At 47.7% G+C, this 101100-nt stretch carries 84 protein-coding genes and 2 rRNA genes; 46 read left to right on the plus strand and 40 right to left on the minus strand.

Features of this window, described 5'->3' with window-relative positions:
* Positions 1-87 (plus strand): 5S ribosomal RNA (gene rrf / locus L0U89_RS16785); the annotation flags it as partial.
* 285 nt (positions 88-372) lie between these two features.
* Here the strand turns inward: rrf and L0U89_RS16790 are convergent.
* Positions 373-2778: a ribonucleoside-diphosphate reductase subunit alpha gene (locus tag L0U89_RS16790; RefSeq protein ID WP_234862576.1), complete on the minus strand. Its 2406-nt coding sequence runs from the start codon at positions 2776-2778 to the stop codon at positions 373-375.
* A 36-nt stretch (positions 2779-2814) separates the two neighbouring features.
* Positions 2815-3795, minus strand: a complete 981-nt coding sequence (locus L0U89_RS16795) for a ribonucleotide-diphosphate reductase subunit beta (RefSeq protein WP_008631700.1) — start codon at positions 3793-3795, stop codon at positions 2815-2817.
* A 581-nt stretch (positions 3796-4376) separates the two neighbouring features.
* Between L0U89_RS16795 and rplU the strand changes: the two genes are divergently transcribed.
* From rplU to L0U89_RS16815, 4 genes are all read left to right on the plus strand, one after another.
* On the plus strand, positions 4377-4688 hold the full coding sequence (gene rplU, locus L0U89_RS16800; RefSeq protein ID WP_008631698.1) for a 50S ribosomal protein L21: 312 nt from the start codon (positions 4377-4379) through the stop codon (positions 4686-4688).
* 32 nt (positions 4689-4720) lie between these two features.
* Complete coding sequence (gene rpmA, locus L0U89_RS16805; RefSeq protein WP_040481560.1) at positions 4721-4981, plus strand: 50S ribosomal protein L27; 261 nt, start codon at positions 4721-4723, stop codon at positions 4979-4981.
* Between the two features lie 216 nt (positions 4982-5197).
* Complete coding sequence (locus tag L0U89_RS16810) at positions 5198-8266, plus strand: WD40/YVTN/BNR-like repeat-containing protein (RefSeq protein WP_234862577.1); 3069 nt, start codon at positions 5198-5200, stop codon at positions 8264-8266.
* 253 nt (positions 8267-8519) lie between these two features.
* On the plus strand, positions 8520-8831 hold the full coding sequence (locus L0U89_RS16815) for an HPF/RaiA family ribosome-associated protein (RefSeq protein ID WP_234862578.1): 312 nt from the start codon (positions 8520-8522) through the stop codon (positions 8829-8831).
* A gap of 35 nt (positions 8832-8866) precedes the next feature.
* Here L0U89_RS16815 and L0U89_RS16820 read toward each other — a convergent pair whose 3' ends face one another.
* The 9 genes from L0U89_RS16820 to lipB form a co-directional block, all read right to left on the minus strand.
* Complete coding sequence (locus L0U89_RS16820; RefSeq protein ID WP_234862579.1) at positions 8867-9496, minus strand: rhomboid family intramembrane serine protease; 630 nt, start codon at positions 9494-9496, stop codon at positions 8867-8869.
* A 6-nt stretch (positions 9497-9502) separates the two neighbouring features.
* Positions 9503-10492, minus strand: coding sequence for a polyprenyl synthetase family protein (locus L0U89_RS16825; protein ID WP_234862580.1), 990 nt, complete (start codon positions 10490-10492; stop codon positions 9503-9505).
* The gene (rnr, locus tag L0U89_RS16830; protein ID WP_234862581.1) at positions 10464-12656 is read right to left on the minus strand and encodes a ribonuclease R; all 2193 of its coding nucleotides are present in this window, start codon (positions 12654-12656) and stop codon (positions 10464-10466) included. Before rnr ends, L0U89_RS16825 begins: the two co-directional genes overlap by 29 nt.
* A gap of 6 nt (positions 12657-12662) precedes the next feature.
* A complete protein-coding gene (locus tag L0U89_RS16835) occupies positions 12663-13064 on the minus strand; it encodes a type II toxin-antitoxin system VapC family toxin (RefSeq protein WP_234862582.1) in 402 nt (133 codons plus the stop codon).
* 2 nt (positions 13065-13066) lie between these two features.
* Positions 13067-13303, minus strand: coding sequence for a hypothetical protein (locus L0U89_RS16840; protein WP_234862583.1), 237 nt, complete (start codon positions 13301-13303; stop codon positions 13067-13069).
* A gap of 151 nt (positions 13304-13454) precedes the next feature.
* The gene (locus tag L0U89_RS16845; protein ID WP_234862584.1) at positions 13455-14192 is read right to left on the minus strand and encodes a 3'-5' exonuclease; all 738 of its coding nucleotides are present in this window, start codon (positions 14190-14192) and stop codon (positions 13455-13457) included.
* A gap of 37 nt (positions 14193-14229) precedes the next feature.
* Positions 14230-14805 carry a YdbT family protein gene (locus L0U89_RS16850; RefSeq protein ID WP_234862585.1) on the minus strand — a complete coding sequence of 192 codons (576 nt, stop codon included), beginning with the start codon at positions 14803-14805 and terminating at the stop codon, positions 14230-14232.
* Positions 14806-14935: 130 nt separating this feature from the next.
* Positions 14936-15337, minus strand: a complete 402-nt coding sequence (locus L0U89_RS16855) for a hypothetical protein (protein WP_234862586.1) — start codon at positions 15335-15337, stop codon at positions 14936-14938.
* Between the two features lie 95 nt (positions 15338-15432).
* Positions 15433-16161: a lipoyl(octanoyl) transferase LipB gene (gene lipB / locus L0U89_RS16860; protein ID WP_234862587.1), complete on the minus strand. Its 729-nt coding sequence runs from the start codon at positions 16159-16161 to the stop codon at positions 15433-15435.
* Between the two features lie 102 nt (positions 16162-16263).
* Here lipB and L0U89_RS16865 point away from each other — a divergent pair, with 102 nt between their 5' ends.
* On the plus strand, positions 16264-16620 hold the full coding sequence (locus tag L0U89_RS16865) for a YraN family protein (protein ID WP_234862588.1): 357 nt from the start codon (positions 16264-16266) through the stop codon (positions 16618-16620).
* A gap of 15 nt (positions 16621-16635) precedes the next feature.
* Here the strand turns inward: L0U89_RS16865 and ade are convergent, their stop codons facing one another.
* Positions 16636-18270, minus strand: coding sequence for an adenine deaminase (ade, locus tag L0U89_RS16870; RefSeq protein ID WP_234862589.1), 1635 nt, complete (start codon positions 18268-18270; stop codon positions 16636-16638).
* Between the two features lie 292 nt (positions 18271-18562).
* Here ade and cmk point away from each other — a divergent pair, with 292 nt between their 5' ends.
* The 9 genes from cmk to L0U89_RS16915 all read left to right on the plus strand — a co-directional run bounded on the left by cmk (position 18563) and on the right by L0U89_RS16915 (position 26303).
* A complete protein-coding gene (gene cmk / locus L0U89_RS16875; protein WP_234862590.1) occupies positions 18563-19243 on the plus strand; it encodes a (d)CMP kinase in 681 nt (226 codons plus the stop codon).
* A gap of 4 nt (positions 19244-19247) precedes the next feature.
* A complete protein-coding gene (locus L0U89_RS16880) occupies positions 19248-20150 on the plus strand; it encodes a 4-hydroxy-3-methylbut-2-enyl diphosphate reductase (protein ID WP_234862591.1) in 903 nt (300 codons plus the stop codon).
* A gap of 129 nt (positions 20151-20279) precedes the next feature.
* Positions 20280-21644 carry a Na(+)-translocating NADH-quinone reductase subunit A gene (locus L0U89_RS16885; protein ID WP_008631639.1) on the plus strand — a complete coding sequence of 455 codons (1365 nt, stop codon included), beginning with the start codon at positions 20280-20282 and terminating at the stop codon, positions 21642-21644.
* A 2-nt stretch (positions 21645-21646) separates the two neighbouring features.
* Positions 21647-22849, plus strand: a complete 1203-nt coding sequence (locus L0U89_RS16890; protein ID WP_234862592.1) for an NADH:ubiquinone reductase (Na(+)-transporting) subunit B — start codon at positions 21647-21649, stop codon at positions 22847-22849.
* Positions 22836-23612 (plus strand): NADH:ubiquinone reductase (Na(+)-transporting) subunit C, encoded by a 777-nt coding sequence (gene nqrC, locus L0U89_RS16895; protein WP_234862593.1) that lies wholly within the window; start codon positions 22836-22838, stop codon positions 23610-23612. Before L0U89_RS16890 ends, nqrC begins: the two co-directional genes overlap by 14 nt.
* A 26-nt stretch (positions 23613-23638) precedes the next feature.
* Positions 23639-24319: an NADH:ubiquinone reductase (Na(+)-transporting) subunit D gene (locus L0U89_RS16900; RefSeq protein ID WP_008631636.1), complete on the plus strand. Its 681-nt coding sequence runs from the start codon at positions 23639-23641 to the stop codon at positions 24317-24319.
* Between the two features lie 12 nt (positions 24320-24331).
* Positions 24332-24943, plus strand: a complete 612-nt coding sequence (gene nqrE / locus L0U89_RS16905; RefSeq protein ID WP_008631635.1) for an NADH:ubiquinone reductase (Na(+)-transporting) subunit E — start codon at positions 24332-24334, stop codon at positions 24941-24943.
* A 131-nt stretch (positions 24944-25074) separates the two neighbouring features.
* Complete coding sequence (locus L0U89_RS16910; RefSeq protein ID WP_008631634.1) at positions 25075-25632, plus strand: DUF502 domain-containing protein; 558 nt, start codon at positions 25075-25077, stop codon at positions 25630-25632.
* A 47-nt stretch (positions 25633-25679) separates the two neighbouring features.
* Positions 25680-26303 carry a 3-keto-disaccharide hydrolase gene (locus L0U89_RS16915; protein WP_234862594.1) on the plus strand — a complete coding sequence of 208 codons (624 nt, stop codon included), beginning with the start codon at positions 25680-25682 and terminating at the stop codon, positions 26301-26303.
* On the opposite strand, the gene selD is transcribed toward L0U89_RS16915, so the two are convergent.
* The 4 genes from selD to dnaE form a co-directional block, all read right to left on the minus strand.
* Positions 26300-27340 carry a selenide, water dikinase SelD gene (selD, locus tag L0U89_RS16920; RefSeq protein WP_234862595.1) on the minus strand — a complete coding sequence of 347 codons (1041 nt, stop codon included), beginning with the start codon at positions 27338-27340 and terminating at the stop codon, positions 26300-26302. The two genes, L0U89_RS16915 and selD, sit on opposite strands and share 4 nt — an antisense overlap.
* On the minus strand, positions 27316-28371 hold the full coding sequence (mnmH, locus tag L0U89_RS16925; protein WP_234862596.1) for a tRNA 2-selenouridine(34) synthase MnmH: 1056 nt from the start codon (positions 28369-28371) through the stop codon (positions 27316-27318). Before mnmH ends, selD begins: the two co-directional genes overlap by 25 nt.
* 76 nt (positions 28372-28447) lie before the next feature.
* On the minus strand, positions 28448-28768 hold the full coding sequence (gene trxA / locus L0U89_RS16930) for a thioredoxin (RefSeq protein ID WP_008631620.1): 321 nt from the start codon (positions 28766-28768) through the stop codon (positions 28448-28450).
* Positions 28769-28919: 151 nt separating this feature from the next.
* Entirely contained in the window at positions 28920-33206 is a 4287-nt protein-coding gene (gene dnaE / locus L0U89_RS16935) for a DNA polymerase III subunit alpha (RefSeq protein ID WP_234862597.1), read from the minus strand.
* 404 nt (positions 33207-33610) lie between these two features.
* On the opposite strand from dnaE, the gene L0U89_RS16940 reads away from it, so the two are divergent.
* The 3 genes from L0U89_RS16940 to L0U89_RS16950 all read left to right on the plus strand — a co-directional run bounded on the left by L0U89_RS16940 (position 33611) and on the right by L0U89_RS16950 (position 38689).
* Entirely contained in the window at positions 33611-34657 is a 1047-nt protein-coding gene (locus L0U89_RS16940; protein WP_234862598.1) for a sialidase family protein, read from the plus strand.
* A 187-nt stretch (positions 34658-34844) separates the two neighbouring features.
* Positions 34845-35906: an AI-2E family transporter gene (locus L0U89_RS16945; protein WP_234862599.1), complete on the plus strand. Its 1062-nt coding sequence runs from the start codon at positions 34845-34847 to the stop codon at positions 35904-35906.
* 200 nt (positions 35907-36106) lie between these two features.
* Entirely contained in the window at positions 36107-38689 is a 2583-nt protein-coding gene (locus L0U89_RS16950; protein ID WP_234862600.1) for a mechanosensitive ion channel family protein, read from the plus strand.
* A gap of 137 nt (positions 38690-38826) precedes the next feature.
* On the opposite strand, the gene rsmG is transcribed toward L0U89_RS16950, so the two are convergent.
* The 8 genes from rsmG to L0U89_RS16990 all read right to left on the minus strand — a co-directional run bounded on the left by rsmG (position 38827) and on the right by L0U89_RS16990 (position 56401).
* Positions 38827-39459: a 16S rRNA (guanine(527)-N(7))-methyltransferase RsmG gene (gene rsmG / locus L0U89_RS16955; RefSeq protein WP_234862650.1), complete on the minus strand. Its 633-nt coding sequence runs from the start codon at positions 39457-39459 to the stop codon at positions 38827-38829.
* 112 nt (positions 39460-39571) lie between these two features.
* Positions 39572-40930, minus strand: coding sequence for a vanadium-dependent haloperoxidase (locus L0U89_RS16960; RefSeq protein WP_234862601.1), 1359 nt, complete (start codon positions 40928-40930; stop codon positions 39572-39574).
* 148 nt (positions 40931-41078) lie between these two features.
* A complete protein-coding gene (locus L0U89_RS16965) occupies positions 41079-44339 on the minus strand; it encodes a VCBS repeat-containing protein (RefSeq protein WP_234862602.1) in 3261 nt (1086 codons plus the stop codon).
* A gap of 98 nt (positions 44340-44437) precedes the next feature.
* Entirely contained in the window at positions 44438-47758 is a 3321-nt protein-coding gene (locus L0U89_RS16970) for a VCBS repeat-containing protein (RefSeq protein WP_234862603.1), read from the minus strand.
* Positions 47755-48336: a hypothetical protein gene (locus tag L0U89_RS16975; RefSeq protein WP_234862604.1), complete on the minus strand. Its 582-nt coding sequence runs from the start codon at positions 48334-48336 to the stop codon at positions 47755-47757. Before L0U89_RS16975 ends, L0U89_RS16970 begins: the two co-directional genes overlap by 4 nt.
* Positions 48333-51677: a VCBS repeat-containing protein gene (locus tag L0U89_RS16980; RefSeq protein ID WP_234862605.1), complete on the minus strand. Its 3345-nt coding sequence runs from the start codon at positions 51675-51677 to the stop codon at positions 48333-48335. The genes L0U89_RS16975 and L0U89_RS16980 overlap by 4 nt, the downstream gene beginning before the upstream one ends.
* Positions 51678-51859: 182 nt before the next feature.
* On the minus strand, positions 51860-53353 hold the full coding sequence (locus tag L0U89_RS16985; RefSeq protein WP_234862606.1) for a RagB/SusD family nutrient uptake outer membrane protein: 1494 nt from the start codon (positions 53351-53353) through the stop codon (positions 51860-51862).
* Between the two features lie 18 nt (positions 53354-53371).
* On the minus strand, positions 53372-56401 hold the full coding sequence (locus L0U89_RS16990; protein ID WP_234862607.1) for a SusC/RagA family TonB-linked outer membrane protein: 3030 nt from the start codon (positions 56399-56401) through the stop codon (positions 53372-53374).
* A gap of 369 nt (positions 56402-56770) precedes the next feature.
* Here L0U89_RS16990 and L0U89_RS16995 point away from each other — a divergent pair, with 369 nt between their 5' ends.
* Both L0U89_RS16995 and L0U89_RS17000 read left to right on the plus strand, forming a co-directional pair.
* The gene (locus tag L0U89_RS16995; protein WP_234862608.1) at positions 56771-57013 is read left to right on the plus strand and encodes a hypothetical protein; all 243 of its coding nucleotides are present in this window, start codon (positions 56771-56773) and stop codon (positions 57011-57013) included.
* Between the two features lie 42 nt (positions 57014-57055).
* Positions 57056-57859 (plus strand): MOSC domain-containing protein, encoded by an 804-nt coding sequence (locus L0U89_RS17000; protein ID WP_234862609.1) that lies wholly within the window; start codon positions 57056-57058, stop codon positions 57857-57859.
* Between the two features lie 727 nt (positions 57860-58586).
* Here the strand turns inward: L0U89_RS17000 and hemE are convergent.
* The 6 genes from hemE to truA all read right to left on the minus strand — a co-directional run bounded on the left by hemE (position 58587) and on the right by truA (position 64253).
* On the minus strand, positions 58587-59612 hold the full coding sequence (gene hemE, locus L0U89_RS17005) for a uroporphyrinogen decarboxylase (protein WP_234862610.1): 1026 nt from the start codon (positions 59610-59612) through the stop codon (positions 58587-58589).
* A 109-nt stretch (positions 59613-59721) separates the two neighbouring features.
* Positions 59722-60258 (minus strand): hypothetical protein, encoded by a 537-nt coding sequence (locus L0U89_RS17010; protein ID WP_234862611.1) that lies wholly within the window; start codon positions 60256-60258, stop codon positions 59722-59724.
* 88 nt (positions 60259-60346) lie between these two features.
* Positions 60347-60874 (minus strand): hypothetical protein, encoded by a 528-nt coding sequence (locus L0U89_RS17015; RefSeq protein WP_234862612.1) that lies wholly within the window; start codon positions 60872-60874, stop codon positions 60347-60349.
* Position 60875: 1 nt separating this feature from the next.
* A complete protein-coding gene (locus L0U89_RS17020; RefSeq protein ID WP_234862613.1) occupies positions 60876-61457 on the minus strand; it encodes a hypothetical protein in 582 nt (193 codons plus the stop codon).
* Positions 61458-61712: 255 nt separating this feature from the next.
* The gene (locus L0U89_RS17025; RefSeq protein ID WP_234862614.1) at positions 61713-63488 is read right to left on the minus strand and encodes an ABC transporter ATP-binding protein; all 1776 of its coding nucleotides are present in this window, start codon (positions 63486-63488) and stop codon (positions 61713-61715) included.
* Between the two features lie 12 nt (positions 63489-63500).
* Positions 63501-64253 carry a tRNA pseudouridine(38-40) synthase TruA gene (gene truA, locus L0U89_RS17030; RefSeq protein WP_234862615.1) on the minus strand — a complete coding sequence of 251 codons (753 nt, stop codon included), beginning with the start codon at positions 64251-64253 and terminating at the stop codon, positions 63501-63503.
* Positions 64254-64356: 103 nt separating this feature from the next.
* Between truA and L0U89_RS17035 the strand changes: the two genes are divergently transcribed.
* Together L0U89_RS17035 and L0U89_RS17040 are read left to right on the plus strand one after the other, a co-directional pair.
* A complete protein-coding gene (locus tag L0U89_RS17035; RefSeq protein ID WP_234862616.1) occupies positions 64357-64836 on the plus strand; it encodes a DUF4293 domain-containing protein in 480 nt (159 codons plus the stop codon).
* A 90-nt stretch (positions 64837-64926) separates the two neighbouring features.
* Positions 64927-66030: a trans-sulfuration enzyme family protein gene (locus L0U89_RS17040; RefSeq protein ID WP_234862617.1), complete on the plus strand. Its 1104-nt coding sequence runs from the start codon at positions 64927-64929 to the stop codon at positions 66028-66030.
* 161 nt (positions 66031-66191) lie between these two features.
* On the opposite strand, the gene L0U89_RS17045 is transcribed toward L0U89_RS17040, so the two are convergent.
* The 5 genes from L0U89_RS17045 to L0U89_RS17065 all read right to left on the minus strand — a co-directional run bounded on the left by L0U89_RS17045 (position 66192) and on the right by L0U89_RS17065 (position 72860).
* Positions 66192-67730 (minus strand): YifB family Mg chelatase-like AAA ATPase, encoded by a 1539-nt coding sequence (locus tag L0U89_RS17045; protein ID WP_234862618.1) that lies wholly within the window; start codon positions 67728-67730, stop codon positions 66192-66194.
* Positions 67731-67809: 79 nt separating this feature from the next.
* Positions 67810-68175, minus strand: coding sequence for a hypothetical protein (locus L0U89_RS17050; RefSeq protein WP_234862619.1), 366 nt, complete (start codon positions 68173-68175; stop codon positions 67810-67812).
* Positions 68176-68208: 33 nt separating this feature from the next.
* On the minus strand, positions 68209-70041 hold the full coding sequence (locus tag L0U89_RS17055) for an ABC transporter ATP-binding protein (RefSeq protein ID WP_234862620.1): 1833 nt from the start codon (positions 70039-70041) through the stop codon (positions 68209-68211).
* 312 nt (positions 70042-70353) lie between these two features.
* On the minus strand, positions 70354-70935 hold the full coding sequence (locus L0U89_RS17060) for a hypothetical protein (RefSeq protein ID WP_234862621.1): 582 nt from the start codon (positions 70933-70935) through the stop codon (positions 70354-70356).
* Between the two features lie 233 nt (positions 70936-71168).
* A complete protein-coding gene (locus L0U89_RS17065) occupies positions 71169-72860 on the minus strand; it encodes a hypothetical protein (protein WP_234862622.1) in 1692 nt (563 codons plus the stop codon).
* Positions 72861-73273: 413 nt separating this feature from the next.
* On the opposite strand from L0U89_RS17065, the gene L0U89_RS17070 reads away from it, so the two are divergent.
* The 12 genes from L0U89_RS17070 to L0U89_RS17125 all read left to right on the plus strand — a co-directional run bounded on the left by L0U89_RS17070 (position 73274) and on the right by L0U89_RS17125 (position 84034).
* Complete coding sequence (locus tag L0U89_RS17070; RefSeq protein WP_234862623.1) at positions 73274-74257, plus strand: hypothetical protein; 984 nt, start codon at positions 73274-73276, stop codon at positions 74255-74257.
* A 444-nt stretch (positions 74258-74701) separates the two neighbouring features.
* A complete protein-coding gene (locus L0U89_RS17075; protein ID WP_234862624.1) occupies positions 74702-74947 on the plus strand; it encodes a type B 50S ribosomal protein L31 in 246 nt (81 codons plus the stop codon).
* Between the two features lie 72 nt (positions 74948-75019).
* Positions 75020-76219 (plus strand): GlmU family protein, encoded by a 1200-nt coding sequence (locus L0U89_RS17080; protein WP_234862625.1) that lies wholly within the window; start codon positions 75020-75022, stop codon positions 76217-76219.
* Between the two features lie 6 nt (positions 76220-76225).
* The gene (locus tag L0U89_RS17085; RefSeq protein ID WP_234862626.1) at positions 76226-77368 is read left to right on the plus strand and encodes a DNA polymerase III subunit; all 1143 of its coding nucleotides are present in this window, start codon (positions 76226-76228) and stop codon (positions 77366-77368) included.
* Positions 77365-77799, plus strand: coding sequence for an ATP-dependent zinc protease family protein (locus tag L0U89_RS17090; protein WP_234862627.1), 435 nt, complete (start codon positions 77365-77367; stop codon positions 77797-77799). Before L0U89_RS17085 ends, L0U89_RS17090 begins: the two co-directional genes overlap by 4 nt.
* Positions 77796-78728 carry a 30S ribosomal protein S6--L-glutamate ligase gene (gene rimK, locus L0U89_RS17095; RefSeq protein ID WP_234862628.1) on the plus strand — a complete coding sequence of 311 codons (933 nt, stop codon included), beginning with the start codon at positions 77796-77798 and terminating at the stop codon, positions 78726-78728. The genes L0U89_RS17090 and rimK overlap by 4 nt, the downstream gene beginning before the upstream one ends.
* Positions 78700-79638 carry a hydroxymethylbilane synthase gene (gene hemC, locus L0U89_RS17100; protein ID WP_234862629.1) on the plus strand — a complete coding sequence of 313 codons (939 nt, stop codon included), beginning with the start codon at positions 78700-78702 and terminating at the stop codon, positions 79636-79638. The genes rimK and hemC overlap by 29 nt, the downstream gene beginning before the upstream one ends.
* Positions 79635-80474: a peptidylprolyl isomerase gene (locus L0U89_RS17105; RefSeq protein ID WP_234862630.1), complete on the plus strand. Its 840-nt coding sequence runs from the start codon at positions 79635-79637 to the stop codon at positions 80472-80474. The genes hemC and L0U89_RS17105 overlap by 4 nt, the downstream gene beginning before the upstream one ends.
* Complete coding sequence (locus L0U89_RS17110) at positions 80464-81393, plus strand: SDR family oxidoreductase (protein ID WP_234862631.1); 930 nt, start codon at positions 80464-80466, stop codon at positions 81391-81393. Before L0U89_RS17105 ends, L0U89_RS17110 begins: the two co-directional genes overlap by 11 nt.
* Before the next feature lie 38 nt (positions 81394-81431).
* Positions 81432-82820, plus strand: a complete 1389-nt coding sequence (locus L0U89_RS17115) for a sodium-dependent transporter (RefSeq protein ID WP_234862632.1) — start codon at positions 81432-81434, stop codon at positions 82818-82820.
* A gap of 183 nt (positions 82821-83003) precedes the next feature.
* A complete protein-coding gene (locus L0U89_RS17120) occupies positions 83004-83375 on the plus strand; it encodes a response regulator (RefSeq protein ID WP_234862633.1) in 372 nt (123 codons plus the stop codon).
* Positions 83376-83449: 74 nt separating this feature from the next.
* Positions 83450-84034: a porin family protein gene (locus tag L0U89_RS17125; protein ID WP_234862634.1), complete on the plus strand. Its 585-nt coding sequence runs from the start codon at positions 83450-83452 to the stop codon at positions 84032-84034.
* Between the two features lie 69 nt (positions 84035-84103).
* On the opposite strand, the gene L0U89_RS17130 is transcribed toward L0U89_RS17125, so the two are convergent.
* Positions 84104-86890, minus strand: coding sequence for a VPS10 domain-containing protein (locus L0U89_RS17130; protein ID WP_234862635.1), 2787 nt, complete (start codon positions 86888-86890; stop codon positions 84104-84106).
* Between the two features lie 190 nt (positions 86891-87080).
* Here L0U89_RS17130 and L0U89_RS17135 point away from each other — a divergent pair, with 190 nt between their 5' ends.
* From L0U89_RS17135 to cysM, 4 genes are read left to right on the plus strand one after another with little or no spacing between them, the layout of a single operon-like run.
* Positions 87081-87368, plus strand: coding sequence for an FtsB family cell division protein (locus L0U89_RS17135; protein ID WP_008631546.1), 288 nt, complete (start codon positions 87081-87083; stop codon positions 87366-87368).
* Complete coding sequence (locus L0U89_RS17140; RefSeq protein ID WP_234862636.1) at positions 87349-87903, plus strand: hypothetical protein; 555 nt, start codon at positions 87349-87351, stop codon at positions 87901-87903. The genes L0U89_RS17135 and L0U89_RS17140 overlap by 20 nt, the downstream gene beginning before the upstream one ends.
* Before the next feature lie 20 nt (positions 87904-87923).
* Positions 87924-88757 (plus strand): serine O-acetyltransferase, encoded by an 834-nt coding sequence (locus L0U89_RS17145; RefSeq protein WP_234862637.1) that lies wholly within the window; start codon positions 87924-87926, stop codon positions 88755-88757.
* Positions 88754-89632, plus strand: a complete 879-nt coding sequence (gene cysM / locus L0U89_RS17150; protein WP_234862638.1) for a cysteine synthase CysM — start codon at positions 88754-88756, stop codon at positions 89630-89632. Before L0U89_RS17145 ends, cysM begins: the two co-directional genes overlap by 4 nt.
* A 35-nt stretch (positions 89633-89667) precedes the next feature.
* Here the strand turns inward: cysM and L0U89_RS17155 are convergent, their stop codons facing one another.
* From L0U89_RS17155 to L0U89_RS17170, 4 genes are all read right to left on the minus strand, one after another.
* Positions 89668-91041, minus strand: a complete 1374-nt coding sequence (locus L0U89_RS17155) for a Gfo/Idh/MocA family oxidoreductase (RefSeq protein ID WP_234862639.1) — start codon at positions 91039-91041, stop codon at positions 89668-89670.
* A gap of 174 nt (positions 91042-91215) precedes the next feature.
* Positions 91216-91422: a hypothetical protein gene (locus L0U89_RS17160; RefSeq protein ID WP_234862640.1), complete on the minus strand. Its 207-nt coding sequence runs from the start codon at positions 91420-91422 to the stop codon at positions 91216-91218.
* A 34-nt stretch (positions 91423-91456) separates the two neighbouring features.
* On the minus strand, positions 91457-92539 hold the full coding sequence (locus L0U89_RS17165) for an Ldh family oxidoreductase (protein ID WP_234862641.1): 1083 nt from the start codon (positions 92537-92539) through the stop codon (positions 91457-91459).
* 19 nt (positions 92540-92558) lie between these two features.
* A complete protein-coding gene (locus L0U89_RS17170; RefSeq protein WP_234862642.1) occupies positions 92559-93515 on the minus strand; it encodes a Ppx/GppA phosphatase family protein in 957 nt (318 codons plus the stop codon).
* 159 nt (positions 93516-93674) lie between these two features.
* On the opposite strand from L0U89_RS17170, the gene L0U89_RS17175 reads away from it, so the two are divergent.
* The 8 genes from L0U89_RS17175 to L0U89_RS17210 form a co-directional block, all read left to right on the plus strand.
* Complete coding sequence (locus L0U89_RS17175; protein ID WP_234862643.1) at positions 93675-95258, plus strand: acyl-CoA carboxylase subunit beta; 1584 nt, start codon at positions 93675-93677, stop codon at positions 95256-95258.
* A gap of 95 nt (positions 95259-95353) precedes the next feature.
* Positions 95354-95731 (plus strand): four helix bundle protein, encoded by a 378-nt coding sequence (locus L0U89_RS17180; RefSeq protein WP_234862644.1) that lies wholly within the window; start codon positions 95354-95356, stop codon positions 95729-95731.
* A 71-nt stretch (positions 95732-95802) separates the two neighbouring features.
* On the plus strand, positions 95803-96873 hold the full coding sequence (locus L0U89_RS17185; protein ID WP_234862645.1) for a M42 family metallopeptidase: 1071 nt from the start codon (positions 95803-95805) through the stop codon (positions 96871-96873).
* Between the two features lie 100 nt (positions 96874-96973).
* Positions 96974-97735 carry a helical backbone metal receptor gene (locus tag L0U89_RS17190; protein WP_234862646.1) on the plus strand — a complete coding sequence of 254 codons (762 nt, stop codon included), beginning with the start codon at positions 96974-96976 and terminating at the stop codon, positions 97733-97735.
* Positions 97736-97850: 115 nt separating this feature from the next.
* Positions 97851-99197 (plus strand): Gfo/Idh/MocA family oxidoreductase, encoded by a 1347-nt coding sequence (locus tag L0U89_RS17195; RefSeq protein WP_234862647.1) that lies wholly within the window; start codon positions 97851-97853, stop codon positions 99195-99197.
* 1 nt (position 99198) lies between these two features.
* On the plus strand, positions 99199-99957 hold the full coding sequence (locus L0U89_RS17200; RefSeq protein WP_234862648.1) for a 3-keto-disaccharide hydrolase: 759 nt from the start codon (positions 99199-99201) through the stop codon (positions 99955-99957).
* Positions 99954-100559: a 3-keto-disaccharide hydrolase gene (locus tag L0U89_RS17205; protein ID WP_234862649.1), complete on the plus strand. Its 606-nt coding sequence runs from the start codon at positions 99954-99956 to the stop codon at positions 100557-100559. The genes L0U89_RS17200 and L0U89_RS17205 overlap by 4 nt, the downstream gene beginning before the upstream one ends.
* Positions 100560-100989: 430 nt before the next feature.
* A 16S ribosomal RNA gene (locus L0U89_RS17210) occupies positions 100990-101100 on the plus strand; the annotation flags it as partial.

Below are 101100 nucleotides of genomic sequence, written 5' to 3' on the forward strand. Positions count from 1 at the left end.
ACCTCTTCCCATCCCGAACAGAGAAGTTAAGCCCTGCAGCGCCGATGGTACTGGGGTCGCACCCGGGAGAGTAGGCCGCCGCCACAACATCCAAAGCCAGCAATCTCTGCTGGCTTTTTGCTTTTTAGGCCTCTGGCAAAATCACTTGAGAAACGGATTATTCTAGGAGCTATCAGTCTTTCAAATCGAAACGAGTTGTGTACGGATTCTTAATTGTACGGATGGCTTGCCAAATTGAAAAGCTTGGGAGGAAGACTATCTTTCTTAAAAGTTAAGGAGCATGTGATAGGCGATTCAGCATCCCCTCACTAAACAAAAAATCGCTTGAGAGCGTCAAGCGATTTTTTGTAAATCCAGTATTGTAGCGATTAATTAACTCCCACACATTTCACAATCTTCCGGATTGTCCAACGAGCAAGCTATCGCACCCTGTTTTTGGGATTTGGTCAAATCCATCGTTGGTGTTTGAGCCACAACAGTCTTTTCGGGTTCCAATGCTGATTTGTCTACTGTAAACTGGATCGCAGCAGCAGCAGCCTGGGATCTCAAATAATACATGCCTGTCTTCAGCCCTTTTTTCCAAGCATAAAAATGCATGGATGTTAGTTTACCAAAGTTTGGATCCTGCATGAATACGTTCATACTTTGGGATTGACAGATATATGCCCCTCTATCGGCTGCCATGTCGATGATTACCCTTTGGGATAGCTCCCAAACAGTCTTGTAGATGTCTTTGATGTTTTGCGGAATTCCGGGTACGTTTTGAACAGATCCATTTGCAGCGATCAGACGGTTTTTCATTGTGTCGTTCCAAAGCCCCAGTTTGATCAAATCCTTCATCAAATGCTTATTGACGACAATAAACTCTCCCGAAAGCGTTCGTCTCGTATAGATGTTGGAAGTATATGGTTCGAAACATTCGTTGTTACCAAGAATCTGGGACGTGGATGCTGTAGGCATTGGAGCGACGAGAAGTGAATTTCTCAAGCCATGCTGAATAACATTCACTTTCAGTTCATCCCAATTCCATCTGCCAGACTTTGGAGTTACCCCCCACATATCAAATTGAAGGATTCCCTTGGATGCTGGTGAGCCTTCAAAGGTCTCGTAGGAACCTTGTGTCTTGGCCAATTCCATGGATGTTTCGACCGCAGCGTAGTAGATCGTCTCAAAAATATCCTCGTTCAATCCTTTTGCCTCAGCTGAATCAAACGGCATTCTCAACATGATAAACGCGTCTGCCAAACCTTGAACGCCTAGCCCAATTGGCCTATGCCTGAAGTTAGACCTGCGGGCTTCTTCGACAGGATAATAGTTGATATCGATTACTTTGTTGAGGTTTCGAGTCGCAACTTTCGTTATCTCATACAACTTATTGTGATCAAAGAACAACTTGCCGTCTGGGCCTTCAGTAACAAACTTTGGCAATGCGATTGAAGCGAGGTTACAAACCGCCACTTCATCAGGGGCTGTGTATTCAATAATTTCGGTACAGAGGTTAGAAGACTTGATAGTTCCGAGATTCTGTTGGTTAGACTTCTTGTTGGCCGAGTCCTTATAAAGCATATATGGTGTTCCAGTCTCGATTTGGGATTCCAAAATCTCAAACCAAAGTTCTTGGGCTTTTACTACTTCCCTCGCCCGGCCTTCCTTCTCGTATTTTTCATACAGCCTTTCAAATTCTTCCCCATGGCAATCTGCCAATCCCGGGGCTTCATTTGGACAAAACAGCGACCATTCGTCATTTTGCTCCACCCGTTTCATGAATAAGTCTGGGATCCACATGGCATAGAACAGATCTCTAGCCCGCATTTCTTCTTTCCCGTGGTTTCTTTTCAATTCAAGAAAATCCTTCACGTCCGCATGCCATGGCTCTAGGTAAATAGCAAAGCTTCCCTTTCTCTTGCCGCCTCCTTGGTCCACGTAGCGAGCAGTCATGTCAAAATTTCTGAGCATTGGAACAATACCGTTGGATACGCCGTTTGTTCCCCTGATATAGCTCCCTTTTGCCCGGATATTGTGGATGGAAAGCCCTATGCCTCCGGCGGATTGTGAAATCTTGGCGCACTGCTTCAAGGTGTCATAAATGCCATCGATGCTGTCATCTTTCATCGTTAACAAGAAGCAGGAAGACAATTGTGCCTTTGGAGTCCCTGCATTGAAGAGCGTTGGGGTGGCATGCGTAAACCATTTTTGGGAGAGCAAATGGTAGGTTTCTATAGCGGAATCAATATCCTCTTTGTGGATGCCTACTGCGACGCGCATCAGCATGTGCTGTGGACGCTCGACCACTTTGCCATCCAATTTGATCAGGTAACTTTTTTCCAAGGTTTTGAATCCAAAGTAATCGTAGTCAAAATCCCTTGTGTAATCGATTGCCTCATCCAATTTGGCTGCGTGGTTTTTCACTACTCCATAAACGTCGGGGGCGATCAATGCCGCATTTTCCCCCGTTTTTGGGTTAATGTAGGTATACATCCTCTTCATGGTATTTGAAAAGGACTGTGATGTTGTCTTATGGAGATTGGAAATAGCGATGCGTGCCGCCAACACTGCATAATCCGGGTGTTTCACGGTCAAGGACGCGCAAACCTCAGCCGCCAAGTTATCCAATTCGGAGGTCGTTACTCCGTCATAAAGGCCGTCGATGACCTTTTTTGCAACTTCAATGGGATGGATGTATCGTGAATCCAAGCCATAGCAAAGGTTTTCGATCCTAGTCGTGATCTTGTCAAATCTTACCGATTCCCGGCGTCCGTCTCTTTTTATTACTAGCATGATTGAAGATTTTGGGTTGGTTTTGGTGGTTATAAATTAGAAGTCTTCGCCGATGCTGAATCGGTTGACTTCTACAGTTTCTTTTGATTTCATCACTCCAGCTTTCTGATAGTCACCCACTCGTTTTTCGAAGAAGTTGGTTTTTCCTTGCAGTGAAATCATATCCATAAAATCAAACGGATTGGTGGAGTTCCATACCTTAGCACAGTCTAGTTCGACCAAAAGTCTGTCAGCAACGAACTCTATATACTGGCACATCAAGTCAGAATTCATACCAATAAGCTTCACAGGCAGTGCGTCCGTCACAAATTCCTTTTCGATGGCCACCGCATCCATGATGATTCGAGTGACAGTCTCTTTAGGCAAGTGGTTGACGACGTGCTTGGTGTATAGATGGCAAGCAAAGTCACAGTGCAACCCCTCGTCCCTGGAAATTAGCTCGTTCGAGAAAGTCAAGCCCGGCATGAGGCCCCGCTTCTTCAGCCAGAATATCGAGCAGAAAGAGCCAGAGAAGAAAATACCCTCTACCGCAGCAAATGCAATCAATCTCTCTTGGAAGTTCCCGTTGTCAATCCACCTCAACGCCCACTCTGCCTTCTTCTTGATGCAGTCGATGTGCTCTATAGCGTGGAGTAGCCTATCCCTTTCCACAGCGTCTTTGATATAGGTATCGATCAAGAGGCTGTAGGTTTCGGAATGGATGTTTTCCATGGCTATTTGGAATCCGTAAAAGAATTTAGCCTCCGTATACTGCACCTCTGCCACAAAGTGTTCTGCGAGGTTTTCATTTACGATCCCATCGCTAGCAGCAAAAAACGCCAATACATGGGAAATGAAGTGACGCTCTCCGTCGTTGAGGTTTTTCCAGTCACGCAAATCCTGGCTCAGGTCTATCTCTTCAGCCGTCCAGAAACTCGCCTCTGCCTTCTTATAAAATTTCCAAATATCATCGTGCTGGATTGGGAATAAAACAAATCTGTCTTTGTTTTCTTGGAGAATAGGTTCTACGTGTTGCATTGCTTTTACTTGTTTGGTAAATCTTTGATTTTTCGAATCAAAAGGTCTCTAACATTCTCTGGTAAGTACTGGAAAGAAAAGGCCGTCTTTTTCAGAACAGCCTCGTACAAATATGGTCAACAAATACTAGAAATAAAACAGCAAATTGTGCGAAATGATTCGTTTTTTGACTTATATTCAAATATTTTATAAAAATCTGTATTTAAGTATATTAAGTGTATTTAAATAAAGTTTAACTTAAATTAAAAATGCTCTAAATCAGGTATAAATTTTTTTTTGAGGTTAGAAAACTTTTTTTCAGCCATATTTTCGATTTATATTTTTGAACATTGGTCAATTCGATAATTTGTTTTGTTTATGATGAGATTTCATCCTCAATCGCATGCGGTAGCCTTGGAAATTCGTCATTTTCCTTGGGTAATTTCGTGGGCTGGCTTTGTCGACCTGATTATAAAACAAGAGGATAGCGCCGGTTTGACTTGACGTATTGCAGGACTGAATTTACTTGCGAAACTGGTTTTTGATTTCACCAAACAATTGTTATATTTGCACCTCAATTTCCTAATGCATCTCATTTATATATGTACGCAATTGTAAACATCGCTGGAACGCAGTTTAAAGTAACAAAAGATCAGCAACTCTATGCACCAAAAATGCAAGGTGAAGCTGGCGCGTCCGTGGAATTTGATCAGGTATTGTTGGCAGACGACAATGGCACTGTATCAATAGGGGCACCAACTATCGCAGGTGCCAAGGTATCCGGGAAAATCCTGGATCACGTAAAAGGTGACAAAGTAATCGTCTTCAAAAAGAAAAGGAGAAAAGGTTACAAGAAGAAAAACGGTCACAGACAGCAGTTCACCAAAATTTTGATCGAAAACATCACAATCTAAGGTTTCACAGGAAATCATAAACGAATAATACTATGGCTCACAAAAAAGGTGTAGGTAGTTCCAAGAACGGTAGAGAATCACATTCCAAAAGACTTGGCGTAAAGATATTCGGTGGACAGGATGTAGTTGCCGGTAATATCATTGTAAGACAACGAGGTACAAAGCACCACCCGGGAGAAAACGTTGGGATCGGAAAAGATCACACGCTTTTTGCTTTGGTTGATGGCAAGGTGGCTTTCAAGAAAAAATATGATGGCAAATCTTACATCAGCGTACTTCCATCTGAAGCATAATTAGCATTCGCTAAAAAAAGCAAAAAGGCTTCCCAAACGGGAGGCCTTTTCTTTTTTGTGTCAGTTGATTTGAAGAATTGTAGAAGGTGGGAACCCGAGCCGCGATAACTCGGGAATCGCGGCCGTTTTAGTGATTTTTTCACCAACAGTAATTTTTTTTATGGGAATCATTATCGCTTGGATTAAATTGAAGTCCACTAAACTCGAAAATCTGCTATGTATAAAACCTTTAGAAATATCCTGCTCATAGGATTTTTGTTGGCATTTGGATTTCAATATGAAACCCAAGGGCAATCATATGATGAGAAACTCTACGACGCCGTCCAATGGCGTTCGATCGGCCCGCACAGAGGCGGACGTTCTGCTACGGCAGTTGGGGTCAAGTCCGAGCGAAATACCTTCTACTTCGGGGCCACAGGCGGCGGGGTATGGAAAACGACAGACGGTGGGAAAACCTGGGAGAACGTATCAGATGGATTTTTCGGAGGTTCAATCGGTGCCGTCGCCGTTTCTGAGTCAGATCCAAATATCCTCTATGTCGGTGGCGGAGAGAAGACAGTCAGGGGTAACGTCTCCTACGGATATGGTTTTTGGAAAAGTGCCGATGCCGGAAAAACCTGGACCCATTTGGGCATGGAAGAAACCCGCTTTGTTTCTAGAATCCGAATTCATCCAAGCAACCCTGACATTGTGTATGCAGCGGTTTTGGGGGATATCTTCAAGCCTACGGACATGCGGGGTGTGTACAAATCTGTGGATGGTGGAAAAACCTGGGAAAGGACGCTTTTTGTAAGCCCGACAGCAGGTGCCGTGGATTTGGTGATAGATCCGAAAAATCCGCTCGTGATGTTTGCGACTACATGGGAGGTCAAACGCACGCCGTATAGTTTGGAAAGCGGCGGCCCAGGTTCCAAGATGTTCAAAAGCACCGATGGTGGTGAGAATTGGACTGATATTTCCTCGAACAAAGGTCTGCCATCCGGTCTTTTGGGAATTATCGGCGTCACAATCTCCCCGGTCAATTCCAATCGTATTTGGGCAATCATAGAGAACTTGGACGGTGGCGTATTTCGCTCGGATGACGGCGGTGCCACTTGGGAAAAAACCAACGATGACCGAAACCTTAGGCAGCGGGCTTGGTACTATAGCAGAATTTATGCTGATACCAAAAGCGATAGCACGGTCTATGTCCTCAACGTCAGCTATCACAAATCCACTGACGGCGGCAAAACCTTTAAAAGTGCAAATGCCCCCCACGGAGACCACCACGATCTTTGGATCGATCCAAATGACAATCAGCGCATGGTCATGGCTGACGACGGTGGCGCACAGGTTTCCTTTGACGGAGGGACCTCGTGGACTACTTATTTTAACCAACCCACGGCGCAGTTTTACCGCGTGACGACCGACAACCATTTTCCCTACAGAATCTATGGAGCACAGCAGGACAATTCAACCCTCCGCATCAGCCATCGCAATGAAGGGAGTGGAATCACGGAAGAAGATTGGGAAGAAAGTGCCGGCAGCGAGTCAGGATGGCTGGCCGTGGATCCTTTGGATAACGATATCGTCTATGGGGGCAACTATGGTGGTCTACTCCAAATGCTCAACCACCGCACCGGCGCTGCACGCAACGTGAACGTATATCCCGACAACCCAATGGGTCACGGTGCTGAGGGAATGAAGTACAGGTTCCAATGGAACTTCCCGATCTTTTTCTCGCCACACAATCCCAAGGTTCTATATACGACCTCCAATCAGTTCCACAGATCTACGAATGGAGGCCAGTCATGGGAGACCTTTAGCCCTGATTTGACTAGAAATGCAAAGGAAAAGCTAGGACCTTCTGGAGGACCGATTACAAAAGACAACACTTCCGTCGAGTATTACTCCACGATTTTTGCGGCGACCGAATCACCGGTACAGCAGGGAGTACTTTGGGCCGGTTCTGACGATGGTCTCGTGCACGTGTCCAAAGACAATGGAAAAACCTGGGAAAATGTCACGCCAAAGGAATTACCTGAATGGACCCAAGTCAATAGCATGGAAGGTCATCCGTTTGAAGCAGGAGGATTGTATTTTGCCGCGACGGCCTACAAGAACGGGGATTTCGCACCTTATCTGTTTAAGACCACGGATTATGGAAAGACTTGGACAAAAATCGTCAACGGAATCAACGCCCAGCATTTCACAAGGGTAGTTCGGGCTGATCCTGTGAAAAAGGGAATTCTCTACGCCGGCACCGAGACTGGCATGTACATTTCCTTCAATGACGGGGCTGATTGGAAGCCCTTCCAGTTAAACCTACCGATCGTCCCGATCACGGACTTGGCGATAAAGCAAAATAACCTGATCGCTGCGACCCAAGGCAGAAGTTTTTGGATCATCGACGACTTGACAGTTATCCATCAGTTGAATGACCAGATTGCCGCAAAGCCTTTCCACCTCTATAAGCCACAGGACTCTTACCGTATAGACGGCGTGAAGAGAGAATCCAAAACTGCAGGAACCAATCGACCAGGCGGAGTTTTGGTGTATTTTCACTTGAAAGATTCCGCTAGGGAAGAACTTCGGATCGAGTTTCTCGACAAAGCCGGCAATCTCATCCGGGAGTTTTCCTCCAAAGGAATCGAAAAGGACACTTTGAAATACAAGCTTGGCGCTAATGAATTTAACTGGAACCTGAGAGTACCGGACGCAAAGGGCTTTGAAGGAATAATCATGTGGTCAGGGCCGCTAAGGGGACCGAAAGTCGTACCGGGGGAATACATAGTGAAACTTACTGTAGACGGAAAGTCCGAACAGCAAAGCTTCAAAGTGTTACCAGACTTGAGGTATGAGGCAAGCCAAGAAGACCTACAGGCCCAATATGATTTCTTGTTGCAGGTCCGGGACAAATTGACCGAGACGCATGAGGCCATCATTTCCATCCGTCAGTATCGGGATAAACTGAATGCGCTTGCGACCGAAAAGCCGGGACAAAAGCGTCGGATCGAGCCTGTAGTCAAGAGCATTACCGCGATCGAACAGGAGCTTTACCAAACCCAAAACCGAAGCGGTCAAGATCCGCTGAATTTCCCCATCAGGCTCAACAATAAGTTGGCGCATTTGAATGTGATTGTCGGGACGGGCGAATGGCGTCCAACCGATGGCGCGGAAGCCGTGAGGGTGGAAATCACAAGACAGATCGACGTCCAACTGGCCAAGTTCAGGGATATCGAGAAAAATCAAATTTCGAAGCTCTTGGATATCAATGACCTGAGTCAGCCGATTTCCAAGAAATAGCATAAAATCCCCGGTCGCAGTATCGGGGATTTTTCTTTCCAAAAAGTTTCTGCGAATTAAAATTGGGCCAATCCCCTAATTTTACTATTCTCAAAATGGATATTGGGAAATTCGAATTCGGCATTTGTCATATTTTTAAAATGACTCTTTTAACATTTATTTGGAGAATATTCAATTGAGAAAATCAAATCGGAACTATATTTAAAAACATTTTCATTATCGTTTGACCAAAGTAACCTAAAAGTATTGTACTATGAATTACACGGAAAATTACAAAGGAATCAAAATAGATGTGCAAGCTCCGCAGGTCGATCTGCCCGACGGTGTGCAGGCTCAAATAAGGAAGGCCATTGACAAACTTTCAAGATTTACCCAAAATATCAATGCGGTTGATTTGTATTTCAATGTGTCTGGGAAAGGAAAGACAGCCGAGAGGATCTTGGGAATGCGGGTTGGTGTTCCCGGTCCCGATGTGTTTTCAGAGGAGAAAGGGAAAGATCGCTGGAATACGATGCTGCGTGCCGTGACAGACAAGAATATCAGACAGCTCCAAAAAGACAAATAAATTATTGGAAGCCGCTCAAACGAAGAAACTTCAGGTCAAAAAAGCCTGAAGTTTTTTATTTGTTCAACAAACTGGACCGCCGTTTGGGGTGCCAAAATCAGAATCGCCACAATCCCAAAAAGCGCCCCAAACAAGTGCGCGTCATGGTTGATGCCATCGTTTCCTTTTTTCGACTGCACGATCGAATAGATCAAAAACAGGCCTCCCAATGCAAAACCGGGAAGGCAAATAATCCCGAATAGGCAGATATCAGAGAGTGGCATCAGCAAGATGCTGCCAAAAACAGTCGCCGCCACGCCGCCTGATGCGCCCAATGCCCGGTAATATCCGTGCTCCCGGTGCTTGAAATAGGTTGGGCTATCTGCCACCACGACGGCACCAAAGAAAAACCCAAGGAACCCGAGTATTCCCAAGCTCGGTCCAAATTGGTACAAGAAAAACCGTTCGATGATCCCGCCAAAGAAATAGAGCGTAAACATGTTGAAAAACAAGTGCGTGGAATCCTTGTGGATTAGACCTGAAAGTACAAACCTGTCCCACTGATTGGATTGGTGGATTTTCTTGGGAATGAACATCCACCGTTCCATCATGGCAGGGCGTTGCCACGCGAGATAGGAAGTCAATGCGGTGAAAATGATCAGGACAATGGTAGCCGATAAATCCATAAGATGCTATTTTTCCCGATTGGCCAGGTCCTGGGTCAGTTGAAGCAAAAGTGCCTTCATCTTTGGATTCGGTACTTGAAGGCTGGAGAATTGGCCAAATCCTTTCTCAAAGTATTGATGCATTTTGGCTTCCGTAAGTTCACGGATACCCAAAGCATCATAGATTTTGGTCACCGCCGCGACTTTTTCTTCCTTGTCAAATTCCCTTGCACTGATCCACTTTTCCAAAATTTCTTGATTTTCTCCGTTAGCGAGATCTTTTGCTTTGATCAGCAGAAAGGTCTTCTTGTTGGAAATTATATCTCCGCCGACCTGTTTGCCAAATTTCGCCTGATCCGCATACACGTCAAGCAGATCGTCTTTGAGCTGAAACCCGATGCCAATATTCACACCAAAATCGTAGAGCCGCTGGGAGTCCGCATCCGGTGCACCTGCTAGTATCGCCCCATATTGCAGTGCATATCCCAGCAAAACGGCGGTTTTCAACCTAATCATATCGATGTAGGCTTCCTCAGAGACGGAATCCCGGCTTTCGAAGTTCATGTCGTGCTGTTGTCCTTCGCAGACTTCTGCAGCGGTTTTGTTAAAGAGTCGCATGACGCTTGGAAGCTTTTCTTTCTCCGCTTCCAACAGCATATCGTAAGCCTTTACGAGCATGACATCGCCCGATAGAATGGCAATGTTTGGATTCCATTTTTCATGAACGGTAGCCTTTCCCCTTCGCAGGGGGGCATTGTCCATGATGTCGTCGTGCATCAGGGTGAAGTTGTGGAAAACCTCCACAGCCGCTGCCGGTGTGAGGATTTTTTCGTAGTCATCACGATAAAGTGAATAAGCCAACAGCGTCAGCAGTGGGCGGATGCGCTTGCCGCCCAGGTTCATGATGTAGGATATCGGCTCGTAGAGCTCTATGGGTGATTGTCCGTACTTATAAGTTTGGATATGTTTTTCGAAATCCCCGAGGATCTTATCTACGCTTTCTTTGTTTCGGTCCATTATCTGCAAATTCCAGGTCTATGGTTCTTCTATCAATATCAGTGTTAACTACCCGGACGGATACTTTGTCGCCCAAAGTGATCATTTTTTTGGTTTTGGAGCCAATCAGGCGCATGTTTTTTTCATCGAAATCGTAGTAATCGTCATTCATGTCAGCCACACGGACCAGTCCTTCGCATTTGGTTTCGGTGATTTCCACATAAACGCCCCATTCAGTCACGCCGCTGACGATTCCTTCATAGTCTTTCTCTTCGGCCAATGACATGTATTCGACTTGCTTGTACTTGATGGAGGCGCGTTCGGCGTCCGCAGCACGTTTTTCCCTTTCGGACGAATGCACGCATTTTTCCTCCCAGGGATCGGGGTCAGGCGATTTTCCATTGTCCAGATAATGCTGCAAAAGCCTGTGCACCATCATGTCAGGATACCTTCTGATGGGTGAAGTAAAGTGGGTATAATGCGCAAACGCAAGTCCAAAGTGCCCTTTTGCCTCGGTGGTGTACTTGGCCTTCGCCATGCTGCGGATCGCCAATTGCTCGAGGACGTTTTGCTCGGGTTTGCCGACGATTTCATCCATCAGTTGGTTGAGTGCCTTGGATATCTTGGCTCCCTCGGAGATTTTGAGGTCATGCCCGAATTTTTTGGCAAAGGTCGCGAAAGTCTCCAAACGCTGCAGGTCCGGGAAATCGTGGATACGGTACACAAAGGTATCCTTGCCTTTATCCTTATTGTAGATAAATTCCGCCACGGTCCGGTTGGCCAATAGCATGAATTCCTCAATCAGCTTGTGGATATCTTTCCTCTCCTTGACCATCAGGCCCAGGGGCTTTCCCTTTTCATCCAATTTGAATTTGACTTCCACGGTCTCAAAGTTAACCGCACCCTTATCAAACCTGCGTTTGCGGAGTTTTTTGGCGAGATCGTTGAGAATGGTGAGTTCTTGGTAGAAATCACCGCTTTGGTTGTCGATATTTTCTTGGCCTTCTTCATAGGCAAACCGGCGATTGGAATGGGTCACCGTCCGGCCAATCCAATGCTTGACCACGTCCGCATTTTCGTCCATCTCAAACACGCAGGAAAAGGTCAATTTGTCCTCGTTGGGACGCAGGGAGCAAAGTCCGTTGCTTAGCCTTTCCGGCAGCATCGGGATTGTCCTGTCTACCAAATACACCGAGGTCGCCCGGTCAAAGGCCTCTTTCTCCAATTGGGTCTTGGGCTTGACATAGTAGGTGACGTCGGCAATGTGCACGCCGATTTCATAATTGCCATTGGGCAGGACCTGATAGGAGATCGCATCGTCAAAGTCCTTCGCATCCACGGGGTCAATGGTGAACGTGGGCACATCCCGCATATCCCGACGGCTTTGGATTTCCTGCTGTGGGATGGCTTCCGGGATGGCATTTGCTTCTTCCTCTGGACCGCTGGGGTACTCAAAAGGCAAACCAAACTCAGCCATGATAGAGTGGATCTCGACTTCGTGCTCGCCTGCTTTTCCCAAAACACGGATGACCTTACCCGTCGGATTTTTGTCATCCTCCCGCCATTCGCTGAGCTTGACGACGACTTTTTGGTTGTGTTCGGCACCCTTCAAATCGCCCCTGTGGACAAAAATGTCGTGGTGCATTTTCTTGAAATCCGGGACCACAAAGGCATAGCGCGGGGAAATCTCCACCCTGCCGACGAATTCATCCCGGACACGGTTGACGATTTCTAGGACTTTTCCTTCGATTCGTCCGCTAGAACCTTTGGTCGGATACACCATGATTCTGACCCGGTCGCCATCAAGCGCATGCTTGAGATCGGCTTCCTTGATCATGATATCCTCCTCGATGCCATGCTTCGGGTCGGGCTTGATAAAGGCAAACCGCGGGTTGACATAGTCCACTTCGCCTTCGATGAACTCAGGTTCTTTGATCGAGGCAAAATAGTTCCTCGGACTTTTTGAAATGGACCCTGCCGCGGCCAGCTTGTGCATCGTCGGTTCGACGGCACCTTTGGCGACTGAATCCCGAATTTCGAGTTTTTTGATGATTTGTTTGGCGTTGAACTCCTGTCCAAAATGGTTGTCGAGGAAGCTCATGATTTTTCTGGCCAATTGGGCGGTATCCACCACTTTCCCTCCTTGTTTTCCTTTTTTACCGCCTCTGTCTGATTTTCTACCCATAGTAGTTTATTTCCAATTGTTTGTTTGCAGGCCTTCGATATGTCTGAAATGGCCCAAGTTGTTTGTAATCAATTCTAAATTGTGTTGGATCGCGATGCCTGCGATGAGGATATCAACCTCGCCTATTGAAATTCCTTTGCGCTTGAGTTCCGCATAAATCCTTGAGGAAATTTTGATGGATTCTCTCGAGGTTGGTAAAATCTCGCACTTGGAAAGGAAATCATCGAATTTTTCGATCCTTTTTGTGGCATTGCGATAATACAAACCACGGAGAATCTCAAAAATTGTCAGTTCCGCGATTGTGAGGCGGCGATGTGCGGAAATGTAAAGCGCTACCGCTCGCGATGTGTTCTCATCATCATCGAAAAAATTCAACAACGTGTCCGTGTCCAAAATCGCCTTTTCCAAATTCAACTGTTCTTTGATCCTTCAAGTCGTATTTGCGGCAGTCTTGTCGTAAGATCTAGCTTAAAATCCTCATCCATGTCCTTTAAAAAACCCCTGAATGACATGATGTTTTCGATATTGGAATGCTCCTTTTCCAACGCATTGATTATCGACTCCAACGTAGCCAAATCCTTTTCACTCCACTTTTCCAGTTTGTGGCTGATTCGATTTTTGATCTCCTCGGCTGTGTTTTCTTTCATCACTTTCAGGATTTTTGATAAAGTTAAGAAAAACCATGGGCATCCTGATACGGCTTCCAATAACTTAATCTGTAATTAAATTTTGGGCAGAAAAGTTCATTTACCCAATATTCAGCCATTGGTCCAAACTGGAATTCCAGCTTGGAAAGCCTCATTCCTCCTGTTTATCCGTATCGACCCATACCAGTTCCGACACATTTTGGTAGGCTTGCATGGCGAGGTAAATCTGCGCCGTTACCCATACGTCCCGCAGGCAATACTGCCGTATCGTCTCTATATCGCCTTTGAGATAATAGGTTTCATTGACTTGGCTGCCGTCGATTCCTTCCTTGGAGGTCGGTATGTCGAAGATCGCTGCCAGCAGTTCGAGCCGCGTGTAGTGCTTGTAGTCCCCAAAGCGCCACAGCTCCATGGTATCCAAATGCCGAATTTCCCAGGGCTTTTTGCCTGCGATCTGAAGGGGTTCGGGCAGGGGGATCTTGTTGACAAGCAGCCGGCGGCAGAGGTAGGGAAAGTCAAACTCCTTGCCGTTGTGGGCGCACAGGGTCCACTTCTTCTTGGACAACAAAGCCGCAAATCCCGCCAATGTTTCCTGTTCGCTGTCTTCGCAAAAGCTCTTGGTCCTGAATTCGACTTTGTCTGAGTTGGGGTCGATATGGAAATAGCCCACACCGATACAGATCACTTTTCCGAATTCGGCATAGATGCCGGCTTTCTGGAAGAAAAAATTCCCTGCTTGGTGTTCGGACTCGGGTCCCAGGATATGTTTTTCCTTTTTGGTCCATTCTTCCTGTAGGCGCTCGGGCAATTGCTCAAAATCCGCTTCCAAAGAAGCAGTCTCAATATCCAAAAAGAGGATGTCTTTCCATTCGGGGTGAAAGGTTCCCATAGGCATTTGATTTAAGACGGAAAATTATCACCTAAATCTATCGAAATAATTTGATTAATTGAAGGAGAAAAAATAAGAGAACCGCTAACAGGGAGCCTATTACCGTTATTTGAGTGATCAGGTATTTGTATTTTGACTTTATTTCGACCCGACCCAAATACTGAATTTTCGTTCTTGCTAAACCTTTCGGCAGCCATCTGTAATTCGAATAGTTTTCTGCCATGAATTCAAAATAACGGTTGTCGTGAGTTACTATTCTCACATGATCAGTGAGGCCGAATCGGGTATAAATTTCTCTTTTTTCATATCCCTTTATTTCCTTGATAGGGACCATGGTTTTTCTTTTCGTCAACCACGTTTTTATTTCGATGTGGTTGTCTGCTACGAGTAAGGATTTACTGGAGTTATCGAAAACGTAAACAAAGAACGAAAAACCGATCGTTGCACCGACAAATAACCAAATGTACCCGGCCTCATTGGTAATTACGAACCGAGAAATCGCCAAACAAACAAGGAAAAGAAACCAGGCAAGTACCGTAATTTCAAAATAGGGAAGCTTCCTTTTCAAAGTGAAAAGCACTTTCTCTTCGGTTTTTTGGGAGCTTCGTTTCATAAATTCGATTTTTCATCCTTTCGAAAAACAATTCCAAACGTTTGTATTTGCCAAGGTGAACACCAAATAGGTGTTAGAAAACAGTTTGATAATCGTCTCAATCTTTTGAGCATATGTATGATACCAAATCTTACCTATGCAGCACCCCTTCCAAACCCAAATCCGGTATAAAGCTGATATTGGCAGGGTTCATGCTGCCCTCTGTAAAAATGAATTTCTTGTCAAAAATTTGGTCCAGGATGTAGTAGCTAACCCAAAATTCATTGTGTAGTGCAAACAGCGCCGGATCAATCGGCTCGATCTTGGCGATGGATTGTGGGCCCAATTCCTTGATCATATGGCGAAGCACGGAGGTTCTCCTTTGCTCTCCGCCGATAAAACCATAACCCTTGGAAGTGATCATCACGGTATTGAGTTCGATCAGGTTGTGGTTGATGATATAGACCGACCACTCGGTTTGACCCTCGATTACTTCCTTTGCGATCGCCAATTTGACCCCAGCAACGGGGTGGAATTCAATGTCTTTTTTCATTTTTTAGACTGAAGACAATAGACTTTAGATATGAGACTTCGTGAAAAAAGGCGGATTTTGTTCAACTGTAGACATTACATCCGTCATTTGAAATTTCAAGGCTTTGGTGATTCAATCTCCATTCCGAACAACGCGGCAAGGTGTCTTTTGACTTTTCCCTTGACTTCGTCCTCGTCGATTTTCTTGCCCAGTTCCAGGTGCATGGAGGTCACGGCCTTGTCGGGAATGCCGCAGGGGACGATGTTGTTGAAATAGGCGATATCGGCATTGACATTGAAAGCAAAGCCATGCATCGTCACCCATCGGCTGGATTTGACACCCATGGCGCATATCTTCCTTGGGTTCTTCTGCGCAATATGGTCCAACCAAACCCCGGTCAAACCATCAATTCGGCCTGCTTCGATGCCGTACTCGGCCAATGTCAGGATTATCGCCTCTTCGAGCAGACGTAGGTATTTGTGGATATCGGTAAAGAAATTTTCCAAATCCAAAATAGGATAGCCGACTAGCTGCCCGGGTCCGTGGTACGTGATATCCCCACCGCGGTTGATTTTATAAAATGTGGCATTTTTCTCCTCCAATCCTTTTTCGTCCAACAATAGATGGGAGAGTTCCCCGCTCTTCCCAAGTGTATAGACGTGCGGATGCGCAACAAAAAGCAGGAAATTTTCGGTCGCCTTTTGTTCCGTTGGTGACAAACTCCGGTTTTGGATCTTGGTCGCGACGGTTTTTGCAAAAAGCGCTTCCTGAAAATCCCATGTTTCCTTATAGTCTTTTTGACCTAAGTCTATAAATTTTACTTTTTTATTGATAACTTGATTCACAGTTATAAAGGAATGCCATTTGGAAACGCCCGAAATCCCTGATTGGTTCTTTGGGGCAAGACTGAATGGGGTATTTGAAGCTCAAAAGTAACCAAAATAACCATGGCGGAACACAACCAAATCGGCAAGGAAGCGGAACAAATGGCCAAGGAATGGCTGGTTTCCAAGGGGTATGAGTTTCTCGATGAAAACTACCGGCACGGGCATGCCGAGATTGACTTGGTGTTCAGATTCCGCGGTCTGTTGGTTTTTGTGGAGGTGAAGTTCCGCAGCGGCACGGGATTTGGGTATGCGGAGGAGTTTGTCGACGCGACCAAAAGAAAGCTATTGGTCAAGGCTGCCGACCACTATATCTATGAAAAAGACTGGCACAAGGATATCCGATTTGATATCGTCGGTGTCTACAAAGACCGAAACGGCAACGTGAACTTCAGGCATTTTGAGGATGCTTTTTATTAAGTAGGGGTGCAGCACTTATTCAGAAAAAACATCCACAAACCTAAAATTCTTCCCATCAAAAAGGCCCTTATCGCTTAGTTTGAGTTCAGGAATCACCAGCAAGGCCATAAAACTCAGTGTCATAAATGGGGATTGGAGCCTAGAACCGAGGCTTTTGGCAAATTGGTCCAAAGCGGTGTACTTCCCGGCTACCTCATAGCCATCCCGGTCGGACATAATTCCTCCGACGGGCAGGGGCAAGACCATTTCCTTTTCCCCGGTTACCGCAGAGATGCCGCCTTTTGCCGCCACCAAAAGATTTACAGCCCGACAGATCGATTCGTCGTCGACGCCCACCACGATGATATTGTGCGAATCATGTCCAACCGAGGAGGCAATCGCACCGGATTTCAGCCCAAAGTTGGTGATGAATGCGAGGGAGGGAATGGAGTTCTCGTAGCGGTTGACGACGGCCATCTTGAGAATGTCCCGGTCCGGGTCACTGACCGCAAAGCCATCAAGTACCTTAGGCTCCGTGATTTTCTCTGGCGTCACCAATTGCCCGTCCAAGGCTTCAATGACTCTGATTTTTGATCCTTTTGCGAGTATACGAAAGTCTGCTGGCTCCTTTTTTCCCAAGTGGAAATTGTTGATTGCCGAGACGGGGACCGATTTGATCAGGCTGATGCCGTTTTCAGCGACAAGCTGACCTTTGATGTAGGTTTGGAGCACTTTGAATTGCTCAAGGTTTTCGACAAGGATGAAGTCGGCCGGATTGTTGACCTGCAGTTGGCCGACTTTGAGTCCATAATGCCTTATCGGGGTGAGACAAGTGGCAGTCAGGACATCAAACAAATCTTTCCCTTTCGCCACGGCCCTTGCCGCCAGTTGATTGATGTGTCCCAAAGCCAGGTTGTCCGGGTGCTTGTCGTCCGAGCAAAACATCAGGAATTCGGCATATTGATCCATCAAGTCGATCAGTGCCTCGAAGTTTTTTGCAGCCGACCCTTCCCGGATGATGATCTTCATACCCAGTTTGATTTTCCCCAAGGCTTCCTCATAGGTAAAGCATTCGTGGTCGGTCGAAATACCTGCCGAAATATATTTCGCAGCCAAATCCCCCATCAGTCCCGGCGCATGTCCGTCAATAGGTTTGCCGTGTTTTTGGGCAATGCGGATCTTTTCCATCACCTCGGGGTCACGGTTGACGGTTCCCGGCCAGTTCATCATTTCTGCCAGGTATCGGATTTCTTCCCTGCCCAACAAATCATCGATGTCGTTTGCGGTGATTTCCGCCCCGGCAGTCTCAAAGGTTGTCGCAGGGACGCAGGATGGCGCTCCAAAGTGAAAGTGGAAGGGGACCTGTTTGCCATTTTCGATCATGAACTCCACACCTTCCATCCCGCAGACATTGGCAATCTCATGAGGGTCGGAGACTGTTGCGACCGTGCCATGTACGACGGCGAGCCTTGCAAATTCGGAAGGGACCAACATCGACGACTCGACATGGACGTGGGCATCGATAAATCCGGGCATAACAAAAGGAAGACTTTTGTCATCAGCAATAGGTTCAATCGCACGGATGGAGCCGTTTTCCACCTTGATTTCTGCAGCATAAATCCTGCGATTGGGAATATCGACGAGTTGGCCTCGGATGGTGCGGTGGTGCATGGCGGTGGACATTTGTTCAAAAACTGCGGGAAATGCCTTTGGAACAGTCAAAATGACTTTCGGGTAAAACTACCACATCTTCGGAAAAAGGCAGAGAAACCCAATCACTTTCGGTGTGTTTCGGGCAGGTTTTTGTTCTTTTGGTTAGTCGATGACGAATTCAGCACCGACTTTTTGGCGGTTGGATATGGTATAATGCGGTTCGTTTCTAATTTTCCTATTACTCTTCCACTATCCCCATTTATCCCTATATTTGCCCGAAATTTTGGATTTGTAAGGTCCCAATTAATCAATGCAAAAAATCGTGGTTGCGATTGACGGATATTCAGGTTGTGGCAAAAGCTCCACTGCCAAGGCAGTTGCAAAAACGTTGGGCTATACCTACATCGATTCAGGGGCCATGTACCGCGCGGCGACCCTCCACTTTTTGAACAACCACGTTTCCTTGGAAAACCCAAAGGATGTATCTAAGTATCTCTCAAACCTTGAGATTTCATTTCATCCCAATCCCGATAATGGCAAACAAGAGACTTATCTCAATGGCATTAACGTAGAGGATGAAATCCGCTCCATGCGCGTCTCGGAAAAGGTAAGTGAAGTCAGCAAGATCAAGGAAGTCAGAACCGAACTTGTTGCACAGCAGCAGCGTATGGGGAAAAAAAAGGCCGTCGTCATGGATGGCAGGGATATCGGGACGGTGGTCTTCCCAGATGCACAGCTAAAGGTGTTCATGACTGCCGATTTGCAGATTCGTGCCGAACGCAGGCAGAGGGAGCTCTTGGAAAAGGGCGAAATGGTCGATTTGGAAAGCATCATCGAGAATCTCTCAGAGCGTGACCGCATCGATACCACGAGGGCCGAAAGTCCACTGAGAAAGGCAGAAGATGCCCTCGAGCTCGATACCAGTTTTCTCGAATTTGGGGAGCAAGTAGAAAGGATAGCACAATGGGCCAAGACAAAAATTGGCGACTAAATATATGGAAGTAACCATCGATAAGAATTCAGGCTACTGTTTTGGGGTGGAGTTTGCCATCAAAATGGCCGAGGATGAAATGGAAGTCTCAGACAAACTGTACTGTCTGGGTGACATCGTCCACAATGATATGGAGGTAAAACGGCTCACCGATAAGGGTCTTGTCGTGATAGACCGCGACCAACTCCAGGAATTGAGCGACTGCAAGGTCCTCATCCGTGCGCATGGCGAGCCACCGGAAACCTACCGCATGGCCATTGAAAACAATATCGAGCTGATCGATGCCTCTTGTCCGGTGGTGCTGAAACTTCAGCATCGCGTCAAGACCGCATTTGACAAGATGGAGCGCGAAGATGGCCAAATAGTCATTTACGGGAAGAAAGGCCATGCTGAGGTCATCGGATTGACGGGACAGACGCTCGAAAAAGCCATTGTCGTGATGGAAGACAAGGATCTCGACCTGATCGATTATTCCAAGCCTGTGACGCTTTTCAGCCAGACTACAAAAAGCACCAAAGGTTTTTATGCCTTGAAGGATAAAATAGAGGAGCGCATCAGGGCTGCCAAGGGCGAATTGAACGAGATAGATTTCAACGCCAATGACTCCATTTGTCGCCAAGTTTCCAACAGGGAACCGCAGCTTCAGCGTTTTTCACAGGAAAACGACGTGGTGATTTTTGTATCTGGGAAAAAGAGCTCCAATGGGAAAGCCCTTTTCCAAGTCTGTTTGGCCGAAAATCCGAGAAGTTACTTCGTGGAAAACGAAACAGAAATCGATCCAACGTGGTTTAGTCCCCATGACAAAGTCGGAATCTGCGGTGCCACTTCCACACCCATGTGGCTGATGGAACAGGTGATGAGGCACATCATGTCCATAGGCGAGAGCTTTGTTTTGGAGGAAAAGTAGAAAATCAGAGAGCTGATGCATTTCCGGGCGGTTTCCGTCCAACAAATAATGCAATTCTAAGCTTCCATTCAATGAGTATTTTATTAGATTTGAGGCGTTTTTCAAAAGACCATACAGTTAAAAAATCATATGTCTAAAACAATAAAGCTTAAGAAGGGATTCGATATAAAGCTGGTAGGTAAGGCCGAAAAAAAGCTGATATCCATGTCCCCGGCAAAAACTTTTGCCCTGAAGCCGACCGATTTTCTTGGCATGCAGCGTCCAAAAGTTACTGTCAGTGAGGGAGATACAGTCAAAGCTGGTACCCCGATCCTGATGGATAAAGCCCTGGACAAAGTGCAATACGTTGCGCCGGTTTCTGGTGAGGTCATTGAAATCAAGAGGGGCGACAAAAGGAAATTGTTGGAGATCAAAATCCTCGCCGACAGCTCGGTTGATTTTGAAGTTTTCGAGAAGTTCACCGACTCAGCGCTGAAATCCCTTTCCAAGGTTCAAGCGATCGACCACATGTGTAAAGGAGGTGTGTGGCCACAGATCATCCAAAGGCCCTATGGTATCGTTGCCAACCCCGACGAGACACCCAAATCCATTTTCGTATCATGCTTTGATACACATCCTTTGGCGCCCGATTATGGATTCACGCTACAGGGTGAAGGTAAATACTTCCAAGCAGGTATCGATGTCCTCAAGAAACTCACCACCGGTAAAGTCCACGTCAATATCAATGGCGAGGGAGAAGTTGCCAGCGTATTTTCAAACTTGAGCGGTGTAGAAGTGAACAAAATTTCCGGGCCTCACCCCGCTGGAAACGTCGGCACTCAGATCCACCATCTTGACCCTATCAATAAAGGTGACTTGGTTTGGACAGTAAGTCCTTACGGGGTTGTTCAGATCGGCAAACTCTTTTTGGAAGGAAAATATGATGCATCCCGCATCATTGCGGTCACTGGTTCCGAGGCCAAAACCACCGGGTATGTAAAAACATACATTGGCTGCAATGTTGAAACCTTTGTGTCTGGAAACGCCAAGCAAGAACATGTCAGAGTGATTTCTGGAAATGTTCTGACTGGTGAAAAAATTGACAATAAAGGATATTTGGGATTCTATGCCAGCCAAATCACCTTGATTCCTGAAGGAGAATATGAGGAGTTTCTGGGGTGGCTGAAGCCAAGTACAACCAAACTGAGCTTCCACAAAGCGCTCGGTTTGTTTTCATTCCTCAACAGAAACAAGGAATATGTGGTTGATACCAATACCCATGGGGAAGAACGTCCATTTGTTGTGACCGGGGCGTTTGAACAAGTAATGCCTATGGATATCCTGCCGACATATCTCTTCAAGGCCATCGTAGCGGAGGATTTTGACGAAATGGAGGAATTGGGCTTGTACGAGTTGGTTGAAGAGGACGTGGCACTTTGCGAGTTCATAGATCCTTCCAAAAACGAGCTGCAGAAAATGCTAAGAAACGGAATTGAATTATTAATGTATAGTTAAGTATGAAGGCGTTACAAAATCTCTTCGATAGTCTAAAGCCAAACTTTGAAAAGGGAGGCAAATGGGAAAAGTTCTATACCCTTTACGAAGGCCATAGGACGATCGCCTTTGCACCTGATTTGGTAACTGGTACCAAAGGCACCCAAATCAAGGATGCAGTTGACCTGAAAAGGGTCATGATCACCGTGGTTATTGCGATGGTCCCAACCTTGTTGTTTGGAATCCTGAACGTCGGCCATCAGCATTTTCTTGCCGTCGGTGAAGAAGCAACATGGCTTGACAAAGCTTTGATAGGGGCACTTGCGGTACTTCCAGTTTTGATCGTATCTTATGCGGTTGGCCTCTTGACGGAATTTACCTTCTGTGTTATCCGAAACCACCCGATTAGTGAAGGTTACTTGGTGACGGGTATGTTGATCGCATTGGTCATGCCTCCGACCATTCCACTCTGGCAGGTTGCTTTGGCAACCATTTTTGCGGTAGTGATCGGAAAAGAGGTCTTTGGAGGTACTGGGATGAACATTCTCAATGTGGCCATGACCGCTCGCGCATTCCTATATTTTGCTTATCCCGCACAAATATCCGGTGACCAGGTATGGACATACTTGGGCGACAAAACTCCGGTTGACGGCTACTCTGGCGCGACAGCCTTGGCAGCCGTGTACAATGCTGGCGTGGAAGGTCAGCCTGCAACACAGGCTTTGGCCGAACATAACTCAGTTTTGGGTGAAGGGATATATAGTTTTGCCAATATGTTTATGGGCTGGATTCCTGGTTCAATTGGGGAAACTTCCACATTGATGGCATTGATCGGTGCGGCGATTTTGATAGGTACTGGCGTAGCGAGCTGGAAAATCATCGCGAGCGGATTTGCAGGCGCTTATGTAATGGGTCTTGTGATGAACTTGCTCGCTGTAAATGAATACATGGCTTTGCCACCACAGTATCACTGGGTGATGGGAGGCTTGGCGTTTGGTGTGGTGTTTATGGCTACTGACCCAGTCTCAGCAGCACAGACAGAAGCTGGAAAATGGATTTATGGATTCTTGATTGGTGTATTGACCATTATCATCCGTGTTTCCAATCCGGCATATCCTGAAGGCATCATGTTGGCAGTCTTGCTGATGAATGTCTTTGCGCCATTGATCGATTATTATGTAGTAAAAGCAAATAAGAAAAGGAGGCTACAACGTGCAACAGTCTAACGCATATATCATCACATTTTCGATAATCCTGACCGTTGTCTTGGGATTATTGTTGTCTGGGACTTCCCAAGTATTGGGTCCTTTGCAGAGAAAGGCAGAGGAGCTTGATACTAGAAAGCAAATTCTGGGTGCGGTCGTTGATGGCGAGACCCTTAGGAAAATGAAGGCGAACGAGGTGTTGGAATATTATCAGAATAGGATATCTTCCATCGTAGTCGACATTGAAGGAAACAAAATCGAAACCGCTCCTGATGGCAGCCCAATGGTTGCTGAAAAGGTAAACGTAGGCAAGAATTACAAGATGCCGGCCGAGAAGCGTGTTTTCCCTGTTTTCATTTACCATGCAGAAGGAAACCCTGATGCCGTCGAATCCTATATTTTGCCCGTTTATGGTGCAGGCCTTTGGGATGAGATTTGGGGGTACGTTGCTTTGAAGACCGATTTGAATACCATCGCCGGTGTGACTTTTGCCCACAAAGGTGAAACTCCAGGCTTGGGTGCAAGAATCACAAGTTCCGATGTTCAGGCCCGCTACCAAGGCAAAGAGATTTTCGATGAAACCGGTACGCTCCAGGCAGTAGCCATGCAAAAAGGAGAAGGCAAGGACTACGACGCCGATAAGCACAAAGTCGACGGGATGTCCGGTGCCACCATCACAGCAAATGGTGTGAACAACATGGTGAAGAACTATCTGCAATACTACAGTGCATTTTTGGAGAAGACCAAATCTGCCAAATCCTCTGATGTAGTAGCTTTAAATTAATTTGAACCATTCAATCCTTCTAGATAATGAGTACAGAAACTACAATAGCAGAAGTAAAAAAGCCCGCAGAGGCGCTTCTGTCAAAGAGGAGAAAAAAACTGGTTACTGACCCTTTGGTTGACAGTAACCCCATCACGATCCAGGTTTTGGGAATCTGTTCGGCCCTTGCGGTGACGACACAGATGCAGCCAACTTTGATCATGGCCATCTCTGTTATCTTCGTGGTTGCCATGTCCAACTTCGTGATCTCTGTCATGAGGAATACGATTCCCACAAGGGTGAGGATCATTGTGCAGTTGGCTGTTGTTGCGACTTTGGTAACGGTGGTGAGTGAGATTCTGAAAGCTTTTGCCTATGACATGTACAAGGAACTTTCGGTCTTCATCGGTCTGATTATTACCAACTGTATCGTAATGGGTCGTTTGGAAGCATTCGCACTTGGCAATAAACCTTATGACTCCGTGTTGGATGGATTAGGATCAGCCTTGGGCTATTCTTGGATCATTTTGGCAGTTGCCTTCTTTAGGGAGTTATTTGGATCTGGCAGCGTATTTGGCTTGCCGATTTATGACAGCATCGCAGGTCTTTTTGGTGAAAATTTCAGCCTCGCGACAAATGGTCTCATGGTGACTCCCGTCGGTGCATTTATCATCTTGGGGCTGATCATTTGGGTACAGCGTACCAAAACAGGTTATGTTGAACATTAATCCGATAACGACATGGAATTAATTAGCTTAGGAGTAAGATCCATCTTTATTGACAATATGATTTTCGCTTACTTTTTGGGAATGTGCTCTTTCTTGGCAGTTTCCAAAAAAGTGAGTACAGCGCTTGGACTTGGTGCTGCGGTTATCTTCGTGTTGACTGTGACCGTTCCGATCAACTGGCTTTTGAATGAATTGGTTTTGAAGGAAGGTGCGCTTTCTTGGGCAGGTGCTTCGTTTGCGACACTTGACCTTTCGTTCCTCAGATTTATCATGTTCATTGCCATCATCGCCGCAATTGTACAACTGGTGGAAATGATCGTGGAGAAATTTGCGCCTGCGCTCTATGGAGCATTGGGTATTTTCCTTCCTTTGATTGCTGTAAACTGTGCCATCTTAGGAGGCGCTTTGTTCATGGCGCAAAGGGATTATACCTTGGCTGAAGCCACGGTTTATGGATTCGGATCCGGAACCGGCTTCTTCTTGGCGATCGTTGCTTTGGCTGCTATCCGCGAGAAGATGAAATATTCCAACGTACCTAACGGCTTGAAAGGTCTTGGCATCACGATGCTGCTTACAGGACTGATGGGCATCGCCTTCATGTCCTTCATGGGTATCGATTTGTAAAAGAAACAATATTCGCTGAAGAGCCCCGGTTGATAATCGGGGCTTTTTCTTTTTCAAGTGGTTGGAAGATTTTATTTCGGCAAACAGGATATGGTCAATATTCTTTATTTTTAATTCGGGAAAATTGGGCTATGGCATTTACATACAGAAGGATCATCACGTATTTCTTTCGGGGCTTATTGTTTGTGGTTCCGATCGCGCTGACGGTCTATGTGATCGTCCTTACGCTTCAGTTTTTGGATGGGATCTTACCAATCCCATTCCCGGGATTGGGGATTTTGATCATCCTCGCATCCATCACTTTCGTTGGTTTTTTGGCAAGTATTTTCATTACCAAACCTCTGTTTGAGATCTTTGAAAAATGGGTTTTCAAGATTCCATTGATCAACATCCTCTATACCAGTATCAAGGATTTGATGTCGGCTTTTGTGGGGGATAAAAAGAAATTCAACACACCAGCAATCATCAAAATTTCTTCAGATGTTTCAAGATTGGGCTTCGTGACGCAAGAAGATCTTTCTGTATTGGAAGAACCTGGCATGGTGGCGATCTATTTGCCGCACAGCTATAATTTCTCCGGAAACCTATTCTTGGTTCCTCGGGAGAATGTGCGCATCTTGAAAAACGTGAAGAGTACCGAAGTCATGAAATTCATCGTTTCAGGCGGTGTGTCCCAGCTGCATCATTGATAACCGATTGACATTGGGAAAAATAATAAACCTCAAATAACCGAACCATGAAAAAAACCTTGATTGCCTTTGTATTCCTGCTGTTGGGATCTGACCTTTTTGCCCAATCGGAATGGATCCCGTTGTTCAACGGAAAGAATTTCGATGGATGGAAAATCGCTGAAAACCCCTCATCCTTCAGCATTGAGGATGGATTGATCAAGATAGACGGCCCAAGGGCACATGCCTTCTATGTCGGTCCAGTCAATAATGGGGAGTTCAAAAATTTTGAATTGATGGTGGAATTGAAAACCATGCCCAAAGCCAATTCGGGTATCTTTTTCCATACTGCTTACCAAGAAACCGGCTGGCCCAACAAAGGCTATGAAGTCCAAGTCAATCAGACCCACAGTGATTGGAGGAAATCAGGAAGCCTGTATTCTTTCAGCGATGTCCGTGAGGTGCATGTCAAGGATGGAGAATGGTACACGACACACATTATCGTGAGGGGTGACCATGTCGTGATCAAAATCAACGGCAAAACCGTCACTGATTACACAGAATCCAAGGACAATAACCGCCCAGCAAACGCGGGCGAGAAAAAATTTGACAAGGGTACCTTTGCGATCCAAGCCCATGATCCGGAGAGCGTGATCTATTACAAAAGCATCAAGGTCAAAGTGCTTGACTAGATTACTTTGACCACTTTGGCTGATTGGGAGATAAACTCACCGATCAGCCAAGCTTTTTGTTGGTGCTTTTCGAGGAATGACTCGAATGCTTTTTGGGATTTTGGGTCAACGGCGACCATCAGTCCTCCGTTGGTCTGCGGGTCGCAGAATTTGACCAGTTCCATACCGTTAATTCCTTCCGTCTTTCCGGTGTACGCATTCCAGTTTCGGTAGGTATTGTCGGGAAAGATAAATTGTGAAATGTAATTGCTTACCCCATCGATCAGCGGAAGACTGCTGCCTTGGATGATGGCGCTGAGTCCCGCGCCTTCCGACATTTCTACCAAATGCCCCAATAATCCAAATCCTGTCACATCGGTCATCGCATGGATATATTCCAATTGCCCAAACTCCGAGCCGATGGAATTGATCTGCGTGGAAAAATGGATCATTTTGACATAGTCATTCGGGTTAATCTTGTCCCTTTTCAAAGCAGTAGCCAATACGCCGATTCCCAAGGGCTTGGTGATATAGATCAAATCACCTGCTATCGCACCCTTGTTTGTCTTGATGTTTTTGGGATGAATACTCCCATTGACTGAAAGTCCAAAAATCGGATCTTTCGCCGCGATGCTATGGCCTCCTGCGAGTGGAATTCCAGCTTCTTGGCAAATCGCTCGACCCCCTTCCAAGACCTCAGCTGCCAGCATTGGATCAATTTTCTCGACTGGCCAACTCAGGATGGCGTTAGCAAAAAGTGGCTTTCCTCCCATGGCGTACACATCCGACAATGCATTTGCGGCAGCGATCCTGCCAAAATCGTAGGCATCGTCCACGATTGGGGTAAAAAAGTCAACGGTGTTGATCATCGCGATTGTCTCGCTAATCTGGTAGACTGCGGCATCGTCTTTGGTACAGTTCCCAACCAAAAGATTCGGGTCCTCCAAGTCCACGGATTTTCTGTTTCCAAGAATACTGTCCAAAACTGCCGGGGCGATCTTGCATCCGCAGCCAGAACCTTCACTGAATTGTGTTAATCGGATAGTTGGGGTTTCCATTGATTGATGTTGTTTTTGATCTCCAATAGCCGGCGAACTGCGTTTTCACCTTCGGTATCGCCCAATTCAAGCGGGAATACTTGCGCCCGTTGGTGCTTGGTGAGTTCGAATTCATAAGCCTTGTCATAATAAATCAACAAATTGGCAATCCAGGAGTCATGCCGATTCGCCTTGATATCTTCTATAGCCTCGGATGTCCTTTTTCCACCCAATTTTTTTTGGAGTCTTTTCACCGCTTCAATTAGGTCTTTTTCGGGTAAAAGACCGTACTCACTTGCAATATGGGCGATCCTTTCCGACTCCGATTTGGTGATTTCGATCAGCGGAGAGGTGATGATATTGTTATAGAACTCTTCAGATAGGACTACTTTTCCAATTCTCCGGCTTTCATTTTCTATCCAGATTTTCGCCGAAATCGGGAATTTGAGAAGCTCTTCGGCGAGCAGATTCTCGAAATGCTCTATACTCGGTTGGGGTGCTTGGCCGATGCCACCGAAAGAAGATCCTTTGTGGTTGGCGATTTTTTCCAAGTCAATGACTGGTTCGCCGGCTGCTTTTAATGCTTGAAGCAAAACGGTTTTACCGACGCCGGTTTTTCCCCCCAACACGATGAAATTCCTTGGCTTCCTGACGGCCTCATAGGTCAGTGTGCGGTAGGTTTTGTATCCTCCCTTCAGCCGTAGGATTTCAAATCCCGCCATACGAAGTAGCCAGGACATGATCTCACTCCGCATGCCTCCCCGCCAACAGTAGGTCATTATTTTCTTATTTGGGAAAAGCCTTAAAGCATCATGGATGATGGAATGAAACCTTGGCCCGACGAGCTCGAATCCCTTGACCACCGCCTCCTGACTTCCTCGCTGCTTGTAGATCGTTCCTACAATTTTTCTCTCCTCATTGTTGAGGATTGGTAGATTGATGGATCCGGGAATATGTCCTTGTGCGAATTCCCCCTCACTGCGGGCATCCAAAATGGGAATACTTCCCCGTAATTGAAGGAATTGATCGAGCTCAATCAAGGTTTCTTTCATAGATTTATTCTACCCACAAATAAAAATAGCCACAAAGAACGAATCTCTGTGGCTATTACTGTGATTTCTATATCAATTAGAGCTGCGCGTCCAATTTTTGGGACAAAACGACTTTTGGAACAGCTCCGATTTGCTTGTCAACCAATTTTCCACCTTTGAAGAACATCAATGTAGGAATGCTTCTGATACCAAGAGCCTGCGCAACGGCTGGATTGGAGTCGACGTCTACTTTGCCAATGATGGCCTTTCCTTCATAATCGCCTGCGAGTTCCTCTACTACTGGTCCGATCATTTTGCATGGGCCGCACCATTCTGCCCAAAAGTCCACCAACACGGGCTTGTCTGACTTCAATACTTCTTCAAAGTTTGCATCGGTAATCTCTATTGCTTTTGCCATTGTAATGTATAGTTTGTGAATGCTTGATTTTCAAATATACTCATTAAGCAGATTGGACTTCAATAAGTTCCCAAGCCCCGGGAATAATATTCTTGCCCATCTCCAAACTCCCTAACTGCCTAACATCCTAGCTTTCCAATCCTATTTTTCCTCACACAATCTCATACACTACTTCCGGAATGCGTCCCAATTCCTTGATCATCTCGTTGGATGGATCTACGGTAAAACGCTTTGACATCAAGTCTAGGGTGATGTTTTCTTTGGAGTCGATGATGTTGATGTACAGTCTTGCATCACCGCGATACCGCTGGGTAATGGCTTCCAGTTTTTCCATCAATTCAAATGACAAGTCGTCCAAGTCGATGTTTACACGCAGCCCCTTGACCATTTTGCCGCGCACCTCATTGAGGAGCATGATCATGTTGATTTTGAACTCAAACTCATTTTCCTTGAACTTGTTGGGATGTACGGACCCGCTGAGGTACAGGAACCAACCTGTCATGAAGTAGCCCTTGAATTTGATGTAGTCATCGCCGAAAAGGAAGAAGGTATGGGCACCATGGTAATCCTCCATACTGAGCGTGCCAAAAGGCTTACCGGTCTTGGTGGTCCGGTGGGCAAAGGAAGTAACGATTCCTGCAGCCTTGATGTCGCTTTTTTTTCTGAGGTTTTCGATATCCGCAAATTCCGGAAGGGGGGTGTTGGTAAAGGCATTGATTTCCACGCGGAACTGGTCCAGAGGATGCCCGGATATATAAAGCCCAACGACTTCTTTTTCGATATTGAGTTGCTGCAATTGGCTGAATGGTTCCATGGAGGCCACGGTAGGAAGCGAGACTTCCATGCCGGAACCTCCTCCAAACAGGCTCACTTGGTTGCTTTCTGATTCTTGTTGGACTTTTTGGGCATATTTCACCGCTTTTTCGAGCAGCGTCACATCACCCTCGGGTGCTTCGAGGTATTGTCGCCGGTGGTGTTGCGGGAAGCAATCGAAGCTTCCTGCCATCGCCAATGCTTCCAGCGTTTTTTTGTTCAAAGCCCTGGAATTGACTCTTTTGCAGAAATCGAAGATAGTCTGGTAACGTCCGCTCTTTTCCCGCTCGACAATGATCGCTTCTACCGCGGCGGCACCTGCCCCCTTGATAGCTGCCAAGCCAAAGCGGATCTGGCCGTCTTTGTTGACCGTGAAGCCGCTTTTGGATTCGTTCACGTCTGGCCCCAACACGGAGATGCCCATTCGCTTACATTCCTCCATGAAAAATGTCACCTGCGTGATATCGTTCATGTTGTTGCTGAGCACGGAGGCCATATATTCCGCGGGATAATGTGCCTTCAGATAGGCCGTCTGATAGGCGATCCAAGCGTAGCAAGTGGAGTGCGATTTGTTGAATGCATAAGAGGCGAAGGCCTCCCAGTCCTTCCAGATTTTTTCCAGCTTTTGGGCATCATGTCCTTTGGCCGAGGCCTGTTCGACAAATTTCGGCTTCATTTTGTCGAGTACATCCTTCTGTTTCTTACCCATGGCTTTCCGGAGCACGTCCGCCTCGCCTTTGGTGAAGCCAGCCAATTTTTGGGAAAGCAACATGACCTGTTCCTGGTACACGGTGATACCATAAGTTTCCTCTAGGTATTCCTTCATGTCGTCCAGGTCATAGGTGATCGGTTCCTGTCCGTGTTTTCGCCTGACGAAAGAAGGAATATATTCCAAAGGCCCAGGTCTGTAAAGCGCGTTCATCGCAATCAGGTCGGCAAAGACCGTTGGCTTCAAGTCCCGCATGTACTTTTGCATCCCGGGAGATTCGTATTGGAAAATGCCGACCGTTTCACCGCGTTGGAAAAGCTCATAAGTCTTCGCATCGTCGATCGGGAAATTGTCAGGATCCAAATCGATCCCGTGTCTTTCCTTGACGATCTTCACCGCATCCTTGATCAGGGTGAGCGTCTTCAATCCCAAGAAGTCCATCTTGAGCAAGCCGGCGCTTTCGACGACCGAGTTGTCAAATTGGGTGCAGACCATGTCAGAATCCTTTGCCAAGGCAACCGGTACAAAATTGGTGATGTCATCCGGTGTAATGATGACCCCGCAGGCGTGGATTCCTGTATTCCGGACCGAGCCTTCGAGCACCGTCGCTTGGTTGACGGTTTTGGAAAGCTCGTCCTGCCCCTTGGCAATTCGGATCAGTTCTTCGGCTTTTGACAAATCTTCCCCGTTGCCCTTCAGCTTGTCTGCAAGTTTTGCCCTGTCTTTTGAGAGGTCAAAAAGTGCCTTGAGCTTGATGTCAGGAACGAGTTTGGCGAGTTTGTCAGCTTCCGCCAAGGGGAGATTGAGCACCCTCGCCGTGTCCCTGATGGCCGATTTGGCGGCCATAGTGCCGTAGGTGATGATTTGTGCGACTTGGTTGGATCCGTACTTGTCGATCACATATTTGATGACCTTATCCCGACCTTCGTCGTCAAAGTCAATATCAATATCGGGAAGGGAAACCCGGTCGGGGTTGAGGAACCTTTCGAAGAGGAGGTCATAGGCGATCGGGTCCACATTGGTGATGCCTGTACAATACGCCACGGCCGAACCCGCTGCGGAACCCCTGCCTGGCCCAACAGAGACGCCCATTTTCCGAGCTTCTCCCGTAAAATCCTGCACAATCAGAAAGTAACCTGGATAGCCGGTTTTTTCGATTGTAGCCAACTCAAAGTCAAGCCGTTCCTTGATTTCGTCCGTGAGTTCGGGATAACGTTTCTTGGCGCCCTCGTAGGTAAGGTAGCGCAAATAGGCATTTTCCCCACGCTTGCCGCCGTCGATTTCGTCCTGCGGATCCTTAAACTCATCTGGAATGTCAAACTTCGGCAACAAAACGGGCCTTTCCAGTTTGTAGGATTCGATCTTTTGCACAATCTCATCGGTGCAGGCAATCGCTTCGGGAAGGTCCGCGAAGAGCTTTTTCATCTCCTCGGGGCTTTTGATGTAGAATTCATCATTGGGAAATCCAAACCTGAATTCCCGTCCGCGCTTTCCGATGTATTTTTTCGGCTTCTCGACGAGTTCGCCGTCTTTCACACAGAGGAGGATGTCGTGGGCCTTGGCATCTACCTTTTGGTTGTAATAGGCGTTGTTGGCGGCGAAGTATTTTACACCGTATTTTTCCGCAAAATGAAGCAATACTTCATTTACTTTTTCCTCTTCGGGAATGCCATGTCTGTTGAGTTCCACGTAAAAATCCTCCCTAAACTGCTCTTTCCACCAGATAAAGGCCTCTTCTGCTTGGGTATCGCCCACGTTGAGTATCAGGTAGGGGATTTCAGACCAGAGTCCGCCCGTCGTGGCGATCAGGTCGGACTTGTATTGCACCAAGAGTTCCTTGTCAATTCTTGGCACGTAATAATACCCCTCGATATTGGCATAGGAGGCCAACTTCGCGAGGTTATGATAGCCGCCTTTGTTCTTCGCAATGAGGACTGTTTGGTATCCGTCGTCCTTTTGGGATTTGTTTTTACGGTCTTTGCAGAGATTGAACTCACAGCCAATGATTGGCTTGATCCCTTTCGAAAACGCTTCCTTGACAAAATGGAAGGCGCCCATCATATTGCCATGATCTGTCATCGCAATCGCCGGCATGTTCATTGATTTGGCCAAAGCGATCAAGGAAGGTATCTCGGAAGTCGCCTGTAGGACCGAGTATTGGGTATGGACATGCAGGTGCGTGAAAGGCAAATCCTGCATTTGGGAAATATCCGCGGTACCGGCTGCCTTGAGGATTTCCTTTGCAGCGGTTTTGGTTTCGTCTTTGGCATTGGCAAAGTTGGCCGCGTCCAAACGGGGCGGCTCATAGACCACTTCCGCCAGGGGAATGCCTTTTTCGGGTTGGATGACGCGCTGCGTGATGAGGCCAAAGAAGCACTTGGCCGTCGCATCCACGTCATAGGCGGCGTCGTGGGCATCCGCGAATCCGTTCCCGAAAAGTTTGTGGTGCAGTTCGGTCAGGGTTGGCCATTTGAATTTACCGCCTTTTCCGCCAGGGATTGCGCAGAAATCGGTCGAAAGGTCCTTGGTATCCAATTCCTTTCTGTCCCTGAGTTTCATTGGGAGCTTTTTCCTCAAAAACTCTGAACCGACGACATTGATATCAAAGCCGATATTGTGGCCGACCACATAGGTGGCCTTTTTCAAATCATTGTCAAAAATCCCCAAGACCTTTTCCAAGTCATGCCCTTCCTTCAAAGCCCGGGCGGTCGATATCCCGTGGACTTTTTCGGCATTGTAGGGAATGGTGAATCCCTCGGGCTTGACGATGTAATTGTGGTTGGAAAGCAGCTTTCCCCTCGCATCATGGAGCTGCCAGGCAATCTGGACAAGGCGGGGCCAATTGTCCAAATCCTCCATCGGCGCATCATAATTCCGGGGCAAGCCTGTGGTCTCAGTATCAAAAATGATGTACATAATTTGGGTCGGATTGGGGGTCTAAAATAAGGCTTATCCCTTGGAGGTACTACCGGCTTGGCGGAAAATGTCGGGAATTAATTTGAGGCAAATCTGGTGCTCGCGGATGTGGATTTTGAAAAGTCGTTTGAAAATGGGAGGAAATCGCTTTTTTGAGCTGGTGTACCTTTCCTAAAAGTATTGAAGCAGCGATTGAAATCTTTGCAAAAACCAATCAAGGCGCATTTGGATCCAGTTGGATAGTCAGCGTTTCAAATCATCGTCAGGGTGACTTTGCGTGATATTTGATTTTCACCCATTCGGATAGTTTGGCAGTCGAGTCATGCCGAAATTCGAACAATTGTATTTTTGACAGTACAAATCTGTTCGAAAATTGTATCTTGAAATATACACTTCAAATCCCCATGAGAGCAAAAGCCACCATATTCTTTTTCTTCATTTGCATACGATTGGTAGGGCAGACGCTGGACTTACAAATAGTGAAAAGCGAGTTTATTTTCGGTGACGAACGCCCATTTCCCCAATGCCATGCCTCCACGATAGAGAAACTTGGCAACGGGGAATACATTTTGGCTTGGTTTGCGGGCTCCCATGAAAAAAACGACGATGTGGCAATTTGGACCGCCAAGGGCAAACCCGGGGCTTGGACCGCACCGAAGAAGCTCGCTAAAGTACGGAATGACCCCCACTGGAATCCGGTGCTTTTTTCGGCGCCGGATGGTCGCTTGTTGCTTTATTTCAAAGTAGGAAAAGAAATCGACGATTGGGAGACTTGGGTAATGGAATCTCTTGATAAGGGCGAAACTTGGTCCGCACCAAAAGAATTGGTGGCTGAAGATCGGGGAGGAAGGGGACCTGTCAGGAACCATATCCTTGTCCTATCAGACGGCACTTGGCTGGCACCGGCATCCGTGGAGAAAAACAGGGTTTGGAATGCTTTTGTTGATATTTCCACTGATGCGGGCAAATCTTGGCAGCGCACCGATACGCTGGCTTTAGATCGGCATTTGGTGCTTGGCGAGGGTGTGATCCAGCCCGCACTTTGGGAATCCGAGCCAGGCCATATCCACATGCTGCTCAGGTCGTCCACTGGGAAAATCGCAAGGGCGGATTCAAAGGATTTTGGAAGGACCTGGTCGCCCGTGTATTTGACTGATTTGCCCAACAACAACAGCGGTATCGACCTGGTCAAGATGCCCTCGGGTGTCATTGCCCTAGTATATAATCCCGTCTCCGGCAATTGGGGCAAACGCTACCCGATGCAGTTGGCGCTATCTTGGGATAATGGTGTAACCTGGCCGATCCAGCAGGAAATCGAAGCTGGATCGGGAGAAGATGAGTTTTCGTATCCATCGATCATCGAGGATGAAGGCGATTTGGTTTTTTGTTATACCTGGAACAGGCAGCGGATTCGCTTTGTGAAAGTCAAGTTGGAGTTCAGTCGAAACTAGCCGCCTTTGTTCTCCATGTGTATTGTAATTGAGGTTTTACGAAAAACATCGAAAGGGAATTTTCTCCATTTTCTAAACAAATAAAGGCTATTGCTCACGTTACAATTTTTAATCAGTATTGCTCTATAAACTGATCTTAAATTTGCATAAATTCAAATTTTTGGAATTTTCTCCTTTCTTCAGTTCTATGGACAATACACAACTAACTCCCGGGCCAAAGCCGTCGCAAATTCATTTCGTACTTCAGATTTTGGCATTGGGCATCTTGCTGCTTTTGTGTTTTTATATTATCCAGCCATTTATCACGTTGCTCATTTGGGGAAGTGTCTTGGCAATTTCATTTGGGCCACTTCACCATTTTCTCTCACGGAAAATGGGCGACCGACCAGGTTGGGCGGCAACCTTGCTGGTGGTGACATTGTTGCTGATTATCATCTTGCCTTCTGTCATGGTCATGCTAAATACCGTGGATGATTTCAAAACCTTGGTACATGCTTTTCAACATAATGACCTTCACCTGCCACCACCTTCTGAAAGTGTGGCATCCTGGCCTGTAATTGGACCAACACTTCATGGAATATGGACTGAAGCCTCTCAAAACCTATCCGCGACTTTTGTCAAACACCAGGACCAAATCAAGCCAGTGCTGCTCAAGTTTGTCGGGCTGGCGACGCATACAGCTTCAGGTATACTCATATTCACCCTTTCCATTATCGTCAGTGGGTTTATGATGACCTATTCGAAGTTGGAGGGAGAATTGGCCACCAAGTTTTTTACAAGGCTGGCCGGTAAATCGGGTGAAAGGATGGCGGACGACACTCGCTCCACGGTAATCGCCGTGGCGAAGGGGATATTGGGCGTGGCGGTAATCCAAGCGCTCTTTTGTGGATTGGGAATGTTTATTGCCGGGATTCCATTTGTGGGGATTTGGATCTTATTGTGCCTGATTTTGGCGGTGTTCCAAATCGGCTTGTTTCCAGTAAGTATCGGTGTGATCATTTACATTTGGATGCAGGATAGCACCGGAATGGCCATTTTCCTTACTGTTTGGATGCTCGTGGCGGGTGTTTTGGACAATTTCCTGAAGCCGATTTTATTGGGCAAAGGAGCCCCTGTGCCTGCCATGGTGGTGTTTTTGGGTTCGCTGGGTGGATTTCTCTACTCAGGGATTTTGGGATTGTTTACGGGAGCGATCGTGTTGACTTTGGGATACAAGCTGGCCAAAGCTTGGCTGGACGGTGAAATCTAATGGATTCACTCTTTAAGCAACTTTGTCTTCTATGTGCTGGAAGTGAACGCAGATAAGGGTATTTGTACTCCAGCCCCCCGGCTAATGCATTTGAATGACCTGATTCCCTATCGTTTTTATACCAAGGGTACATCGCCATTCCTTATTTTTAAGATTGTCTAAATCATTTCATTCCCAAAATCCGCAACAAAATTTCCGAAATGATTATTTTTCCATTTGTAATGACTCAGCGGCAGGATGACAGCCTGAGTCCAGTTCAGGATATGGAATCAAAAGCAAATCAGCCAAATCATTTCTTGTCGCAATTGAGATCGTGTAGCCGCATGCTTTTTGTGCTGGGGCTGATGATTGTTTTGAATCCCATGATTTTGGCATCCCCCCTACGGTCGGGTATGGTGAATCAAGATTCGGATTCTGTATCAGCAAAGTCTTTTTCGCGGCGCCTTCAGGAGATCGGCGATGCGGGGTATGTCAAAAACCTGGAAGAGTTTGAAACTACCCGGAATCAATCTGTGCAACGGAAAGTAATGGCTGAAATACGGCGGACGATTCAAGAAGCACGGAAATACCTTTCTGACGAGGTGGATTCTATCGGCGTAGAAAACCAGCTTTCCCAGATCAAGGCACAGCGCGAACTCGTGGAAAAGGGCGTATTTGAAGGGGATACGGTCATCCAATCCGATAGGAATCTCGGTGTGTCAGGTGCGATCTTGTCAGAACTGGAGCAAAAAACCCAAACAATCAGGGACAATATTACAGACCGTTCGGATCGGCTTTTCGGTTTGAGTTTCCAAATCGATTCCCTCTCGACAATTGAAGAGCTCTTTAGATTTTCCTCTGATTCGGCCATCGCGGCGACCTATGCCAAGAAGTTTGTATTGATCGCCAAGGAAATCGAGCCGACCTTCAACGACCTGCATGCTACCCTCGCTACGCTCGACAGATTACAGGCAAGCGTTGAGGCCGAGCTGATTTTGATCGAGGCCTCTATCCTTGAGATACAGAGAAAACGGGACGAGCTCAACAGCGGTATGTTTTCCACAGAGTCAAAGTGGTTTTCGCGTTCTGGTTTTTCGGATATTTCTTTTGGGGAAATCATCAAGATGTCCCACGAAAAGGAACTGATTGCCTTTAGCCTGTACTTTGAGATTTTTTCGTCCCGGATATATTTCTTGCTGTTGGTGGTATTGCTATTGGGTCTTTTCATCTATAACCTAAGGGTGAAATCCAAGGAGGAGGGATTTGCAGAGAATAAAGACAACCAGCAGCTCGTTCTCAAGAATCCTTTGCTTTCCGCTCTGATTATTGTGATTGGCGTTGCTCAATTTTTCTTCCCATCTCCACCATTTGTATTTCATTTTTTCCTGTGGATGCTCGCGGCATTGGCACTTACGGTTCTGTTTTTTCGGTTTTTGTCACGGTATTGGCTTGGGTTTTGGCTGGTCGTGTTGCTGATTTTTTTCCTTTCAAGCTCGCTGAATCTGGTGCTGGTTTTCACCCGGGTGGAGAAAATGCTAATGCTGCTGCTCTCGATGGTGGGTGTGGTCTATGGTTCATTGATTTTCTTGACAGGGAAAAGATCCGAACTCAAGGAAAAACGCATCCTCTATTTTGTCGGCTATATGGTTTTTATGCAGGCGCTGTCATTTTTGTTTTGCCTCTTTGGGAATTTGAATTTCGCCAAATCCCTGCTAGTCAGCGGCTATCTTGGCGTGGTATTGGGAGTGATTTTGCTTTGGACTGTGAGGTTGATCAACCAAATGCTCGGTCTTGCCTCATCGCTTTATAATAAACCTGACAAAAAGCTTTTCTTCATCAATTTTGACAAGATTGGCGAGAAGGTACATCCGATTTTTTATTTCTTATTGACGCTTGGTTGGCTGATTTTGGTGGGTAGAAACTTCTACACCTTTAACCTGGTTTCCGGGGGTTTCAATTTTTTCCTAAACACTCCGCGGGTTTTGGGTAGCTACGAGTTCACGATCAACGGTCTCTTGATCTTCTTCGTGATTTTGGTTATTTCCGTGATTCTGTCCCGAATTGTTTCGTTCTTCAGTGCGGATCCGGATGCCAATACCACCACGACCAAAAGAAAAAGCATCAGCTTGGGAAGCTGGCTATTGTTGGTACAGATATTTATCATCAGTATGGGCCTTTTCTTGGCTGTCGCTGCTTCGGGAGTTCCATTGGACAAGGTCACGATCGTATTGGGCGCATTGGGCGTAGGCATTGGTTTGGGCCTTCAGGGATTGTTCAATAACCTGGTGAGCGGGGTCATCATTGCCTTTGAAAACCCTGTCAAAGTGGGTGATTTGATCGAAATCAACGGAAAGCCAGGGGTGATGAAGTCGATCGGATTTCGCAGCAGTGTCGTCAATATGCTTGAGGGCGCCAGCATCATCATTCCCAACGGGGACCTGCTTAGCCAGCAGCTTGTCAATTGGACCATGGGACGGGGAAAGAAAGTCACTGTGGTAGTTGGGGTAGCTTACGGTACCAACTTGTCTGCAGCTTGTCTTTTGGTAAAGGGAATACTCACCAGTGACTCCAGGATACTCAGCTATCCTGCACCGAGGGTTTTACCAATGGAATTTGGAGATAGTCGCATTGACCTGGAAGTTTCCTTTTGGGTAAACAATTACCTTGAGGTCCCATTTGTCAAGGGCGATATCGTCCATCAGATCGACGTGATGTTCAAGGAAAAAGGAATCGTTATTCCGTTTCCGCAGCGCGATGTGCATTTATCCTCCGATGGGGATAATGGACGGGGGATCAAACCGTAGCATGCCCCGTCTCGCTTTTTACGGGGATGTTAACATAGCCTTCCAGATAGCGATGCAGCGCCTGTTCCGCTTTATTGGGGAAAAACAGGCTATTGAAATCGGGAGCCTGAAGCCAATGCTGCTAAATCAGTAAGGAATTACCTTTTCCCTTCCCAGGGCACATAGACAACCTTTTTTGTCTGAAAAAATTCCTCATGGAAATAGTCCTCCAGGTGAAAAGTAATATAACCTGTCCGCGTTTCCTCCATTTCTTCGTCCACATCGCCACCCTTAAGTAGGAGTAAGCCATTTTGGAGTTCGTTGAAATCTTCCTTCTTGAATTTTCCTTTGACCCAAGGCAGCATACTTGCAAACCTTGTAACTGCCCGGCTTACCACGAAATCATAGCGCCTGATGAGGGTTTCGACCCGTACTTGTTGGGCCTCGATGTTGGAAAGCTTCAATTGCTTGGCAACGTCTTTTACGACGCTGATCTTTTTGCCAATCGAATCCACCAAATGAAAATGGGTATCTGGAAACATGATCGCCAGCGGAACTCCCGGAAACCCGCCACCAGTACCCAAGTCAAGCACTTTGGTCCCCGGCTTGAATTGGATCACTTTGGCGATGCCCAATGAATGGAGCACGTGCCGCTCGTAGAAATGGGCCATGTCCTTTCGGGAAATCACGTTGATTTTTTCGTTCCAATCTTGGTACAAAGCCCCCAGCCGACTGAGTTTTTCGATTTGCTCTGCTGTCAGTTCGGGAAAATACTTGATGATGCTATCCATGCTGTCCATGGGTCAAAAATAGCGATTCGGACATTCAAAATGTGCGATTCCCGAATACCCAAAAACAAAAAGGTCGGAATTACCGACCTTTTGATGAAATATCTTGCCGCGATCAATTCTTGGAGGCTACGGGCTGCAGCTCGGCTTTGCTTGTTTTGATGTTGGCGATCAGGTTGTTTCCAACGTTCTTTCCTTTTTCGGAGCCATTGACTATGGCGGGCATATAGTGGATGCCACCATATAGCCTGCTGATAGCCGCTTCATCTGCAGCTTGTCTGAACGAGTCGAATTCCCGAATCGGCAATCCATAGGCGACTTCTGTGGAGTCCACAAAATGGAAAGGCTCTCCAAAGACGCTGGTCAATGTCTCCGCAGCGGCATTGGAAGCTACGCTGTGGCCACTGGTGTATTCAGGAAACGGAGGCGTTTGCAGCAGCGGAAGCCAATCTTCATCCATATACTTGTTGATGTACGTCTCAGGTCTGATGAGGATGCTGCGGTATTTTTCATCCCAACAGGCGATAAAGGCATCAAAAATGGCGATACTTGTCTTTGCCAAGGCCTCTGAGGTTTTCTTCCAGTCGGCATTTGCCGTTTTGGAAGCAATGGCAGCGATGCCCATCCAATGTCCGCCGGGTGTGATTTTCTTCGTGGCAAACATGACGTGGCCTTTCACATTCACTTTGTAGGGATTACAATCCCAGAAGTAGGCAATGTCACTTTGCTCTTTGGTCAGATTTTTCACCGTAGTGAATACTTCCTCGGCCTCTTTGTAGAATTGGCTCCCAGGTTCGGTCGAAAAGGGAGTAGGAGGTGCCACTTTAAATTGTGATGCAGAGTCCATAGTAAACGGCCTGATCTTGTTCCAATGCGGTTCTATACCTTCCATGTAGGCCGGTGGCGTTGGCTGCCAGGTATTTGGATCGTTGCGGACTGTATACTTTTCGTAAGACCGGCTTTCATGGTAATTGTCCTTTTTGGAGTAGGCGATCACGTGCGCGCCTACTTCTTCACCCAACTTTACAGATCTTTCAAACACATCTTCCGGAACCCCTTTCTCCATGATCTCCGCAAATGCCTTTTCCTTGTGTTCTTTCATGAGGTTTTCGGAAAAAATCAAAGCTGTCCCCACTTTGTAATAGGCAGCGAGCGAGGCCAAAGGATAGTAAATCTCCCCCGATGTATCAAAGCTCGCTTTCTCAAACCCTTTTAGCTGGCCCATCAGGCTTTGGTATTGTGGATCTGCCAAGGCTGTCACCTCATAGGCGGCGATGGAGGGATAGGCATAAATCCGGCTGGCGACCGGCGGCGAAAATATGTCGTGAATGATGACATCCGTGAGCTTCAGCTGGGCGGCAATCTGATAAGAGCCATCCGTAATGGCGGACTGGTAATCGGTTTTTTCCTTACAGGAGAACGCAAGCAGCACCATCCAAACCGCTGTCAGGAACTTTGGGAATAGGTTTTTCATACCAATAAACTTTTTGATTTTCTTCTTTTTGCAGTTTCCAATCTAAGAAACGCTTTGTTTGCGCGTGGGTTTTCGGCTTCAAAGCTACTTATTTCCATCCGAAACCTAGCGAATTTTGGCGGCAAAGGAACTGATTTTTAGCAGGTTTTCAGGGATTGATTTTCATAAAAACCGCGCTATCGTTGTTCCTGACAGCAATCAAGCATTTTTCTCCCTTGATCATGATCGGGGCGATTTTGCGGTATTCTCCCCAATACCTGGAGATATCGGGTGACAACTGCCTAGATTTCCATCCTCCCTTTGACCAGGTCAGCATCTGCACTGCTTGGGCGGAGCTTCTGCCCAAATCATTTCGGAATCCGTCGAAATTTCCTACCGTGATCAGTGACTTGGATCCATCGCCACTTTCAAGCAAAGCCATATCCCGGATCGGGCTGAACTGTGCTTCAACCGGGAAAGGCTCAAATTGGAAACCCTCTTCGCCCTTGTTCCACCAGATTCCGGATGACAGGTTTTTGACAGGTACTTTTCTGATTTGACCGAGCAGTTCCTTTTCAAGCAAATCCTCTGGGCCTGTTATCTGCGCGTAATCCACGTAGCTTTTGTGCTTTCTTTTGATCATCGGGATTTGCTTGATCAAATCATCCCGGGTAGCAAAGGGAACCAAATTTCCGCCCATATAGTGGAAAATCAAGTGATCTTCCTGTCCGTTGCCATCGACATCGTGGTGGTACAGCCAAAGTGGTTTTTCGGGCGATGCTTTCAGCTTTGTATTGAGCCCCAGAGCACCCACCAGGATTTCTGGTTTGCCGTCTCCATCGATGTCAGCTACCGAGACCGAATAATTCCAGCCACCCTGATCTGCCAGTTTTTCGTCGATCAATTCGAACGTGTTTCCTTGATTGAGGCCATAAACCTGGATTCCCATCCATTCTCCAACCAAAAGCAATTCTTTAGTCCCATCTCCATTGATATCGGCCCACAGCGCCTTTTGAACCATCCCGGGCCGAAAATCCGCTCCAAAGTATTGGTTTGTCGCTTCACGGAAAATGCCCCTGCCGTCATTGATGAGGAGGTAACTCGTCGGAATAGCACCATAATTTCCAGTGACGACCGATGCTCCGACAAAGATATCCGGTGCACCATCGCCGTTGACGTCGTGGACAGCTACCGTGGAGGTGTTTTCGCCAATCGGCGGCAAAGAATTCATGGAAAAGCGGAGATTGCCGGAACCATCATTGAGGAAAATCCGGTCGAAATTGAACATCTCGCCTTGCTTGTGCTCATTGCCGGCGCTTCCGATGTACAGGTCCAAATGCCCGTCACCATTGAAATCCGCGAACTCGGCTACCACATCCTCGGCAGGGCTCAATTGTTCGAATATCGGATTGGGGATTTTTTCAAAATCACCGTTTTTGGTTTGGAAGAAAAGGGAAGCTGCTTGCCCTTTGGCACCACCGAGGAAGATATCCTCCAAGCCATCTCCATTGACGTCGCCGACTGCCAAAGCGGGGCCTTCCGTGCCGTATTTCCTTGGCAAAAGATACTCACGCCGAAATTCATCCGTGTCAAAGTTTTCGGTGTGGCTCCAAGGCAGGGAATAGGGGAGGATTGTGAGCGAGGGATCCTTGTGTTTTGTAGGAAAAGGAGTTGTTTTACCCTTTCCTTGCTCCAGATTCACTTTTTGGTTGACAGATGGGACATTGAAGTGCTCGATGTTTTTTGCATCCCAGGCAACCAATACGGAGTCGATTTGGGATTTTTTTCCAAGGCCAAATGTCAAGGTGGTTGAAGGCCCGGATTGAAATCCCCGGGATGTACTCAGTGTCTGGTAAAATACCGTATCTCCAGCGTACACCCAAACCTGCGCGCCAAGCCCAAAGCGGTTGTAACCCGCAGCCTTCAAATCAATTTGGAGGAAATGATTGCCTAGCTTTTCCGCCTTGTTTTGATACACAAAGGCTTCCTGATCGGTATTGTTGATCACCAAGTCCAAGTCTCCGTCATTGTCCAAATCCGCATAGGCAGAGCCATTTGAATAACTTTCCTGTGCAAGTCCCCAAGAATCCGTGGCGGGCGAGAACTTCAGATTGCCCTCGTTTTTGAAGGCAAAATTCGGAAGCTTGACCGTGGGAAGCATATCGATTTGCTTTTGGGTCAGCTGCTCAGGACTGAGATTTGGTTCCGGTTCTTGGCTATACTGGATAAAGTCGAGATCGTTGGGCCGCTTCACGATGCCGTTGGTGACGTGGATATCGGCGAGTCCGTCATTGTCCATGTCAAATACCAGCGGCGACCAGCTCCAATCGGTGGCAAAAGTTTCGGTCAGCAACCCAACCTCGCTGAACCTGCCATCCCCGCGGTTGAGTTGAAGGTGGTTGCGGACATATTGGTCCCCGTAGCCGAGGGTCTTTTTGATCTGATAAACTTCCTGTTTGTCTTCCCCCACCGATTTCATCCATATCTGCGGATCCGCGGGCAACATATCGGTCGTGAAGATATCCGGCAGCCCATCTCCGTTGATGTCTGCGACGTCATTCCCCATGCTGTAGCGGGAAGTGTTGGAGATCATCTCCTTCAATGCCTCTCGAAAAGTCCCGTCCTGTTGGTTGAGGTAGAGGTAGTCATCCTCCGTAAAGTCATTGGAGACGTAGATGTCCATCCATCCGTCCGCATTGAAATCGCCGATTCCCACGCCCAAGCCAAAACCCAGGCTACTCGAGAGGATTCCGGCTTCGGCGGTGACTTCTACCATTCTGTTTTCACCTTGGGCAACCAAACTTCGGTAAAGCCTGTCTCCGCCTTTTTCGTCCTGATTGGTGAACTTGGTGTCGGCGTGGGAAAAAACCTCCGGCTTCTTGATCGAATGGTTGAGCAGGTACATGTCCAAATCCCCATCCTGGTCATAGTCAAAAAAGATTGAGTGCGTGGAAAAACCGACAAAATTCAATCCCCAATCAGCGGAAATTTCACGGAATGTCAGGTCACCTTGGTTGATATAGAGTCTGTTTTGACCCTTCAGGCCTTTGTAGTCCCCGACTTGGCAAACGTACAGATCCAAAAAGCCATCGCCGTTTACATCTGCCATGGTCACGCCAGTAGACCAGCCGCCTTCGCCAGTTACCTGCGCCGATTCGGTGATATCCTCAAATTGAAAGTTTCCCTTGTTGAGGTACAGTTTGTTGCTGCCTTGGTTGCTGGAAAAATAAATGTCCACCAAGCCATCATTGTTGAGGTCCCCAAGCGCTACCCCGCCACCGTTGTAGAAATAAAGGTATTCGAGGATATTAAGCTCCGGAGTGGATTGGAGGGTGTTTGAAAAAGAGATTCCAGTTGTTTCGGGCTTTTGCAGACTGAAAAGGCTTTCCTCTCTTGACTTTTTGGCACATCCAGTGGCCAACCAAACCACCGAAATTGCGAAGAACCACCTAGCAGTAACTGGTGAACAAATGATAACTCGAACATTTTTCGATAAATGGGAATAGTGTTGCCCCTTCATATTTGACTTCAAAACTCCCAAAACTCCACCCCTTCATTGTTTTTCAACACCATCAGCAGCCTTTGGCCCTTGATGCTGACAAGCTGCAAATCCCGGATATCCCCGTGGAGCTGAAGTCCATGGTCACGGTTGTGCCAATAGGTAAACGTACCGTCGCCTTTTCCCAAAAGGATTTCGCCATAGCTTGCGTCATATTGGCCCACTTCGGGCTTCGCCCCCTTCAGGTTACCGCCCATGACGATATCCTGATGGCCGTCCCCATTGATATCCGCAACCAATGAGGTGTACATCCAAGATCGCTGTGCCATCCGAGGCAATTCCTGTACCTTGAATTTTCCGTTTCCTTCGTTGATCAGCACGGCTGATTGGAAGAAATTGGCTTCCTGCATGACTGCGTTGCGCAACTGGTTAGGTTCGAAAATATCTTCCAGCATTTGGGTTTTGTAAGCGCTGTATTTCAAGTACTTTTTCTTAATCGATGGCACCTGCCCTTCGAGCTGGTGTTTCAACGTAACGGGCACATGTCGACCGCCTTCTTTGTAGGTGAAAATATGCTCAATGGAGCCATTTTGGTCAAAGTCATTGACAAACATGCGGACAGGCCGCTCGGCTGTAGCTTTGAATCGGCTATTCAGACCGTGGTTACCCAACACAAAATCCGGCTTGCCATCCGCATTGAAGTCGCCGACGGCAATGGATTGGTACCAGCCTTTGTGGCTGGCCATTTCAGGCATTTCGATTTTTTCCAGCTTGGTGCCCGTATTTCTAAAGAAAGTCGGCGCCATCCATTCGCCTACCAAAACCAAATCCGTTTTTCCGTCGCCGTCGTAATCCACTACTTGGGCATCCGTCACCATGCCGATTTCTTTAAGCTCGGGAGCGAATTGTTCGGTCCGGTCGGTAAACTTGCCCTTCCCGTCGTTGACTAGTATATGTGAACTGGCATTGACGCCGTATACGAACGGAATCAACCGCGACCCTACAAAAAGATCCAAGGCCCCATCCCCGTTGATATCCATCGTACGGGCCACAGCGCTGCTGTTGGGCAGGGCCTGCAATCCGTTGTTTTCTGATTTCTTGAAGTTTCCCTTCCCGTCATTGATGTAAAGCCTGTCAATCAGATCAGGGGATCCAAATCCCGATTCATTTCCGCCCGAACAAACAAACAAATCGAGGCTTCCATCCCCATTGGCGTCGAAGAATAGGGCGTTGCGATCTTCCGAGATACGGTCAGCCCAGAAAGTTTCCCTATTGGATTCCTCGAAACCTGTGGCGGTCTGCAGGAACAGTTTTCCGGGAAACCCTTTCGCCCCACCGATAAAGACATCCTCAAGGCCATCCCCATTTACATCTGCCCAAGCGGCTTTTGGACCTTCCGTCGAAAGCAGGTGATAGGTGAGTCTGTCCCGGTCAAAATCCACCATGGTATTTTCAACATGACGGTAGTTGAGGACTTTTCCACTGTCAAGTTTGGTGAAAAGCGGTTCAGGCGCCTTTTTGAAGAAATCAAAATCGCTCGGTGCCTCTGACGCCTCCTCCCATTTCAGCTTAAGCATTTGGTCTGGAGAGACATCGCGCAGCAGGGTCATCTTGCCGTCCGGCCAGCGCACCTGGACTTCGTCGATTTTGGCAATTTCACCCAAGCCCGCGTGGGGCCTAGGATCCACCGAAGATTGGAAGCCGCGGTTGGGCATCTGCTCCAGGTAAATCTCCGTTTCGCCCGCTTTGATGCGGATTTGGGTGCCGACAGCGGCGGTATTACCCAGCTTTCCGGTTAATTCAAACTTTATAAAATGCTGGTTGGGAGCCAATTCCCTGCTGCGGTTGCGGTAGAGGCTTATTGGATTGTTGACGTTGTTGATCACAAGGTCGAGCGCACCGTCATTGTCCAAATCCCCATATGCCGAACCGTTGGAATGGATGGGATCGCCCATGCCCCATTCGTGGATCACGTTTTCAAACACCAAATCCCCCTTGTTTTTGAAAGCATAATTGGAGATGGGGTTGATGGGCATCGGGTCAACGAGCGCACGATAGTCGACGCCTTGTTGGGAAATGATTTTTTGTTTCGTTTCATCGTTGTCGATAAAATTGAGGTAATCCAAGTCGGTCAGGTCTTTGTAGATGCCATTGGCGACGAAAATATCCTTCATGCCGTCATTGTCCATGTCGACCATCAGTGCCGCCCAGCTCCAATCTGTCGCCTCCACGTTGGCCATGCGCCCAAGGTCGGAAAAGGTCCCGTCACCGTTGTTGATATGGAGCATGTTGCGGGTGTATTGGTAGTGATAGCCGTGCTCCACGTTGAACTGGAACTTGTCCCAGCTCTCAAAGGAAGTAATCTGCTTGATCCGCTCTAGTGGCTCGGGAAGCATTTCGGTGACGAAAATGTCCAAAAAACCGTCGTTGTCGAGGTCGGCGATATCCGCACCCATCGAAGCAGCCGAGGTCGAGCGCATGTAGTCGGTAAGCTCTTCGGAGAATGTACCGTCTTGGTTGTTGATGTACAGGTAGTCACGCTCAAAGAAGTCGTTGGAAATAAAGATATCCATCCACCCATCGCGATTCACGTCGCCGATGGTGATACCCAAACCGAATCCGATGACGGAACCATATATCCCCGCTTCTTCCGATACATCGGTGAATTTTTCCCCATCATTTCTGAATAGCTTGTCACCGCCGACCGGGTCCCTTCTGGGTCGCTCGTTTTGCATCTTATTGAAACTGCCGATGGCCTGGTAGCTGTTGTTGAGCAGGTAAACGTCCAAATCTCCATCCTTGTCATAGTCAAAAAACACGGCATGGGTCGAAAAACCTTTGTCTGCCAGTCCGTATGCCTCAGCCTTTTCCGAAAACGTGCCGTCGCCGTTGTTGATAAACAGCTCGTTTTGCTTGTTGTCTCCGGCAATGTCCCCTGAGTTGCAGACGTAGATGTCCAGCCAGCCGTCACCGTTGACGTCGGCCATGGCCACGCCCGTACTCCAAGCCCTTGTACCCGCCACGCCCGCAGTCTCCGTCACATCCTGAAACTTGAAATTGCCTTTGTTGAGGTACAGGCGGTTGCCTTTTTGGTTGGCGGTGAGATAGACGTCCAGAAGGCCGTCATTGTTGACATCACCCAATGCCACGCCGCCACCGTTGTAGAAATTGCGGTAGGTAAAAATGTTGAACTTCTCGTCAAAGTCGAGATCGTTCCTGAAATCCAGGCCGGAGTCCGCGGCCTCGATCTTTTGGAACAAGGTTTCCTTTGGTGGCTCTTCCTTCTTCTTGCAGGCCCAGATACCGAAGGGAATAAGGGCCAGGCCCAATATCCTATTGAGATGCTTCATTTGCTTGGTTTATTCAGTTCCGTGATGTCCTTTACGCGCAGGTCGAGCATTTCGGCACGGACGGTTTTGATGTCTTTGATGAATACCCTTATCAGGCGGTTGCCATCGATCTTGACCATGGCCCTGACAGTTTTGTCTTTATTGGTGATTTCCTTGAATCCCGTTCCGTACCAGTTTTCAAACAGCCCCACCACATCGGCCAAGAGTTTGTCCTTGGTGTATTCTTCATTTGTCGGGAACCAGTCTGTGTAGATGAACTCTATCGGCATAAAGAACAGTCGGTCCTCCTCAAAATCCGGATAAAAAAACATATCGACTTTTTTTCCGGATGGCATTTCAGGATGATAAAGCACCTGCAGGTGGTGCGGCCCGTTGATGAGTACGCCATTTTTGTTGTGTTCGGCACATGTTTCAAAGAATTCCCTCTTGACCATACCAAACCTGATTCCGAGAAACAAGTCCTCGGCGACCACGCCTGAAGCCTCGGCCTCTTCCTTCATCTTTTGATAGTCTGACTTGCAGGAAAACAAGCCCACGAGAACCAGTGCAAAAAGGACGGATTTTTTTAAAATACTCATTTTGATAATCTTGGTTTTTCATTCATTTTGAAGAACAACATCGTATCGTTGTTGCGGGCTACGGCAAAATACTTGCCTTTGGAACCGCGGATGGTACGCATGCTGCGGATTTCGCCTGGCACAAAGAAGCCTGACTCGTCGGCAGGGATATGTCTGATGTTACCTTCTTTGTCCAGGATGAAATGCCAGCCGTAGCTACCCATTTGAATTCCCAATTCTGGCTTTATTCTGCTTTGGTTGCCACCTGCGAACAAGTGCAATTGCCCATCGCTATCCGATTCGGCATGAAAGGCATAGACCGCACTGTACTGCAACACCTCTGGGATTTTTACACTTGCAAAGGTAGCATTTCCCCCTTGGATGTACATGCGCGACTCCAAGGTATGCACTTCCCAAATCTTGGAACGTTGCAGCAAATCCTCCGGAAAAAGGTCCTGGATGGTCTTGTCTTTGTATGCGGCGTAGTTCAGTAGGTTTTTGCGCAAAGCGGGCAATTGTTTGAGCAGCGTGTTTTTCAAAACGATCGGATAGGCTTTGTCGCCTTCATATTGGGTAATGATTTGTTCAACGCTTCCGTTTTGGTCAAAGTCGTTGACATACATCCGCAGCGGTTTGTCCGCGGAAGCCTGCAAACGCGAATTGGTACCCATATTGCCAAGCAGCAAATCGGTCTTTCCGTCTGCATTCCAATCGCCCGCCAAGATGCAGTTCCAAAACCCACCTGTCTTTCCAAAGCCCATTTCTATCGAGGTTTCCACGAATTTGCCCTGACGTTCGCTGAATACATGGATCGGCATCCAATCGCCGACCACTACGATTTCGATGTGCCCATCACCGTCCAAATCTCCCGTCCAAGCATCACGCGCCATGCCCATGCCCTTAAATCCGGGCGCCAGCGCAGCAGTTTTATCCAGGAAATTTCCGTCGCCTTGATTTTCCAACAGTACCAGATCCCCACCGACTCCATAGGCGAAGGGGATAGTTCGGGTACCGACTAGGAGATCGGGTTTTCCATCTTTGTTGAAATCAAGCGCCTTGACAAAGGCCGAACTTTCGAATCTAGGTGGCAGACTTTTGGGGGACAATTGAAGCTTCCCGTTTCCGTCGTTCAGGTACAGCCTGTCTTGGTACAGTGGATTGAGGTAGTTGAACTCCAAACTTCCGCTGACCACGTACAGGTCCAAGCGTCCGTCGGCATTGGCATCAAAAAAGAGCCCTTCCACGTCCTCGGGCTCTTCGGATTTCTCCAAAACCTGTGCTTCCCTGAAATTCCCGTTGGCATCCTGCATCCAAATCGTGGACGTCTGTCCTTTCGCTCCCGGCAGAAACAAGTCATCCCAGCCGTCGCCATTCAGGTCGGCGACCGCGATGCGCGGACCTTCATTGCTCGCCATTTGGAAGCGCAGCCTATCGCGGTCAAAATCCACGAAGCTGCTTTCCTCATGTTTCCAGGAAGGTGATGGGGTGGGGGAAACAAGGGTAGTCGGTACGGTCAGTGCGGGGCTTGGAATACTGGCTTCCGCCGGATTTATTTTCAGCACTTGGTTGGCAGCGACGGATTTCAGCACGCTTCTTTTTCCATGGGGCCAGTCCACCCAAATAGAGTCGACCAGTTTTAATGTATCCAAGCCAATATGCACCCTTTGGTCTACCGAAGACATGTACCCTTTCACAGGGTTGTTCTCCGCCAAAATCGTCTGATTCCCCACAAAAACCTGCACCAGCGCGCCATAATTTCCCTGTAAATCGAGCTGAAGGAAGTTCCTTTTGGAGATTTGGGGGCTGTTGTTTTGGTAGAGAAATACCTCCCCATTCAAGTTGTTGACGACAAGGTCGAGTGCGCCGTCATTGTTGAAATCCGCATAGGCAGCACCGGTCGAAAAAGTCAATTGCTCCATGCCGGATTGGGCTGCGATGTTTTCAAAATGGAAATTCCCCCTGTTGTGGAAAAGGTAATTCTGCAAGGGTGTGGAGGGTGCCTGTTCGAGAATTTTGGTAATCAGCACCGAATCCCGGCGGTATTGTTGGATCAAATCGGATTTATCCTCAAAATAGTCCACAAAGTCGAAATCCGTGAGATCCGTGACAATCCCGTTGGCAACGAAGATATCCCGGAGGCCATCGTTGTCCGCATCGAAAATCAATGCTCCCCAACTCCAGTCGGTGGCATGTACGCCAGAGAATCTTGCAATATCGACGAAATGGGATTCATTCGTACCCGGTTTCCAGCCGAGGTTGCGCTGAAGCGTATTGCGGGTGAATTGGTGAAAATACCCGGCTTTGATATTGGCTTGGTACTTGTCCCAATCCTCGAAAGGTGTTTTAGTCTTCACACGGTCCCAAGTCGCAGGAAGCATTTCGGTAACGAAGATGTCCTGCCAACCGTCATTGTCCAGGTCAGCGATATCCGCACCCATCGAACCCATGCTGATTTCGGTCATCGCGCTTTCCAAAACTTCGGAAAACGTGCCGTCTTGGTTGTTGATATAGAGGTAATCGCGCTCGAAAAAGTCATTGGAAACGTACAGATCCGGCCAACCGTCGCGGTTCAAATCCGCCGCGGTTACGCCCAAGCCATAGCCGATTGCGGAACCGTAAATCCCTGCCTGTTCGCTTACATCGGTGAATATTCCCCCATCATTTCGAAAGAGTTTATTGCCACCTTCCGGGTCGCGGACGGCGCGTTGACCCTCCCGCAGATCGTTCAAGCCAATCGAACGGCCCGAGTTGTTCAACAGATACATGTCGAGATCCCCGTCTCGATCGTAGTCAAAAAAAACAGCATGCTGGGAAAGTCCCTTTTCGGCGATGCCAAAGGCTTGGCCTTGTTCGGAAAAGGTCAAATCGCCATTGTTGATATAGAGGGCATTTTGACGGTTGTCGCCTTCCAGCGGACCGGACTTGCAGACATAGATATCCAGAAAACCATCCCCATTGATATCGGCCATGCTGACTCCTGTGGACCAAATGCCCTCGACCCAGAGTCCCGCTTTTTGGGTAATGTCTTCAAATTTGAAATCGCCTTTGTTGAGGTAAAGGCGATTCGGGGTTTGGTTGCCGGCAAGGAAAATATCGATCAGGCCATCGTTGTTGATGTCGCCGAGCGCGACTCCGGCTCCGTTGAAAAAATTGCGAAAAGTGTAAGGGTTGAATTTTTCGGTAAAGGAAAGATCATTTCTGAAATCAATCCCGGTATGGGATGATGGTAGTAAGGTAAAAAGCTTTGGGGAATCCGTGCGTTCGGGCGCTTTCTTGCATCCTGCCCAAAGGAATACCGCAAGGGGGAATAGCCACAAAGTGGGTCTTAATTGAAGTTTTTGGGAAATTCTGGATTGTATCATCGTATGGGTGTACCATAGACCTGCCTTTGATTCGCAGGTAGGAAGGGGCTTACTGTAGGCAATCGTAACGAGGAATCAGCCTGAGTTTGTGCTTTGCAAAGGTAAGATTTTGAAGGCGTAGAAACTAAAAAGAAGTGCACCTTAGTGCACTTCTTTCAGTATTTCCGATCGTAAGCCGGAGATTAATAACCTGGGTTTTGTCTCAGGTTAGGATTGGCTTGCAATTGGTTTTGTGGGATTGGGAACAGGTTCCTGAATGGCTGAGAAGCGTTTTTCTCCCACCAAGCATCGTTGAACTTTCCGAAACGAATCAAGTCAGACCTTCTGTGGCCTTCCGCAAACAGTTCCTTTCCTCTTTCCGCCAACAAGATATCGGCAGTCAAGGTGGTAAGTGGTGCTGCACTGGCCCTTGCTCTCACTTGGTTGACCAAAGCCAAAGCATCAGCGGTTCTACCAAGACGGAATGCGCATTCTGCTTTCATCAAGATGGCGTCTGCCAAACGATAAATTGGAAAATCATTGTCCAATGAGTTTGGTTGTCCAAGTGGCACTTCAAACTTATTGATTCTAGTACCCGCCTGACGAAGTGCATTCGGAGCCAGTTCGTTGATTCGTGGAGTAAAGATTAAGGTTGGACCATCTGGATCATTGGGCTCAACAGCGTTATCCAAGATCGGCGTCCTTCCATCAGCAGCGAACTGCTGCCCTTCCCTCAAACTGGCTCTTCTGGCATCACCAGGCTCAAAGCTATTGTAGAATTCCTCCAAAGCGGTATACCCATTCCATGGTTGTTCCTGCAACTGGAAGGTTGCTTGGTTACCATAGTGGAAGGTCATGTGGTGGATGTTGAAACCACCCGCATTATTCGCATCGTAAGGCAACGTAAAGATGTTTTCAGAAGAACTGCTGTTTCTTGCCGAGAAGTTTGCAAAGAAGTTAGGCTCCAGTGAATACCCTCCTGAATTAATCACTACATCGATCGCAGCTTCTGCCTCTGCCCATTTTGGAACACCTGTGTAAACCTCAGCATTCAAATACAATTTGGCCAAGATCATGTGAGCAGAGTAGTAGTTCAAATTCGTCTTCACGAAAGTTTTTGGCAACAAGTCTACGTTGTCCTTGATGCTGCTTTCGATGAAGTTGAATACCTCCTGACGGGTGTTTTGTGGTGGGTTACCTCCCCTGTCCGTTTCCAAAATAATTGGCACGTTTCCGAAGTTATCGATCAACCACAAATAAGCCAATGCCCTCAATATACGAAGTTCTGCGTTCAAGCCTTCGATCGTCGGATATTGGGACATTAGGATGTTGCATTGTGCCACAATCCCATAGCAGTATTGCCACGCACCATTGTAGGCACCATCGCCGACTGCCCAAAGGTGTCTATGGTTCCTCAACCAAATACCGCCATCTTCCCAGTCAGCACCTTTTTGCGGGATCGCCATATGGTCAGAAGATACTTCATTGATACTCCACATACCACCGTGTCCACCCCAGTTACCGATTACTGAGGCATAGGCGCCCTGTTTCAATACATCGATCAGTTCAGGCCGGGGACTTGCCGCTAATTCGTCTTGGGTCAATCCCGTCAGTACTTCTTGTTCCAGTTCCCAGCATGAGGTGGTAGCCAAAGCCACCAAGCCTCCCACACAAATTGATTTTACTAATCGTAACATATTTATCTTGAGTTTATGTTATTTAAACGTGATTGTCAAACCTGCAGTCCAGATTCTAGGCACAAAATAAGTGTTTCTCCTTTCGATACCTGGAGCAAGTGGATCGGGGTTGAATGGGTCCTGATTGTCGGTCCATCTTACTTCTGGATCTACACCGCTAAACTGGGTGATCGTGAAAAGGTTTTGCACCCCACCGTAAATTCTGAAATTGCTGATGCTGCTGGACCTGCTTGCTACGTTGTAGCCGATTTGGAGGTTATCCAACCTCATGAAATCGCCTCTTTCCAAATAAAGATCGGAGAAAGTAGGAGTCGAAGTCACCAAAGGAGAAATTGGTGTGTTTTTGGTAATTACTGAGTTCCATGTATTGGAAGCACCGTCTGCATTTTCATAGAAACCTCTGAAGGAGTTGTAAATCAAGTGACCCCAGCTACCTCTCAACAGGAAGTTCATATCCCATTTGCCGTAAGTGAATGAGTTTGAGAAACCGAAATCACCCGATGGCAAGCCACTTCCCAAATCTTCAAACTCCTCAGGTCTTTCCGTGCTGAGGATATATTCACCTCGTTCTGTCAGCCCAAGGAATCTAGGACCGTAGAACCGACCGACTTCCTGGCCTACTCGGTTCCAGACAATTTCGTTGTTGTTTTGTCCTGGAGAACCTGGAGTTGCTCTACGAATTTCAGGAAGGTTGATGGAACCTACACCGATTCGGTCGATGGTTGTTCTCCTGTACATTGTGAAGTTAAAGGAAGGTGTCCAATTGACGGGACCCAATTTCACGTTGTTCACATTGACCAAGAATTCAATACCCGCCTGGGAAAGATCACCAATGTTTGCCCAAATCGTCCCAGCAGAGTAGAAGTTTCCAGGATCAAATTCGTTGGGAAAACCCTGGGATACCTGAGCCTGGAATAGAAGGTCAGAAATTTTCCTGGAATATACGTCCAATGTACCGGTCACTTTTCCGTTCCAAACACCGTAATCGATACCCACGTTGAATTCCCTAGTAGTTTCCCATTTCAATTGTGGGTTAGGGTTACCTACTTGACGTGGAGCTACGAAGCCGTTGTTGAACGGATTGTCCGCATCCAAAGCAATACGGTTTCCGTTTTGGAACAAACCGATCGCCAAGGTTGGAGATGGTGGCAACTGACCAACTATACCATAAGATACTCTCGGCTTGAAGTTGCTGAAGATGCCCATGTCGAAGATTTGGGTCAAATCCGCACCAGCTGAGAAGGCAGGAAATACGCCTGTTTGGTTCTCTTTACCGAAGCCTGAGTAAGTTTCAGCCCGAACGGAAGCAGAGAAGAAGTAGGTGTTGTTATAGTTGAAGTTTGCCCTACCGAATACAGAATTCAATGTCGCGTTGGTAGCAAATGAACCTATATCTGCACCGTTACCGAATCTTACATAGCCACCACCCAAGTTATTGTAACTTTGGTCAAAAAGGAATCTTGTCGCAGATGCGTTGAAGCCTCTCTCCTTGAAGATTTGGGTTTCTCCACCAGCCAAGAAGGTGAAGTTCATGCGGTCAAAAATTTCATTTTCGTAGCGGATGGTACCATTCCAGATGGAAGTTGTGCGGTCAAACTGACGCTGTCCCGCCTGTCCACTACGTCCAAATCCAACGTTGAAGTCTTGCCAAGAATACCAATCCCCAGACAGCCTACTAAACCGATCCTCAGAGAATTGGGAAGCAATGGTAATTTTATCGGTCAAGTCAAACTCTAATCTATAGGAATAGATTGCACTCTTGATTTCGTTGGTAAACTGCTGCTGATTGATCAAGGCAACAGGGTTGAAATAGTCGAACAAATCTCTCTGGAAATAACCTCCGAATCTCCTATTTGCCAAAGCAAGTCTCGCTTCACGGTCTTGGGAAGATTCTTGTGGGTTGTAACCACTTTCCCAAACTGGTGCTGTTGGGTTATAGATAGTTGCATATCTTACTGCTTCTCCATTTACATCAGTAGTATTCGTATTGGTGTATGCCAAACTCACATTCATTCTCAACCTGTTATTCAGAGCTCCATGATTGAAATTGAAACGGGTGTTCAAAGTTTCCCGGTTTGTGCCCTTTACCACACCGTCGTTGTTACGGTAGTTGACGGAAACCAAATAGTTGGTATTGTCGAATCCACCGGTGACGGATGCGTTTACAGTCCCGTTGTAAGCTGTCTGAAGGATTTCATCTCTCCAATCAGTTCTCGAACCCCAATCGAATCCGCCACGCGCGACAAATTCCTCTGGCGAAAGCACTGGAATTAAATTGGAAGCGGTCTCCGCTGATCCAAACGTATTCAAAGTTACGTTAGCATAACCTTTTTTGGATGAACCTCTTTTTGTAGTGATCAGGATGACACCGGCCGCACCACGTGTACCATAGATCGCAGCGGCAGAGGCATCTTTCAATACGTCAAATGACTCGATATCATTGGGGTCAACTGCATCAAGTGAAGCGCCAATCACACCGTCCAATACGATCAAGGGAGATTGGGTAGCGCCAAAAGATGAAATACCCCTCAACCTCAAAGTGGCATCGGCATTTGGGTTACCACCTGGCCTGGTTACTGACAGACCGGCTACCTTACCTTGCAGCAATTGGGCTGGGTTGGGGAAGTTACCCCGGTTGAACTGCTCGGCACCTACATTGGTCACCGCAGAGGTGATTTCCTTCTTGTCCTGGGTACCGTAACCAATCACGACCGCTTCCTGAAGGCTTTGGATATCCTCCGCCAACTCGATGTTGAATACACTTTGGTTGCCGATGGCCACCTCTTGTGCGGTAAAGCCGACAAAGGAGAACACCAAGCTTTGGTCGCCAGGCTGTACATTGATGGAAAACTTGCCATCGAGATCAGTTGTGGTTCCTCTGGTAGTACCTTTGATGAGCACTGTTACTCCCGGTAGGGGATCCTTCAGGGTCGCGTCCAGGACGGTTCCTGTTACCTCCCGGCCTTGGGCATAGGCGGCACCGATGCTGATGACCATCAGCAGCCCGGCAATCGTCCACGCCTTTACTTTTTGTAAATAATTTCTCATAGGGTTTGTTGTTTTGAAAAAAACGAAATGGTTTGTATAGTTAATTTCAAGTCTAAAATGATTGTTTAAATTTTAATTTGCAATTTTTAACAAATGCCCAAGATTGCTTTTGGGAGAGGTCTTGTTAACAGAATAATGGTATTTTTTATGAATCGTTAAAGATATTTTATTTTTATTTCGGAATACGCAACCGAAAACGATTGAACTTTTCGAATAGTTAAAATTTTTCGATTTTATTAAAAATGTGAAAATCGGGCGGCTGCCTTGGAGCCTTTGCAATAAAATAGGGTTTTTGCCTCAAATTGGGAAAGGAAGCAACTTTTGTGTGTTTGCGTGCAACCTTCTGCCTGGAATGCGTATCTTTATCCCATGGGACTTTTTAGCAAGCAAAGATTGAGACAGGAACGAATGCGTTGGGGCAGCGTCATTTTGATTTGCGCATTTACGGTTTTGCTCTTTACGCCCGAGGAATCCAAGCGCTCCCTTGTGTACAAATTAACCAATCCTTGGAGTCTGCTGTCAGCAGAGCAGGAAAACCCCATCCTCCACTTGGTTTCCAAAATTGTCACCCCGACCTTTCCCGAAAAGATGCGGGAAGCGATTCCTTTGTAAGATTCTCCTGATATAGTTTTTTTCAACAAGGTCATTTCAAACATGCTCCTCCAAGACATATATATATATCCTATCAAATCCCTTGGCGGCATCCGCCTACCCAAAGCCAATCTGGAAGAGCGGGGCCTGCAATGGGACCGCCGCTGGATGCTGGTAGACGGGAAGGGGGATTTCCTCACCCAAAGGGTACATCCGTCTATGGCACTGCTGCAAGTGGAACTGAGGGCCGATGGCTTGCTGGTTTTTCATAAGCAGGACCCCACCAAGCGGATCAATATCCCCTTCACACCCCAATCCGAGGCCACCCGTCCCGTCACCGTATGGGATGACACGGTACTTGGGCAGGAGGTGAGCAAAGAGGTGGATGCATGGTTTTCCGAAATATTGGGAATGCCCTGTGGACTGGTCTGGATGCCCCCCAGCACGGAGCGAAAGATCGATGCGAAGTACGCGGTCAACAGTGAGTCGGTCGGCTTTGCCGATGCGATGCCTTACCTACTTATCGGGCAGAGCGCACTCGACGACCTCAACGCCAGGCTGCAATCGCCCGTCCCCATGGACCGTTTCCGTCCCAACCTCGTTTTTTCCGGCGGACCGGCCTATATCGACGATACCTGGGACAAGGTCAAGATCGGCGATGCCCTTTTCAAGATCACCAAACCCTGTGCCCGCTGCGTGCTGACCACGGTCGACCAAGCGACTGCCCAAAAAGGGAAAGAACCCCTTCGCACCCTGTCGACTTACCGGACGGTAGGTTCCAAGGTCCTCTTCGGACAAAACATGCTCCTGCTCGAAGGTGCCAGCATTGAAGTTGGCGCCGCGGTGGAAGGGATTCCATTCCTATAAAAATTACCCCGCGAAATAAAAAACGGGGTTTTCAACGATTCCTGCCATTTTCATCTGTGTACATCTGTGAAATCTGTGGTTTAAAAAAAAATGAACCACAGATGGCGCGGATTTTTACAGATAGAATTCCCAATCGCTTGTTTACTGGTTTTGGTAAATAAAGGTGGGATATCAGGTTTCCTATTTCAATAGGACTAGGCCCGGGATTCGGTAACATTTTTTATCTGTGCCTATCTGTGAAATCTGTGGTTGAAAAAAAGACCACAGATGGCGCGGATTTTCACATATAGAGTTCCCAATCGCTTGTTTACTGGTTTTGGTAAATAAAGGTCGGATATCAGGTTTCCTATTTCAATAGGACTAGGTCCGGGATTCGGTAACATTTTTTGTCGGTGTCCATCTGTGAAATCTGTGGTTGAAAAAAAAGACCACAGATGGCGCGGATTTTCACAGATAGAATTACCAATCGCTTGTTTACTGGTTTTGGTAAATAAAGATGGGATATCAGGTTTCCTAGTTCAATAGAACTAGATTCGGGATTCGGTAACATTTTTTGTCGGTGTCCATCTGTGAAATCTGTGGTTAAAAAAATTGAACCACAGATAGCACAGATTATCACAGATAAATTCACGAAGACTTCGGTTTTCTTTTCCAATAAATTGGCAATTTGACCGCCGTTTTTCACCTGCTCCTTTCTTTGAAATCCTTGGTTAACCCGAGATAGGCCTCAACGGTACTCCTTCACCGTCTGGATAAAGACCTTCACTTTTTCGGGGTCGATGTCGGGATATACGCCGTGGCCAAGATTGGCAATGTGGCGGCTACCGCGGAACTGATCCATCATCGCCTTGGTGGCCGCTTCCACTTGGCGGGCGCTGCCATAGAGTGCCGCGGGGTCAAGGTTTCCTTGCAGGGTCTTGTTCGGGCCGATCATTTCCCGCGATTCGGCAATCCCCATGTTCCAGTCGAGGCCGATGGTCTCACAGGCGAGCGCTGCCATTTCTTTTCTTGCAAAAAACGCCCCCTTGGCAAACACCGTCTTCGGCACTTGCGTAATCGCTTCGCAGATTTGGGAAATGTACCGCAGGGAAAACTCCCGGTAATGGTCCGGCGGCAAAATCCCCGCCCAGGAATCAAAGATCTGCACAAGATCCGCACCGGCTTGGATTTGTCCTTTCAGGTAATTGATCGTGCTGTCGGTGATCATTTGCAGCAATTGGTGGGAAAACTCCGGCTCGGTGTACAGCATGGCCCGGGACTTGGAAAAGGTTTTGCTACCCGAACCTTCGACCATATAGGCAAAAATCGTCCATGGCGCTCCCGCAAAACCAATCAGCGGTACACGGCCATGCAATGCTTTTTTGGTGATGCGGATCGCCTCCATCACATAGTGGAGGTCGTCGACTCCGTCTGCAATCCGCAGTTTCTTGAGGTCGGCCGGTGTCTTGACGGTCTCGGGAAACCAAGGCCCACGCTTTTCCTGCATTTCGTAGGGCAAGCCCATGGCCTCGGGAATCACCAGGATATCCGAAAAAATAATCGCCGCGTCCACGTCGAGGATATCCACAGGCTGTATGGTCACTTCCGCCGCCAACTCGGGCGTTTGGGCAAGTTCGATAAAGCCACTGACGCTTTCACGCACGGCACGGTATTCGGGCAGAATCCTGCCGGCTTGACGCATCAGCCATACGGGTGTTCGCTCGACGGGTTCTCCCTTTGCGGCCCGCAACAATAGGTCGTTTTTCAATTGCATGGCGCAAAGATAGAAGCAGCCCGGCAAAATTCACGGCTTGGGCTTAAAAATGGGGAAACAAAAACACCCGCTTGCTGGGCGGGTGTTTTGGGGAATGCTTTGGCTTGTATCAATTTTTCGGATAAAGCGTCTTGATGTCTTTTTCAGTTTTGCCGAGGTACGCCATCACTGCATTGTAGTCGCTGAGGTCGAGCCTTGCACCGGCAAATTCACCGGGTATGACGATGATCCTGAATTTTTGGTTTCTGGTCCAGGAATTGTCGACGTTGGCCAAGTTAAAATTTGAATTCAAGAATAGGCTGAAGTCCACCCTGCTGAAATCAAAATTGTAGATCATTGTCCCTTCTTCAAACAAAACTGTTTGGGGCAATGGTCTCCAAATGACATTACCTCCCTGCACTTCCCATTCGACATATGCCATGACTACGTCACTGTTGAAAATAGGTGGCGTGAAATTGAATACTTCCTGGTAGTTGTTTTGGGCTGTAAAATTCGCAGTGACTTCGAAAACTTCTCCGACGATGTTCACGCCGGGTTGGCCCTGAGGGCCTTGAGGGCCGGGTAATCCGGGAGGTCCCGCAGGTCCGACGCATGCTTGGAAAAAGGCTATTCCTCCGATCAAAAGGAGCAAGGAGATTCTTTTCATGGGATTGGGATTAAAATGAATTGATGATAAAGACGGCAAATATGATAAATTGTTTTGATGGAAAATATTAACCCAAAACAAATGCCAATTACTGCTGAATGGGACTTATGCCAATCACCCGCACCTCCTCCGGATTGACAATCTGATCGATAAATAGCGTCGGTTCGGGCAGCTTGTTGGCCTTGGCAAAATCCCGGAGCGAAGCCTTTACCGTCTCGGGATTGGGCATTACAAAACGGTGGCGGTGGATATGTGCCACGGCAGCTTGAGGGGCTGAAAGATTCAGGTTTTCAAACCCCGGCTGGGCTGCCGTGAGCCATTTTTTCTCGATTCCTACAAATACCTCCATGGTATCCAGTTTCCCGGCCGGTTCCCGGAAGTAGATCGTGTGAAGCCTTGCCTCCGGATGCTGCTGCAGGACTTGTTCCATTTGCTCAAAGGACTCCCGAAGCTGCTTGTCCTGGGGAATACCTACGAAGCGCAGCCCCGATAGCTCGATCTGGGGATTTTCCCACACTTCGAGTTTGATTTCCCGAAAGCCGCCCATTTGGTAAAAGGTGAAAGCCAAGACGGCGACAAGGATCGGAAGACCGATCAAGATTACTTTCTTTTTCATACTAAAACAGATACCGCGCCCCAATCGCACCTTGCAGTCGGAAATGCCCAAATCGCTCGACCAATTCCATGAACAATCCAAACTCTGCAAATACACTCAGTGGAATCTCCTCTATGTAGTATTCTGAACCCACAAAACCTTCCGGCCCAAAATCCATATTCCTGCGCTGCTCAGCAAAAGTGACGTTCGGGTTGGTGCCTTGGGAATAGACGTAGTCGACCATCACGGACCTCAGCTGTGCGCCCGCCCCGGCATAGGCCAGCAAGTAGCCCGATCCGATGCCGATCATATCGGTGATGTCCTCATGGTAGGCCATTCGGAAGTTCATCGACCAGCGGTTCGAAGTGCTGTGACCGATGTAAAACGTGTTGGGGCCGGGACGGTTGTTTTCGAAGGTATTTCGATAATACGAGGCCGAGTTGGGACCCGCACTGCCAAACATTCCCTCGATAGAGATATTATCGTCGAGGAATGTCTTGTACGTTATGGAAAAAGGCTCACCCATCCGAAGGCCGATGCCCGGCTCTTGGGCCATAAGGCTCATCGGCATCAGGCAAATTGCCAATAGAAACAGTCTTTTCACGCTGCTTGGATTTTTACAGCCACAAAAGTAAGATAAAAGAAGCAAGAAGCGAGAGACAAGAAACAAGAGGTCAGATACTAGGGAACAACAAGAATCCACCAATAACTTAATAACCATTAACTACAAAAATCTCGATTGCTGCGGCTATGGACTATGGTCTATCGACTATGGACCAAAAAATATCGAATGATGAATATCCAACAACGAATATCGAACGCTGCCCACTGCAAACTGCTACTGCAAACTGAAGACTTCTCACCCAATCACCATAGACTTGAGCTGCATCTGATGGAGGCGGGAATAGTAACCACTGAGTTCGAGAAGGCTGTCGTGGGTGCCGCTTTCCTTGATCTCCCCATGGTCCATGACGATGATGTTGTCGGCACTTTGGATCGTAGAAAGGCGGTGCGCGATCACAATCGAGGTACGTCCTTTCATCATTTTCTTGATCGCCTTTTGGATCATTTCCTCTGTTTCCGTGTCGACCGAGGAAGTGGCTTCGTCAAGGATGATGATCTCGGGGTCGTATACAATCGCCCGCACAAAGGAAATCAACTGCCGCTGACCGACCGAAAGTGTGGCTCCGCGTTCCATCACGTTGTAGTCAAGCCCACCGGGGAGCTTTTCGATAAACTTCTTGGCGCCGACCAATTTGGCTGCCTTCATCACCTGCTCGCGGCTGATGTCGGGATTGCCGAGGGTGATATTGTGGTAAATGGTATCTGAAAACAGGAACACATCCTGCAAGACTACACCTATATGCTTCCTGAGTGCACCCAATTCAAATTCCCGGATATCCTTGCCATCGACCGTGATGGTGCCTTTGTTGATTTCATAAAACCTGTTGATCAGGTTTATGATCGAGGACTTACCCGCGCCCGTGGCACCGACCAAGGCGATGGTCTCGCCCGGTTTCACCTCGAAGCTGATGTTTTTGAGTACCCAATCCTCGTCGTTGTAGGCAAACCAAACCCCATCAAACTGGATATGGCCTTGGATGCTATCGGGCTTCCATTTGCCCTCGTTGGGGATTTGGTCGTCACTTTCCAGTAATTTGAAAATACGGGAGGAACTCACGACACCCATTTGCAGGGTATTGTAGCGGTCGGCAATCATCCGGATCGGCCTGAAAAACAACTGCAGGTACATGATAAACGAAATCAAAACGCCCACCTGCATGTCCATATCAAAGACCCGCGTGGCACCATACCATACCACCAAACCTGTACCGATAGCTTGAATGATCTCGGCTACCGGGAAGTAAATCGAGTAATACATGACCGAGTTGATATGGGCTTTGCGGTGCTCCCGGTTGATTTCCTGGAACTTTTCGTACTCCCGTTGCTCCCGGTTGAAAATCTGCACGATGTTCATACCCGTGATATGTTCCTGCAGGAAAGAATTGAGGTTGGCGACCGCATTGCGCACGTCATTGAAGGCGACTTTGATTTTTTCCTTGAAGATATAGGTGGAAATCAGCAGCAACGGCAAGGTGCACAAGCTTACCAAGGTCAGTCTCCAATCTACCCAAAACATCACCGCCAAAATCGTTACCAACTGCAGGAGGTCGCCAATAATCGCCGCCAATCCTTCACTGAACACATTGGCCAGGGTTTCGATATCGGACACGTTTCTGGTGACCAAGCGGCCGATAGGCGTATTGTCAAAAAACTTCAGCCGCATCCGCAGCAGATGGCGGTACAATTTGATCCGGATGTCCTTGATGATAACCTGCCCAATCCAGCCCGAAAGATACGTATGCGCAAACTGCACAACCGATTGGAGTACCAGCAGGAATACCAGCAGGTATATTATTCGGACAAGCCCAGGGGTGTCGCCAACAGCCACATAATTGTCGATTGCCACTTGGATAAAATAGGGCCGCGTAGGGGCAAGCAATGCCAATGCAATCGTCAAAAACACCAAAAAGTAAAACCTCCCTTGGTAAGGCTTCACAAAGCGGTACAGTTTCTTCAGCACCTCGGTGTCTATGATATCACCGCTTTTGGTATTTTCTTTTTCCAGGCTCAATTCAAAAACAAATTACAGGTAAATATCCTCGGGGTATACGACATTGCAAAGATAAAGTCCATGGGCGGGCGCCGCGGATTTGGCTTGGCTTCGTTCCCGGCTTTCCAATATTTTTTGGAAATCCGTCCTATCGATCTTCCCATGACCTACTGCCAACAATGTGCCAACAATCGCCCTCACCATTCCACGCAGAAAACGGTTGGCGGTTATCTGAAAGAACAATTCCGGTCCGATTTGTTCCCAAGTTGCTACTTTTATTTTGCAATTGAAGTGGTTGACGTCGGTATGCACCTTGCTGAAGCACTGGAAATCCTCCCATTCCAAAAGCAACGTCGCAGCTTCGTTCATCTTTTGGATATCGGGGGCGTGGAAAATCTGCCAGGCCAAGCCCTCCAAAAATGGGTTTTTCTGCAAGGTAATCTTGTATGTATAGCTCCGCCATTTGGCATCGAAACGCGCATGTGCATCTGCTTTGACTTCCCTCATCCGAAAGATCGAAATGTCTTTGGGCAGGATGCCGTTCAGGCTGCGGACAAGATGCGCCCCATCCAATTCCCCTTCCCAATCCATATGGGCGACCTGAAAGGAAGCGTGCACACCCGTGTCGGTACGTCCACTGCCCATGATGCCCACGGGCTGTCCGAGGATGGTATGGATTGCTTTTTCCAATTCAGCCTGCACAGTATGCGCATTTCCCTGGATTTGCCATCCGTGGTAGTTGCCGCCCCTGTAGGCCAATTCGAGAAAATAGCGCCGTTTTTCCATTTCAGTCTGCAAAGATAGAACTCGGCATCGAAAAACTCGGGCCTTGGACACATTCCTTGCGATTGAGGAATTATCCCTGTTTCTTTGTCAAAATTTTCAAAAAATGATCCAACGCATCCAGACCGTATTCTTATTTCTAGTGGCCGTGGCCATGGTATTGGTGATAGTTTTCCCCATTTGGCATCAGGTCAATCCCGGACAGACAGAGATGATGACGCTCACGGCATGGAAGCTTGAGACTGTCGATACAGCCACTAATGACGTATTGAACTCGGCCTCCAGGCCTGTTTCAGGCGTATTGGCAATCTTGACCGCTGGCTTGGCGATTTTCTCACTGCTGCAGTACCGCAACCGGACCAAGCAGATGTTTTTGAATATGATCAATTCCCTGCTGATGGTGGTCAATATCGGCGTCATCATCTACATCAGCCATACTGCCAATGCGGAGTTCAACCCCACTGTCAGCGGCGCTTTTGTCACGGGCTTTTGGGCGATCTTCGGGGGTATGATCTGCAACCTCTTGGCCAACCGCTTTATCCGCAAGGACGAGATGCTCGTGCGGTCGGTGGATAGGATCAGGTAGTTTGTAAGCAAATCCGGTATTGAAGCCAGTGGCATTAAAGTCACTGGCTTTTGTTTTTGTAAGTGTTAAGTTTGGGAAAACGAAAAAGCAATGCGCCTAGAAACCCTCTCTATCCACGCCGGCAATATCATCACGGATACCAACAGACCAGCCGTACAGCCCATCACCACCGCGACGACTTTTGAGCATGGCGATGGCCAGCATATGTATGCCCGTGCTTCCAATCCGAATAGGAGTTCCTTGGAAACGCTCTTGGCTAAATTAGAACACGCTGAAGATGCTGCCGCATTTTCATCGGGGAATGCCTCTGCTTTGGCGGTGTTTCAGGCTTTGGAACCGGGTTCGCATATCATCGCGCCGGACGATATGTACCATGGTATCCGCAAACAGTTGGAGGAAATGCTGCGTGGCATCTTGGAAGTGGATTTTGTAGACATGTCGGATTTACAGGCTGTGGGCGATGCATTCAAATCCAACACAAGGTTGGTTTGGGTGGAAACCCCTTCCAATCCCCTTTTGAAAATCTCTGATATCAGGGCAATTGCGAAGCTGGCAAAAGAAAAAGGCGCTTGGCTTGCTTGCGACAATACATTTGCGTCACCGGTTTTCCAAAATCCAATTTTGCTTGGCGCAGACATTGTCATGCATAGCAGTACCAAGTACCTTGGCGGGCACAGTGATATCCTCGGTGGTGCGTTGATGACCCGATCAAAAAATGCCTTTTGGGAAAGGATTCGCTTCGTCCAACACGTAGGAGGAGCAGTTCCTTCGCCTTTTGACACTTATTTATTGGTCAGGAGTATCAAAACCTTGGCTTACCGGATGAAAGGCCACGCGGAGCATGCAGGCATTATTTCGGAGTTTCTCTCCCAACATGCCAGCGTTGAACGCGTATTTTATCCTGGTTTGAAAAGTCATCCCAATCACGCCATCGCGGCTTCGCAGATGAGCGGATTTGGGGGAATGCTGTCATTTCTGGTCAAAGGTGATGCAGCAGACGCGGATGCGGTAATTTCCAAATTGCACTATTTCACGAATGCGACGAGTCTTGGCGGGGTCGAGAGCTTGGTCGAGCGGAGGGCTGCCGTGGAGGGGCCGAATACCAAAACACCGCAGAATTTGATCCGTGTATCTGTCGGCTTGGAGCATTTGGATGATTTGCTGGAAGATTTGGCCGAGGCTTTACAGAAATAAAGGCTGTCAGAAACAGCCTTTTTTTTTGGGGTATAGGGTAAGTTTAAAAAGGGTGACCGAGGCAACTATTTCGGATTGCTTGAAAATTACTCAGGATTTTTTGGATTATATAATTTTTTCTAGATTATTTCCTTGTTTATTGATTTTTTTCAAAATCCCAATCATCCAGCCCATCCTTCACGATCCAAACTTCTGTATTGTATCGCTTCCGCCAAATGTTCTACTTTGATTTGATCGCTTTGCCCGAGGTCGGCGATTGTTCTAGATACTTTTAGTATTCGATCATAGGCACGTGCGGAAAGTCCCAATCGCTCCATGGCGGTTTTCAGTAGTGCCTTTCCAGCCTCGTTGATTTGGCAAACTTCCTTTACGAGGTGTGAGGGCATCATGGCGTTGCAGTGGACTTCTGGGTTGTCTGCAAATCTCCGCATCTGGACCTCCCGCCCGGCAATTACCCTTTCTCGGATGGACTTGCTCGACTCGGTTTTGCGTGTCGAGGTCATTTCCTCAAACTTCACAGGAGTCACCTCGACATGCAAGTCTATCCTGTCCAACAACGGACCGCTGATTTTGTTCAAATACCGCTGCACCACGCCCGGGCCGCAGACACACTCTTTTTCGGGATGGTTGTAGTAGCCGCAGGGACAGGGGTTCATGCTCGCGATGAGCATAAAGTTGGCAGGGTAGTCCACGGAGACTTTTGCCCGGGAGATCGTGACCTTTCGTTCCTCGAGTGGCTGCCGCATCACCTCGAGCACGGTACGTTTGAACTCAGGCAACTCATCCAAAAAAAGCACACCGTTGTGCGAAAGCGAGATTTCCCCCGGCTGTGGATTGCCGCCTCCTCCGACCAAGGCCACATCCGAAATGGTATGGTGCGGGGACCGAAAGGGCCGCTGCGCAATCAGTGCCGCGTGTTTTCCCAATTTTCCGGCAACGGAGTGGATTTTGGTCGTTTCCAATGCTTCCTGTAGGCTGAGCGGTGGAAGGATAGAGGGAAGTCTTTTGGCCAGCATGGTCTTGCCCGCGCCGGGAGGACCTATCATGATGACATTGTGCCCACCCGCTGCCGCGATTTCCATCGCCCGCTTGATGTTTTCCTGTCCTTGCACATCGGCAAAGTCAAACTCAGCATGCTCCAAGGAATTGTAAAAGATATCCCTGGTGTCGGTGACAAGGGGAGTGATCTCGAGTTGGCCTTCCAAAAATTGAATCGCCTCATCCAGGGTATTGACCCCAATGACGTCGAGCTTGTTGACGATGGACGCTTCGGAGGCATTCTCCAACGGAAGTATGAATCCTTTGAATCCCTTTTTCCGGGCTTCAATGGCAATCGGGAGGGCGCCTTTGATTGGTCTTAAAAAACCGTCCAAAGACAATTCACCCATAATGATGTATTGCTCGAGTTCGGGGAAGCCGACTTGCTCTGAGGCTTTGAGGATTCCCAAAGCGATCGGAAGGTCATAAGCAGAACCTTCCTTCCGGATATCGGCAGGAGCGAGGTTGACGACGACCTTTTGGCGCGGCATTCGGTAGCCAAAGTGTTTCAGCGCGGACTCAACGCGTTGCTGACTTTCCTTCACTGCACTATCCGGCAGGCCAACCATGAAAAAACTGGTGCCTTGGCCCACATTCACTTCAATCGTGATGAGCTTTGCATCGACTCCGGAGACGGCACTTCCAAAGGCTTTTGAAACCATTTTGCAGGGTTTTTTGGGGATAAAAAAAGGGAACCTAATTGATTCCCTAATTTAGCCAATTTTGTATAAGATGCTTTAGTTATGTGAAATTTTGTCTCGGACGGATTCCCTTTGCCTCTTTTTCTTCTGCAAGCTTGTCCAACTTCTGCTCGATGTTGCGCAGCTTGACCCCTTGCTCAAAGTCATAAAGCTTGGCTTTCAACTCATTTTTCTCCGTTTCTTTCTTGGAAATCTCACTCTCGAGGTTGTTTCGGACGATTTTATCGGTGCCCCAGGAAATAAGAAACAGGAACAGGCCGATCCAAAGGAAATTGGTGACGAGGTAAGTGTTCAATTCTTCGACCCTGAAGATGCCTTTTAGAGAATCAAAAGCGAGGAAAAACACGAGCGAAACACCAAAAAACAATGCGACCAATAGATGCGAGATACGATTGATTTGTTTCATAGGTAGGGCTTTTTAGAAATGATGCCAATATAGTTAAACTGCCTGGATACTGGAAAGTTTCTTGTACAAGCCATCCTCCAGGATGAGTTGGCTATGTGTGCCGCGCTGCACGATTTCGCCCTTTTTGATCACGAGGATTTCATCGGCATGTTGGATGGTACTGAGGCGATGGGCGATGACCAAAGTCGTCCTATTAGTCATCAGCTTGGTCAAAGCGTCCTGTACCAGGCGCTCGGATTCGGAATCCAAGGCGGATGTAGCTTCATCCAAGATCAGAATCGGCGGGTTTTTCAGCACAGCACGCGCGATGCTGAGGCGCTGCCTTTGTCCTCCGGAGAGCTTGGAACCCCGCTCGCCAATATTGGAATGGTAGCCGTTTTCAAGTTGGACGATAAACTCGTGGGCATTGGCGATTTTGGCGGCCTCCATGACTTTTTCTTCGGATATGCCTTCCAGCCCAAAGGCGATATTATTGAAAACCGTATCGTTGAAGAGAATGGATTCTTGGGTCACGATGCCCATGAGCCCTCTGAGTTGCGCAAGATCCAAATCCCGCAGGTCTGTGCCGTCCAGCAATACCCGGCCTTCACTGGGATCGTAAAAACGAGGCACCAAGTCCGCGATGGTGGACTTGCCGCCACCCGATGGCCCGACGAGCGCGATGGTTTTTCCTTTTTCCAAGGTGAAGTTGACCTCCGAAAGGACGGTTTCCTTTTCGTACTTGAAGGAGACGTTTTGGAAGGTGATTGATTTCGAAAATGTCGATACCGGTTTCGCGTCGGGGCGATTTTGGATATCGCTAGGGGTATCCACCACTGCGAAAATCCGCTCCGCCGATGCAAGTCCGCGCTGGATGCTACTCGCGGCCCGGGAGATTTCCTTGGCCGGATTGAGGACTTGGGTAAAGATGATGATGTAAGTGATGAAATCCGAGGCGCTCAGGTCGGAGGCATTTCCCAAGACCAGGCTACCCCCGTAAAGCAGGATACCTGCTACCACAAATACCCCCAAAAACTGCGAAATCGGTGAAGCCAGCTCGTTTTTGCGGGCCATGGAAATGTTCACATTGGAGTAGTTGTCCGTCTCCTCGTCAAACTTCCCGGTTACGTAGGATTGCGCGCCAAATGCCTTGATTACCCGCATACCGCCGATGGTCTCGTCCAGGATATTGACGATACGGCCCAGGGATTCCTGGCTTTCAATGGCTGTTTTGCGGAGCCTGCGGGTAATCCCACCAATGATCGCACCCGAGATCGGGATGATGAGGATGGTAAAAAGTGTAAGCTTGACAGACATGAAAAACAGGACCGCAAAGTACAGGATGATTGTGGCGGGTTCCTTGAAAACCACCCGGAGCGACTGCACGATGCTGTTTTCCACCTCTTGGATATCGTTGGTCATCTTGGACATCAGGTCGCCCTTGCGCTCATTGGAGAAAAATCCGATGTGCATTTGGGTGGTTTTTTGGAAAATATCCAGACGCATCTTTTTGATGACTTCTGCACGGACCTTGGCCAGGACGACACCCGATAGGTAAGTAAAGAGGTTGGAAAGAAAGACCGATACGACGATGATGATGCAGACATATACCAAGGTGCCAAACTTCCCATAGATCTCGGCAATCTGCAAAAAGTAGTGGTTGAACATGTGCATGAAATACGCCAGGGAAAAGGAGAACGCAGGCTTGGTCAGGTATTTGTCCATCTCGCCGGGTCCGACCTGCTCGAAGATCACGTCAAAAAGCGGCTTGAGCAGCGTAAAATTCAGCAAGCCAAAGACGATGGCCAAGATCGTGTAAAGGACATAGACCGGAAAATACCGGCGGTAGGGCCTGGCATACGACAATATCCGGAGGTAGGTATTCATGGACAGCAAGATGTTCGGGCTGCAAGTTAGGGATTTTTTGGGGAAGAGGGTCAGGTGCTCGATGCCCTAGCATGAATGGATGCAGTAAGGTTATACTGCTGGTTTTCCAATAACCCAATAACCCAATAACCAATAACCAATTTCTCCTCCCTAAAAATTAAAATCCCTCCTAATCGCATTGACCCTGAGGGAAAACCGCGTGAAGCTGGTGCTTCGGGGCGTGCTGATGCCTTCGGTTGTCCGGCTGCGGTAGGTAAGAGGAGGGGGATAAACTGGTTGTTTCCGAAGTCCCTGTCGGAACTAGGGGCAGGTTTAAAAACTTACCCCCAAGCTTATGCCGACTCCAAATGGGAAAAAATCGACCGGTTTTTCCGCGTTTTTAGAATTGAAGAACGTAACCCAAGGAGTGTATCCTGCCCTGAAAAAGAAGCCTCCTTCCGGCTTCTGGTACCTGTAGCCTATTCTTGCGTTGATGGTCGCATCCCAATATGCCTCTTCCCGATGATTGCCAGGAACACTGGTATCGAAAATAAAATCCCGGTCTTGAAAAGTGAAGAAGCCTGCCCCATACTCAAGGTGGTGTCGTGATTTTCCAAAAAAAGCGGTCACTTCCGAGGCAAATGCGGGTATCCAATAGGATGAATGGACAAATTCAACAGGCTTCTGATACAATGCAGAGAAGCCTACGCTTCCGGATATCTTCATCCTATTTTTCTGATGGAAGATACGTCCATAGTTAAGTCCATATCCGGCGGAATTCCCAAGTAATTCTACGAATACAGCATTTTTGGCGGTAAATACCTCTGGGTCGGCTTGGGTAAATGCCTTATTTTGGGAAATCACTAGCAATACGACCACCAGTGAAAACAGGGACGATCTGGAATTGAGTTTCATAGGGATAACATCGAAAACGAAGACATTTGTCAAACTTAAAAAAAAAACGAAAAAAAAGAGATGTTTAGTATGTTTTTTTCCATGTGGTTCAATTGACTGTTGCCTTTCGAATACTATGGATCTCTTTTTTGAAAACTGGACCGACGTTGGAGAGAAGGCCTGATCCCCTACATTGAGACTGTGCAAGAAGAATCCTGCTACGATAGACCGGATGGGCAAAGAATACCCTACCCCTAAAAATTAAAATCCCTCCTAATCGCATTGACCCTGAGGGAAAACTGCGTAAAGCTGGTGCTTTGGGGTGTGCTGATGCCTTCGGTCGTCCGGCTGCGGTAGGTGTGGCTGAAGTCAAGGAAGATATTCTGCTTGATCATGTAGCTCAGGTTCAGGTTGGCCTGTATCAAGTCGTTTTGGATACCCTGGCCGATGACATTGTTGTAGAGGCCGATTCCCGTGCCGGGACTGGTGCGGTTTTTCAGGACATCCTTGCCGAAGTTCACCACAGGAGAGGGGTCGTCCCCATAGAACTGGTACAGGCCGGTAATGGTCGCGTACAGACGGGGAAGGAACTCCGGCTGGTACCGTATCAGGGCGATTGCCTCACGGAAATTGGCCCCGAGGGGATGGGTCAGCGGCGTACGGTAATTGGAGTAGGACTGGTAGGGGAATTTTTCCTGGTAGGTATAGGGTCGGGATTGGTTGTACTCGAGTTGGAGGTCGAGGTTGGAGACTTTAAAGAGCTCGATGAACTTGAGCCCTGCCTGGATGCTGTGTTTGTTGCGGATGGAGTTTTTGCCGCTGATGCCAAAGAACTCATCAAAGACAAATTCATCCAAGGCAAATTGTCCGTAGAACTGCATGCCGGGCACCAGGTTCCACTTGACGTCGGTGCCGATCATGACCTTGTCCGGGGTGCCGAGTTGGTGCTCCACCCAGCGGTAGAAGATGATGGGGTTGAGGTAGTTCCAGTCAAATTCATTTTTCATCACGGACTGAAAGAGGCCCAGGTTGAAGTTTTTGCCGATGTTGGTACCAAGGCGGTAGAGCGAAAACCACTTTTGCGGGTAGCGTGCGTCCGTGGGGCGACCTTGACCGTCGAAGATGATATCCGCCGTCTGCTGTGCCCAAAGGTTGGTGAGTTGGAAGCGCCAGATTTTGGTATTGAGCTTGAAAAACATGTAGGGATTGGAAAAATCCGACAAGATCATCGAGCGGTAGCCTTCACCGACAAAGTTACGGTCGTGGCCAAGTTGGGCCTGGATATGACGGGTAAAGTTGAAGCTGATATGCCCCCTGGCGGAGAAGTAGCCGTAGCCTTCCTCCTCGTAGCGTTTCCAGAATCCTTCGCCCGGGACGGCTCCGCTATGCTCTATGTAGTCCTTGACCCAAGAGGGGAAGATCGCCTGTGAAGTCGTGAAGTAGGAATAGAATGCCACCTTGCGGTCGATGCTGCCACGGATTTCCGCGCCCCGGGAGTTTTGGACGCGCATCTTGTCTTGATCGGGTTCGAAGCCGGCGGAGAGGTATAGGACTGGGTTGATGCGTATGTCCAGGACCGAATCGCGGTAGTAGGCGAAGTCTGCGGGGTTTTTGTAGAGGGCCTTGAATAGCGGTCTCCGGGACCGGGGCATTTCGCCCGACATAAACTCCCAGTTGTCCTGCGTCAGGTAGCGAAGGTTGAAAACGTCCGCTTCACTGAGGTCGGTATCACCTTTAAGCAGCGTATCCAAAAACGCCCCGACTTCATCCCTTCGGTAGGGTTTGAAGCCTGTATGGAAGTTGGGGTTGTTTTTGCCGCTGAGGATTTCGTAGCGTTCGAGCAGGTGGTAGTAGTCCCTGTTGTAGGGAATATAGGCACCCTGGGCAAGGGATTCCGAGAGCGCGCAAAGGGAAAAAATGGCAAAGAGAAGGAAGCTTTTTCGCATGGACAAGGATGATCGAAGCGTAAATCTAAAAAAACTGAACGAAACTGCCGCCTTGAGGCTCGCAAAGCGAACCAAGGAGCAAAGGGCGCAAGATTTTTTCTCGCAAAGACGCAAAGATGCCAAGGAAAAATACCCCTGAATTTTGACAAATGCGCATTTGCGTTCCTCGCGCCTTCGCAGTCTTGGCATACTTGAAATGGGGCACACAAAGACGCAGAGACGCAAAGAAAAAAAGAGAACCGTAGGGCACTTGCCTTCGCAGTCTTGGCGAGAGGTTCAATAGCCACGAATGCGCGAATTGATTACCTGCGTACCCTTAAGTAGGAATAGGGAAAATATTTTCCTTCTACATCGTTTTTCAGGAAACCCCTTTGTACTTTAGTCCGTCTTGGCAATAATTGAAATTTACAGAGATGGGATTTTTGAAATATTTGGAAAGAACGCCGTCAATGGCCTGGGTGTGTTTGGCCATCTTCGCTTCAACGGCTTTTTTCCTTCCAAACAGTTCGTTACTCGCACAGGATAGAAATGCCGAGTATTTCTCCGAAAACAAATACGCAGACTACCCCATCATCACTTTCCGGGAAAATCTCTTCAACCAACCCGTATATTACGTCAATGGAGTGAAGGCAAATGCCGGTGAAGTGCGGGCCTATTTGGAAATCCAGCCCGGGGACGCACAGGATTTTGCTGCTGACAATTCGAAAAGATTGGGCGGGGCTGCGCTGCGGTACGTAGGATTGGCAGTCACGACCGGTTCATTGGTATACTTATTTACAAACCAGCTACAACCCAACAACTTCAGTACCTTTTTTTGGGTGAGTTTTGGAGGGGGGATTGTAGGGAGTATAGGGGCTTCCATGGAGGCAAATGCCAAACGCCGTATCGCTGGCACAATCGACAAATACAATTATATCATCTCCCGTGACCAATTGCAGGGGCATTACCTGACGATGGACGTACGCGACAATCTACTCGGTGAAAAAATCGACATCTACGATGGCCCCAACCTGTTGAACAAGGCGCAAATCAGGAGCTTGATGGAAAACAGGCCCGACATGTATGCGGATTACCTCAAGGCACTACGCAAACAAAATTTGAGCTTTGCTTTGGATATCGGTTCCCTAGCCTTGGATTTGGTTTTTGTTGCCTATTTCATTTCGCCACAACTCCAATCTTCCACCCCCAATGATATCCTGATACCCCTGGTCTTCACGAATCTTGGTTTGGGAATAATCTCCGGCCAAGTACGCCGCAGCGCAAGGAACCTCACGCGTTCTGCTTTGTACCGCTACAATTTTGGTGATGCGGTGACGCCTTCAGTCCCCATGCAGCAGTCCCCCATACCGGTTGCCAATTTTGTTTCCTTCGGTATTCCGTTGGATCGGAGAAAATGAGTCTTCAGAATGCAGTCACAGCTGACAGTATTCCATTCCGTTTTCGCATTCGTGAATTCGTGGCTACTTTTTCTGGTGCAATCCTCCAAATTCACAAATGAACCTCTGCCTACTGCTACTTTTTTGCGTTCTCCGAGCCTTTGCTGTCTTTGCGAGAAAAAACAGCCACGAATGCACGAATAGCATTCCCTGCCCACTGCCCTGCCCACTGTTACTTATTTAGCGTTCTTCACGCCTTCGCTGTCTTTGCGAGAAAAAGTAGCCACGAATGCACGAATAGCATTCCCTGCCCACTGCTACTTCTTTTAGCGTTCTTTGCACCTTTGCAGTCTTTGCGAGCTACATATTCTCAAATTAATCCAAAATAAGATTTGGATGGTTTTTGCGAAAAGGATAACTTTGTGCCTCATTTGAAAAATCGGATCGAAAATAAATAGCAATACCATGAAAAAAGACATTCATCCAAACTACCGCGACGTGGTTTTCTACGATACTTCAAGCGAGTTCAAGTTCTTGACCAAGTCAACTGTAGAGACAAGCGAGACCATCGTTTGGGAAGACGGCAAAACCTATCCGGTTTACAAAGTGGAAGTTTCTTCCAACTCACACCCATTCTACACTGGCAAGAAGATGTTGTTGGATACAGCAGGTCGCGTGGAGAAATTCAACAAGCGCTACGCCAAGAAATAATCCCGTCTCGAAAGAAACAGGCAAAAAGTCTCCCGGAACTGGTTTTCCGGGAGACTTCTTTATTTTTGTACCATGGACAACTTGATTTTATTCGATGATCCCACGATTCGTGGATCGCTTTTGCCTTTTACTTTTACCCGCCCCGTGGCGGATATCCGGGTGGGGATTTTGAAGATTTCCGAAAAATGGGAAAAGTACACCGGTCACTCGGCAGGCTTTTTTACACAGGAATACCTTTCAGCCAAGTTTTCCAAAAAAAATTCTCCGGCTTTATTCATCAATGGGGCGCTGCTTCCTGACCCGCAGGTTTGGAACGCGATCAGAAGCTTGCAGTCCGGTGAGGCACTATGGAAAGGGAACCAGCTCTTGGCGCTGCAGATGGACAACCCCGAGCTTTTTGGAATCGAGATAGCCAAAAACAAATATCCAGTTACCTATGAAGGGGAAGTGGTGCTGATTCAGAAGACCTGGCATATTTTCCAGTTCAATGCCGCCGAGATCAAGAAGGATTATGATCTGATCACCGCCGGCAGGATTTCCCAGCCAGCCGGAGATTCCCATACGATTGTTTATGCTCCGGAAAACATTTTCATCGAAGCAGGCGCCAAGATCAAAGCTGCCGTGCTCAATGCCGAAGGAGGCCCAATCTACATCGGTAAAAACACCGAAATTCAGGAAGGTTCGCTGATTCGTGGTCCTTTCGCGCTTTGTGAAGGATCGACAGTCAATATGGGTGCAAAGTTGCGTGGCGACACAACCGTAGGACCGTATTCCAAGGTAGGCGGTGAAATCTCCAATTCCGTCATTTTCGGCTATTCCAACAAAGGCCACGAGGGATTTTTGGGAAATTCGGTGATAGGAGAGTGGTGCAATCTCGGCGCCGATACCAACACTTCCAACCTGAAAAACAACTATGCGCCCGTCAAACTTTGGGATTACACCAAGGGTGGCTTTGCCAATACCGGCCTGCAATTCTGTGGCCTGATGATGGGCGACCATTCCAAATGCGGCATCAATACCATGTTCAATACCGGGACTGTCGTCGGAGTCGGCGCCAATATTTTCGGTGACGGCTATCCCCGCAATTTTATCCCATCGTTTGCATGGGGAGGGGCTTCGGGTTTCAGTACTTTTCAGGTCAGCAAGTTTGACGAAGTTGCCACGGCAGTGATGAAAAGACGTGGCCTGCCTTATGGCCAAGCGGACAAAGAAATCATCGAAAAGGTTTTCGATTTGACGAGACATTACCGTATTTGGGACAAAGAATCCTGATCCAACATGTTGTTCGCAGATATTCCCGGATTGGCCGAGACCAAGGACAAGATTGTCCAGGCTGTCAAAAACAACCATTTGGCGCATGCCCTTCTTTTCCATGGGCCCGAGGGTTCCGCGAGTTTGCAGTTGGCCTTGGCCTTGGCGACCTACCTCCATTGTGCCAACCCCGGTGAAACCGACGCTTGTGGGCAGTGCCCTTCCTGTCAAAAAATGTCCAAATTGGTCCATCCGGACATGAATTTTGCTTTTCCGATGCCCGGCGAACAAAAGGATGACGATGATGAAAAGAAAGTCGATTACAACGCCTCCTTTAGGACTTTTGCCACGACTCGGCCCTACGGGAATGTTTCCGATTGGATTTACCAAAATGGCTTTGAAAAAAAGCAACTGAATATTTCCCGAGGTGCGGCACGACAAATCATCAAGACCCTTTCGCTGAAGTCTTTTGAAGGCGGATTCAAGATCATGTTGATTTGGGCACCAGAATACATGCACCCCTCGGCAGCAAATGCGCTGCTCAAGATCATTGAAGAGCCGCCTGCCAAGACCTTGTTTTTTCTGGTGACCGCTCAACCTGAGCAGTTGCTTACGACCATTTTATCCAGAACCCAAAAAATTGTTGTCCGGGCGTTTTCCGACGCAGAGGTGATGACGCATCTGGTAGCCTCCGACCTTTGCACGAGGGAGATGGCTACCCAGATCACCAATCTCGCAGACGGGAATATGCGTGAAGCTTACCGCATGGTCGATGCTGAAGAAGATCAATACACCGGATTGGTGCGGGATTGGATGCGGGCTTGCTACTCAGTCGATATCAATGCTGTTTTTTCCTTTGTGGAGCGGATTGTGGAGAAGGACAAAGAATCCTTGAAATCACTCCTTCTGAGTGGAATCAACATCGTGCGGGAGGTGATGTTGGACAAATCGATAGCCACCGAACTGATGAGAAGCGCCGATTCTGAACGGGATTTTATTCATAAGTTGGGGAAAAATGTATTGGATGAAGAAAAGCTTCAGGCGATGTACCTGGCATTCAACGAGGCACATTACCACCTCGAGCGCAATGCAAACGCCAAGATACTTTTTGCCGATTTATCCTTCAGGCTGGCCCGGATTATGAAGTCAAATCTTGCCGCGACCACATGAAGAAAACGATCGGACGAAGGGAGAAAATCTCGATTCCGGCTTGGGGCCTGCGCAATGTCTCAGCCAAAATCGATACGGGGGCCTATACCTCTTCCATCCATTGTGAGTTTGCAGAGTTGCGGGAAGAAAACGGAGTTCAGATACTCTGCTTCAAAGTCCTGCGACCTGCCCACAAAAAATACAATGGCCAATTGATTTGCACCGAGCATTTTACCCAAAAGAAAGTAAAGAATTCTTTCGGGGACGAGGAAATCAGGTTTATGGTCCGTGCAAAAGTCAGTATGTTTGGGGAGAAAATCCTCACTGAATTTACCCTCACCGACCGGACCAAGATGAAGAATCCGATTTTGCTCGGGAGGAAACTCCTTCGCGGAAGGTATTTGGTGGATGTGGATGCCGTCAATCTTTCCAAAAAATCCTCTAAAAAATGAAAATCGCCATTCTTTCGAGAGACCACAATCTTTATTCCACAAGGAGACTGGTGGAGGCAGTGAAGGCTGCGGGGCATGAAGCGCAGGTAGTGGATCACATGCTTTGTGATTTGATCATTGAGCAGGATGGGCCATACATCATATATAAAGGTGAAAAACTCGAAGGCATCGATGCGATCATCCCAAGGATCGGAGCCTCGGTGACCTTTTACGGCACGGCGGTCGTACGGCAGTTTGAATTGATGGGCGCATTTTCAGCGGTCGAATCCCAAGCGATTGTGCGCAGCCGGGACAAGCTTAGGAGCCTTCAGATACTCTCCAAAGCCGGACTTGGGATGCCCAAGACCGCGTTTACCAATTTTTCGAAGGGAAATGAAAAAGCCCTGATAGAGCGCGTGGGCGGAGCGCCTGTAATCATCAAGTTGCTGGAAGGTACCCAAGGATTGGGCGTAGTCTTGGCCGAAACCAAGAAAGCCGCCCAATCGGTCGTCGAAGCCTTTCACGGACTAAAGGCGCGCATCATCGTGCAGGAATTTGTCAAGGAGGCCAAGGGTGCGGACATTCGGGCTTTTGTTGTCAACGGCAAAGTAGTCGGAGCGATGAAGCGGCAGGGCGCTGAGGGCGAGTTTCGCTCCAATCTCCACCGAGGGGGGAATGCGACCGTGATCGAGCTGAGTAAGCAAGAAAGGAAAGCGGCCCTGAACGCAGCAAAAGCACTTGGACTTGCCGTGGCTGGAGTGGACATGCTCCAATCTGACAGGGGGCCATTGATATTGGAAGTAAACAGTAGCCCGGGATTAGAAGGGATCGAGCAGGCGACCGGCGTCGATATTGCGGGGGCTATCATCGCCTATGTCGCCGATAGCGTGAAGAAAAAGGGCCATAAAAAGAAAAAGAAAAATGGACAAAATAGTCAAGGTAGGCACTAGGGGCAGTAAGTTGGCCCTGTGGCAAGCTTACCATGTCGCAGATCTACTGAAGCAAAAAGGCCTCAAATCCGAGATTGTCGTGATCGAAACCAAAGGAGACAAAGTCTTGGACGTTTCAATCGCCAAGATCGGCAGCAAGGGAGTATTTACAGAGGAACTGGAGGAGCAATTGGCCGCTGGCAAAATCGATATTGCCGTCCATAGCGCCAAGGACATGCAGTCCAGCCTGCCCGCCGGATTTGAACTGATCGCTTTTACAGAAAGGGAGAAGGTTAACGACATTATCCTCAGCCACCGAAGCGATATAGATTACAGGGATCCGGGCAAGCCCCTCGTCTTGGGCACTTCCTCGACAAGGCGGGTGGCGACTTTGAAGCATTTTTACCCCCATATCCAAACTGTAGAAGTAAGGGGAAACCTCCAAACGCGTATTGCCAAGATGGAGTCGGGTCTTTGCGACGCCTTGCTGCTGGCTTATGCCGGTGCCCACCGAATGGGCTATGATTCCATGATTAGGCATGAATTGTCCCTATTGGAATTCACACCCGCCGTCGGTCAGGGTTCGATTGCAATTGAGTCTTCCGAAAGTTTGGCTACAGACATAAAGCAAGAGATCATCGCAGCTTGTCACCATGTGGATACCGGATATCAGTTGCAGGCCGAGCGAAGCTATCTAAGGGTATTGGAGGGCGGATGCAGTATCCCGGTTTTCGCTTTGGCGAAGGTTCAGGGAGAAGTATTGGCATTGGAAGGCGGGATTGTGAGCTTGGATGGGAAGACAAGGATCGTAAAGAGCGTGTCTGGAGATAAGAAAAGCGCAGTCTCCCTCGGCCAACAACTCGCCAAGCTGGTGCTCGATGCAGGAGGACAGGGTATTTTAATCGAAATCAAAACAGCATTGAAAAAATGAGATACGTTCACTTGTTAGTCGCTTTCCTTGCGGTAGTAGGAATCACTTCCTGCGCGTCGGAGAAGGATTATTTGATCAAAATCCAGACGAAGCATGGCGATATGTACGCCGTGCTTTTCGATGAGACTCCTTTGCATAAGCAAAATTTCATCGACCTGGCGAAGGCAGGTAGGTTTGACTCCACCGAGTTTCACCGCGTCATCCAAAACTTCATGGTGCAGGGCGGAGATGTATTTACAAAGGAAAAAATGCCTACCGACCAATGGCCGACGATTCCTGCCGAGATCGTTCCCGGAATGATCCATAGCAAGGGCATGATCGCAGCTGCCCGAATGGGTAACAATGTCAACCCTGAGCGTCGGTCCAGCGGTTCGCAGTTTTATATCGTGCTGGGTCAAGTCTACAAAAAGGATGAGTTGGTCACCGACATGAAGCTACTTTCCGAGACTTATTTCAAATACATCCAGTTGGAGAGTAATTTGGCGCTGAAGCAGCAATACGCCGAATTGTACCAAATGCAGGCTTTTGATTCATTGAACCAGATCATGCTCCAACAAAAACCCAACTTGGAATCCTTTTACAGTATCAAGTTGGAAAAGGAAATGACGCCTGGGCAGGTGGAAGCCTATACCACGGTAGGAGGCACTCCACATTTGGACAATGAGTATACCGTTTTTGGCAAAGTAATCAAGGGGGTTGAGGTGGCCGAGATTATCTCAAAAGAGAAAACGGGTAGAGCCGACAAACCACTTGAGCCAGTCTACGTGAAGGTGACGGTCGAAGAACTGCCGAAATCAAAAATCACCAAGGAATTCGGATATCAATATGAAAAGTGAAAAGCTGAGGATCTTGGTAACGGGTGCCAATGGCCTTTTGGGCCAAAAGCTGGTAAATGCCCTCAAAGGCGATCCCGAAGTGGAGCTTTTTGCGTCAGGGAAGGGAGAATCCCGGCTTCCAAAGGCATGGGATGGTTCCTATCATTGGATTTCGATTGATGTTTCGGACAAAGGCCACGTTGAAAATGCTTTCGCTGAAATCCAACCCCATACGCTCATTCACACTGCTGCCATGACCCAAGTGGATGATTGCGAAAAAGATAAGGAGGGATGCTGGAATGCCAACGTAAATGCGGTGGCCAATTTGGTGGCTGCCGCTGAGGTCTATCAAACACACTTCGTCCATGTTTCTACTGATTTCATTTTCGATGGTGAAAATGGACCGTATTCCGAGGATGCCGATCCCAATCCAGTCAACTTCTACGGTTGGTCCAAACTGGCCGCTGAGCGATTGGTGATGAAGGCAAAGACACCATGGGCAATTGCGCGGACGATATTGGTGTATGGAATTGCGCAAGATATGAGTAGGAGCAATATCATCCTGTGGGTGAAGAAGTCTTTGGAACAGGGAAAGACCATCCAAGTCGTCAACGACCAATGGCGTACGCCGACTTTGGCGGAAGACTTGGCGGATGGTTGTATCCTCATCGCAAAAAAGGGTGCGACCGGAGTGTTTAATATTTCTGGAAGGGATTTGCTGACGCCCTACCAGATGGCGGTGATGACCGCGGACTATTTTGGACTTGACAAAAGACTCATTCAGGAATCAAATTCGCGGCTTTTTACCCAGCCGGCAAAGCGGCCACCGAAAACAGGCTTCATCATTGACAAGGCTGTCAGGGACTTGGGATATGCCCCCAAAAGTTTTTCCGACGGGATTGGTATTTTAGCCAAACAACTTATCTTAGCCGAATCTTAACATTCAATTAATCATCAAAAAACATCAATTAGATCGATATGGCAATGAATTCGGATGCCCAAGATAGAGGTCAGTTTGGCTCGAGCTTGGGTTTTATTTTGGCAGCAGCGGGTTCCGCAGTGGGCTTGGGAAATATCTGGAGATTCCCCTATTTGACTGCCGAAAATGGAGGTGGTGCGTTTGTTTTTGTCTATATATTCTGCGTGCTTTTGATAGGACTTCCCTTGCTGTTTAATGAGATTGCTTTGGGCCGTAAATCCGGCAAAAATCCGATCGGAGCGATTAGAGAGACCGGCGGCAATCGCTTTTGGCAGTTAGCAGGTGTGCTCTGCGTTTTGGTTTGTTTTTTTGTGCTCAGTTATTACTCGGTGATCGCAGGGTGGACAGTTGGCTACATCGTCACGGAGGTGATCAATATCCCCGTTGATTTTGAAGAGTTTGTGGAGACGCCCATGTATGTGATTCCACTTACGTTTTTCTTTATTTTGATCACAATCTTGATCGTATTGGGCGGTGTCTCAGGTGGTATCGAAAAAGCCTCCAAAGTATTGATGCCCATGCTTTTTATCATCGTGATCTTCATCGCGGGTAGGTCTGTGACTTTGGATGGGGCTTCTGCAGGTATCGAATACTATCTAAACCCGGACTTCTCCAAAATCAACTCAAAGGTTGTTTTGCAGGCGCTCGGTCAGGCCTTTTTCTCCATGTCTGTGGGTTGGGGATTGATGATCACTTTCGGATCCTACCTTAAGAAGGAGTCCAACATCATCCAGGCTTCTACCTGGATCGCAGGTATGGATACTACTGTAGCCCTGTTTGGCGGATTGATGGTGTTCCCCGCTTTGTTTGCCTTGCTTTCGCCCGAATACCTTACCCAAGGCCCTGGATTGGTATTCAACGTACTTCCAAAAGTATTTGACCAAATGCCTGGTGGAAATCTAATTGGCGGTTTGTTTTTCATCCTATTGATGGTCGCAGCATTGACTTCCACGATTTCGATGTTGGAAGTTCCGGTAGCCTATCTGATTGATGATCGCAAGTGGAACAGGAAAAGAGCAACTTGGACCGTGGGTATCGCTGCAATGGTGCTTTCTGTGCCTTCTGCCTTGTCTTCCATCGAAGGCAACGTGTTTGCTGACCTTCGCCTCAATTTCCTTGGGAATCCACTGATAGGATTTTTTGGAATCATGGACTTCATTTTCGGAACCTTTGCTGTGATTGTCATCTGTCTGATGCTGGCACTGTATACAGGTTGGGCGAAAAAGATCACGGATTTCGCTGACGAATTGGCACTAGGTTCGCCAAAATTCAAAGGAACATTCAGGACCGCTTGGATTTTCTTTATCAAGTGGGTTTGTCCAATCGTCATTGGCTTGGTAATCCTTGATTTGGTTGGTGTCTTTGGCACACCGCAGCAAGGACATTGATTCAAACAGATTGCAAAAAGGAAAGGAACCTTAAACGGGTTCCTTTTTTTTTAAGTGTTTTTTGAAGTCTTGAAGAATATTTGGAAGCCAAATTTCCAGATTAAATAGGCGAAATTGTTTTTTGAATAAAAGTTTATCTATCTTTTGGAGCGAATCCCCCTGTTTATCACCTAATAGACAAGTATGAAGGTTCTCGTTGTGGATGATGATGCCATCAATCGGCTCATTCTACAGAAACTGTTTGAAAAAAAAAACAATACCGTCCTCACCGCGCAAAACGGTGTGGAGGCTTTGAATATTTTGATTGCCGAAGATGAAATTCACATCGTGATCACGGATATCATGATGCCCGAGATGGACGGCATCCAATTGCTTTCCGAAATCAAACTCAACGATAAGATTAACCAAATCCCAATCATCGGATTTACGGCAGGAGACATCGATTATTTCAGAAGCATCACGCCGATTTCATTTGACCGCCTGCTTCCCAAACCAATGAATTTTTCTGAGCTATACGACATTGCCAATCGATTTGTAAGTGCTGGCGTAAATTAATCTTGGTTTCCCAAATCAATTTTTTCTTTTTTGTCGTTGGGATAATACATTGCCGATACAAAACTCCATCCATTATGAAATATTTATCCACTCTCCTTCTTGTGCTTTTTTCGTGGTCCCTTCAAGCACAGGATTTTTCAATCGGACCAAAAGTTGGATTTTCCCAAGCAAACGTCGCCGTAAATGGCGATGGCTTTTCGACGGGAGATGCCAAGTTTGGATACCATCTTGGTGCTTTTGTGCGGATGGGTGGGCACAGCATCTTTGTGCAGCCCGAATTGCTTTTCACCAATACTGGGGGAACTGTTGTCAAATCCGGCCAAGGTGTAAATGAGACTTACTCTGCAAGCTTCAATCGCCTGGACATTCCCCTCATGTTTGGGTTTAAGCTGGCAAAAGTATTCAGGGTCCAGGCTGGCCCTGTTGCTTCCGTATTGATGAACTACAAGATTGAAGACTCTGTCGATGCCGTGGTTGATGCCGATTATAGTTCCGCAACAGTAGGATACCAAGCGGGAATTGGTCTTGATTTGGGGAATGTCATCCTTGACTTTAAATATGAGAGCTCCCTGAGCAAATTATCCAAAGGGGTAGCCGGATTCGAAACCGATACCCGACAAAACCAACTCATCCTCTCTGCGGGATTCAGATTGTTCTAAAAGCGAAAAGGTCACCGAATTCACGGTGACCTTTTCGCTTTTTCCTTGATACCTTTTTCACGTCTTTTGTTATTTGACTTCGAACACGGATTCAGTGCTGTTGCCATTTTTGGAGGCGACAATCTTATACTTCCCTTTGGCGATCTCCCCATACTCCCAACTCGCCATATTCACCCCGCTCACTGCATTTATGTCCCATTTCTTTATTTCCTGTCCTTGTTCGTTGAGTACTGAAACGCTTGTTGGGCCTGCATTTTTCACGAAAAACATGATCTGTTGGGAAGGTGCCGTGGTTGGCGCATCGGCCCAAGCTGGTCTTCGTCCGGGGAGTCTGATATCAGGAGCACTGAGTATCTGAATCTCCGCCGAGCTATTGGAGGCAATCTTCTGTAGCGCGTTCAGCTTGACAATAAAGACCGAACGTCCATGGCTTGCCACAACAAGTTCATTTTCCCGTTTTTGGATTGCCATGTCATAGATGGCTACGTTAGGGATACTTCCTTGGAAAAGTTGGTAGGTTTTTCCGCCGTCTAGACTTGTGTAGAGGCCATGGTCAGTACCTAGGTAGAGGATTTGGGGATTTGTATGGTCTTCCTTGATGATATTCACCGCTTCCATTGGAAGGTTCCCAGCGATAGGTATCCATGTCTTTCCGTAATCCACAGACTTGTAGACATAGGGGTTGAACTCGTCAAACCGATAACCTGTCAGTGTAACATATACCACGCCTTCCAAATGCTGGGATGGCGCAACCGAACTCACCCAGCGATTCTGTGGCAGGCCTTTGCTGATGTCGGTCCAGGCCGTCCCGTGGTCACGGGTGACCCAGAGATTCCCGTCATCGGAACCGGCATACAGGGTGCCAAACTCAAATGGGGACTCTTCTATCACGGTCAAGGTGGCGAAAGGAACGTTTCCGCTCTTTTGGTTTTTGGTCAAGTCGGGAGAGATCGTTTCCCAGGTGTCGCCTCGATCCAAGCTTCTGTACACATATTGTGATCCCATATAAAACACATCCTGATTGTGTTTGCTAAGAATCGCAGGAGTTCTCCAGTTCCATCGGTTGGGCGCACGACCGATATCATGCATGGGGGTGACGGATTTTCGGTCGCCTGTTTTTGTGTTGATCCTGAAGTAGTTTCCAAACTGAAATCCTGTGTAGATGATATCGTTGGTTCGGGTATCCACTGCCACCACCATGCCATCGCCGCCCATGAGTGAGGTCCAGGGTTCTTCTGGCTTGCCGGTTGACTTGCCAAACCAAACGCCATTATCCTGCATGCCGCCATAGACGTTGTATGGTTTGTTTTCGTCGACCATGACCGAATAAAACTGGCTAATCGTCAACTGGTCGTTGAGGTGGATCCAGCGTTCGCCGCCGCCATAGGAAATATAAAGACCTCCGTCCGTACCCAACATCAGGTGTTTGCTGTCCTTGGGATTGATCCACATGGATTGGTGGTCTGAATGCACGTCTCCGACCGTATCAGTGCGGGCATAGGTCTTTCCCCCATCCCTTGACACCAGTAGCGGTACACCCAAGACGAAGATCTCGTCGGGGTTTTGGGTGTTGGTTCTGACTTCTCCGAAATAATAGCCGTAAGTATTGTAAAGGCGCTCGATATTGGATTCGTTGACTTTTTTCCAGCTTTTCCCCGCATCTTCCGAGCGATAGACTTCAGCGCCTACGATCCCGGAATTGAACAGAGAAGCATTGGCATCTTGGCCACCGCCATGGTAAGTGGCGATTTGTGCGGGGGTGATTCTACCCAATCTCACCAATCGTTTTACCGATGCCGCATTGTATTTTGCCGCAAACCGGTTACTTCTCAGGAACTTGTCGAGCTTCTCATTTTCAAGGTTTTCAACATCCGCCGCTGTCATGGTCTTGAAGCTGTCCAAGGTAAGTTCGCCTTCTGCGGGTTTTTGTGCGGATCTTGGTTCACGGGTTTGCGGCTTTTGATAGTCGTGTAGGGCGTACACGATGTTGGGATTACTCAGGCTGAAATCAAATCCGATCCGGCCCACAAATTCATCCTGAGGGAATCCATCCACGGCTTTTTTCCATGTATTGCCTCCATCTTCAGAGCGCCAGATACTTGATCCTTTTCCATTTCCGATAAAATCATGGGATTGGCGAAAGCGCTCCCAAGATGCTGCCAAAATGATGTCTGGATTTCCCGGATGGTATTTGAGGTCAATCACTCCGGTATTCTCGTCAACATATAGGGTTTTTTTCCAGGTTTTTCCCCCGTCGGTGGTTTTATATAGTCCCCTTTCTTCGTTTTTCGAATAAAGTGCGCCCATGGAAGCCACCCATACCACATCGGGATTTGTCGGGTGAATCTGAATTTGGCCGATATGGTGGGAGTGCGGGAGCCCCATCCATTCCCAGGTTTTTCCAGCATCTGTTGATTTGTAGACTCCGGAGCCTGCATAGGTGGATCGACTGGAATTGTTTTCACCTGTACCCACCCAAATGATATTGTTGTTGGATTTGGAAATGGCCATGTCGCCGATACCCAGCGCACCCTGATGGTCAAAGATCGGGTCAAAGGTCTGCCCATTGTCCTCGGTCTTCCAGACACCCCCGGATGCGGCAGCGATGTAATAGGTTTTAAAATCCTCCGTCACCTCAATATCGACAATCCTCCCGCTCATATTCGTGGGCCCGATGTTTCGCGCCGGATAGTTCTTGAAGGGGGACTCTGCCAAAAGTGCTTCATGGCGGGTCACTGCCGCGCGCATATCTTTGGAAGATGTGGGTTTGATTTCTTGGGCTTGGGAAATGTGGCTCAAAAAGCCAATTCCGATGGCAAAAGCCAGCGAAAAAGATTGGTGTCTGATTTGATTCATAGAGCTTGGAATTGATTTTTGAATATAAGCAAACAGAAAAATATTTCGTCCCAAATAGGTATAAATTGAAAACATTCGGGATGGTCGGAGATTCTCGGTCCGCTTAGGCTACGGTTTGCAGAAAATGGCTTGGAATTGGACTTTTATATACCGCAATTTCTATATTTGCTTGACCTGCAAAGCTCCTTCCATGAAAAAGTACCTCAAATACACCAAGAACTTTTACTTCGTGTTCACGTTCGCCTTTGTGATTTGGATGGTTTTCATTGATTCCAACGATATCCTGACGCAGTTTAAGCTCCGCTCCAAGTTGAACGAATTGGAAAAACAAAAGGAGTTTTACCTTGAGCGGAAAGCGAAGATCCAGGCTGAGCGGGAGGAACTGATGAGCAACATGGAGTTGCTGGAAAAATTCGCACGGGAGCGGTATTTGATGAAAAAGGAGTCAGAGGATTTATATGTCGTGGTGGAGCAGTAAGTTTTTCTTTTTGGTTGTTGTCGGAGTCTTGTGCTTTGGGATTCAGGATGCAATTGCCCAACGGGAAATTCCTGAGGAAGGAAAAATACCTTTGAAGGATCGTATGTTCTTTGGCGGCAATTTCGCTGTACAGTTTGGTACGATCACTTTTGTGGACATTTCGCCTTTGGCAGGTGCGATGATCACCAACAAGTTTTCTGCAGGCGCAGGGATTACCTATCAGTACTTTCGTGACAGTCGATTTATTGGCGGCGAAAACAATATCTACGGAGGAAGGGTTTTTGGAAGGTATAACGTGCTTCCAAGCATATTCCTGCACGGGGAATACGAAAACCTAAACCTGGATTTGTACAATCAGATTTCAGAGACGTTTCAAAGATCCTGGGTGCCGGGATTGTTCGTGGGAGGGGGGTATTTTGCACCGTTTGGGGGCAGAGGTGGAGCCAATTTCACCTTTTTGTACAACCTCATGTTTGACAATCAACGTTCACCCTACAACCAACCCTATGTCATTCGGGTCGGTTTTATGCTTTAATCATCCCAAACCATTCCGCCATGGAATCTTTAATCAATAAACTTAGCCGCTCCCACCGGGATTGTCCGAGTTGCCCTTCGCCAAAGGTGATACATTCATTTTTTGAGAATGTACTTGGGTTACTTTTTCCAGATTTTGCTACGGAGTCCTTGAAAGAGCCCGTGCAGGTAGCGGAGAAAATCGAAGAGCTAAAGCACAAGCTATCCCAAATCCTGATTCTCAACAGACACCTTCACAAGGGTGAGGGTCCGGAGATTGCGGATGCTTTTTTTCAGAAACTCGAAACGGTGTATGATTTGTTACAAAAAGATGTTCAAGCTTTATTTGAAGGAGATCCGGCTGCAAAATCAATAACCGAAGTCATACGCTGTTATCCGGGCTTTTATGCCGTTGCGGCGTATAGGATTGCCAATCTGCTCCACCGGCTTGGAGTCGGTTTGATCCCGAGAATGATCACCGAGTTTTCCCATAGTAAAACGGGTGTGGATATCCACCCTGCGGCCATGATTGGGGAAAGATTTTGCATTGACCACGGTACGGGTATCGTCATCGGGGAAACCACCGAAATCGGCAACCATGTCAAAATATACCAGGGCGTGACTTTGGGCGCGCTCAGCGTGGACAAAGAGGATGCTGACAAGAAACGCCACCCAACGATTGAAGATAATGTGGTGATTTATGCCGGTGCTACTATACTTGGGGGTGAGACAGTGATCGGCAGGAATTCTGTCATTGGCGGAAATGTCTGGATTACCAAGTCAGTCCCCGCCTACAGCAAGATTTATTACCAAGCCAAGATGTACAACCCGGTTTCTTCGGAAACAGAAACCTATATCATCAAGAACGAAGGATGAAACTAGTCTCATTGATAGGCAACACCCCATTGGTAGAGATCCAGCGAATCCACCAAAACCCAAACGTCCGGATTTTTTGCAAACTCGAAGGACAGAATCCCGGTGGCAGTGTCAAGGACCGCGCTGCCTACAACATGATCAAATGTGCCCTGGAAAGGGGAGAGATCGAACCCGGTGATAGGCTTGTAGAAGCAACGAGCGGAAATACCGGTATTGCCTTGGCCATGGTTGCCAGCATTTTGGGACTCAAAATGACTTTGATCATGCCTGATAATTCTACCCGCGAAAGGGTTCTTTCCATGGAAGCCTATGGAGCCGAGGTAATCCTCACTCCTGCGGAAAGGACCATAGAATATTCGAGGGAATTGGCTGAAAAAATGGCTGCGGAAGAGGGGTATTTCATCCTTAACCAATTTTCCAATCCTGACAATTACATGGCCCACTACCACAGCACAGGCCCGGAGATTTGGAAAGATACAAACGAAAAGGTTACGCATTTCGTGTCCGCGATGGGGACTACCGGCACCATCATGGGTGTATCCAAGTACCTCAAAGAGAAAAATCCCGAGATCCAAATCGTGGGCACACAGCCCACGGACGGTTCGCAAATCCCCGGCATCAGAAGGTGGTCGCCTGAGTTTTTACCTAAAATATTTGATCCAAGCCGCGTAGACCGGATCATCGATGTGAGTCAGCAAGATGCCACTTTGATGACACGGAGAATGGCCAAAGAGGAAGGTGTTTTGGCTGGTATGAGCAGTGGAGGAGCTTTGTACGCAGGGTTACGGCTCGCTGAAGAGCTGAAGCATGGCCTGATTGTCTGTATTACTTGTGACCGTGGAGATCGGTACCTGAGTTCCGATCTTTTTGGATAAAAAGAAAGCCCTGGCGTGTGCCAGGGCTTTTTTTCTTATACTTTGTTTGGTTCCGGATGAACCCAGGGTCCTCGGTAAGGTCTCCTAAGTTTGGCTGTCGCCTCGGGATCGTTGACCACAGTCATGGTTTTGGGATCGTAGCGTAGCGGGCGACCGCCGAGTTCCATGGAGATATTGGCAAGGATGCAAGAGGCAGTTGAAATATGCCCTTCTTCCACGTCGGCGATTGGTAGTGTGTCCTTATCGATGGATTCCAGCCAGTTTTTCATATGAAGGCGAGTCGCGGGAGCGGCATTGAGTTCGATCCGATCCTCAGTCAAGTCCTCGGGGTATTGCTCCCGCTCATATACACAGTCAAAGTGGATTTTTTCCTCCTTTTTGTCATATGGAAAATAGTCTGCCTGCAACGTACTTCCCGCCAACATGCCGTTTTCCCCATAAATCTTGAATGACCATGGATATTCCGGGTCTGCGGGATTGCCCCAGGTGCGGTGCTGCCATACTACGTTCAGTTCGGGAAATTCAAAAACGGCTGTTTGGGTATCTGCTATGTTGGATTTTCCTTCTTTTTGTACAAATATTCCCCCCGTTGAGGTAATCTGGGATGGCCAGCCGAGTTTGAGCATCCATCTCACCGTGTCTAGCATGTGTACGCACATGTCTCCGGTGATACCATTGCCATATTCCATAAAGGTTCTCCACCAGCGGATATGGGGAAGCCCATCGTAGGGACGCAGCGGAGCTGGTCCTGTCCAAAGCTCGTAGTTCAAAAAATCAGGAACAGGTTCCACCGGCGGGTTTCCGTTGGCGCGCATGTGGAAATAGCAGCAGACTTCAGCATGGCTGATTTTACCGAGCTTCCCGGTATCGATGATCTGCTTTTTGGCTTCAATCAGGTGGGGAGTGCTCTTTCGTTGGGTGCCGATCTGGCACTTGCGGTTGTATTTTCTGGCTGCGGCCACGATGGCCTCTCCCTCTATCACATCCACGGAAATGGGTTTTTGCAGATACACATGGGCGCCGGATTTCAAGGCCTCGATCGCTTGTAATGCATGCCAGTGATCCGGGGAACCGATCAGCACAAGGTCACATTTGTGTTTTTTAAGTAGTGCACGGTAATCTTCAAAAAGCTCTGGCACCTTTTTGGATTTTTGGCGCTGCGAGACAAGTTCTCCCGCGGCTGTGAGTAGGTTTTTATCCACATCGCAAAGGGCCACTACTTCCACATTAGCTACCTGAATGAGGCGGAACAGGTCAGACTTGCCGTACCAGCCAGTGCCGATCAAGGCAACTTTGAGGGGTTTTTCGTTTTGGATGAAGTTCATGCCCGTCATGCCCATAGAGGCAAGGGCCAAAAGCGCAGTGCTGCCTTTGAGAAACTGTCGGCGATTGACTGGATTTTCGGTCATAGGTTATTGGGAAATAGGTTTTTGAAAATTGATGTCTTTTCCAAGTTACAAAAAGGTGGAAACCAATCAAAAATGATTTGATGGGTGGTCAAACACTCAGGTCGGGACAATGAGTATGCTTGGGGGGTATGGGAATTTTTTAAAAATTGACGGAAAACAATAGCAGGGCCTTGGCTATTTGTCTGCCTGCTTTCTCACGCTGAAAACTGTTTTATCCATTCTTGGAGGATTCTGAGGGTCAAATCCATAGGCGATGGAATTCAGAAACATGGCAATTTCAATTAATTCGGAAGTGGATTTTCCCCGGTATTCCATGCCATAATTGACTTGGTCTTTCGCTTGCCCTGCCCTGAACGCATTTCTGTCAAGTTTGAATTCCATTTCCACCCTGTCATTTTTCCTAAAAATACCCCAATTACCCAAAAGACTGAAAATCAAGGCCCAATTTTTCACCCAATGCGGTCAAGTCTTCCGCCACAGGCTTTAGAAGTGGGATTCCGTTTTCCTTGCGTTCGGTTTCCAGTTCTCTTTCCGGATCACCTGGGATCAAGACTTTCTTGTTTCCTTCTGTGGGAGCAGCTGCGCGGAATCGTGTGATCCAATTGTCCATATGGGCTTTGAACTCATCGGCCGGCCTAAAAGCATCCACCCGCATCGCGCCGAAGAAATGCCCGATTCCTTCGCCCACCAAATTTGGCAATGGATCCAAAAATGCGACGAAAGGTGGCACCCATGGACCATAGTTGGCCCCTGAAAGTACTGCTGAAAGTATATCTACGATGGCCCCAAGCGCATAGCCTTTGTGGGAACCGTGTTCGCGGTCACCGCCAAGCGGCAGTAGCGCGCCGCCTTTTTTTACGCCGTTGGAATCGGAAGTCGGATTGCCGTCCTTGTCCTGCACCCAGCCAAGCGGCGCGTCGAGGTTTTTGCGTTGTAGGATTTCAAGTTTCCCATTGGCTGCCGTGGTGGTGGCCATGTCGGCTACAAAGGGGGGCTGGTTTTTGGCGGGAATCGCTACCGCTATGGGATTGGTGCCCAATAATCGCTCTTTGGAAAAAGTCGGACTCACCAAAGGACTCGCATTTGTCAATGAAATCCCAATCATATCATGGTCGAGTGCCATCATGGCATGGTAGCCCGCGATGCCGAAATGGTTGGAGTTTTTAACCGAAACCCATCCAGTACCCACATTTTTTGCCTTGTCTATGGCTACCTGCATGGCCTTCGGTGCGACGACCAATCCTAGACCGCCATCACCGTCCACTACTGCCGTGCTGGGTGTTTCATGAACGATCCTGACATTTGGGACAGCATTGATTCTGCCTTTTTCCCAAAGCCTGACATATCCCGAAAGCCTCGCAACCCCGTGTGAATCCACACCGCGTAGATCAGCCGAAAGCAGCACTTCAGCTGCCAAACGGGCATCCGCAGGTGGACAGCCGATTTTTTCCAGGATCGATTGAGTATATGTGAATAAGTGGTTGTAGGAATAGGTCATGCGATTCAATTCTTAAATACTATCGAGTCGAGACAGGGGCTAACGAATGCTTGCCCATCAATCGGGAAATCGCTCCTTCCTTCAAGGCGAAGCTGGAACAAATCAAGGTATCGACTGGGACAAACTTCAGGATGTATTCGATCAGGCACGAGGCCACCACGATCATATCCACACGCATCGGGATCATTCCTGGGATATTGAGTCTTTCTTCTTTGTTGAGCGTGAGCAGTTGTTGGGCAATGCGCTCAAATTCATCTCTTGGGAGCTGGAAGGTGGATTGTTCCCGCGACTTCGACTGGTGTAGAGACGCGTAATAGATATCAGTGAGTGTATCAAAAGTTCCTGAAGCGCCGACCAAACCAGTCGGTCTGTAGTAGTGGATTGCTTCAACCAATGGCACAAGCTTTTCTTCCAAATAGGTAGTGAGGTTCTCTACTTCCTCCCCCAAAATAGGATCGTGGTAATGGAACAAATCCAACATCCTTTGGCCGCCGATTTCGAAACTCTGTTTCCAAAGCGCTTCCTGCGAATTGCCGATAATAAACTCGACCGAACCGCCGCCTATGTCCATCATCAAGGCAATCTGACCATTCAATGATCCACTCAGGCGAATCCCTTCATAGATCATTTGAGCCTCCTGGATACCGTCGATCACTTGGACATCGATTCCAAATCGATCTTTGATCTCCGTGACAAATTCTGCCCCATTGTCGGCATTTCTCACGCCGGAGGTCGCAAAAGCAAAAACCTCAGTAATGGATTCGCCATCAATGAGGTTCTTGAAATGTTGCAAGGTATGAAGGGCCCTTTTTCGGGCATCAGGATGGATCGTGTTACGGCTAATGCCTCCCTGCCCGATTTTGACTGGGATTTTTTCCTTGAAGATTGTGTGAAAATGGTCGTCGAACAACTCAACCAATACGAGGTGAAAGGTATTGGTGCCCATGTCGATGATAGCTGCCTTTTTAGTAATCATGGAGGCTCAAAATTTCGATGGGCGAATATAGAAAGTTTATTCTAATTCCCTTATCAAGAATTTTTTGCAAAAAAAGCCCTTTCTCCTAGCCCCGAAAAAAATTTTCCCGCATGGGCATGCATCCTTATATTTGGCTTTTCCAAAATAACTTTAGACCCTATGGACAGCAATATCAGAGGCCTGTATACCCTTCCCGGCAACGTGGAGAAATTGGAACTTTTGAAGAAGAAAAATGAGGAGGCCCTTGTAGGCGGTGGTGAGAAAAGAATTGCCGCCCAGCACCAGAAAGGCAAACTTACGGCCAGGGAGCGTATCCACCTATTGCTGGACGAAGGGACCTTTCAGGAAATTGACAAGTTTGTGATGCACCGGGCGAAGGACTTTGGGTTGGACAAGGAGCACTATTTGGGAGATGGGGTTGTGACCGGATATGGCGAGATCAATGGCAGATTGGTTTACGTCTATTCCCAAGACTTCACCGTATTTGGTGGCTCGCTCTCCGAGACCCATGCGGAAAAAATCTGCAAAATCATGGATATGGCCATGAAAAACGGCGCACCCGTGATTGGCTTGAATGATTCCGGCGGAGCCAGGATACAGGAAGGAGTAGTCTCTTTGGGAGGCTATGCGGATATCTTTTATCGAAATACGCTGGCATCGGGCGTTATTCCTCAAATTTCGGCCATTATGGGGCCATGCGCCGGAGGGGCAGTCTACTCGCCTGCAATCACGGACTTCATCCTGATGGTGGAGAATACATCCTACATGTTTGTGACTGGACCCAACGTGGTGAAAACGGTCACCCAGGAAACCGTAACGGCGGAGGAATTGGGCGGGGCAAGTACCCATAGTACCAAAAGCGGCGTGACGCATTTTGCCTGCGCCAATGAACTCGACTGCATCCAACATATCAAAAAGCTGCTCAGTTATATCCCACAAAATTGCGAGGACGAGGCCCCAGTTTATCAATATGATTTGAAAGAGGATGAATCAAGGTCTGTTTTGGACAAAATAGTCCCTGACAATCCCAACCATCCCTATGATATCAGGGAAGTGATCGAAGGGATTACGGATGAAAATTCCTTTTTGGAAGTGCACAAAAACTATGCGGACAATATCGTAGTGGGTTTTGCTCGATTGGCTGGCAGAAGCATAGGCATCGTAGGTAACCAACCACAATCCCTGGCGGGCGTATTGGATAATCACGCTTCCGTCAAGGCTGCGAGATTTGTGCGGTTTTGCGATTCATTCAATGTGCCGCTACTGGTTTTGGTCGATGTGCCCGGGTTCCTGCCCGGTACTGATCAAGAGTGGAACGGCATCATCACCAATGGAGCGAAACTGCTGTATGCGTTTTCCGAAGCGACGGTTCCTCGCATCACCGTGATTACACGGAAAGCCTACGGCGGCGCCTACGATGTGATGAATTCCAAGCATATCGGCGCCGATCTCAACTTTGCTTGGCCTACGGCTGAGATTGCTGTGATGGGCGCAAAGGGTGCCGCTGAAATCATTTTCAAAAAAGAAATCGCCGAAGCGGAGAATCCGGAAACCAAGCTCCAGGAGAAAATCGACGAGTACACCGCAAAATTTGCCAATCCCTACCGTGCTGCCCACCGCGGCTTCATCGACGAAGTGATCATTCCTTCCGAAACCCGCGAAAAACTCATCCGGGGTTTCAAAATGCTCGAAAACAAAGTGGACAAGCTGCCAAGGAAGAAGCATGGAAATATACCTTTGTAGAAGTAATTTAGTTATTAGATAATTAAGTTATTGGTTCGTTTTGTGGAGGGGACATCTTTAAGTAGCAAACTTGAATTTATGGAGAAGTATATGAAATGAAGGTGGTTTCATTTGAAGATTTGGAAGTATGGAAGAAATCCAGAGAGGTTAGGCTTTTCGTGTGGAAGATTTGTAAAAAACTCCCAGCTGAGGAAAAATTTGGCCTTATGAGCCAGATGAAGAGATCAAGTAGATCAATAACAAACAATCTTGCTGAAGGCTACGGTAGATATTTTTATCAGGAGAATATCCAGTTTTGCAGAATCGCAAGGGGTTCCCTTCAGGAAACTCTCGACCACATGATAATTTCGTCAGACGAGGGGTTAATCGATCCAGAGGAGCTCAAAGCGTTTCGATTATTGCACGACGAATGCCTGAGGCTGTTGAATGGATACATTTTCTATTTGAATAAGGTAAAAAATGGAGCATCTTAAGCCAAAAAAGGCGGGCAATAACTCAATAACTCAATAACTCAATAACTCAATAACTCAATAACTATTCCTAAATGCAACCCTCCCCCACCCAATTCCTCTACACCTACCTCAACAACGCCTCGCCAACCGGCTTTGAGGCATCAGGCCAGCAGATTTGGCTGGAGTACGTGAAACCTTTCGTGGATACCTACTTTACGGACAATTATGGCACAGCTGTGGGCGTGGTCAATCCGGGACATCCTTTCAAGGTTGTTATCGAGGCCCATGCAGACGAGATATCCTGGTTTGTCAACTACATCAATGCTGACGGCTATATATACGTGCGCAGAAACGGCGGCTCGGACCACATGATAGCGCCCTCCATGCGCGTCAATATCCATACCGACAAGGGGATTGTACCTGGAGTTTTTGGTTGGCCTGCGATCCATGTTAGAAAAGAGGGGAAAGAAGAATCCCCGACCCTCGACAACATTTTCATTGACGTGGGAGCCCGCAACAAGGCCGAAGTGGAGGCAATGGGGATACACGTCGGCTGTGTGATCACATTCAAGGATGAGTTACAGGAACTCAACGGGAAATTTCTATCAGGACGTGCGCTTGACAATAGAATCGGAGGCTATATGATTGCGCAGGTTGCCCGGAAAATCAAAGAAAACAACGTCAAGCTTCCTTTCGGCCTTTATGTGGTCAACGCGGTGCAGGAGGAAATCGGGCTGAGGGGGGCAGAAATGATTGCGGCACGGATCAAGCCCAACGTAGCGATTATCACCGATGTGTGCCATGACACCACCGCCCCGCTTTACAGCAAAATCAGTAGCGGGGAGCAAATAGCAGGGAATGGACCTGTGTTGACATACGGCGCGGCGGTGCACAAGAAATTGTTGGATTTGATCATTGAAACAGCCAAAAAGAACAATGTTCCCTTCCAGCGGGCAGCAGCTTCGAGAAGTACGGGGACTGATACGGATGCCTTCGCCTATTCGAATGAAGGCGTGCCGGCAGCGTTGATTTCATTGCCGCTGAAGTACATGCACACTACTGTAGAAACTGCCAGCAAGACCGATATCGACAATGTGATCGAACTGATGTACCGGTTCTTGGTTGAGTTTGATCCAGGTTTTGATTTCCGATATATAAGTTAATGGTATTGGTTGATAAAATTATCAGATCGAAGTCAAAGTCATCTTCTGAATCGGTTGAACATCTTCTCAATAACCAATCAACCAAATAACTCCCCACTAAGTGCCCCAATTTATTGATCAACTCCAGCGGACCATTGCCATGTCTGGTCCGCCACATCGTATCATTTCATTGGTACCATCACAGACAGAGTTATTGGTGGATTTGGGTTTAAGGGACAAACTCGTGGGTGTCACCAAGTTTTGCGTACATCCCGAAGGTTTGAAAAAGGAGAAGGTGGTCATTGGTGGAACAAAAAACTTTCATTTTGATAAGATTGACGCACTTCGGCCGGATTTGATCATTGCCAACAAAGAAGAAAATTACAAAGAGGGCATAGAAAAACTCGCGGGAAAATATCCGGTTTGGATCAGTGACATCAATAACTTGGAGGATGCCTATCAAATGTTCTTGAGTTTGGGCGAAATGACGGGTTCGATTCCAATAGCCAGCCAAATCGTGGCTGATATCAGAAAAGGTTTGGATAAGGATTTCCATTTCAAAGGCACAGCCGTCTACCTCATTTGGAACGAACCATTGATTGCCGTCGGTTCCGATACGTTTATCGACTCTATGCTGGAAAAGGCTGGATTCAAAAATATTATTCAACAACGCAGGTATCCTGAAATCAGAAAGGAGGATTTGCTCCGGCTTAATCCTGATTACCTCTTGTTGAGCTCAGAACCATTTCCATTTAGGGAGAAGCATTTGACCGTATTCAGGGATTTTTTACCCAAATCCAGCATCAGAATCGTCGACGGCGAAATGTTCTCTTGGTATGGAAGCCGTTTGCTGAGATCTGCAAAATATTTCGAAACTTTTTGAAGAAGGATCGACAGGCCAAAGTCCCGTTCATAAAATTATCAATCATTGTCCAAGACTTTTTTAAAATTTTCAATTAACTTTTGAAGCTCAATCATACGTGCACAACCCAAAATCAATGAAACAGAATCGAAGGAACTTCCTCAAAAAGCTTGGCGCTACTGGGGCAGTGGCTGCATTGGGCGACATGGCTTTTTGTCAGGAATCATTAGCCCAACAGACTTTGGCAAGGAGTGAAGGCTCTTCAGAAAATGACCAACCTATTCGATTGGCATTAATCGGTGCCGGTATTATGGGGACAGAGGATACCAATTCAGCCCTTCGTCATGCAAATGTCCAGTTGGTCGCAGTGTGTGACTTGTATTCTGGCAGACTCGAATCTGCCAAAAAACGTTGGGGTGATCACCTTTTTACCACCAAGGACCATATCGATCTACTCAAAAGGAAGGATATCGATGCCGTCATCATCGCTACTCCGGACCATTGGCACAAGCAAATCAGCATCGATGCCTTAAATGCCGGCAAGCACGTGTATTGCGAAAAGCCCATGGTCCATTCCGTAAGGGAAGGTATGGAGGTGGTCAATGCTTGGAAAAAATCCGGCAAGGTGATGGTCGTGGGAAGCCAAGGAGTTTCATCATTGGGAAATGAAAAAGCCAAGCAATTGCTTGCCGACGGAGCTATTGGGGATCTGGTATATGCTGAGGGCTTTTGGGCGAGGATGTCACCCGAAGGTGCCTGGCAATACAATATCCCAACCGACGGAAACGAACAAACCGTGGACTGGAAGCGCTATATTTCCAATACAAACAATCGCGGTTGGGACCCGATGCGGTTTTTCCGTTGGAGAAATTATTTGGATTATGGCACGGGCATGTCCGGTGACTTATTTGTCCATTTGTTTTCCAGCCTTCATTTTATCACAAATTCCATGGGGCCAAACAAAATCTCCGCGATGGGTGGATTGAGATATTGGAAGGATGGGAGAGAGGTTCCGGATGTATTATTGGGTACGTTTGATTATCCCGAAAGCAAAGAGCACAAAGGATTTAATCTTTCCCTTCGTTGCAATTTTGTTGACGGCACCAGTGGTACAACCTATTTGAGAATTGTTGGTACAAAAGGTTCTATGGATGTCAAGTGGGAGGAAGTCGTTGTCAAAATGAACCAGACTGTTGCAAGTGACGATCCTTTTCTTCAGGAACAGGCCCGCCTTCGCGGAGACACAGAGTCCAGAGCTAAAATCCTTCCGCCGAAGGAGTTGGTATATTCAGCGGAGCGTTCATGGAAAGGAGCGCACTATGACCATTTCGGTAATTGGTTCCAGGCGATTAGGACTGGGGGCACGGTAGCCGAAGACCCTGTTTTTGGTTTTAGGGCAGCTGCTCCTGCTTTGCTCTGCAATGACAGCTATTTCCAAAACAAGTTTATCAATTGGGATCCCATAAACATGAAATTGATTTGATATGAAAAACACAAGATTAATCTGGATTGCACTGATTGCCCTCGCGTGGTCCTGTAGCCCCAAGCCGGCGGAGGAAGCCACCGAAGAAGTCACTGAGGTAATTGTTCCCGACAATACGCTTACTGAGGATGAAAAATCCGCCGGATGGATGTTGTTGTTTGATGGCGTTAATACCGATGGCTGGAGGGCTTTCAACGGAGACTCGTTACCGTCAAATTGGACGGTTGAAAATGGTGCGCTAAAAGCGCTAGGGCATGACGGCGGAGACATCGGTGGAGATATTGTATTTGCACCACTTGAATTTGAACAGTTTGAATTGGAGTTTACTTGGAAAATAGCCCCCGGCGGCAATAGCGGTGTGTTCTACCATGTGGTGGAAGACCCCAAATACAAGGCTCCTTATGAGACTGGTCCCGAATACCAAGTGATCGATCAGTTGGGATTTGCGGATCCGTTGGAGGACTGGCAATCTTTAGCGGCAGACTATGCCATGTATACTCCCGATTTTGAAGGCGTAGTCAAGCCGGCTGGCGAGTGGAACCATTCTAGGATTGTTTTCTCGGAAACTGGAGCAAGCTATTGGCTAAACGGAAAGAAAACCGTAGAATTCACCCCATATTCTGAAGATTGGAACACCCGTAGGAATAGTGGAAAATGGGATGCATTTCCCGACTATGCAAAATCGAAGACGGGATTGATTGCTCTCCAAGACCATGGGAGTGAAGTTTGGTTCAAAAACATTAAAATTAGACAGTTATGAAAAATCGAGTTATAGTAATGTTTGGAATCTTGTCAGTCGCATTGGTGATGTCGTTCCAAGGTAAAAAAGAGATCACCCTTTTCAATGGCAAGAATTTGAAAGGTTGGAAAATCTATGGTACCGAGAAGTGGTATGTTCAGGATGGACTTTTGATCTCAGAAAGTGGCCCAGATAAAGGATATGGATACCTAGGTACCGAAAAGGACTACAAAGATTTTGAACTCACATTGGAGTTTAAACAAGAGGCTGACGGCAACAGCGGCGTTTTTATTCGATCCACAGTGGATGGGACCAAGGTTTCGGGATGGCAGGTTGAAGTTGCCCCGCCCAGCCATAGCACAGGTGGCATATATGAATCTTACGGCAGAGGTTGGTTGATTAAACCTGATTCCGAAAAGGACAAAGCCCTGAAATATGGTGATTGGAATGAGATGAAAATTATCGTGAAGGGAGACAGAGTTGTTTCATATCTAAATGGATTAGAGATGGTGGATTTTTCAGATGAAAAAATCGGAAAAGGTGAAGGAGGAATTTTGCTTCAAATTCATGATGGAGGAGGGATTAAAGTATATTGGAGGAACATTCGATTAAAGCCTCTCTAGGAAATAGAATGAAGATGATATGAAATCTCGCTTCGGCTATCGCTGTTGCGAGATTTTTTTTTGGTTGAGCATCAGGTTTTTCGCGGAGTTCAAATGTTTTTTTTAGCATGCGTCTTTGTGAATTAGAAAAAAGACTTTCAAATTTGCAATCCCAATCGACGGGAAAGCTGATTATTGCCGAGGATAAGAAAAAAAATAATTTTCCCTCTTGTCTGAATAAAAAAGGTTCTTACCTTTGCAGTCCTGTTCGAAAGGAAAAGGGATTTGGCGGATGAAAATCCACGATGCGTTACCCAAAATTGGGATTATCAACGCAAAAGTTCATTGAAGTGTTGAAGATGGAACGGGCCGTTTATTAAGGCGGTCCGGTAGGATAAAGATGGTACCGTGTTCCGCGCGATGCGGGGCACTGTGTACCGAGAGACAACATACTATGGAGAGTTTGATCCTGGCTCAGGATGAACGCTAGCGGCAGGCCTAATACATGCAAGTCGGGCGGCAAGCGGTGTAGCAATACACTGCCTAGAGCGGCGTACGGGTG

This window comes from Mariniradius sediminis (assembly GCF_021491425.1).
Classification (GTDB): Bacteria; Bacteroidota; Bacteroidia; order Cytophagales; family Cyclobacteriaceae; genus Mariniradius; species Mariniradius saccharolyticus.

What these genes read in the sequence shown, in the direction of transcription:
- L0U89_RS17070 (WP_234862623.1), top strand. Translation starts at nt 73,274, where the DNA reads ATGGGATTTTTGAAATATTTGGAAAGAACGCCGTCAATGGCCTGGGTG.
- cmk (WP_234862590.1), top strand. Translation starts at nt 18,563, where the DNA reads ATGCAAAAAATCGTGGTTGCGATTGACGGATATTCAGGTTGTGGCAAA.
- nqrE (WP_008631635.1), top strand. Translation starts at nt 24,332, where the DNA reads ATGGAATTAATTAGCTTAGGAGTAAGATCCATCTTTATTGACAATATG.
- rpmA (WP_040481560.1), top strand. Translation starts at nt 4,721, where the DNA reads ATGGCTCACAAAAAAGGTGTAGGTAGTTCCAAGAACGGTAGAGAATCA.
- L0U89_RS17185 (WP_234862645.1), top strand. Translation starts at nt 95,803, where the DNA reads ATGCAACCCTCCCCCACCCAATTCCTCTACACCTACCTCAACAACGCC.
- trxA (WP_008631620.1), bottom strand. Translation starts at nt 28,768, where the DNA reads ATGGCAAAAGCAATAGAGATTACCGATGCAAACTTTGAAGAAGTATTG.
- L0U89_RS16910 (WP_008631634.1), top strand. Translation starts at nt 25,075, where the DNA reads ATGGCATTTACATACAGAAGGATCATCACGTATTTCTTTCGGGGCTTA.
- L0U89_RS17205 (WP_234862649.1), top strand. Translation starts at nt 99,954, where the DNA reads ATGAAAAATCGAGTTATAGTAATGTTTGGAATCTTGTCAGTCGCATTG.
- L0U89_RS17065 (WP_234862622.1), bottom strand. Translation starts at nt 72,860, where the DNA reads ATGCGAAAAAGCTTCCTTCTCTTTGCCATTTTTTCCCTTTGCGCGCTC.
- L0U89_RS16915 (WP_234862594.1), top strand. Translation starts at nt 25,680, where the DNA reads ATGAAAAAAACCTTGATTGCCTTTGTATTCCTGCTGTTGGGATCTGAC.
- L0U89_RS16880 (WP_234862591.1), top strand. Translation starts at nt 19,248, where the DNA reads ATGGAAGTAACCATCGATAAGAATTCAGGCTACTGTTTTGGGGTGGAG.
- L0U89_RS17125 (WP_234862634.1), top strand. Translation starts at nt 83,450, where the DNA reads ATGAAATATTTATCCACTCTCCTTCTTGTGCTTTTTTCGTGGTCCCTT.
- selD (WP_234862595.1), bottom strand. Translation starts at nt 27,340, where the DNA reads ATGGAAACCCCAACTATCCGATTAACACAATTCAGTGAAGGTTCTGGC.
- ade (WP_234862589.1), bottom strand. Translation starts at nt 18,270, where the DNA reads ATGCACCACCGCACCATCCGAGGCCAACTCGTCGATATTCCCAATCGC.
- L0U89_RS17170 (WP_234862642.1), bottom strand. Translation starts at nt 93,515, where the DNA reads ATGATTACTAAAAAGGCAGCTATCATCGACATGGGCACCAATACCTTT.
- L0U89_RS17000 (WP_234862609.1), top strand. Translation starts at nt 57,056, where the DNA reads ATGCTCCTCCAAGACATATATATATATCCTATCAAATCCCTTGGCGGC.
- hemE (WP_234862610.1), bottom strand. Translation starts at nt 59,612, where the DNA reads ATGCAATTGAAAAACGACCTATTGTTGCGGGCCGCAAAGGGAGAACCC.
- L0U89_RS17145 (WP_234862637.1), top strand. Translation starts at nt 87,924, where the DNA reads ATGGAATCTTTAATCAATAAACTTAGCCGCTCCCACCGGGATTGTCCG.
- L0U89_RS16840 (WP_234862583.1), bottom strand. Translation starts at nt 13,303, where the DNA reads ATGAAAGAAAACACAGCCGAGGAGATCAAAAATCGAATCAGCCACAAA.
- L0U89_RS17160 (WP_234862640.1), bottom strand. Translation starts at nt 91,422, where the DNA reads ATGGAATTCAAACTTGACAGAAATGCGTTCAGGGCAGGGCAAGCGAAA.
- mnmH (WP_234862596.1), bottom strand. Translation starts at nt 28,371, where the DNA reads ATGAAAGAAACCTTGATTGAGCTCGATCAATTCCTTCAATTACGGGGA.
- L0U89_RS16990 (WP_234862607.1), bottom strand. Translation starts at nt 56,401, where the DNA reads ATGAGAAATTATTTACAAAAAGTAAAGGCGTGGACGATTGCCGGGCTG.
- L0U89_RS16995 (WP_234862608.1), top strand. Translation starts at nt 56,771, where the DNA reads ATGGGACTTTTTAGCAAGCAAAGATTGAGACAGGAACGAATGCGTTGG.
- L0U89_RS16940 (WP_234862598.1), top strand. Translation starts at nt 33,611, where the DNA reads ATGAGAGCAAAAGCCACCATATTCTTTTTCTTCATTTGCATACGATTG.
- L0U89_RS16985 (WP_234862606.1), bottom strand. Translation starts at nt 53,353, where the DNA reads ATGTTACGATTAGTAAAATCAATTTGTGTGGGAGGCTTGGTGGCTTTG.
- L0U89_RS16945 (WP_234862599.1), top strand. Translation starts at nt 34,845, where the DNA reads ATGGACAATACACAACTAACTCCCGGGCCAAAGCCGTCGCAAATTCAT.
- L0U89_RS17055 (WP_234862620.1), bottom strand. Translation starts at nt 70,041, where the DNA reads ATGAATACCTACCTCCGGATATTGTCGTATGCCAGGCCCTACCGCCGG.
- truA (WP_234862615.1), bottom strand. Translation starts at nt 64,253, where the DNA reads ATGGAAAAACGGCGCTATTTTCTCGAATTGGCCTACAGGGGCGGCAAC.
- L0U89_RS16975 (WP_234862604.1), bottom strand. Translation starts at nt 48,336, where the DNA reads ATGAGTATTTTAAAAAAATCCGTCCTTTTTGCACTGGTTCTCGTGGGC.
- L0U89_RS17175 (WP_234862643.1), top strand. Translation starts at nt 93,675, where the DNA reads ATGGACAGCAATATCAGAGGCCTGTATACCCTTCCCGGCAACGTGGAG.
- L0U89_RS17180 (WP_234862644.1), top strand. Translation starts at nt 95,354, where the DNA reads ATGAAGGTGGTTTCATTTGAAGATTTGGAAGTATGGAAGAAATCCAGA.
- L0U89_RS17035 (WP_234862616.1), top strand. Translation starts at nt 64,357, where the DNA reads ATGATCCAACGCATCCAGACCGTATTCTTATTTCTAGTGGCCGTGGCC.
- L0U89_RS17195 (WP_234862647.1), top strand. Translation starts at nt 97,851, where the DNA reads ATGAAACAGAATCGAAGGAACTTCCTCAAAAAGCTTGGCGCTACTGGG.
- L0U89_RS17130 (WP_234862635.1), bottom strand. Translation starts at nt 86,890, where the DNA reads ATGAATCAAATCAGACACCAATCTTTTTCGCTGGCTTTTGCCATCGGA.
- L0U89_RS17075 (WP_234862624.1), top strand. Translation starts at nt 74,702, where the DNA reads ATGAAAAAAGACATTCATCCAAACTACCGCGACGTGGTTTTCTACGAT.
- L0U89_RS17120 (WP_234862633.1), top strand. Translation starts at nt 83,004, where the DNA reads ATGAAGGTTCTCGTTGTGGATGATGATGCCATCAATCGGCTCATTCTA.
- L0U89_RS17165 (WP_234862641.1), bottom strand. Translation starts at nt 92,539, where the DNA reads ATGACCTATTCCTACAACCACTTATTCACATATACTCAATCGATCCTG.
- L0U89_RS16845 (WP_234862584.1), bottom strand. Translation starts at nt 14,192, where the DNA reads ATGGGAACCTTTCACCCCGAATGGAAAGACATCCTCTTTTTGGATATT.
- L0U89_RS16960 (WP_234862601.1), bottom strand. Translation starts at nt 40,930, where the DNA reads ATGAAAAACCTATTCCCAAAGTTCCTGACAGCGGTTTGGATGGTGCTG.
- L0U89_RS16790 (WP_234862576.1), bottom strand. Translation starts at nt 2,778, where the DNA reads ATGCTAGTAATAAAAAGAGACGGACGCCGGGAATCGGTAAGATTTGAC.
- L0U89_RS17085 (WP_234862626.1), top strand. Translation starts at nt 76,226, where the DNA reads ATGTTGTTCGCAGATATTCCCGGATTGGCCGAGACCAAGGACAAGATT.
- hemC (WP_234862629.1), top strand. Translation starts at nt 78,700, where the DNA reads ATGGACAAAATAGTCAAGGTAGGCACTAGGGGCAGTAAGTTGGCCCTG.
- L0U89_RS17050 (WP_234862619.1), bottom strand. Translation starts at nt 68,175, where the DNA reads ATGAAACAAATCAATCGTATCTCGCATCTATTGGTCGCATTGTTTTTT.
- L0U89_RS17040 (WP_234862617.1), top strand. Translation starts at nt 64,927, where the DNA reads ATGCGCCTAGAAACCCTCTCTATCCACGCCGGCAATATCATCACGGAT.
- rnr (WP_234862581.1), bottom strand. Translation starts at nt 12,656, where the DNA reads ATGGGTAGAAAATCAGACAGAGGCGGTAAAAAAGGAAAACAAGGAGGG.
- L0U89_RS17105 (WP_234862630.1), top strand. Translation starts at nt 79,635, where the DNA reads ATGAGATACGTTCACTTGTTAGTCGCTTTCCTTGCGGTAGTAGGAATC.
- L0U89_RS17010 (WP_234862611.1), bottom strand. Translation starts at nt 60,258, where the DNA reads ATGAAAAGAATCTCCTTGCTCCTTTTGATCGGAGGAATAGCCTTTTTC.
- L0U89_RS17090 (WP_234862627.1), top strand. Translation starts at nt 77,365, where the DNA reads ATGAAGAAAACGATCGGACGAAGGGAGAAAATCTCGATTCCGGCTTGG.
- L0U89_RS16795 (WP_008631700.1), bottom strand. Translation starts at nt 3,795, where the DNA reads ATGCAACACGTAGAACCTATTCTCCAAGAAAACAAAGACAGATTTGTT.
- rimK (WP_234862628.1), top strand. Translation starts at nt 77,796, where the DNA reads ATGAAAATCGCCATTCTTTCGAGAGACCACAATCTTTATTCCACAAGG.
- L0U89_RS17155 (WP_234862639.1), bottom strand. Translation starts at nt 91,041, where the DNA reads ATGACCGAAAATCCAGTCAATCGCCGACAGTTTCTCAAAGGCAGCACT.
- L0U89_RS17140 (WP_234862636.1), top strand. Translation starts at nt 87,349, where the DNA reads ATGTCGTGGTGGAGCAGTAAGTTTTTCTTTTTGGTTGTTGTCGGAGTC.
- L0U89_RS17060 (WP_234862621.1), bottom strand. Translation starts at nt 70,935, where the DNA reads ATGAAACTCAATTCCAGATCGTCCCTGTTTTCACTGGTGGTCGTATTG.
- rsmG (WP_234862650.1), bottom strand. Translation starts at nt 39,459, where the DNA reads ATGGATAGCATCATCAAGTATTTTCCCGAACTGACAGCAGAGCAAATC.
- L0U89_RS17110 (WP_234862631.1), top strand. Translation starts at nt 80,464, where the DNA reads ATGAAAAGTGAAAAGCTGAGGATCTTGGTAACGGGTGCCAATGGCCTT.
- L0U89_RS17115 (WP_234862632.1), top strand. Translation starts at nt 81,432, where the DNA reads ATGGCAATGAATTCGGATGCCCAAGATAGAGGTCAGTTTGGCTCGAGC.
- L0U89_RS16980 (WP_234862605.1), bottom strand. Translation starts at nt 51,677, where the DNA reads ATGATACAATCCAGAATTTCCCAAAAACTTCAATTAAGACCCACTTTG.
- L0U89_RS16810 (WP_234862577.1), top strand. Translation starts at nt 5,198, where the DNA reads ATGTATAAAACCTTTAGAAATATCCTGCTCATAGGATTTTTGTTGGCA.
- L0U89_RS16950 (WP_234862600.1), top strand. Translation starts at nt 36,107, where the DNA reads ATGATTATTTTTCCATTTGTAATGACTCAGCGGCAGGATGACAGCCTG.
- L0U89_RS16890 (WP_234862592.1), top strand. Translation starts at nt 21,647, where the DNA reads ATGAAGGCGTTACAAAATCTCTTCGATAGTCTAAAGCCAAACTTTGAA.
- L0U89_RS16820 (WP_234862579.1), bottom strand. Translation starts at nt 9,496, where the DNA reads ATGGATTTATCGGCTACCATTGTCCTGATCATTTTCACCGCATTGACT.
- dnaE (WP_234862597.1), bottom strand. Translation starts at nt 33,206, where the DNA reads ATGTACATCATTTTTGATACTGAGACCACAGGCTTGCCCCGGAATTAT.
- rplU (WP_008631698.1), top strand. Translation starts at nt 4,377, where the DNA reads ATGTACGCAATTGTAAACATCGCTGGAACGCAGTTTAAAGTAACAAAA.
- L0U89_RS17045 (WP_234862618.1), bottom strand. Translation starts at nt 67,730, where the DNA reads ATGGTTTCAAAAGCCTTTGGAAGTGCCGTCTCCGGAGTCGATGCAAAG.
- L0U89_RS16885 (WP_008631639.1), top strand. Translation starts at nt 20,280, where the DNA reads ATGTCTAAAACAATAAAGCTTAAGAAGGGATTCGATATAAAGCTGGTA.
- L0U89_RS17200 (WP_234862648.1), top strand. Translation starts at nt 99,199, where the DNA reads ATGAAAAACACAAGATTAATCTGGATTGCACTGATTGCCCTCGCGTGG.
- L0U89_RS17015 (WP_234862612.1), bottom strand. Translation starts at nt 60,874, where the DNA reads ATGAAAAAGAAAGTAATCTTGATCGGTCTTCCGATCCTTGTCGCCGTC.
- L0U89_RS16865 (WP_234862588.1), top strand. Translation starts at nt 16,264, where the DNA reads ATGGCGGAACACAACCAAATCGGCAAGGAAGCGGAACAAATGGCCAAG.
- L0U89_RS16855 (WP_234862586.1), bottom strand. Translation starts at nt 15,337, where the DNA reads ATGAAAAAAGACATTGAATTCCACCCCGTTGCTGGGGTCAAATTGGCG.
- L0U89_RS16970 (WP_234862603.1), bottom strand. Translation starts at nt 47,758, where the DNA reads ATGAAGCATCTCAATAGGATATTGGGCCTGGCCCTTATTCCCTTCGGT.
- cysM (WP_234862638.1), top strand. Translation starts at nt 88,754, where the DNA reads ATGAAACTAGTCTCATTGATAGGCAACACCCCATTGGTAGAGATCCAG.
- L0U89_RS17135 (WP_008631546.1), top strand. Translation starts at nt 87,081, where the DNA reads ATGAAAAAGTACCTCAAATACACCAAGAACTTTTACTTCGTGTTCACG.
- L0U89_RS16815 (WP_234862578.1), top strand. Translation starts at nt 8,520, where the DNA reads ATGAATTACACGGAAAATTACAAAGGAATCAAAATAGATGTGCAAGCT.
- L0U89_RS16825 (WP_234862580.1), bottom strand. Translation starts at nt 10,492, where the DNA reads ATGGACCGAAACAAAGAAAGCGTAGATAAGATCCTCGGGGATTTCGAA.
- L0U89_RS16850 (WP_234862585.1), bottom strand. Translation starts at nt 14,805, where the DNA reads ATGAAACGAAGCTCCCAAAAAACCGAAGAGAAAGTGCTTTTCACTTTG.
- L0U89_RS17080 (WP_234862625.1), top strand. Translation starts at nt 75,020, where the DNA reads ATGGACAACTTGATTTTATTCGATGATCCCACGATTCGTGGATCGCTT.
- L0U89_RS16900 (WP_008631636.1), top strand. Translation starts at nt 23,639, where the DNA reads ATGAGTACAGAAACTACAATAGCAGAAGTAAAAAAGCCCGCAGAGGCG.